The sequence below is a fragment of the Bacteroides sp. AF32-8BH genome, from assembly GCF_003435205.1.
Lineage (GTDB): Bacteria > Bacteroidota > Bacteroidia > Bacteroidales > Bacteroidaceae > Bacteroides > Bacteroides ovatus.
Genome location: NZ_QVLZ01000012.1, coordinates 58,020 through 173,362 on the forward strand (window position 1 = coordinate 58,020; position 115,343 = coordinate 173,362).

The window sequence follows — 115,343 nt, forward strand, 5'->3', positions numbered from 1 at the left end:
TCCTCAAAAATGTCGCTACGGTTGTGCGCTGCTTCTTGTTCCTTGTGCAATTCTTCAATACGGAACTTGACTTCTGAAAGTCTGTTGCCTTGCGTGCCGGAACTCTGTCCCTCGATCGTCTTTACAGACTTGTATTCCGAAAAAGCCTTGGTCTTGCGATGGCTGCTCTCTATCCACTTCTCGAACTCCTCCAAGTTAACGCCCGTCAGCACCGTCTTGTGCTTCTTCGCCCAATTTCTGTCATAATTAGCAAAGTAAGCTGCTTCAGCATCGTCAGCCTCATTGAAGCCCAGCATAACCTTGTGTTCGTCAAACGTGCCGTCCTCGTTATATTGGTCAACCACAAACACCTTGCGACCATTCCACCCGTCAATATCATCAGAGAGGAACACGTCTATATGGTCGCCGTCTACACCTTCCGTGCCACGAATATAGCCATAGGTGTTCTGCATGGTCGTTTCCCATTTGTTGCCCTCTGTGTCTATTCCGCTACGAACGGATCCTTTCGGGTTCTCAATGGTGATATTGAATGTACCAACCTGCACATGACCTTTCTTATAATTGCCGGCTTCTTTCTGTTTCTCCGTAGGAGTAGTATCGGTTTCTTTCTCTGCCACTGCAACGGCATTGGCTAAAGACGAAGATGCATCAATATAATTAACAACATCCAATAAATCTCCGAATGTTTGACCGTCATACTCATAAGTACTACCTGTATAATTACCTTTCGTATCGGGTGCATCAACTTTTATAACTTTATGAGTACCATCAACAATAATTGTCTGTTTATAAGTATCGCCATACTTTCCGCTTTCAACCCAATCATCTTCTTGAACTTCAATGCGTCTTGCTATTTTTGCACTAAGTTGATTGTCAGTATCATCAGAAGATAGCATTTCTTCTTGTGATAAAGAAGGTTCTATTTCGCTTTGTTCACCAATGCTTTCAGTTCTTCCTGTATCATCGGTTGTCCCATTTCCGTCCTCAACTCGTTCTCTTGGCGCAAGAGCTCCATTGCTTCCTTGCTGCCCTCGTTGGCTTGTTGCAGTATCGCCAACCAATACATTGCTTCGCTGTTGTCCATTGTAATCTAAATTTAATGCTTCTTTAATAGCCTGTACGAGCGTCCGAGGGGTATTGTCCGGCTGTTCGAACAGAGTTTCTTCCTGTGTACCTTGTATAAGGTCATAAATCTTGCCGAATGTGTTTTGAATGAAGCTTTGGCTTTCGCCTTTATACATTGCGGCCAAATGCAAGACAAAGTTACTGAAATTATCAGCAGGGAGATAACTTTCCCCTGTAACATCATCCATTTGATACTGGCGTTTCCAGTTTTCTACAGCAATACGTGCTTCCTTGAAATTCTTTGCCTCTGCAAACATTTTATCTTGGGACAAAGCATAGTAAGCACGAACGGAATTCTGTATCTCATCTACCATTCGTTCACAGTTCGGACTGTCATAATCACGGAAAGCAGTGGCAAGAATAGCCTTTTGTGCTTTTACCGGCAATACGTTGAACATTTCCTCCAACCGTGTGCTGCCGTCCTTGAAGATGCTTTGATACATGATACCACGCAAATCATTCTTGGATTCAGGAGTTAGGTTGCCCTTGCTGTCAAACGCACTCTTGTATTGTGTGTGACTGATGAAACCTCTTTGACTCATCCATTTCAGAACATTTGCACCATTGGCATCCACAAGTCCGGCAAACGACATTTCATCATCCGAAGTCCTAAGCAACAGGTTGGCAAACGAACGCATTTCGGTTCCCATGCGCTGCAAGGTGTTTTTAGGTTTGATACGTTCAACACCTCCACTTTCTGTGTCTTGTGCAACAAACTGACCAAGATTGAGGGCTTCTGTATCGTCCACATGCAGCATATTTACCAACACCGGGCTTTGTATGGGCGCAATGTCCTCGGCACGCAGTCCAAACTCTTCCGCATGGTCTTTCAGGTATTGTCTATATGCTTCGGCCTGTTCCGAATGACTTTCCCACATCAGGCGCAAGGCATCACTACGGTTGTTTCCCTGTATTACTTCACCACGTTCGTTTACGGTCGGCGCACCGGTGTAAGCGGTAATACTTGATGTGATTTCTTCCGGACGAATGTTCTCGGCGATTTTCCGTGCAGACAATACGCTTGCTTCGTCATTGCGTTCCTTTGGTTGCGCTTCATCAATAAAATGCAGAGGATTGCGCACACCTTGTATATGACTCGGTTGCAACAATGACGCATCAATCACGGTCACATTGCCAGGAACCACTACATCATTGCTGAATTTCACGTTCACCTCTTTACCTTGTACAGCCTGTAATGGTCCTTGTCTGTCAACCTTATGGCCGTTTACACGTCTATATCCTCTTGCACGGGCATCTTTGGGAACATCTTCCACTATATCGGGAACTCCGTTAAGTGCTTCACGTTCCTTGCGTTCTGCTTCCTCACGCTCTGCACGCAATTTTTCTTCTTCCGCCTTGCGCAATGCGGTAGCTTCATCGGCAATACGTCTGCGCTCCGCATCTGCTTCCATTTTTCTGCGGTTGGCAGTGCCGACTATCTTTTGCCAAATGGACAATTCCTGTTTGGCTGCATCAATCGCCGCCTTGCGTTCTTTCTCTGCTACAATCTTCTCTGCAATAGTGTTTCCACCGGCAGATTTCGTTTTCTCGATTTTCTTCAATGCTGCTTCTTTGTCCACAACCATTCCGTTAGCCACGGACTGGGCCATAGCTTCGTCTCCCTCTGTCTGCTCAACAATGGCATCCCAAGCAAGGTCGGGAGTTTCCGCCTGCTCATAGATAGGATTACCTTGTTCATCTTTGGGGATTCGTTCTAATGCAGACACTTGCAACTGCTGTTCCTCCAGAGAACTTGCTGCCACTTCCGAATTATCATTCACACTTGAATTGGCAATCTCAACAGGTTGCCCATTGTGTTCTATCAGCATGGAATCAAGCTCTTCACGGGTAAACATATTCACACGCTTACCATTCAAGGCATCTTCCGTATAAACTTCATATAGTCCATCGGCATCCACATCGGCGGTGATGTTACCACGAATACCTATACCATTTTCATCACGGAGCGTCACAAGGTCATTCATTGCATATTGCGGTCGGTCTGCTTCCTGCTCTTCCTGCTGCAAAGCAAAGTTTTCTTCAGCTCTCTGTTGCTCAAACTCTGCGATTCGTGCAATGTTAGATGCGTCCACAAACTGTTGGATAGCCTCTTTTGCTATAGGGAATACATTTGTTCCGTCTGTCACATTGATAGTTCCGTCGCCATTGTCTATGATTCCGTTCTCATCTGAAACTATTGTGACCTGTATTTGCGAACCGCCTTCACCGACAATGGTATAGGTTTCGCCCGGATTGAATGTAACAACACCATCAATCTTATCCGCAGCTTCACGTGCAAATTGTTCTCTGATAGATTGTGCAACCAACTCCTTCTGCTCGTATGGGTCTTGTACATCATCAATAGACAATATAGCATCGGGAGATACTTGTTCAAGCCCACCTGTGTCCGCATCACGAACAATGATGCTATTGTCAGAATCAGTCACACTTACACCGCTACCATCTGCATATGGTACAAGAGTCCCACTAAGAACATACACCTTGCGTTCATCCTGCTTCATGGTTGCCCCCTGTATCATACCTGTCTTGCGGTTCACACGTGCATCTATCATCGAATTGCTCTGTTCCACCCGTCCGTCTATATCATCACGTACACGTTGAATCATGCCATTGTAAACCTGCTTGGCATTGATATAGTCGATAACAGAAGACTTATCCTCATCACTCCATTGCTCATTCCCGTTCACAAACTCCAATGCGGCAATCGGATTCTCTTCAATCATCGCAAACATATTCTCATCTGCAAGGTCTGCCACTTGTGTTCGATGGTATTCGTACAGGTTCTTCGCATCGTTCATTTCCTGCGAGGAAGTGACGTTGTATCCGTCAAGATAACTGTCATTTGCCTGTTGTTCGCTTTCACTTTGAACACCGCCACGGGACCGGGCCATAGAAGCAAGATTGAATCCACGCAAATTCAACGAACGTTCCATATAATTCAGTACGGCTGCTTTCTCATCAGCGGTAAAATCTTTATCACCGGCAACAAGTTCCGCAACTTCACCGATATTCTCATTGGTAGTAAGGTCAAGTGTTGCCTTCAACGGCTCCCATACTTCTTTACCAAGTAATTCATTCACTTTTGCATCTGCTTTGTTCACGCCATGCTTCATGGATGCATAATTTGCGGCAGACAAGGTATGTTTTCCTGCCCCCATCAACCCCATAGAGAGTGCCATTCCACCCCAAATATCACCGTGAAATTGTCCAGTTGCAAATAAGTTAGTACGTGTGCCGTCCGGATTCTGCTGATAAGCATCATCAAGACTAAGCATTGTGCGCCACAATTGACCGTAGTATTCTTCAGATACTTCACCAACATAATCACTGACACCCATTTTATTGAACATCTGATGAGTTTGTCCCATTATGCTATTCAATGCACCGGCATCTGCCTTTGAGAGTACACCTCCCAATCGCTTTGCCCCTAGAACATTAGCGAGTTTACTCATATTACCAAGTGTAAAAATAGGATCAAGGTGCGCACCGAACATTTCCGAATAATTCTCAATGATAGCATTGGCTTCACCTTGCCATATTGCACTTCCCCAGGTCTTATCATTGGAGAAATCATAGTTACCGTTTTCATCAACAACCACGTCACCTAGCTTCCGGTCAATGATGTCAGAGACCGTTTTTCCTGCCTGTATGGTGTTTGTCATCGCCTGAGCACGTACAAGCAAATCATCTGCGGTTGTCCCAAGTGCTTTGATAGTCCAATCTGCTGCGTACTGTCCTAACCCTCTGACACCATTCTCTTTAACATAGGATTTAAATCCCTGTTGAGCCATTTTTTCAGCCGTTTCTTTACCTATGACCTTTGCGGCGACTTTAGTGCTTCCTTTTGAGAATGTAGACAAACCATTGAATCCGCCACCAGTCAAAATGAAATCCAACATAAATGAAGGCATATATCCAGTCATGACACCGGCTCTGTTCCAAAAGTCGGCATTTCCACCGTATCTTTCCTCTGCCTGTTGTTTCTCATGGATTGCACCCATCATCATATCATGGGATTCACGCTCGCCCTCTGTGGCATTATCACCTTTGAGTTTGTCGGCATTCATCATGGTCATGGCATCCGCCATATCACCCATACCGAAATCCCACGTGCGTACATCACCCATAGTACGACCAAAACCACGCCAAAAGCCTACATCAACCCCATTTTCACGGTCTTTCTGTTCTTCAAGGTTCTTGATGAGCTCTTCTGTTTCTCTAATGGCTACTCTCAATGCGCTGTTTTCCTTGTCTGATTGCTGGCGCGGTGTGTAAGTGGCTGCTCCCAATATGGCAGCGAGCGGCGCTTTGTTCTTTTCCGTTTCTTCTACCCATTCCTTATGCACTTCGGAGGCTCTTTCCGCTTGCTTAGCTTTTAACTCCTGCAAACGGAGATTAGCCTTGCGTAACTGTCCGCCGATTGACATATCGGCAGCTTGTCGGTACCGGAAACTCTCGATGTCAGCAAGAGGTTTACTAGTAGTCTTGTTACCAAGTGGAGTAATATATGTTTTTTCCAGTTTCCCATTTTCAGGATTAAACTGCATTTTACCCTCTTTAGTTTGCAATCCGGGATTCAACCCGTATTCTTGTATATTATCTACACGTTTATTTGCGTCTTGTATCTGTGTTTCCACATTCTGCATCATACGGTTTGTACTAGCAATCATCTCTGCTTTTTCTTGTTCGGTAGGTTGCCACGCCTGTTCTGTTTGTACAGCAGGCTCCGGTGCAGGTGTTTGAATCTTTCCGAAACCTATATTATTCTCAAACTCTTCAAACGGTTCCATCTCATAACCTTCTTTCACTAGAGCATCATAAGCTGCCTTGCGTTTTGTAGAATCCGATAAGTTCTTGCGGAAATCTTCTTCACTCTCCATATCGTAACCATCAGAAACAAACGTGTCGTATAGTTTCTTTATTTTATCCTCATTTTCAGGCATAATGTTTCATTTATGATGTTGGACTTTTCTTTTTATTACTACTGTTATCTCCGGCTGTTGGACTTTTCTTCTTATTCGATGCCGTTTCAACTTCACCGGCAAGTTGGCTGATAGGTTTTGGAGTAGAGACATTCTTTTCTTTTGCCCCCATTACATCATTTTCTGTGGTTTTCACATATTGGTGAGTCTTAATACCTAACCGTTTAGCCTCACGCTGCACCGCTCTCTCATAATCTTCTTTCGTATCATAGTAAGTGGTCTTACCATCAATAGTAAGTGTCATCCTTTTCTTATTGCCGCCACTACCACCACGGTTATAATACCCAGCTCTAGCATTGGATGCGGAAGCAGAAGCTTTTGAAGCGCCCGCTTTAGCCTTTTCAGTTTCAAGTCTAGCCTTTGCAAGATCATCAGCATATTCGGCCTCCACTCTTTTACGTTCTGCATCAGCTTCGGCTGCTGATATTTTATTGTTTTGGAGCTTAACGTTGAGATCAAATATCTGGTTATCTCGTTTTTCCTTTGCGTCCGCAATGGCATCGGCTCTTTTCTCGCGTGCTAACTGATGTCTCCAATTACGATCATCTCTCGCTTTGACATCATCAGCCTGCATAGCACCGAACAGGCCGCTCAAATAAGCCCGGGCATTCTCATTACGTTCTTTCATTAATCGATCATACCTAACCTGTAACCTTTCCGAAGCTGTGTTTTTTCCACTATACATATTCGGTGCACCCTGTGTTGTAAAGTACAGATTGGAGAGAGCAGATATGCCATCACCAATTGCAGCAAAAATTTGGTCACGTTTCTGCTTTTTCTTCTCTTTAGCAAGTTCTTCGTCGGTCGGTGGAGTATAAGGATTAAGTTTCTTGAACAGTTCAGCATATGAAAGGGCACCACCGTCCGAGCCTTCTTGCTTGGTCGGAGGGGGCGGTGTAGTAGTTGTGTCAGGTTTAGGTGCGGTAACAACAGGAGCCGTAGCCGCTTTTTGTTCCACCCATTCCTGTGTACCCTTTACAGGTGGAGGTGCAGAAGAACCGTCTTGTTGCTGTTCATGCCATTCTTTAGAACCTTTCGGAAAAGGTGTGCCACCTCCATTGCCTAATATATCATCATATGTCGCCATAAGTTACCTCCACACATTAAAATGGCATTTTGCTTGCCGCACTCGTTACTCCTTGTACGGCTCCGGTTATCGCTTCTGCCTTATCTTTTTCTAACTGATTGAGTTGCTCAACAAAAGCATTGTCATTCTGCATATAGGTGGCCTCGATGTTGTCTTTGCGCGCATCCGCCTGTGCTGCAATCTGTGATGTTGCATCAGCAAGAGCCTTGCTATTCGCTTCTTTTGTAGCTGCTACACTTTCATCAGTACCGCCCATTACAGCCTGTATACCAGCTGCCTGCTTATTACGGTTCTTGATACTCTCTTCCGTCTGCGTGAGAATACGTTGCGCATCGGCTCGTTGCGTATAATCCTCATTGTACCTGCGATCATACCAATTTTGGTTCTTCTGTCGCTGCGCCTCAACGTTGCTCTTAATTTTCTTCATTGCTTTCGATGCAGAGATACCGCCAAATATGCTACCTGCCGCTCCTATAGCACTTCCAATTAATCCCATAAAACCTTTGTTTTAATTATTAAAAGTTATACCTCATTTGCGAAAGTAAGCCCTTATCTTCGCAACATCATTTTATCTTTTTACACTAATAATCATTATGGTATGGCAAAAGGGAAAAAGACAGGAGGACGACAAAAAGGAACACCTAACAAAATAACAGCATTGGCCAAAGGCATGATTGAAAAATGGCTTGAAACTCACAATACGATACCTGAAGGGGATGTGGCACCGCTAATAATGCAAGACTTTTTAGAACTTGATCCTAAAGACCGAGTGAAGGTTTCTATGGAGTTCATTAAAATAATTATGCCGAGAAACATCAGCATTGATGATAACGAAATTCACCTTACCATTGAAGATAAGTTGGTCGAACTTGCTGGGGATGAAGAGGACGACGAAGAATAATCTACTTCTCTCTACTTTAGACGCGAGGAGTTGCTTACCCTTAGGGGTAATATAATACAGTTTTGCTTGAAAGCGATATCCGAAAGGATGTCGCTTTTCTTCATAAAAACAAAAACCTACAAAGAAAAAGTTCCTTGTAGGTTCGAAAAAATCAGAAGCCCTTTCCTTTCTGCCGCTGATATACTACCGTCTGATTCTTATCAAGATTGACGATTTTAAACATCACCATAGAACGGTTAGGAATATCTTCGGGTAACATTGTCACAAGTCGTGCTATAACATCGTCCACGTTGTTGAATCCTACATCAGTCAACTCTGCAACTTTCTGCCCATTGTGGTAAGCCGCCCCATTTACCATATATCGGAATGATAATCTAAAATGCGTATCTTCCTGCTTCTGCTCGCGAACAGATGTCTTACCGGAGAAGAAAATGAAATCAACCACTTTCTCGTTTAATTCCCAAGCAGGAGAATAATCAATCTTTATATAGCCCCGTGTTACCTTATGTCCAGCAGCATGATTCATCGCAAATGCAACCTCATCAATTGAAGCTCTCACGTCATTCTGTGCCACAGTACCCCACGTGTGCCGGAATGTATAGACCGAATACCGTTCTTCTTTTGCCATTCCCATGGCCTCACATATTTGCCTAATTCCACTGTTAACATTGGAACCAAAACTGTCAGATGTTGTCATACGCTGATAAAAATTGAACAGACGATCGTCATCCTCCTTCGTATTGAGATATTTATCGAAGAGCGGTTGAATAATTGCCGGCACGCGCATTTCCATATATGCACCGTCGGCACGAAACTTCTTTGTCTTGGCACGCTGATAGTGAATAATGCTGTTCCGATAATCCTGCTTTTTCAAATTGTATAGATCAACTGTGTTGATTCCTGCCAAACAAAGCACCATCATGGCTATATCACGTCCGAACTCCGTCTGTGGATATTTCATCTTACTTTCCGGCAGAGGAAATGAAAAGAATTCCCGACACGCTTCGGGTGTAATGGCAAGTTTTTCTGCACGATCTGCCGAAGGAATCTCCACTTTCACCCATGGATTAGTCTTTATACGAATAATCCCATTATCATAGTCGTTATACTCCAGAATAGCAGCTTTAAATACTTGTCGCATACAGATAGGATACATCTCCTTAGCTCGGTGTGTCTGTTCAAGCGACTTAATCCACCTATTCATCAAGTGCGATGTAAGGTGTGAGAACATTATCTGCGTTGTTCCTAAAAAACGCTCCAGATGTTGCAATGCCAGCTGATAGTTCTTAGCATTACGTTGTTGACCGTTGTCAATCATTCGGTTGATATGCTTTCGTGCATAATCTGAAAAACAAACGTCATCATTCCCACTTGCAAGAAACTCGACTACTTCCTTGACTGTCCAATGCTCGATATTTTTGCTATTAAGCCTCTCCGTATACTCCAATATTCTCTGCGAACAGAATTGCAAAACATACGGGTCTTTAATCTCATTAGTTTTGGTGAGTTCCTTCTTCGTCACCATCTTGTCTGTCTTAATGAACGCAGAGCTTCGATGATGAGTCACCCGGATATATACCGGATAAAATCCGTCAGCCCGTGCCGTTCTCACTACTGCTTTCAATGTTGCCATTTTATATTCGTTTTATAATTAAACATTCTGTTTGGGCGTACTATGTTCCAAAGCGATTGTTCCGTGTTCCAATGTGATTGAGGCAAAACGCCCGTAACTTATTGACTATACGGAAAAAGCATTTGTACAACACTTGTACAACACTGTTGTCAAAACTGCATAACTATTGTACAACATTTGCGTTTATTCTACTCATTTTTTGTGCAAAATGCACGTACATTTTTAAAATACAATAGGCGGTAAGCCTTTGTAAATGAAAAGCATACCGCCTAATTAACTGAATATCAGCTATACCGCCTTTATCCCTCGATTGCTGCCTGCGCCGCCGCCAATCTGGCAATCGGCACTCTGAATGGAGAACAACTAACGTAGTTCAAACCTACCCGGTGACAGAACTTCACTGAAGAAGGCTCACCACCATGTTCACCACAAATACCACATTTCAGATCCGGACGGATAGCACGGCCCTTTTCTGTAGCCATACGTACCAACTGTCCCACACCATTCTGATCGAGAACCTGGAACGGGTCTACTTTCAAAATCTTCTTTTCCAGATAAACAGGAAGGAAAGAAGCTATATCATCACGAGAATAACCGAAGGTCATCTGCGTTAAGTCATTTGTACCGAATGAGAAGAACTCGGCAGAAGAAGCGATACGGTCGGCAGTCAAAGCGGCACGCGGAATTTCGATCATTGTACCCACTTTGAAGTCAATGCTATCTCCTACTTCCTCAAACAACTTCTTAGCTTCCGCACGGATTACATTTTCCTGCTCCTTGAATTCATACAAGATACCAGTTAATGGAACCATGATTTCCGGATGAGTTTCCACTCCTTCTTTCTTCAATTCGAGTGCAGCACCCAAGATGGCACGTGTCTGCATCTGTGTAATTTCAGGATAAGTATTTCCCAGACGGCAACCACGGTGACCCAACATCGGGTTATGCTCACACAATGATTCTACACGTTGCTGGATATATTGCAGGCTCACACCCATAGTATCTGCCATTTCCTGCTGTCCCTTCAAATCATGAGGAACGAACTCATGCAAAGGAGGATCGAGCAAACGAACAGTTACCGGGCAACCAGCCATTGCTTTAAAGATGCCCTTAAAGTCTTCCTGTTGGTATGGAAGAATCTTAGCCAATGCTTTACGACGTCCTTCCGCATTTTCCGCCAGAATCATTTCACGCATTGCCTTGATCTTTTCACCTTCGAAGAACATGTGTTCCGTACGGCAAAGCCCAATACCTACTGCACCGAAGTTACGAGCCACTTCCGCATCATGAGGAGTATCCGCATTTGTACGTACCTGCAGACGAGTATACTTATCAGCCAGCGTCATTAATTCAGCAAAGTCACCGGAAAGTTCTGCAGCCTGTGTTTCTACCTTACCATTATAAACTACACCTGTACTTCCGTTCAGAGAGATATAATCGCCTTCTTTCAACACAACACCGTCAATTTCTACGGTACGGTTTTTATAATCGATATTCAATGCACCTGCACCTGATACACAACATTTACCCATACCACGAGCCACAACAGCAGCATGAGAAGTCATACCGCCACGAGCCGTAAGAATACCTTCGGCAACTGCCATACCGGCCAAGTCTTCCGGAGAAGTTTCGATACGAACCATTACCACACGTTTACCGGCAGCATGCCATTCAGCAGCGTCGTCAGCAAAGAACACCACCTGACCGGTTGCAGCACCCGGAGAAGCCGGAAGACCACGAGTCAACACTTTGGCTTTCTTCAAAGCATCCTTATCGAATACAGGGTGAAGCAATTCATCGAGTTTATTCGGTTCCACGCGCATCAAAGCAGTCTTTTCGTCAATCATGCCCTGACGGAGCAAATCCATAGCGATCTTCACCATAGCAGCACCTGTACGCTTACCGTTACGTGTCTGAAGGAACCAGAGTTTACCTTCTTGTACGGTGAACTCCATGTCCTGCATATCTTTATAATGATTTTCCAGTTTAGTCTGGAGAGCATCTAATTCTTTATAGATTTCCGGCATTGCCTCTTCCATGGAAGGGAACTTCGCTGCGCGAACATCTTCGGTCACACCAGCCAATACAGCCCAACGTTGAGAACCAATCTTGGTGATCTGTTGCGGAGTACGGATACCGGCCACTACGTCTTCACCTTGTGCGTTAATCAGATATTCACCATTGAAAAGGTCTTCACCCGTACCGGCATCACGTGAGAAACAAACACCAGTAGCCGAAGTTTCACCCATATTACCGAACACCATAGCCTGTACATTGACAGCTGTACCCCATTCATCAGGTATACTTTCCATCTTACGGTAAAGGATAGCGCGTTCATTCATCCATGAATCAAATACGGCACATATAGCTCCCCAAAGTTGTTCGTATGCACCAGTCGGGAAATCTTTTCCGGTCTGTTCCTTTACGGCAGCCTTAAATTTCTTTACGAGTTCCTGCAAGTCTTCCACTTTCAACTCGTTATCCAGTTCTACCCCTTTCGCTTTCTTCACCTCTTCAATGATTGCTTCGAACGGGTCGATATCATCTTTATTGGTAGGCTTCATGCCCAATACTACGTCACCGTACATCTGCACAAAACGACGATAAGAGTCCCATGCAAAGCGTGCATTACCTGTCTTACGGATAATACCTTCTACCACTTCGTCATTCAATCCCAAGTTCAGAATCGTATCCATCATACCCGGCATAGATGCGCGCGCACCGGAACGTACAGACACCAACAAAGGATTTTCAACGTCACCGAATTTAGATTTCATCAACGTTTCCACGTGAGTGATCGCTTTTACCACTTCATCTTTCAGTAGCTCAACCACTTTATCACGTCCTAACGTATTGTATTCCGTACAAACATCTGTAGTTATTGTGAATCCGGGAGGGACAGGAATTCCGATTAAATTCATTTCTGCAAGGTTGGCTCCCTTACCACCGAGCAAATTCTTCATGTCAGCCTTTCCTTCTGCCTGACCATTACCAAAGGTATAAACTCTTTTTTTATCCATAATATTGTGTTTAAAGTTACATTATGATTTTTTTCTGTTCGCAAATCTAAGGATATTTCGCAAACTTGAAAACTTTTTGCGAAAAAACTTTCTATCAAAATGCAATTTCGACATTACAATCCGGAATATTTCTGTATACCCGAATTTTTTCCAAAAAAAATACCTACTTTTGCAAAGTAATTATTAGACTGGTGTAAAAGTGGCAAGAAAGAAAAAAGAGCTTCCCTTATTGGAGAAGGTAACAATCATGGATGTGGCTGCCGAAGGAAAAGCCATCGCAAAAGTAAACGACCTGGTGATTTTTGTTCCCTATGTAGTGCCGGGTGATGTCGTAGACCTGCAAATCAAGCGTAAAAAGAATAAATATGCCGAAGCTGAAGCGGTGAAGTTTCACGAGCTGTCGCCCAATCGCGCTGTTCCTTTCTGCCAACACTATGGCGTATGCGGTGGCTGCAAGTGGCAAGTGCTCCCCTATTCGGAGCAGATCAGATATAAGCAAAAGCAAGTGGAAGATAATTTGAGACGTATCGGGAAAATCGAACTTCCCGAAATTTCTCCGATTCTCGGTTCTGACAAGACGGAATTCTACAGGAACAAACTGGAATTCACCTTCTCAAATAAACGCTGGTTGACAAACGAAGAAGTTCGTCAGGATGTGAAGTATGACCAGATGAATGCGGTGGGTTTCCACATTCCGGGAGCCTTTGACAAGGTGCTGGCTATTGAGAAATGCTGGTTACAGGATGATATATCCAACCGTATCCGCAACGCTGTACGTGACTACGCTTACGAACACGATTACTCTTTCATCAATCTGCGCACACAGGAAGGTATGCTGCGGAATATGATTGTACGCACCTCTTCAACTGGCGAACTGATGGTAATCGTCATTTGCAAGATTACGGAAGATCACGAAATGGAACTGTTCAAGCAGTTACTCCAATTCGTAGCGGACTCTTTCCCAGAAATCACTTCTCTTCTATACATTATTAATAATAAGTGCAATGACACAATCAATGATTTGGATGTGCATGTATTTAAAGGGAAAGATCACATCTTTGAAGAAATGGAGGGACTGCGTTTCAAAGTAGGACCGAAATCATTCTATCAGACCAACTCGGAACAGGCTTATAATTTATATAAAGTGGCCCGTGAATTTGCCGGATTAACAGGCAACGAACTGGTATATGACCTCTATACAGGAACGGGAACAATCGCCAACTTCGTATCACGCCAGGCTCGCCAGGTAATCGGTATCGAATATGTGCCGGAAGCTATCGAAGACGCAAAGGTAAATGCAGAAATCAATGATATCAAGAATGCATTGTTTTATGCCGGTGATATGAAGGATATACTGACGCAGGATTTCATCAATCAGCATGGACGCCCGGATGTAATCATTACTGATCCTCCTCGTGCCGGTATGCACCAGGATGTAGTTGATGTCATCTTGTTTGCCGAACCGAAACGGATTGTGTATGTAAGTTGTAATCCTGCTACTCAAGCACGGGATTTGCAATTACTCGATGAGAAATACAAGGTGAAAGCCATTCAACCGGTAGATATGTTCCCTCACACCCACCACGTAGAAAATGTGGTGTTGCTGGAACTTCGATAATCCGTGATGATAATAGAATTTCAAAAGAAAAAAGAAATGGGAAAAAGACCTAGAAGAACTCCTGCTGAAAAAGCACGTGCTCAATATACCAATTATGCAGTGAAAGAACCCATGGAACTAATGGAGTTCCTGGCTACCAAGATGCCGGACGCAAGTCGTACGAAATTAAAATCGTTGTTAAGCAAACGGGTTGTATTTGTTGATAATGTGATAACCACACAATTCAACTTTCCTCTTGAAGCGGGCATGAAAGTGCAAATCAGCAAACAAAAGGGAAAAAAAGAATTTAATAACAGACTGCTGAAAATCGTATATGAGGATGCCTATATCATTGTTGTCGAGAAGATGCAGGGACTTTTATCAGTCAATACAGAAAGACAGAAAGAGCGCACAGCCTATACAATACTTAACGAATACGTGCAACGTTCCGGACGTCAATTCCGTGTGTTTATCGTTCATCGCCTGGACAGGGACACTTCCGGCCTGATGATGTTTGCTAAAGACGAAAAAACACAGCGGACACTACGTGATAACTGGCACGATATCGTGACTGACCGTCGATATGTAGCTGTGGTGGAGGGAAGTATGGAAAAAGATTATGATACAGTCGTTTCCTGGCTGACTGATAAAACGCTTTATGTAAGTTCCAGTGAATATGATGACGGTGGATCAAAATCTATTACCCACTATAAGACCATCAAACGTGCCAACGGATATTCTCTGTTGGAACTCGATTTGGAAACCGGCCGAAAGAATCAGATTCGTGTACACATGCAAGATTTAGGACATCCTATTATCGGTGATGGAAGATATGGAAGAGAAGATGCTCCCAACCCTATCGGACGACTGGCACTCCATGCTTTCAAACTTTGTTTCTATCATCCGGTAACGGGAGATTTGATGGAGTTCGAGACACCTTATCCGGCGGAGTTTAAGAAGTTGTTTCTGAAAAAATAAATTCCTATATTCAAAAATAAAGCCAGAATCATAATCGACTCTGGCTTTATTTTTAATCTTCATTATTATTTTATTGACGCCTCATATAAAATGGCTGTCCATCTATTCTATCTCTAAAATCCTGCCAATTATTATACCATGTTCCACTAAATGTCCTGCCGGTAGCTTCTGCACCCCAAATATAGGCATAAGTGCGGTCACCGTAGAAAAATAATTCCATTGAATTATATCCTCCATCAATCCATCTCCACTCAAAAACCAGATAATTTGGATCACCAGCAGAACCAATCGTTCCTTGATTTCTCGCATTAAATGTCATGAGCGTACCTCTTCCCCAGGTATATGCCCCGAAATCAATTTCTTCATTAGTATACCACTCGCCAGGCAGATTAAATTCTGTCTCTTCTTCACTCTCACACGAAGTAAAGCCAACCAATAAAGTCAGCATCATCAAGATACCTGCATATCTCTTTATCATTTTCATAATTCTCTAGTTTATTGCGTTTATTAATACAAAATTAGCATTTTATATTTACTATACATCACAAGCCACAAGTTTTTTGTACCTTTGCAAAGATAATATTAAATTTTCCACATGAAACTTCTTTGGCTTGATTTAAATAGTTCGTACGCTCATTCTTCGCTGGCATTGCCAGCCTTACATGCCCAGATAGCAAATAATACAGACATTGAATGGTGTACGGTCTCCGCCACTATCAATGAAAATACCGGTAGTGTCGTCAATCAAATCTACCGCCATCAACCGGATATCATTGCAGCTACCAACTGGCTATTTAATCACGAGCAACTCCTGCACATCGTTTCACGCGCAAAAGCGTTACTACCTCACTGCTGTGTTATACTCGGAGGTCCCGAGTTTTTAGGAGATAATGAAGCTTTCTTATATAAGAACAAATTTGTAAGCGGAGTGTTTCGCGGAGAAGGCGAAGAAGTATTTCCTTTATGGTTAAAAGTGTGGAATCAGCCAAGAAAAGAATGGAAATCAATCACAGGACTCTGCTATCTGGATGAATCGGAAGCATACCATGACAACGGGCTCGCCCGTGTCATGAACTTTTCCGAATTAGTCCCTCCTGAAGAGAGCCGTTTCTTCAATTGGAGCAAACCCTTTGTGCAATTAGAAACTACCCGCGGATGTTTTAACACCTGTGCCTTTTGTGTCAGTGGAGGTGAAAAACCGGTTCGCACCCTATCTCTTGAAGCAACCCGGAAACGTCTTGACGTGATACACCAACACGGAATCAAGAATGTACGGGTACTGGACCGCACTTTCAATTACAACAACAAACGGGCAAAAGAATTACTAAATCTATTCCGCGAATACCCGGATATCTGTTTTCATCTGGAAATTCATCCTGCACTCCTTTCCGATGAACTCAAACAGGAATTAGCCACCCTTCCTAAAAGACTGCTACACCTGGAAGCCGGAATCCAAAGCCTTCGGGAAAACGTGCTTGAACAAAGCCGGAGAATAGGCAAACTCTCCGATGCTTTGGCCGGACTCAAGTATCTATGTTCCCTTGAAAACATGGAAACCCATGCCGACTTAATAGCAGGGCTCCCACTCTACCATCTATCAGAAATTTTCGATGATGTCCGTACTTTAGCAGAGTATGGCGCAGGAGAAATTCAACTGGAATCCCTCAAATTACTTCCGGGCACCGAAATGAAAAGAAGAGCGGACGAATTAGGCATACAGTACTCTCCACTCCCTCCATACGAAGTTCTTCAAACTCGTGAAATCACCGTAGATGAATTACAGACAGCACATTATCTGTCCCGCCTGTTAGACGGTTTCTACAATACCCCAACTTGGCGAAGCATCACACGGATACTCATTCTCGAAAACCCTCATTTTATACATGAGTTACTCGATCATTTAGTTCAAACAGATGTGATTGACACCCCTCTTAGCCTGGAAAAAAGAGGATTAATCCTCTATGACTTCTGCAAGAATCATTATCCCGACTACCTGACACAAGTCAGCATTGCATGGATAGAAGCGGGTATGTCATTAAAAAAAGCTCCGGCAGAAAAAGTAAGAACCAAAAGACAGCTACCACCTGAAAGCTGGGAAATAGAATACGGAGCATATCGCGAGAATCTACGATTATGTTTCCTTCCCACCGATGAAGAAGGACATGGTTACTGGTTTGGTTTTGAGTCGGAGATTCAGAAGATACAACCGGTTTTCAAGGCTAAAAAACTATCATAAATAAAAGAAAAGTATTCTCATATTATGTGAAATTATTATTAGTCGCTAATCGTTTAGAGCAGCATTTCCTGTTTTCCACCGTCCATACAATAAACTTTACTAGCACAGTGTATGGACATTCGAAAATATCAATTCAATATTTTTTGCCTATTATTGTTCCCCTTATCCGCAACAGGACAAGAATGGAACAAACAGGATTCATTGAGACTTCAGCAAATGCTGGAATCCGATCAGGAGATCAAGATAAATAGAAAGTTTATCGAAAAAGTAGAGCAAAACATGTACTCTCGAAAACCATTTGTAGATTTTGATCCCACACTACCGACTTTAAAATCTTCCATGATTTTTTCGAAACCTTCCATTCGCACTTATCAGACATTCCTAAAACCGGGTTCCACCTTTTTACCCACTTACTCCTGGTTAAGAATAAACAAGAATCTTGTGCTGCACAGTAAAAGTAATTTTGCAGAAAATTCCAGTTGCTTTCATATCCAAAGCCAAATAGAATATAATTTATCTCCCAAATGGTCTCTCAACATATATGGCGTACAAAACCTTGATACCCGAAAACACCGGGGCCTCCCTTCCGAAGTGGAACCCACCCAATTGGGTAGTAATGTTGTTCTCAAAATAAATAAAAACTGGAAAATAAAAACAGGGGTACAATACCAATACAATGTCCTCCGCAAAAGATGGGAATGGATACCTCAAATTAGTGTTTCATACGAATGGTAACCCGTGCCGACAATCAGGAATCGAAAAGTTTTAGAAAACAAGAAAGCATATTTTCCATTTATTCTCGTACCTTTGTCATACGATTAAATATGCTATCATAATGAAGAACTTTATCAAGGGATTCCGGTTTACCCCCTCTAATTATCCGGCAGAAGTAGAAGCAAAAATACAGAAATACAGAAAGCAAGGTTATAAACTTCCACCGCGCAAAGTACTCCGTACTCCCGAGCAACTGGAAGGTATCCGGGAAAGTGCCAAGATCAATACTGCACTGCTGGACTATATTTCAGAGAATATCCGGGAAGGCATGTCCACCGAAGAAATTGATGTGCTAGTGTATGATTTCACCACCAGTCACGGTGCCATCCCTGCCCCACTCAACTACGAAGGATTTCCCAAAAGTGTTTGCACCAGCATCAACGATGTAGTGTGTCACGGAATACCCAATAAAAATGAGATTCTGAAAAGCGGAGATATTATCAATGTAGATGTTTCCACCATTTACAAAGGATATTTTTCCGATGCATCCCGTATGTTTATGATTGGAGACGTCAACCTTGATATGCAAAAGTTAGTACAGGTAACCAAAGAATGTATGGAAATAGGAATTGCTGCCGCACAACCCTGGAAACAGCTGGGTGATGTAGGCGCCGCCATCCAGGAACATGCAGAAAAGAACGGATTCAGCGTAGTCCGTGATCTCTGCGGACATGGCGTAGGGATGCAATTCCATGAGGAACCGGACGTAGAACATTTCGGACGCCGGGGCACAGGCATGATGATCGTGCCGGGCATGACCTTCACCATCGAACCCATGATTAATATGGGAACCTACGAAGTGTTTGTAGACGATGCCGACGGATGGACCGTCTGCACCGACGATGGACTGCCTTCCGCCCAATGGGAAAATATGATTCTGATTACTGAAACCGGAAACGAAATTCTGACATATTAATGGAACTGATTCTACTTATTGTTATTGCCGTGTTAATGATAGTCCTACTTGTATTATCACTAACCAAAGGCAACAATCAAACTCAAGCAGAACAATTACAAATAGCCTTGCGTCAGCAAATGCAGGAAAACCGGGAAGAACTGAACCGCAGCATCCGGGAACTTCGCATGGAAATGACGCAAACGCTGAACCAGAATATGCAACAGCTCCAAGATGTTCTGCACAAGAATATGATGACTACCGGAGAACTGCAACGACAGAAATTCGACATGATGGCCCGCCAGCAGGAAGCATTACTGAAATCCACCGAGAAACGACTGGATGACATGCGCCTGATGGTGGAAGAAAAGCTCCAGAAAACCCTGAATGAACGTATCGGTCAATCATTCGAAATCGTCCGTTCGCAACTTGAGAACGTGCAAAAAGGACTGGGAGAAATGAAATCTCTTGCTCAAGATGTCGGCGGACTAAAAAAGGTATTGAGCAACGTAAAGATGAGAGGAACGTTCGGCGAAGTCCAACTGGGTGCACTCTTAGAACAAATGATGAGCCCCGAACAGTACGACGCCAATGTCAAAACCAAAAAGAGCGGAACCGAATTTGTAGAATTTGCCATCAAACTTCCGGGAAAAGATGACGCCAACAGCACCGTCTACCTCCCCATCGACGCCAAATTTCCGAAAGATGTATACGAACAATATTACGATGCATTCGAAGCGGGAGACGCAGCATTGATGGAATCGTCCGGCAAACAATTGGAAAATACAATCAAAAAGATGGCAAAAGACATTCATGATAAGTATGTGGACCCGCCTTTTACCACAGATTTTGCCATCATGTTCCTCCCGTTTGAAAGCATATATGCCGAAGTAATCCGACGCACCAGTCTCATCGAAACACTCCAAAAGGAGTATAAGATTGTAGTTACAGGTCCGACAACATTAGGAGCCATCCTCAACAGTCTCCAGATGGGATTCCGTACACTTGCCATCCAAAAACGTACCGGAGAAGTCTGGACCGTATTGGGAGCTGTCAAAACAGAATTCAGTAAATTCGGAGGATTACTTGAAAAAGTACAAAAGAACTTGCAAAGCGCCGGTGACCAACTCGAAGAAGTCATGGGAAAACGAACACGTGCCATCGAACGCAAACTGCGGCAAGTGGAACAGTTGCCACACGAAGAAAGTCAAAAGATTCTACCGATCGACGGAATGGAAGACGAATTTGTAGACGAACCATAATTTTCACCACAGATTAACACAGATTTTAATATAAATGGGTTCTTAACCAAGAAAATGTGTCAAAACCCTTAAAAACCTATTTTTTAGATGCGTCTAAAAAATAACAGATTGACAGGTCAATGTACTTTTGAAACACCCTCTTACTTTATGAAGAAAATCTGTGTTAATCTGTGTAATCTGTGGTGAATGAACTCCGTTTTGTATTAATCTGTGGTGATTTTTTCAGTCCGCATAACTCCGCAAAGCCAAATTCTTCACCCAAAGAACGAAGATACCCGTCAGAATCAGATTCAATACCAGAGTAAGCACTGAAATAACCAATGCCGGACCACCCAAGTTATATCCCAATGCAATGAAAATGATTCCGGCCCCTACCTCACCACGGGTAAACATACCGATGGAAAGAGCCAGTCGCTCACTTAATTTCCGGTCACGATAGAAGAACATCGGACAAAGCTTTCCTATATTCGACAATAAAGAGACAATCACCACATGAAACATAATCATTCCCCACGACATCATCTCCTGTGATCCCGTTACAGAATAAGAACCTGCATGAGTCTCCGCAAAGTTCACTCCGATAAAATGCGGCATACTCATTCCCACCAGGAACATGAAGAAAAATGAAATCCCGGTAGACACCTTTCGTTCCACAGGTGTGTCATATTCCTTATGTTTCATAATCATACCCAGAACAAATGCCGGCAACAGGACTTCAATATGAATACTTCCCTCGTCCCCATACAATTCTTTACTCCCCAGATACAGTATTTGAGTAGCCAGAAATATAATCACTGAATAAAAGAGGATAGCCTTCCAATCCTGACGCCAATCATACTTATTCAATCTTTGCCAGCCGATCGACAAAAACAAGAACACAATCACCACCACAATAATCAACTGCCAGCGCAGCCCGATCATCATAATCTGAAGAGGAATCATTAAAAGAATCGTATCCAAGTCATCGAAAATTGCCAATACCTGTATCTTCTTATAAATCCAACTGGACTTCAGTCCGATAGCCGCCAACATCGTAAACAGAATACCGGCTGATGTAGGTGCAGCAAAACGGCTTAACAATAAATTCTCCTTCCACGCTTCCCAACTATTCCAAAACTCGGGCGGAAGCAAAATAAACACATAATAAATGGCAATCATAAACCACGGTAAAGCAGCCGTAGCCATTGCAATAAAATAATCTTGAGCGTAACTTTTCCACCGCGTTTTATCAAGGACGAACTCACGGCCTACATTAATCATTATAAAACTAAGACATACATAGAGTAGTACATTCGATATGGATTTAACAGCTCCATACCCATCTCCTGCCATCATCGGCAGGAATTGCGAAACCACGAGCCCCAACATCAGGAAGCCCGAAAAAGACAGAACTTTTCTCATATTTATAGTTGTTTGTTGCTAAAAAGTAATTGCCAAGGAAAGCTCTGCAGACAGAAGGCAATCACCTGGTGTATTAAAAACTAACCGCAAGTCAATTTGTTCAGAACAGATCTCTGAAAAATTGCTTGCGGCAGTATTTTTAATCCAGCTTCAGTACGGCGAGGAAGGCTTTTTGCGGCACTTCCACGTTACCGATTTGTTTCATTCGTTTTTTACCTTTTTTCTGCTTTTCAAGCAGTTTACGTTTACGGCTCACGTCACCACCATAACACTTCGCTGTCACATCCTTACGAACAGCCTTAATCGTTTCACGGGAAATAATCTTAGCCCCGATAGCTGCCTGAATGGCAATATCAAACTGCTGGCGCGGAATAAGCTCTTTCAGCTTCTCACACATCCGGCGTCCCATATCGTAAGCATTGTCAATATGTGTCAAAGTAGAAAGTGCATCCACAGGCTCACCGTTCAACAAAATATCCAGCTTCACCAGCTTCGAAGTACGGAAACCATTCGGATGATAATCAAACGACGCATACCCTTTAGAAATACTCTTCAACTTATCATAAAAGTCAATCACAATTTCTCCCAAAGGCATATTGTAATAGATTTCCACCCGGTTACCGGAGATATATTCCTGTTTAATCAATTCACCGCGTTTACCCAGACAAAGCGTCATAATCGAACCGATATAATCGGTAGTGGTAATAATAGACGCCTTGATATACGGTTCCTCGATATGGTCAATCATCGTCGGGTCGGGCATACCACCGGGGTTGTGCACCTCCTTCATATTGCCCTGCTTATCATATATATGGTAGGACACGTTCGGTACCGTAGTAATCACATTCATATCAAACTCACGATCCAGGCGCTCCTGCACAATCTCCATGTGGAGCAATCCGAGGAAACCGCAACGGAAACCAAAACCCAAAGCCAATGAAGACTCCGGCTGGAAAGTCAACGACGCATCATTCAGCTGCAACTTTTCCAAAGACGCGCGAAGATCTTCGAAATCTTCCGCCTCAATCGGGTACACTCCAGCAAACACCATCGGCTTCACCTCCTCAAACCCGGCAATAGCCTTGTCACACGGACGGGCAATATGTGTAATGGTATCTCCCACCTTCACCTCTTTGGAAGTTTTGATACCGGAAATTATATATCCTACATCCCCCGTACGAAGTTCGTTACGAGGCACCATATCCATTTTCAACACCCCTATTTCATCGGCATCATACTCTTTTCCCGTATTGAAGAACTTCACCTTGTCGCCCTTGCGAATCGTGCCGTTTTCAATCTTGAAATAAGCTATAATTCCACGGAAAGAGTTGAATACAGAGTCGAAAATCAAAGCCTGCAACGGCGCCTCTTCATTCCCTTCGGGATGAGGAATACGTTCAATCACAGCAGCCAGTATCTCTTCCACTCCCATACCCGTTTTACCGGATGCACGAATTACCTCCTCGCGCTTGCAACCCAACAGTTCAACGATTTCGTCCTCCACTTCTTCGGGATTGGCGCTCGCCATATCGCATTTATTGATAACCGGAATAATCTCAAGGTCGTGTTCAATGGCCATATACAGATTCGAGATCGTCTGCGCCTGCACTCCCTGCGAAGCATCGACAATCAGCAATGCCCCTTCACATGCAGCGATAGAACGTGACACCTCATACGAAAAGTCCACGTGTCCCGGAGTATCAATCAGGTTAAGGACATACTTCTCCCCCTGATAAGTATATTCCATCTGGATCGCATGGCTCTTGATAGTGATCCCTCTTTCTTTTTCCAGATCCATATTATCAAGCATCTGCCCTGAAGTCACCTGAATGGTGTTAGTAAACTCCAACAGACGGTCGGCCAACGTTGACTTACCGTGGTCAATATGAGCAATAATGCAAAAGTTGCGAATATTCTTCATTCTGAATTCTTATTATTTTAGCTTTTTGGTGTGCAAAGATACGTAAATGGCGGAATAAAAAAAAATGCGTTGATAACATTATGATCATGTACCAACGCATTTTTTTATTGCTTAAGTGAGTTACTCGCTTAGATCAATTTGATGAAGAGTTCACCTTCAACTTCTTCCACAGAGACTTTGTCTTCTCTCAATAACCAGCCAAGGCCGAGGAACAGATCTTTGTCAACCAATTTAGTTGCTTTTTTAAGCTGCTTGGCAGTCATTCCTTCTGTTTCGTTCAGTGCATTCCAGATAGTACCTGCAATTACACCAGCTTTTTCTTTCAACATTTGCTTTGCAATTTTAGTTAGACATGCTTAAAATCATCCGGTCAAAAAGACTTTCAGATTTTATTTCGGGGACAAAGATAGTTATTTTTATGTTATATAACACTTTATTGAGCACTTTTTTATCGTTTTTGTAATAAAAAAGCATTTTTTCTTTCATTTAGGATGCTTTTCGAGATATTCAGACCAAATTCTTGCCGCTTCTTCCACCATTTTAGCGCAAGGACGCTTGCTATAATATTGAGCAGTACGCTCTTCCGGAATCGTTGAAACGGGATCTTTTTTCTTTAATCCCAACAATTCGCCACAAATCAGCGAGCCGTTACGCTTCTTAAATTCAGCCGCTAGTTCTTGCACCACCGCATAATTGGCAGCTTTTCCTTCCCGGTCTGTCGCTTCCGTAGCGCCGGTTTCCAAGCCCGCCACCAAAAACATACCGCAGGCAGCTCCACACGTTTCACGCATTCGTCCTATCCCCCCGCCAAAGGAAGCACCCATACGCAACGCCTGTTCCTGTGTAAATCCATACATATCCGCAAAGGCCGCTACTACCGACTGTGAACAGTTGTATCCGCTCTTAAAAAGCTCCACTGCTTTCTGTATTCTATCTTCCATAAACTATTTTGCATTTTTATTTCGCACAAAAATATAAAAAAGTATCTTTGCATCAGATAGGGCGTAAAGATTAAAATCAAAAAAAAGAAAATATGAACAAAACTATTTCATATAAAGAATCGACAGCCATTGCCATCCAAGCTATGATAAGCGCAGCCAGAAAGGATGAATATGCTGACAGGAAAAGAAAAAGTGGTTTTCCCCAAAACAGAAAGAAACGTGATGTCACTCTCAAAGATGTACGTGAATGGAACAAGAGAAGAAATTATAAAGAGGATGCAGGAATTGCCGTCAATGCAATGATGGCGTCAGCTATCAACGACCCCTATGTGGACCTGAATCCACCCTCCAAATTCTAAGAGATAAAACAATGGCTACAACATTCGATATTCAACTCCCTCATTACTCGCGTGGATTTCATTTAATCACGCGTGATATCATTTCACAACTACCAGCACTTCCCGAAAGTGGCCTGCTGGTAATCTTTATCAAACACACCTCTGCCGGACTAACTATCAACGAAAATGCAGACCCGGACGTACGGCATGACTTCCAGACATTCTTTAATAAACTGGTTCCCGACGGTGCCCCCTATTTCATCCATACCCTCGAAGGCCCCGACGATATGAGCGCCCATATAAAAGCCTCCCTGATAGGAAGTTCGGTCACTATCCCCATCAAGAATCACCGCCTGAACCTGGGAACATGGCAAGGTGTCTACCTCTGCGAATTTCGCGACGGAGGAGACACCCGTAAATTGAGTATTACTATCCTATAATATTTCCAACGCCATCGGACAATGATCGGAATGTACGGCCTCATTCAGGATATACGCACGTTTCAACAGCGGGCGTACCGGCTCACTAACCATGCAATAGTCAATTCTCCAACCCTTATTTTTGGCACGCGAATTAAAACGATAGCTCCACCAGGTATATTCCTGTTTTTCGGGACAAAGCGTACGGAAAGAATCAACATACCCCGCAGACAGGAAACGTGTCATCCACTCCCGTTCTTCAGGAAGGAAACCACTGTTTGTTGCATTCCGGACAGGATCATGAATGTCGATCGGCTCATGGCAGATATTATAATCGCCACAAAGAATCAAATTGGGACGGGACTTCTGCAACTCCATCACATACTTTTGAAAATCTTCCAGCCACACCATTTTAAAAGCCTGGCGTTCGTCCCCGCTCGTTCCCGAAGGGTGATAAACACTGACTACCGATAAGTCTCCGAAATCCGCCCGGATAAAACGTCCTTCATTATCATAAGCCTCCATTCCCATCCCATATTCCACATGGTCCGGTTCCTGCTTGGTAAGTATGGCCACTCCACTGTATCCTTTCTTCTGCGCCGAATACAAATAAGACTTGTAACCCAACGCTTCAAACACCTCTCCCGGATACTGGTCCGGTTGCAGTTTCGTCTCTTGCAGACAAAGAATATCAGGATTCTCCTGCGCCAGCCATTCCGGCAAACCTTTAGATACGGCGGCACGTAGTCCGTTCACATTATAAGTAATAATCTTCATCGATCTATATGTATTGATTTATATTCATTTTATGAAAACAAAAGCATGATATTCAGTACCGAAACAATAATGGCAATCGAATACAACACAAACGTGCTCCAACGACTGTTGACATAATCTCCCATCACCTTTCGGGAAGACGTCAGTCCCACCTGCAAAAATACCGTGAAAGGTAATTGAATACTAAGTATCATCTGCGAAATAATCAATCCTTTGAAAGGATCTCCAATAAAGAAAATCAGCAATAAGGCAATTCCCAGAGATAAAAGGACTCCTACCTGCGAGTGGCTGTCTTTGATATGATACGATTCACCGAAAATACCCGCAAAGATGGAACCTGCCGCCATTCCGCTCGTAATGGTGGATGAAATACCCGCCATCAGCAATGCCAGTGCAAATACGATGGCAGCATTACTTCCCAACAAAGGTTCGAGCAATGACTTAGCCTGTTGCAGTTCCTCTACCTGAATACCGCTTTTAAAGAAAGTAGCGGCAGCCAGAAGAATCATGGCACTGTTAATCGCCCAGCCGACAATCATAGAGAAAAGAGTATCAAACAACTCATATTTCAAGACCTTCTTAATAGAAGCATCATCTTTCTTATTATATTCGTGACTCTGAATCACCTCCGAATGAAGAAACAGATTATGAGGCATCACTACCGCTCCCAACACACTCATTATAATCAGCATACTTCCTTTCGGAAAAGAAGGAGTCACCCACCCTGCTGTCGCAGCCGGCCAGTCTATTTCCACCAGAAACAGTTCGTAGATAAACGAAAGCCCGATAACGGAGACAAATGCAATGATGGAACGCTCTATCTTTTTATACGAATTAGTGAAAAGCATGATAGAGACAAAAAGCGTAGTCAACACAGCTCCCCATATAATAGGAATATCAAAGAGCATTTCCAACGCAATGGCACCTCCCAGAATTTCCGCTAAAGAAGTAGAAATCGACGCCAATACCGCCGTACCAAGAATAGGTCGCGACACCCATTTGGGAGTGTATTTAGTGGCCGCCTCCGAAAGGCAAAGTCCGGTAACAATCCCCAGGTGGGCAACATTGTGCTGAAGCACAATCAGCATAATAGTGGACAATGTAACCACCCAAAGTAAGGAATAGCCAAATTCGGAACCGGCGGCGAAGTTAGAAGCCCAGTTTCCCGGATCAATAAATCCTACCGTAACCAGAAGCCCCGGACCAATATATTTAAAAACATCCAGTCCACCCAGATAGCGTTTATGATCTTTGCGTTTTAAGTCTTGAAAAATATTCTTCATTTTTGCATAATAGTTTTAACCTTACAAATATACTTATAAATAACGAGTGAAGGTCAATTTTAGTTCAAAATACCGACAAGTAAGTAAACAACGCCCGGCCCCCTATGGATTCCCGCAAAAAAAAGACCCTCGACAAAATAAATTGCCGAAGGTCTTGAAAAATATCAAATTTTACAAAAATAAAAGAAGTCGATTAATATCCCATCTCATGTAATGCACGACACAATTGGTCAGGACATGAAGTCGGTCTGCCACCACAATGCACTCCTTCAAGTTTTGCGATAACATCCGCTACCTTCATTCCTCTCACAAGGCGGGAAATACCTTGAAGGTTACCATTACATCCTCCCCAGAAAGCAACTTCTTTCACCACTCCATCTTCCACATTCAGTTCGATGTTGGTGCTGCAAGTTCCCTGGGTTCTATACACATATTCCATAACCTTGTCTTATTCTCCCTCTTCCGGCTGCATATTGGTATAAACAGTCTGCACGTCGTCAAATTCTTCCAAACGTTCGATCATCTTATCCAATGTTTCGCGCTGTTCCGGAGTCACCTCTTTCATGTCGTTCGGGATATAAGTGAAGTCTCCACCGACATCTTCAAAGCCACACTCCTCCAGGTGTTTCTGAATAGCGGCATAGCTCTTGGGATTACCATAGATAGTGATTGTTCCTTCTTCATCATCCTCTTCGTATTCATCTTCCACATCATAATCGATCAGATCCAGAATCAGTTCTTCCATATCCAATCCGTCTTTCTTCTTGAAAGTGAATACACATTTGTGGTCGAACAGGAACGCGAGAGATCCCATTGTACCGAGATTACCGCCAAACTTATTAAATACCGAACGAACGTCAGCCACCGTACGGGTTGTGTTATCTGTCAGCGTATCCACAAATACAGCAATACCGTGAGGACCGTATCCTTCGTAAGTCATGCTCTTGTAGTCGCTCTGGTCTTTACCCATTGCGTTTTTGATAGCACGTTCAATATTATCCTTCGGCATATTTTCACGCTTACAAGTAGCGATTACCGAACGCAAAGTCGGGTTATTTTCAGGTTCCGGACCGCCTGCCTTTACAGCTATCGCGATTTGTTTACCCAGTCTTGTAAATGTTTTAGCCATGTGGCCCCATCTTTTCAGTTTAGCGGCCTTTCTATATTCAAATGCTCTTCCCATTGGTTTATATTTTTAGATTGAAATTTTAAGTTTATCTAAGTTTGGCACCCAGCTTATCTTCCAAGTTCTTCACCAGTTTCGACATGATCTTATCAATCATCTTATCATTCAAAGTCTGGCTCTCATCCTGAAGCAGGAAGCTCACCGCATACGACTTCTTGCCTGCTTCCAGATTCTTACCTTCGTACACGTCGAAGAGTTCCACTTCTTTCAGCAGCTTCTTCTCTGTTTCGTAAGCAATCTTTTCGATTTCGGCAAACTGCACATTCTTGTCAAGCAACAATGCCAGGTCACGTTTCACAGCAGGGAACTTGGAGATTTCCTTGTAGCTGATCTTCACAGAACGGATAGCTTTCATCAGTTCCTTCCAGTTCAAGTCGGCAAAATACACTTCATTGTCGATATCAAATGCTTTCAACAGCTTCTTAGTCACGATACCGAAGGAAGCAAGACGCTTACCACCCTTCGTATTGATAGAAAGTGCGGCAGCAAAAATATCGTCCGTCAGATTACCGACAACCAGATTGTGCAAATCCAGTCCCAGACGCTTCAATATATTTTCTACATAAGCCTTCAATTCATATACCGAACTGTTCTCATCTGCATGTGCCCATGAATTGGAAACCTTCTTACCGGTTACCCACAAGCCCAAGTGATAATCTTCCGAGTAAGGAGCCAATACCTTCTCTTCATTCTTCTTGTCAGCATCGAAATGATAGCAATTACCGAATTCGAAGAACTTCAAATCAGCATTCTTACGATTTGCATTATGAGCAATACTTTCCAGTCCACCGAACAGCAAAGTCTGACGCATAGCGTTCAAATCCGCACTCAACGGATTCAATAACATCACCAGGTGGTTGGACGGATAAGTCTCCATACCATCATAATAAGCAGCACGCGTCAATGAGTTGTTCAGGATCTCATTAAATCCGCAGCCCACCAATTGCTCTGCAATCAAGTTCTGCAATTTATTCGATTTATCATGTTCACCTTTGGTAGTCAGGCTGGAGTTCAGTGTAGTCGGGATTTCAACATTATTATATCCGTAGATACGAAGAATATCTTCAATCACGTCACAATCACGCTGCACGTCTACACGATAAGGAGGAACAGCTAATGTCAGCCCTTCCGCCGTTTCATTAGTGATCTTCATTTCCAGGCTGGTCACAATGCTCTTGATTGTCTCTACCGGAATTACTTTTCCTACCAAAGAATGTACTTTCTCATAAGCCAGATCAACTATAAAATCGGGTGCAGGAGTAGTGAACACGTCTTTTATTTCAGAAGAAATCGTACCGCCGGCCAGTTCTTTAACCATCAAAGCAGCCAGTTTCAAGCAATATATCACACTGTTCGGATCGATACCGCGTTCGAAACGGAAAGAAGCATCCGTATTCAAGCCATGACGGCGGGCTGTCTTACGCACCCATGTAGGATGGAAATAAGCACTTTCAATGAATACATCTGTCGTAGCTTCCGTAGAACCGGAGTCCAGTCCGCCGAATACACCGGCAATACACATGGCCTCTTCCTTGTTACAAATCATCAGGTCGCGTTCGTTCAATTTACGTTCCACCTCATCCAGCGTAACGAACGGAGTTCCTTCCGGCATTGTCTTTACAATTACTTCATTGCCTTTTATCTTTCCGGCATCGAAGCAGTGCAACGGCTGACCGAAAGCATGAACGATATAATTAGTAATATCCACTACATTATTAATAGGACGCACCCCGATCAGACGCAATTTGTTTTGCAGCCATTCCGGGCTTTCCTTCACAGTGACACCTTTCACCGTAACACCGGCATAATGCGGACAAGCTTCGCTGTTTTCCACCTTCACTTCAATATTCAAGTCATGGTTTTCCACTTTAAAGCCGTCTACCGACGGACGTTGCAAAGTAGCCTGTTTGCCGTTCTGAATCAGATAAGCGTACAAGTCACGAGCCACCCCATAGTGAGAGCAAGCATCCGCACGGTTAGGCGTGATGTCCACTTCAAGCACATAGTCGCTCTTGATATTATAATAATCCTTGGCAAGCGTACCCGGAACAGCATTTTCCGGCAATACGATAATACCTGCATGATCCGTACCGATACCGATTTCGTCTTCAGCACAAATCATACCAGTAGATTCCACCCCACGGATTTTTGATTTCTTGATGGTAAAACATTCGTCACCGTCATAAAGTTTTGTACCTAAAGTAGCTACCACCACTTTCTGTCCGGCAGCCACATTCGGGGCACCACAAACAATCTGTACCGGTTCACCGTCTCCCAGATTGACAGTAGTAATATGCAAATGGTCAGAATTAGGATGTTCCGTGCAGGTCAGCACTTCACCGATCACCAGTCCTTCCAAACCACCTTTAATGGTTTGCACTTCTTCTACACCACCTGTTTCCAAGCCAATAGACGTCAACGCAGCAGCCGTTTCATCGGGCGTCAGGTCGAAGTTGACATACTCTTTCAGCCAGTTATAAGAGATATTCATATATTTAATTTTTTATTGTTTCTCAAAAAGATTTGCAAAGTTAATAAGATTTTTCGGTTGACCGAGAAGGTTAGATAAAAAAGTTTATAGTTGATAGTTACCATGCGGAATAACATACAGATAGAAGAAATGTTGCGCAGAGCATTTTCACTATCAGTTATCAACTATCAACTATTAACTAAAATGGTAACGGTCCATCTCCCGGTGCTCCGAATGGATTCTCCGTTTGCGGTGCAAAATCAGGTGCGGGAGGAGGTATGGAACCAGCATTACCTGTATTCATTTTCGATCCTAACATAGCTCCTGCAGGCTCGCCCGGCATCGGAATCACCATATCGTCCTCCGGATTAGAGAAACGGGTAAACTCACCCTTAAAGCGGAGCAACACCTCGCCTACCGCACCGTTACGATGCTTGGCGATTACAATTTCCGCCATACCGCGCAAGTCATTACCACGATCATCCTGAAATATCTTATAGTATTCCGGACGGTGGATAAAGCACACCATATCGGCATCCTGCTCGATGGCTCCCGATTCACGAAGGTCACTCAACTGCGGTCGTTTACCGTCAATACCTTCACGACTTTCCACACCACGATTCAACTGTGACAGTGCGATAATCGGAATACTCAACTCTTTCGCCAATCCTTTCAACGAACGGGAAATGGTACTAACCTCTTCCTGACGGCTACCAAACGCCATCCCACTCGCATTCATCAACTGAAGGTAGTCAATGATGATGATTCGCACCCCATGTTCGCGTACCAAACGACGCGCTTTGGTTCGAAGTTCAAACACAGACAGAGACGGCGTATCATCCACGTAAAGCGGTGCATCCATCAGATTCTTCAGTTTATAGTCCAGTTGTTGCCATTCATAATTTGCCAACTGCCCGCTTTTGATTTTCTCGCTCGGAATCTCGCAGACATTCGCAATCAAACGGTTCACCAACTGAACGTTACTCATTTCAAGAGAGAACAACGCCACCGGGTTCCGGTAATCCACCGCAATATTCTTAGCCATTGAAAGAACGAAAGCAGTCTTACCCATAGCAGGACGGGCAGCTATAATAATAAGGTCGGAATTCTGCCAACCCGAAGTCATCTTATCAAGTTTCGTGAAACCACTCTCCAGACCACTCAAACCATCGGTTCGAGCCGCAGCTTTCTGAATTAGTTTATAGGCTTCGTCAATCACCGGATTGATCTGCGTATAATCTTTTTTCATATTCTGCTGTGAGATCTCGAAAAGCTTACCTTCCGCTTCCTGCATCAAGTCGTCCACATCCAGCGTTTCATCAAACGCTTTACTCTGAATATTACTCGTAAACGTTATCAGCTCACGCGCCAGCGATTTCTGTGCAATAATACGGGCATGGTATTCAATATGTGCGGATGAAGCCACCTTACTACTCAATTGAGTAATATAGAAGGGACCTCCCACCTCTTCCAAGTCTCCGCGTTTACTAAGTTGTTCCTTTACAGTCAGAATATCCACCGGTTTCTGGTTCACCGCAAGATCGACGATAGCAGAATAAATCAACTGATGCCGGCGTTCGTAAAATGATTCGGGACGAAGAATTTCACTCACCAATGAATAAGCGTCCTTTTCAATCATTAAAGCTCCCAAAACTGCTTCTTCCAGTTCAGGCGCCTGCGGCTGAATACGACCATAATCATTTACCGGTTGTATTTTAGTAGACTTTGAATTGCGGGTATTTCTTTTCTGTTCGGCCATCGAGATATTTACTATTTTACGATTTACTATTTATTATTTTACGACTGGACAGACTCTATTATCACATTTATCACGGAATTCTTCCAGTCGAGACGACAAAGATAGAATATAATCACGAAGAATGAATAAGGAAAAATGAAGATTTTAGTAACTTTGCTCCCGATTCACATTATCCAGCTATGATTAATTGTAATGTGAAGCACTGTAAATAGTAAATAGTAAAATAGTAAATAGAAATATGATTGCTTTTCCCAATATCAAAATAAACCTGGGACTTTCCATCACGGAAAAACGCCCGGACGGATACCACAATCTGGAAACAGTTTTCTATCCGGTGGCTCTGGAAGACGCACTGGAAATCCGTACCTCCCCTAACGCTGACCGAAAATTCACTCTCCACCAACATGGAATGGAAATAGCCGGTAACCCTGAAGACAATCTGGTAGTAAAAGCCTATTTATTGATGGATAAGGAATTTCATCTCCCTCCTATCGAAATCCACTTATACAAGCACATCCCTTCAGGAGCCGGACTGGGAGGAGGATCATCGGATGCCGCTTTCATGCTAAAGTTGCTCAACGATCATTATCAGCTGGGAGTATCCGAAGAACAATTGGAAGTATACGCTGCCACTTTGGGAGCAGACTGCGCTTTCTTTATCAAAAACAGACCGATATTTGCCGAGGGAATTGGAAACATCTTCTCCCCGGTCGAACTTTCATTAAACGGCTACCAAATCATGATTATAAAACCGAATGTTTTTGTTTCCACCCGGGAAGCCTTTTCAAACATTCATCCCCATCGTCCGAAATATCCGGTTAGGGAGGCAATCCAGCGTCCTGTACAAGAATGGAAGGATACGTTAATCAATGATTTCGAAGCAAGTGTATTCCCGCAACATCCCGTCATTGGAGAAATCAAAGAAGAACTCTATCATCAAGGAGCAATCTACGCATCCATGAGCGGCTCCGGCTCATCCGTCTTCGGGCTGTTTGCTCCCGGATTCGTCTTACCGGAAATTGATTGGGGAACTGACGTATTCTGCTTCAAAGGTACATTAAACAAATAAATCTCACTAACAATTATGTTTTGACTATTTTTTCAAAATCCCAACATGGCAGCGGGGTGTATATTGAGTACCCGGCAAAGCAAGCGAGCTATTTTTAAAGTAGGTTCCGAGCGACCCGAAATATAATCATTCACGCGTGAAGGGCTAACCCCTATTTCACTGGCAAGCTGTTTTTGTGTCATTCCCTTTTCTTCAAGGGACAATTCTATCAATTCTGCTACGGTTGGTTTTTCTATAGGAAAATGTTCCTTCTCATACGCAATCACTATATCAGACATAACAGAAAGCTCCACCATGCTCTTGTCATTTGCAGGAGTGCTGTCGTCCACCAAAGGCAGAAGTTCTTCGACTCTTGCCAATGCAAATTCGTATTGTTCTTTCGTTATTTTAGTCATATCTATTATATTATATAGTTGAACAATCTATTTTATCATACTCTTTATGAGTTCCCACCCAACGGACAAAAATGTATCCCACCGTAAATCTTACAAAAAAATTTTGGATAACAAAATAATTAGTGCTAAATATTTTATAAAACAGAACATCCATGCTGGGCGTACCAAAAAAACGGTACCACGACTCACGTCGTAGTACCGTCACAACACAAACACAAAATAAAACACGACAAAACTACTATGCAATCTTTCCTGTCTATGCCGGGGAGGCATAAGTACTATCTACGTATATTCGCATACTCATAAACAGCTTCAGGTCGATTAGCATCAATTAAACAAATCGCATGCACGATTTGTTTAAACTTTTATGTTATTTAAAACAAGTTTCTCTTTTATTGAATCCCTCTTTCACGGAGTTTCAGCTGCCAGTTCCATGCAGAGCGTAAAGTATCTTCTAAAGTTTCTACGGCTTTCCAACCCAGCTCTTTATTAGCAAAATCCGGGTTAGCCCAAACTTTTTCAATGTCACCTGCACGACGTCCGACAATCTGATAATTCAATTTTACGCCAGTGGCTTTTTCAAAGCCATTTATTAATTCCAATACAGAAACACCACGTCCTGTACCAATATTAAATACTTCTACTTTTTCTTTTTGTTTCTTTTCCAAGATACGACGGATAGCAATCACGTGTGCTTTAGCCAAGTCAACGACATTGATAAAGTCACGGATACAAGAACCGTCCGGTGTATCATAATCGTCACCAAACACGCTAAGTTTCTCACGGATACCGATGGCTGTCTGGGTCAGATATGGAATCAGGTTTTGAGGAACCCCGTTAGGCAGTTCACCCAGCAATGCAGTAGGATGCGCGCCAATCGGGTTGAAATAGCGCAACATGATCGCATTGATCGGAGCACCTGAAGCTACCGTATCACGAATAATCTCTTCATTGATCTGTTTGGTATTTCCATAAGGTGATTCCGCTTTCTTGATCGGAGCCTTTTCCGTTACCGGCAGCTCGTCCGGCTGACCGTATACTGTACAAGAAGAAGAGAACACAATACCTTCTACTCCATGTTTTGGCATCAGTTCGAGAAGGTTAATCAAAGAAACCAGGTTATTACGGTAGTAAAGCAACGGTTTTTGTACCGACTCTCCTACTGCTTTGCTAGCTGCAAAGTGAATGATTGCCTTAATTCCTTTATATTTTGCAAATACTGCATCCAGACCGGCAAAGTCCAAACAGTCCAGCTTTTCAAAAACTGGGCGAATACCGGAAACTTTCTCTATATTGTCAACAACGTCGGCACTTGAATTTGATAAATTATCGATGATGATTACTTCATATCCACTGTTTTGTAGTTCTACAACAGTATGAGACCCAATGTATCCTGTCCCGCCTGTTACTAAAATTCTTTCTTTCATATACTTTATAAAAAATGGTTAGTTTCTCGGCTTATTATTGTTTGAGTTACAAATGTATGGAAATAAAATGGAATTGCAATAATCTGCCACAAATTTATTTGCTGAAAAGTAATTAAGGTACGATTTGGTAGCATTTAGGTATAAAAAAAAATTGGAAACTCTAACCTGTATGTCGCCACACAGCAGAGCTTCCAATCCTCTATTTAATTATCAACTGTAAATCCTTACACCACGCCGGAGAATCCCATGAATGCCATAGCAAGCAAACCGGCGGTAATCAAAGCAATCGGAGTTCCTTGCATTCCTTTCGGAATTTTCACAAGGCTCATCTGTTCGCGCAATCCGGCAAAAAGCACCAGTGCCAGACCGAAGCCGATAGCCGTAGAGAATGCGTATACGACACCTGTCAGCAGGTCATAGTCTTTCTGAATCACCAGGATAGCGACACCAAGAATACAACAGTTCGTTGTAATCAGCGGCAAGAACACACCCAAAGCCTGATACAGGGCCGGAGATACCTTTTTCAGGATGATTTCCACCATCTGCACCAATCCGGCAATCACCAGGATGAATGTAATCGTCTGTAAGTATCCCAGTCCGAAAACATCCAGTACAAACTTCTGAATCAGGAAAGTGACGATGGTAGCGATGGTCAACACGAAAGCAACCGCAGCGCTCATACCCATCGCAGTTTCCACCTTCTTGGATACGCCCAGGAACGGACAGATACCCAGGAACTGCGACAACACGATGTTGTTTACAAAGATTGCCGAAATAAATATCAATATATATTCCATATTCTTTTCTTATTTAATTGAATTAGGCTTTCTTGAAACTATTAATCAACGCTATGAGGTATCCCAAAGCGATGAAAGCACCCGGAGCCAATACGAATACCAACATTCCATATTCTTCCGGCATGATGGTCAGATCGAAGATTTTACCGGTTCCCAGAAACTCGCGGACAGCACCCAGCAAAGTCAGAGCGATGGTGAAACCAAGTCCCATACCGATACCGTCGAACATAGAAGCAATTGCGTTATTCTTGGCAGCAAAGGCTTCGGCACGTCCCAACACAATACAGTTCACTACAATCAACGGAATGAAAAGACCGAGTGTAGCATACAGTCCCGGCACGTAAGCCTGCATCACCATTTGAAGCAAGGTCACGAAAGACGCAATCACCACAATAAACGATGGGATACGCACCATGTCCGGAATCAGGTTCTTTATTAAAGAGATCACCACATTCGAGCAGATCAATACGAACATGGTAGCCAGTCCCATGCCCATACCATTGATAGCCGATGATGTAGTACCCAATGTAGGACACATACCGAGCAGGAGTACAAACGTAGGATTCTCTTTGATAATCCCGTTCATCATTACTTTAAAGTTATTCATATCTGTCTCCTTTCTTATTTAGCACTGACTGAATCAGTTAGTTCAACTTTGATCGTAGCTCCCGTAGCAGCGTCAGCAGCATCTGCGTTCGCGCCTTTCGCTTTTTGAGAAGCACCGGTTACCCCGTTCACTTCCCCGCCTTCGGCCTTATAGGCTTGATAAGCAGCATTCACGGCATTCAAGAAAGCGCGTGAAGTAATGGTAGAAGCTGTGATGGCATCCACTGCTCCCCCATCTTTACTGACGGTCAACGGAGCTTCACCCGGATTCATACCCAAAATAGATTTCGTACTCTCTTCGTGAGATACTGCCTTTTCTCCTTTCGCAGGATCATACGCTCCGAACCATTTGTCGGCTTTAGAGCCCAATCCCGGAGTTTCCGTGTGAGCCAACAGAGAGTAGTTATAGATTTTTCCTTCGGCATTAAAGCCTACCAGCACTTTCAGCTCACCGCCAAATCCCATTGATTTAGCTTCAACAGCGGTTCCTACAAGTTCTTCACCGTTCTTAGCCGGATAAACGATAAAGTCAACATTCTTCTTTCCGTCTTTCTCACTGAAGATCGTATCGCTTTCCGCTACCGGATTATTGGTAAATTCGGGAAGAACCTTTTTCAAGGCCTCGTTCAGTGTCTTCGCGTTCGCTTCGGCAATGGGGCCTTTTGTCAGTTCATTTACATAAGCCAGCAACGCAACGGAAATAGCAGTCACTCCCGTAAGTACCAGCAACATATTCTTTAAAGATGATTCTAACTTTTTCATTTCTTCTTCGCTACCTCCCCAAAGCGTTTTGGTTTACAATAGGTGTTAATCAGCGGAGTGAACGCATTCATAATCAGGATGGCGAACGACATACCTTCGGGATAGGCGCCGAACAGACGGATAACTACTGTCAGCAGACCGATACATACACCATAGATCAGCATCCCTTTCTTACTCATCGGAGAAGTCACATAGTCGGTTGCCATAAAGACAGCACCCAGCATCAGACCACCGGAAAGCAACTGCAATACCGGAGAAACGTATTTTTCCGGATCTGCCAGGTGCATGATGCCTGCAAAGACAAACACAGTAGCCAGGATAGACACAGGAATATGCCAAGTGATGATTTTCTTCCAGAGCATATAAACGAGTCCGATCAGCAGAGCCAGCGCACTCACTTCACCCAAGCATCCGCCATTCTGTCCGATCAGCAAGGTCAATGCGTCCGGAATCTGGCTTAAAGCGGCAGTGTCACCGTAAATGGCTTGCTTCATCAAGGCCAGCGGAGTGGCACCGGTGGTAGCATCCGTATAAGCGGTCAACTGTCCGACTACCGGCCAGCTGGTCATCTGCACCGGGAAAGAAAGCAGCAGGAATACGCGGCCTGCCAATGCCGGGTTGAAAGGATTGCAGCCTAATCCGCCGAAAGACATTTTGCCTACACCGATAGCAAACAGTGCACCGAGGATGATAATCCAGATAGACAAGTTAGACGGTAAATTAAATGCCAGCAACACACCTGTGATGATGGCAGAGCCGTCGCAGATGGTAGTGGTCGGTTTCTTCATTAAATATTTTCCGATCGCCCATTCGAAGAACAAACAAGCCGCAACGGAAGTGGCCGTGACAATCAGGGCACCCAGTCCGAAGAAATAGAGAGACACCAGAAAAGCCGGAATCAGTGCAATCAGCACGCCATACATATTTTTCTGTACGCTGTCTCCGCCATGAACGTGGGGCGATAGTGATACGATTAATTTATTTTCCATATTCGTTATTTTTTAGCTTGACGTGCACGAATCATAGCTCCTACTTTGCCTTTACCCAGACGACAATAGTCGAGCAGCGGACGGTTGGCAGGACAAGTGAACTGGCAAGAGCCGCACTCAATACAATCCATGATTCTTTCTTTTTCCATTGTTTCAAAATCTCCGTTTTCAGACAAGGCTCCGAGCAAGTACGGTTCCAGTCCCATCGGACAGGCACTCACGCACTTCGCGCAACGGATGCAGGTTTGAGCTTCACCACGTTTGGCTTCCTTCCGGTTCATAATCAGGATGCCGGAACTGCCCTTCGCAGTAGGAACCTCGATATTTACCAACGCCTTACCCATCATCGGACCGCCACCGATCACCTTACCCGTATCTTCGGGCAGACCACCGCAAGCGTCAATCAACTGTTTCATCGGTGTACCGATACGAGCCAGGAAGTTGGACGGCTTCGCAACCGACTTTCCCGTCACGGTAATCACCCGTTCGAACAATGGTTTATTCTTCTGCACAGCTTCATAAACGGCAAATGCCGTTCCCACGTTCTGCACGACTGCTCCCGTAGAGATAGGCAATGCACCGCTGGCCACCTGACGCTTGGTGATTGCATCAATCAGCTGCTTTTCACCTCCTTGCGGATATTTCACCTTCAAGGGCACTACTTCGATGCCTGCGTAGCTGGAAGCCACTTTCGTCATCAGTTCGATGGCATCCGGCTTATTATTTTCGATTCCGATAAATGCCTTATTCACTTTCACCGCTTTCATCAAGATAGAAACACCTACCATGATTTCTTCCGCGTGTTCCAGCATCAGCTGATGGTCGGCAGTCAAATAAGGTTCACATTCTACGGCATTGATAATCACACATTCAGCTTTAAAAGAAGGAGGAGGACAAAGTTTCACCTGTGTAGGGAAACAAGCACCACCCAGACCAACGATTCCGGCATCGGCAATTTTCTTCACGATCTCTTCTGCCGGAAGTTCACATTCCTTCACCAGTGTGGCGCTACGGTCGATTGTTTCTTCCCATTCGTCGCCTTCCACATCGATAAAGATAGCAGGTTTCGCATAACCGCTGGCATCGACAATAGTATCAATCTTCGCCACTTTACCACTGACTGAAGAGTGAATTGCTGCCGAAACAAAGCCGGCAGGTTCAGCAATTTTAGTGCCTACCTTTACCACATCCCCTTTCGCTACAACCGGTTTTGCAGGCGCACCAATGTGCTGCCCCAGCAAAATAACAGCCTTTGCAGGAACTTCCGCTGTGATAATAGGTTGATGTGCCGACAATTTATTTTCGTGTGGATGAACTCCACCAATTGAAAATGTCTTTAACATACAGTTCTGTATTTTATTCTGTTATTATTCTGTTACTTTCGGAGCTTCTGTAGCCTTTTCAGCAGGAGTTTCCACTTTTGCCGCCGGTGCAGGAGTTTCCACCGCTTCTTTAGAAACAGCAGCCGGTTTTGGAGCAGCCGGAGCTTCTTCTTTCGGTTTCCTCGGCGGGAAATTCAATTCGATAATGGTATTCTGCGGACAGACTTCCACACATTTCCGGCAAGATTTACACTTGTGCGGATCGATGTAAGCCAAGTTGTTCTCCAACGTGATAGCTTCGAACGGACAAGTCTTCACGCATTTGCCACAGCCGATACAACTCACCGTACAAGCCTTGCGTGCCACAGCTCCCTTGTCTTTATTCACACAAGAGATATACACACGGCGTGATTTCTTTCCTTGCGGACGGATTTCGATGATCGCCTTCGGACAAGCCTTCACACAGGCACCGCAAGCGGTACATTTCGCTTCATCCACTTCCGGAAGTCCTGTTTCAGGATTCATGTGGATGGCATCGAACTGGCAGGCAGCCACACAGTCACCACACCCCAGACATCCGTAACTACAACCCGTTTCCCCACCATAGAGCGAAGCGGCAATAGCGCAACTCTTCGCACCGTCGTACTGATTAATACGCGGACGATTCATACACGTTCCGTTACATCTTACCACTGCTACCATCGGTTCAGCTTCTCCGGCTGCAAGCCCTAGGATATCAGCAATTTGTGCCATGACAGGCTGTCCGCCTACGGGGCAGAATTTACCATCCAGCGAACCGGCTTTGACGCAAGCGTCGGCAAAGCCGCTACAACCGGGATAGCCACATCCACCACAATTAGCCTGGGGAAGCACTTCTCCCACCTGGGCAATCCGCGGGTCTTCATACACGGCAAATTTCTTGGAAGCCACATAAAGAATAGCGGCCAACACGAGCGCTATAGCTCCCAATGAAATCACTGCAATCAGAATCAAATTCATAATGTTTTTAGTTATTTATTGGTTTTATAGTAAATGAAAATTGTTGTTTGAGTCGCGTTTTGTTAAGCCATAAAACGAAATAATAAGGTATAAGGACAGCCAGAGAAAGAAGAGCTGCATACAGTTCATTCTCTATCAATGCCATCAAAAGAAACAACGAAAATATAAGAAGTACGAAAGGAAATACGAAAGCCAACAATACCGCCATCATGCCCATCGACGTTTCGCCGACCACCATCACCTTCTCTCCCACCTGATAGGAAGAAGCTGCGGTATCTATGATATCTATGATTTTGTCCTTACTATCCGCCGAGGAACAATGCCCCTTTGCGCTACATGCCGCACAAGCCGATGTCTGGACAATCCTCACCGACAGATGAGAACCCTGTATGTTTTCCACAATACCTAGATGCTTTATAGTATTATTCGTCATTTTGCAAACTCCGCATTACAAATCGCGGCAAATTTAATCATTATTTGTGAACTACGAAGCATTCCTCAAACTTTTTCTACCTAATAAAATGTTATTTTTTGTGTTTTCGTTATCGCACACGGAAAAGGTATGGCTACCATTTGATATTTCCCAAGAATGACAAATAGACATCCTAAACAAAAAAATCCCGGCCGTTTTTATTTATTCAGCCGGGATTTTCTATCAATTATTTCACGGATTACTCCACTATCCTCTTCTTGTAGTAGCGCAGATACATTCTCACCAACGTATTCAAAATCAGTTCAATCTCCTCTTCGTTGTAGGCATTCAAACAGAGATTCATTACTTTTATATAATCGTTCAATGGGAGATTTAGCCCTTTTTTATGCCATTCAAAACATCATGTCCCATACCCAGGGTCTCGCATACATACTCATTTTTCAATTTCGCACGTTTAAGCAACTCATTAATATAAGCTCCCAAATCACTGCAACAAACCGTTTTCTTTTTCATCTTTGTTTTTTGTTGTTAAATACACACTTTAATAATTAAATATTTTAACTTTTATCCTCACATATCAGGGTAGAGTCTATTTTGTTATTACTACCTTCATGCCGTGTTTTTGAAACACACTCATATTTTTTGCAAAAATAAACATTTTAACTTATAACAAAAAGAAAATGATGTCAAACAACTACAGAATGTCCTATTTTATGCCACCTATCGCTCCCATCAAAGACAAACAAGGCCGACTGATGACTCCTCCCACGCTTATCCCCTTCTGCGAAGTCTCCATCGAACAAGTTTTCCAAATGATTACTTGCAATGAGAATCTCAAAACCCTGACCGCACAAGTACGGAATGCCACAGATATACGAGCCGCCAAAGCATCATTGCTTCCGTATGTGACCCCTTGCGGCACATTCACCCGCCGTAGCTGTAAGGATTTCGTCTCCCCGTCTCATCTGGTGATAGTAGATGTGGACGGTCTCCACTCTTATCAGGAAGCAGTGGAAATGCGACGTATGCTCTATGACGATTCTCTCCTACAACCTGTACTCACCTTTATCAGCCCCAGCGGACTGGGTGTAAAGGCATTTGTTCCTTGCCATTATTCCCCCACGATAAATGATGCCCAAAATATCACAGACAACATGAGTTGGGCGATGCGGTACGTAGAGACGGCATACAATACGGTAACAGCGGTTTCTTCCGAAACGAAATCCAAAGTAGATTTCTCCGGCAAAGACCTCGTGAGATCCTGTTTCCTTAGTTACGACCCGGAAGCATTGTTCAGAACCAAGTAAACGAGAATAATTAAACATTATTTTATAAAAATCAAAACATGACCGATATTGAATCTTTATGCCGTCTCACCGAAGCAGTCGAAGCGGCAGGAGCGGACATTGCTCCCACCTATCTTGAATACGTACAATTGTCATTCGCCATCGCAACGGATTGCGGTGAAGCAGGACGTGACTTTTTCCATCGCCTGTGCCGGGTGTCTCCCAAGTATCAGCGCGAACATGCCGAACGGGTATTCTCCAACGCACTCCACACCCAACGTGGAGAAGTGCACTTGGGCACCGCTTTCCACCTGGCCGAAGCGACGGGAGTAAGCATCTGCATAGAAGAAATGCCCAAACATCCCACAGGTACAAAAGGTACAGCAGGTACAGCACGCAAATTTCCCCCACACACGGGCGCGCATAACAAGGTGGGAAATGACAATATCTCCGATGATAGAGAAGGGGAAGAAGAACTATTACCGGGCAGTGAACCGCAACATCAATTGCCCACTTTTCCGGAAAACGACTGGCCGGAATTTTTGCAACGTATCATAAAAGCCGGGAGCAGCCCAATACAACACGACATCATGCTATTGGGAGCGCTCACTGCCCTGGGTGCCTGTATGTCGCGCCACGTGCGATGCCTATATGGCGGCAAATACCATCACCCCAGCCTCCAATGTTTCGTAGTGGCTCCTTCGGCTTCCGGCAAAGGTATCCTTTCCTACATCCGCTTACTCGTGGAACCTATCCACGACGAGATTCGCAAAGAAGTGACCATACAGATGAAAGCATACAAAAAAGAGAAAGCCGAGTACGATGCAATGGGAAAAGAACGAACCAAAAAGGAGGCTCCACAAATGCCCCCTAACAGGATGTTCCTCATTTCGGGCAACAACACCGGTACGGGTATCCTACAAAACATCATGGACTCCGACGGAACCGGACTTATCTGCGAAGCGGAAGCGGACACCCTTTCCACCGCCATCGGATCGGATCACGGTCATTGGAGCAATACCCTGCGCAAAGCGTTCGACCACGACCGCTTGTCCTACAACCGCCGCACCGACCAGGAATACCGGGAAGTGAAGAAAAGCTATCTTTCCGTTCTGATTTCGGGTACGCCGTCGCAGGTGCAAACTTTCATTCCGACGGCAGAAGACGGATCATACTCCCGCCAATTATATTATTACATGTGCGGAATAAGTAAATGGATCAGCCAATTTATGGACAACGAGATAGATTGGGAGGAGATATTCACCGCTATGGGACTGGAATGGAAAGAAAAGTTGAGCGTGATAAAAGCGCACGGCATTCATACCCTGCAACTCACGGATGAACAAAAAGAAGAAATCGACACCGTCTTTTCCAACTTGTTTGAACGCTCCAGTGTAGCTAATGGAAGGGAAATGTATAGTTTTGTGGCACGTCTGGCCGTCAATCTATGCAGAATCATGTCGGAAGTAGCCGTATTGCGTGCCCTCGAAAGCCCGCAGCCCTACGACTTCAAGACCTCCCCCACCTCTCCTTTCACACCGGACAAGGAGATTCCTGCGGACAACCGCAAAGATGACATCATCACTCGTTGGGATGTATCCATTTCACAGGAAGACTTTCATGCTGTGCTTAGTCTTGCGGAACCTCTCTACTGTCATGCCACGCATATTCTATCGTTCCTCCCCAATACAGAAATCAGCCACCGTCCTAATGCCGATCGTGATTATCTCTTCCAGAAACTGGGTGATGAATTTACTCGTACACAGTTACTGGAAGAAGCAGTTGCCATGGGAATTAAGGAAAACACAGCCCTCACTTGGCTGAAGCGTCTCACCAAACACGGAAAATTAATCAGTATGGACGGTAAAGGGTTGTATGCGCGTGCGTGTGTGTATGAGTGAACCGGAAAAAGTGTACCTACTGTACCCGTTTTATTTACGGATGCAGTAGTCATTTCAATTACCACATCCGTTTTGACTGAAACAATCGTTTGTCCTGCATAAAGCATCGCTTTAGGAGGTGTAAAGCTAAGCTTTAGACATCGTAAAGCGGTGCTTTATTTAAGGCTCTCCTAAAGCATCCACAATAACTCTCACCTCCAACGGTGTGAATGAGCGTCGCTTTGATTCGTAGCCTAAGTCGTACAGGCGTTGCAGAAGTCCGGGGCACAAAGAGATCCATTTCTTCATTTTTCGATAGGCAGCGATGTCAGTTAGTTGCGGAGAATAGAGTTGCGCCAGTTCCATGCGCCCGTAAGCACGTATTTTAAATTCACTCATGATGGATATATTTCTGATTTACTGTTACAAAAATAACAAAAAACGACTATATAACCAACGTTTTTCCATTGAATAACCGACTATAATGACAAATAACCGACCGCTACCAGACACAACCGTGCACAGCTGATTTCCGGGAGATCCGGAGTAGTATTTTTGTATCGTCGAAAGGGAAAAGAATCCCCGGACAATATGTTTAACCCTTTAATTTATTGTTTTATGATTCGTTACAAAATTTATCAGAACCAGCAGAAGAAAGGCTTGAATGCGGGTAAGTGGTTCGCCCGTGCAGTAAGCGACGAGACGTTTGATTTGGCAAAGCTTGCCGAACACATGTCGAAGCACAATTCACCGTATTCCGGTGGTGTCATCAAAGGTGTGCTTTCGGATATGGTAGATTGCATCAAGGAATTGTTGCTAGACGGCAAGTGTGTGAAAATTGATGATCTTGCCATTTTTGGTGTGGGTATTCGCAGTAAGGCAGCCGATACGCTGGAAGAGTTTTCGTTGGAAAAGAATATTAGCGGCATGCGTTTGAAAGCCCGTGCCACCGGTAATCTGTCGACCAATAATCTGAAACTCGACAGTCAGTTGAAACAGCAGGCGGAATATCAGAAACCGACAACTGCCGGAGGAGGTTCTGATTCGGATGACAACCCTGATCCGAAACCGGATGGAGGTGGTGAAGCGCCTGACCCGGCTGCCTAAAAGATTCACCACAGACTACACAGATTTCCACAGATTATATTGAATTGGTAGTTGTAAAGTAGTCGATTATTTATCTGTGTGAGTCTGTGTAGATCTGTGGTAAACCTATGGCAAACCTACAGTAAATCTGTGGTAAAAGAAAACTATTATTAATTTATTTAAAACCTGTTATTGTATGAGTAAATCATCATCTCCCCGCTCTGTATGGAGCTTAGTCCTCAAAATCATTATCACTGTAGCCACCGCCATCGGAGGTGTGTTCGGAATACAAAGTTGCATGTAATCCCATGCGGACTATTACATTAATTATCATTCATTGCAGTGCCACGCCGGAAGGAAAGTCCCTTTCGGCGGAGGCTTGCCGACAGGATCATATCTTGCACCGTGGTTTCCGTGATATTGGCTATCATTTCTACATCACTCGTGATGGGGAGATCCACCGGGGACGCGCTTTAGAAAAGATTGGAGCACACTGCCGTAATCATAACACCCATTCGATAGGTGTTTGTTATGAGGGAGGACTGGATGCGAACGGGAAACCGAAAGATACGCGTACACTGGAGCAAAAAGGAGCTTTGCTTGCTTTGTTGAGGGAGTTGAAAAGGCAGTTTCCGAAAGCATTGGTCGTGGGACACCGGGACTTGAATCCAATGAAAGGATGTCCGTGCTTTGATGCGGTGAAAGAGTATGCAGAAATAGCATCCTTTTAGGTTTCCACCACTAGCTTATTGTATAAAAAATATCAACGATCTTCACAGACAGTTGGTATTTTTGGAAATCATATTAGTGCTAACACTAATATGAAGAGCGAGATTAGGACAATATCACTATATTGCTCCTAATCTACTAAATGTAGGAATTCATGTTCGTCACATGAATCTAGGGACCTACATTTTTTCATCTCACTGTAAATGCTCAATTTTAACATAACGTATTAAAAAGCACTTTCAGTACTTCCTATTCATTGTTTTTCATCGTTTAACGAACATAAGCTCCATCTTTAGCTTCAAAGATGACAGATGGTTCAATCACTTCCACAGTATGCCATGCCCCCTTTGGTACCTGACAACCATATTGGGTTTCTGTGGGATTGAGATGGATACGCTGTACTTCTCGATACTCAACCTTACGAGCTACATCTTGTACATTCATCCCCTTCTGAAAATCATCCGTATCATTCTCATACGAAACAACTTCCTCATAAATTACTTCGTCCAACTTACCACACAGACAGATTACAGTTTCGGCAGTATCTTTATGCCGATGAATGGGCACAACTGTACCCGGAAGTAACGCGTTAAGCATTCGCTAGCTGGTATCAGCAGGTGAAGTACGCTAATCGAAGTTCTGACGTAAACGTGGATTCTCTTTAGCCTCTGCATTTATTCTCGATGAACCTAAAGGTAATCCGCATCTAGGAGCTATTCGCTCATTGATGAAGATTATTGCAGAACTCGCAAAGAAAGGTGTATAAATATTTATTACAACTCATAATTATTTTGTACTAAAGCAACTGCAGTCTGTCTTTTGTGGTCAGAGGAGTATACACAGAATTAGCACACACCTCTTACAAGTTTCTTGATTATTGGCATAACACCGAAATATCCCTACAATAATCCTACAATCTCCACAAAGTTCTCAATGACATAGTCAACATCCTCCGTTGACATCTTGGTGTTCAGAGGAAGGGTGATTTCGTTCTCGAACATGTGGTAGGCATTCGGGAAATCCTTGATGTCGAAGCCCATCTTCTTATAAGCAGTCATCATTGGGAGAGGCTTATAGTGAACATTAGTTGCAATGCCACGCTCTGCCATCCTCTTGATCACCTCGTTTGTCTGCTCACGAGTCTTACCAAGAAGACGAACAATGTAGAGGTGACCGCTCGAACAGTGGTTCTCGCCATAGTGGTTCAGAACTGCAACATTGAGATCGGCAAATGCAGTATTCATCCTCTCAATCATTTCCTTGCGTTTAGCAAGCATCTCAGGATAACGCTCGAACTGGATCAAACCCAATGCAGCCACCACATCAGTCATGTTGCACTTAAACCATGGACCCACAATGTCGTACTCCCAAGCACCCATCTTCGTTTTCGCCAACGCATCCTTGTTCTGACCATGAAGCGAAAGTAACTGCGTCTTACGGTACAGGTTCGCATTCCATGTTTCGCCCTCCTTCTCAGGCAACGCGCTGAACGTATACTCTGGATTTCTATCGAGTTCCACCTGAACCAGTTCCTCGCCAAAAGGCAAGTTCCAAGTCAAAGCCCCACCTTCAGCAGTAGTGAAGTTCTTAACGGCATGGAAGCTGAAAGACGAGAAGTCTGCCATCACGCCACACATCACCTTCTTACCATCCTTCATCCTATAGCCACCGAACGAGTGCGCGCAATCCGAACAGATAGCCACACGACCGATCATCCTCTGCAGGTCAGTCTTTGGCACGAACAACCCCTTCTTACGCTCCACAATCGCCATCAGACGGTCATAGTCGCAAGGAATACCGCCTAAATCCACAGGGATAATCGCCTTCGTGCGCTCCGTGACTACAGCCTCCACCGCCTCATAGTTCATCTCAAGGCAATCTTTCTGCACATCCACAAACACGACCTTCGCACCCACATGATCCACAATCGATGCACTTGCTGTATAAGTATATGCCGGCACTATCACCTCGTCTCCCTTACCGATGCCCAGCAGACGAAGCGCCATCTCCGCACAAGCTGTCTGTGAGTTCAAGCACACACAATTCGGATTCTGCACTTCCAAACTATCATTCACACCCACATAATGGGCAACGAGCTTCTCAAGCTTCTTAGTACGAGGCCCAGTCGTAATCCAACCTGAAAGGATTGCATCACAAACTTCATTAACCTCTGCCTCTGTCATGTCTGGAGGCGAAAAAGGAATATTCCTTCTTTTCAAATTTGTACTCATTTGTTTTTTTAGATTTTTTAATTATATAACCGAAATCATCTTTCTGTAATAATCACCTTAATAGTTTGGAAGACAAGCCTGATATCGTACCAGAACGAAGCATTTTCGACATATTCAAGATAAAGTCTGATTTTTTCCTGCATAATCACATTAATATAGTAATCCTCAGGATTCTCCGCCTTCTCCATCAGCTCATTCTCGTTGCGGAACTTGATAGAAGCCGGATCAGTGATACCCGGACGCACATCCAACACATGCATTTGCTCCGCCGTCCAGTAATCCACGTAATGGCGCACCTCTGGACGAGGGCCAACAAGGCTCATTTCTCCTTTGAATACATTAATTAGTTGCGGAAATTCATCCAATTTGTACTTGCGAATAAAATAGCCGGAACGAGTGATACGAGGATCTCTTCCACCGATCGTTACGAGACTTCCCTTATCTGCTCCCACCCTCATAGAGCGGAACTTTAAGATTCTGAAATCCTTATTGTGTCGTCCCACACGCACCTGACGATAAAACACAGGGCCTTTGCTATCCCACTTAATCCAGATAGCCATAATAAGGAATATCGGACTCAAAACCAAGAGCCCGCATCCACTAGCGATAATATCAAAAAATCGTTTCATAATTTTTTTTGTTAGTCTAGCTCTAAAACAATATTAAGACAAAAGTTAAAGTTTCGGTATTCTTTCCGAACAATCCCCCCACCAAAGTCGCACCAACGTACCACAAGCACTCATCTGACAGAGTTCCTTGTGTTTCCAGCTATTGTGGAAAAGTCCATAGCTCTTCACCCACAACTCTATCAGATAACTCATGCCTGCCGTCATGCAATCGTTGCTCGCGAAGATATCATCTAATATCCGGCGAGAGAGTCGCTCCACATCAAACTCAACCTTCTGCTCTAGAATGTCAATCATCATCCCCCATCGATTACGGCAGATCCAGTTCAAGCACAACACAAAGTGAATATACCTCATACCCTTACACCACTTCCAGAACCCATTCCAATCAACTTGTAAAACCTTTACACGCAGAAACATCGCTCAATCCAACACATATCTGAAATATATCTTCTCAAACAAAAAATGCAGTAAAGCATAAACCATCAGGAACAAAGCCGTAAAGTCCACCGATAAGCACTCAATTTAGGACATACCACTTAATTAAGGCACTAGATAGTGCCCTAAACCGAGTATTGTTAAAGATTAATCCTGATTTCAACATTAGCCATTGACCAATAAGATTTTATTGGGGATTAAATTTAGATAATCCCTGCAACCATTAAAGTTAAAAAAAATGTTCCAATGAAATTTAGACTGAACTACCTAGTAACTTCACGGTTCTTATCACAAATATGATACGTAGCTACCGTTTCTGATCCACCATCGCTACCATAATGAAAAGCATTGTTCCGCTGAGTCATTAACCTTCGGATGGTGCGTTAAGCTAAATTATTGTCTATCGGAAAATCCCCATTTTTCAAAAATGCAAAGTTCTCATTTCAAATCACATACGTCCGCAGCCCCTCTTGGTATAGGCAAAAGTCACCTCGCGCATCTCATTCACCTGCTGCTCCACCACATCCGCGTTACCGTACCAATCGAACAATACTGGTAACGGGGTTGCAAAGCTTTCGACACACGTTCCATTACGTCGAACGCCACAGTCGTCACCCCTACCTTTGGAACAACAGAATCACCTCATTCCAGTCCTCTTCCGAGCAGTCTTTCAGCACATCCTCATCAATCGGACTGTCATTCAACACACAGGACAATAAGTGAAAAAATATTTTACGCTAATTTATGTTCAAAGCCTAAATTTTCTTCACGTAAAACATTTTCTTGTATGCGTTTCCGATGACATTCATGCATACCCAGAAAGTAGCACGAACCGGATTCATCTCCTCCGCCACATGGAACAGCGGATAATGTGCCCAGATGCGCTTATGCAACGGCTTCGGCGTGATCGACACAGCACGGCGACGGTAGCGAGCCAGATTCTCCTTCAGCAGATAGCAAGGTGACTTCTTCACCACCTTCAACCACATGGCTGTATCATTGTTTTTCTTGATATCCTTGATCTGAATGAGTCCGATCTTCTCACCATCATACATCACCGCTAAACACCCTGGCCAACAGCAGGTATACATATCGAACTCAGACACCTTCTTGATCCCCGAAATATACACGCCCAAATCCTTTCCATCCTCACTCATCTCCGTATAATCGTGATAAGTAAAGGCATAGTCGTTCTTCAGCATAAACTTCAGCTGATGCTCCAGCTTCTCTGGCAACCACAAGTCGTCCGCATCCAAAAACGCAATCCACCTACCCTTCGCCCTACGGAGCGCATTATTGCGAGTGATAGCTGCACCTGAGTTCTTCAGATTGCATTCATACTTGATACGAGGGTCAGCCTCTGCATAAGTCTCAACCACCTTATCTGTATTATCTATTGAACAATCATCTTGTATCAACAACTCCCAATTCTGGTATGTCTGTGCTTGAATACTCTTAATAGTCTCACCTATAAATTTTGCACACCCCCATGTTGGCGTAATGATTGATACTAATCCATAATCTTGCATACAACGTTATTATTTCTGAAGTTTGTTATTCATATTATTTCAACTTCTCAAAATCATCCCTCCAAGCAGGAAATGGACATTTCTCGTCCAGCTCACAATAGAGGTTGAGATTATAGTTCATCAGTTCCATCGCCTTCTCCACTACTTTCTCATGCAGGTAGTCGCTTACACTATTGGTCTGCACAGGAGCCTTCATCTCTAGCACCACAGCCCCCTGCGTTTGTTCCTTATCAAGATAAGCAAAATGAGGTGAAACAGTATTGGTGAAAATATTAACAGCCAGAGGACAAGTCTTCTTCAGTCGCGCCAATACATCCTTATAATTATGCATTCCTTTCAGCCGGTTCCAAAAATCTCCCCATATGCACGCCAATAGCAGCCTACCCTCAGAGAGAGAATAAATTGATACTGTGAGATATATCCCCCTCTTTATCTTAAAGATTAATTCTACACAATCTTTCTGCACAAGGAATGTCATTTTACTTTCGCCAAAGAATTTTGCGGAAGCCCTAGAAGAAATGAATTTCATGTTCATATTAGATTATATAATTCTTTTCCAGCTCTCTTCATATACATCTATTTTACAATCTCTATTCAGCCAAGGCTCTGGAGCATACACACGGTTCACGTGCTTGTTGAGGAAAGCACCCCACCACGAGAAGGAACTATTGGCAATTATCAAGTCCTTGCAATGCGTCATCAGGAACATGTCCCAACAACTGTTCTTGCCAGTATTACCCGATACGAACAGCACATCATGGCCAGCTATCAGAGGCGTAAGGTTCTCATGACACCATCCCACATCGTTCGAAAAGATAAAAAACGCATGCTTCTTGCCATCACTCACCACATCCTTTATGGCCTTCTGGTAATACTCCACACCACAAATACCACGGAACTCTGGTTCGTTCAGATAGTCTCCCCTGCGCACATGCAAGCCCACCGACTCCGTTTGCTCTATCTTCTTGATGAGACCAGCATTATACTCATTCGGCTCAGGCTGCCCATACACTTCCTGCAATTCTGCCTTTATCTCCGTGAAATGATGTACCGACTGCCAATAGCCCTCGTAGTAGCAATCCCCTTCACGCTCCAGAGCAGCCTTGTCAAAGGTATAGTTCATGCTATAAGGCGGCACGTATTCCGTCTTGCGCAAAGGCAGGAACTTACGCCCTAAACGTGACAGCACATAGTTTGGAATCCAATATGATATCTTTGCCAGCTGGCGGAATCCTGCCACGGGCATCTTTGCCTTCGGGAACACCTTGTCAATCTCATAACCATTATGCAGATTGATTCCCTTGAATTTTTTGAAGAAGATGGTATGGTAATGTTGAGTGTCAATATACACCTCCTCATTGGGATGTTTATGCTTCAACGCCATGGCAAATGCATACTGCCACATCTGGTTACCAAGACCACCGGTTATGTTTACGATTTTCATATTTTTCCAAGCAATAATTTTGCTGTAATTCCATTTCGAGATAGTAATTCAACCAACGCAATTGACATACAACTTGTTAACACAAAACTAATCAACACAAGAGTGCCTATTGGTAGCGATGTAAATGTAGCTACAAGCCAATGTGACAAAAGGATTATCATAGTAAGATAAATAGCATACAATCCTAAGGATATTTGACCAATATAAGCCGTCCCATTAGAGAGTACCTGTTCCATTCAAAAGCAAAGGACAAGTACTCCAGATAGATTTCCACAAATGCTGTAGCAAAACGATATGAGTATTGTAAGTATGAAAGCCGGAATATAAGGAACATTAAAAAAAGGCAATTCATGCATATTCCAGAAGCTTGCCATAGCAAAACAAACAACAGCAACATCACAGTTTTGGTCTTGACAAGTAAACCGCCATACTTGTTTACAATAATAACCAAATAGATAGAAGACGAAGTAATATGAGATAAACTGGCCCTCAAAACTCGAACATCTGCAAGCACCATCATCAAGACCATTGCAACGGTCGTCAGTCCCGCGACAATCTCTTACTTGATTCTAATCAATCGATTAGCCCACACAACATTAAAATTATACCAACTGCCCAAAACGCTCACAAGAGCCCCAAGAAACCTCCTGACGAGAACATTGTATGGAATAATCCTCTTAGAGATAGAGAACCACCCAATAACCATATGATTACTAGCCACAAAAGGAAGGGAACCAATAGCTAGTGAGTTCTTCTTTCACAGATATTTATAATTTCTGATATGGGGAGGAGATTTTTGAAGAGCGGAAATTGACAAAGCCACTAAGGTCCATAAATACTGACATGTGGAATAAATCAAGTTCCATATATAATTTGATCCACACTCCCCGTCTTTAAGCAATACTGAATTACATGTCCAAGAACAACAGCAACATCAGCCATCTTTTGAGTGAGTCTATCCAGATTAATCTCTGTTTACTCATAACGCAATATACTTATCTACAACCTTTCTGTTTACTCTTACGAAATCAAGTCTATCTTGCAAGTTCTCTCTTGTATTGTCCGTATAAATTTTCGCCATTACATCAGCTATTGTATCAGCTGCCTCCTGTGGATTACGACTTATGATAGCACTATTCTGAAGACCATCCAACTGCTTTGCAGCATCACCTACCTGCACGCTGAATACCGACTTGCTAAGAGCCAATGCCTCACGAATGATATTTGGCGACCCCTCTTCATCGCTTGTCAACAACAGAAACTCACACGCATTAATGTAATGAGGCACCTCTTGAGGCTTCACTCCACACATGATGAGCAATGAGTAGTTGCCACCCAAGTACGTAACAATGGCTTCTGCAATATCACGCCTCTTAATGCTGGTATTGCTAACATCAGAAAAGAGCACATATTTCTTTCCTTTATCAAGACCGAGATACTCGATTGCTTCGTCTTTAGCAACAGGAAAGAACGCGCTATAGTTCACGCCCAACGACTGAACGAAACTCTTCTTCTGCATGTGCGAGGCCAAACATTTTGGCACATAATCCATCATCTCGGCAGCCACAAAACCACATCTATCAAACAATCGGATGCTTAGAAATGACGCCTTCTGATTAAGCCAAATCTTCAGGCGTTCTTTCCATCCTTTTGCAGTCTTCAATGCCCTGGCATGAATGTCGGTTCCATGAAAGGTGATCAATTTCTTAGCACCCACTCCTATCAAAGCAAGCCATATTATTAAGGCATATACACCACCAAAGTGGATGTGCACCACATCATATTCTTTTGCAGATAAACGAATTTCCCGAAGGGAAAATAGGCTATTACTGAAAGGTAGGAACTCCACCATCTCTATGCGCTCGTCTTGTTCCAGAGCATCCCGCATTCGGTACATGATAGGATTACCAACTCCCCAAGCATTCTGCCTCTGATTTGAAACTAAAAGAACCTTCATTATTATTCCAATATCTTCTGAATTGATTTCTTAACAAATGCCAGCCCTTTGCAGAAAGGATTCTTCTGCTCGCGTGCCCATCTCTTGGCGTACTCATCAAAGATGGACTCACCGGTGAGCTGATACATTGCCTGCATCTGCGCCACATGTAGGTTGTGATAAAATGGACTGGCAATCAAACCATCGAAGCTATACATGCTCCAATACGAGTTCTCAAACTGAGGTAAGATATTGATCAGTGTATTCTGCGTTCTTTCCAATGCCTCCTTATACTTACCCTTATCACCTGTTGCAAGCACATAGTCATACAGCCCCCACCAAGCAAAGATAAATCCGTTCATCACCACCCCCTTGAAAGTGTATTCCATGAGGAAAGCGTCATCACCCTCATATTTGGTAGTACCACCATCCTCCAACGGCAAGAGCATGAAGTCAATCGCCTTCTTGGCAGCATCCAGATACTGTTGGTCATGAGTGTGAATGTATGCACGCACTAACAAAGAAGCTCCTTCACCTTGCGCCATAGCTCCGTATGGAGTGTCTGGACAATAGTGTGAGAAGTTGTTCCATCGCCCTTCGTCATCCTGTTGCACTAATGTCCACTCCACACACTGCATGAACTTGCAGTCGTAACGTTTATCCTTTGTCTGAAGATACAAGTCGTAACAGCCAAAACCATACTGAAAGATAGCCACAGGGAAATACGTAAACTTGCCACCCTCCAGATTGAGCTTGGGTAACTCGTCACCATCCAACAGTTCTGGTATCTTCATCACCTTCTCTGTCATGTTATTGTAGTACCCACGGACCTCACCCTTTGCAAAACACTTACCTATATCTTGATTCACATGCCACACGCTCTTGCCTGTAAGCATAAGATACCAACGTTTTATTTGATACATTGATAGAGCCATTATAATAGTTTCATGTATGTGAGCCCTTCCTCACCTCTCGTCCTATAGAGTTCGAAACCATTACGCTCGTAATAGCGTCGTGCCCTTAGGTTATCTGTTTTCACAGATAGGAGACATAGCTTACACCCATGAGTCTTCATGGCAGCAAGGTACGCCTCCATCATACCTTGTGCATACCCTTGTCCACGACCTTCAGGTACTACACATACGGAGAGAAGATCACCACGCTGGTTATTTAATATGTGTTCATATTTATCGTTAACTACTGTCCAGTCGCTCTGTGATGGCTTATGCTTCAGGCGTGCCAATATTTTGTTCCATGTCTGCTTGTTGCCTGTCAGCATCAAGAGGGCGTTTTTCCAAAGCACACTGATTCTGTTGTGCTTCATAAAGTTCTGCATCTGGTCGTCCTTATCCATATAGTAACCCATGCAGAAGCCTACGATTCCTTTCTCCTCATCATCTGCCACCCAAAACAATTCTGGATTATCGTTCAAATACTCTAAGTAAAAGGAAATTAGCAAATTACCCCCCCCCAATAACATTCTGATACACAGCTAATTGCGATGAGTAACTATCTGGAAAACAAATGCTATGTACCTTTGCTATCGCTGGTAAGTCTTGTATAGTTGCTTGTCTGATCATAATCGAATTATTTGAAACAGCTCAACAAAAGCTCTTTGTCAAACATGCTGTACTTATTCTCAATATTCTTTAATTCTGCAGCCTTAATCATGCAGTCAGCCAAAGCGTCAGGATCTTCAATGTTACAGTAATAGCCATTAGAACCTTGCTGAATAATATCTTTGATAACTGCCACACAAGTAGTACTTGCAACAGGTCGATTGAAGCACTGAGCCTCCAATATTACATTAGGGAAACCTTCCATTCGCGAAGGAAGCACAAACACATCACAATGCTTCAAGAATGAATACGGATTGCTTTGGAATCCCCAGAAAGTAAATTCTGATAGACTTTGGGCTTTTGCTATGAGTTCTTGTGCATAATCGGATGTATTGCGTCCAACGATATTCATATGGGCATTAGGGATGGCAGCTTTCACCTTAGGCCAAGCAGACTCCAATACATCAATACCTTTCGAATAGGCAATATTACATACATTCAAGAAATTGACTTCACCTGGGCGGAATGGATTCTTTGAGCCCTCTGCAGACGCACGAACGTAATCCACATCAACTGGATTGTTGATGGCAACGACTTTGTCATCTGGTAAACGATAGTACTCAAGGAGCTGATTACGCATCTCTACATTCTGAGCAACGATGATCTTTGCCGACTTAAGCAACCACTGATTGATGAACTTAATAACTATCATCTTGAGTCCGGCAATGCCCTTAGAAAGCTTGTTCTTAGGCATATTCGGAATACGTACTACTATAGGACGCTTTGTCATCTTTGCTGCAAGTATACCTACTATGCTGACATGTTCCCGACTTGAGAAATAGATGCTATCTGGATGAGCTTTCATGAATGCTATCAACTTAGGGATTGCATTCAGTACTCGTCCGCATTCCAAGCATGTCATCTTAAATTCTGACTCTATCCAATCAAGCATCTCACCCACGCGAAACCCGAAGTTCACGAACTCAACATTATACCCCTCTTTGCATAAAAGGCGCGCTATGGTAATAGAGACACGTTCTGCTCCACCGGCAGAAAGGTCTGGGAGAAGAAAATATATCTTCATAATTACTTTTTTACGAAACGGCTATCATCTAAAGAGAGTAAGTACTTCTTCTTTTCAGCAGAGGACATTCCCTTAGAGTGAACGTTAAACTTTTCGTTCCTGGCAATATAATCATCAATAGTACACAGAATCTTTGCTGGATTACCTCCTACCACAGAATGTGGAGGCACCGACTTAGTAACAATACTGCCGGCAGCCACTAGTGAGCCTTCTCCGATAGTAACCCCTGGCATAATTTGGGAATAAGCCCCTATATAGCACCAATCCTCAATTGTCACTTTGCCAAACACATCAAAATCAGGTATTACCTTCCTAATAGCATTACCTCCGCCATGAGTATGTATGGATACACAACGTGTAATCTGGACATGATTTCCAATTGTTACCAAGTAGGGCTCTGAACTCCAATCCCTAATAGAAATGGTTGTATAATCGCCTACTTTAACACCAAGATGCTTTGCATAGTTAATCGGTGATGCAAAGTATCTCCAGTATATAAGTTTAAAAAAATTGAATGGATTCATCGAAGTTTTGATTTTAAGAAACTAATTACAAAATTTACAAACAAAAAGAGTCTTTTATACAACAGATTTTTTTGTACTATTCTTAAATCAATGACCTCTAGCGCATCGCATTGATTATAAGTATGCACTCCACTAAACTTGTTTTTGAGGTCAATGTTTAACATATCCACAGTCAATTCACATAACTGCTCTTCTTGAATCTCCAACGGGTTAAATACCTCCCAAAAGATTGTAGATTTTCCATATTCTCCATCTGGGCAATTTTGTCCCGGTCTTATCAATTTGCCATTATGGCTAAACAGCAGACCTGCGTTTCTAATGCCGTCGTCAGAACATGTACCACCTTCTTTTATCTTTGATAATTCCAGACTATTAGGGTCAAGCTCAAACAGAACATTCTTAGCAATGCAGGTAGAGTTGACCAACTGTGATGCTAAAAGGTATGTTTTACCCTCCTTGTGAAATACAATCGTGTCACTTGAATCGAAGTGCTCTAACAACACTTTCTTGCGAACCCATTTATAAGGATATGACTCACACTCGTATAAAACAATATTATGTTGGCTTCCTGATTCTGGTATCATATATAAAATATCGTTCATCTCGAAAACACATGGAAAAGAAAGGTGATAAGGTTCCTCTATTACTATTTTAGGTTGTGAGAAACCACTTCCGTCATATTCCGAGACGCCTATTACCCCCTTATTTATCTCCTCAATAAATAATTCAAAGAATAATACCGTCTTGTTTTCAAATGAAAAAACGAAAGGATCAGCCCCCCATAAGCCAGACTGTAACTTCAACAATTCGAACTTTGTACCCTTATCAAAAAGAATATCCGACGAACGATCACGATACGCAATCATCCATGACATATTTCGAGCAGTTCTCTGCCAGTAGTAATTTATCTTCGACATAATGAGATACTTTCATTTAGGTAAGACTTTGACTCCTCAATCCATGAAGTGAGATTCTTGTAAACAATACTTCCATCAATAATATGGTCTTCAAAATTAAAAACAGACCAATCAGTATCGTAAGGCACAATCTTGTTATAAACAGACGCCTTTCCTAACATCGCTTTATATCTTTGATCTCCTATGAACCGCTCCTCTTCCAAAGAGAAAACTTTCTTATTATAAATTATTCCTAAGGCACAACCATGGAATGAATTTGTAACCACATAAGACGCATTAGAAAGTAAAGACAAAAATTCTGCTGGTCCGCTGCCGCTTTCTTCACGGCCAGTTATTGAGAGCTTCTGCTTGCAAGTCTTTACTATTATTGTAGGGATATCACTTTCCTTTGACCTTATCCACTGGATTACCTGCCTAATATTTGGATTATCACTCATAATGTAGCAGAAAATGTAACGTTCTGGCAACTTGAGTGAGTTTTCATAACTTTTCCAATCTTCTTTTGATAATAGAAACACAGGATCCACAGAAACAAAAGTTTCTATTCCATATTTTGACTTTAGGTATTCGGCAACAGTGTCTTCTCGTATAGACAATCTGTCATAGCTCCTTAATAACCTTATCAATTTTTCCTCATTATCGCCAGATAAACCACTCATCCCAAAACTAGTAGAATACGAAATTTTGTAGTTTTTGACATTTGGAAGAAAATAGCCTTCTGACTGATTTGTCAAAGAAAGATTAAACAATTGATCACTACCTGAGATTGCGACAGTATAATTCAAGGTTGCATCAAAGAATTCATTATCTCCAGAATAGTGATGTTTAGAGAGCTTATAGTGTTTATTCCAAAACTTCGCAAATGCAGTTGCCTTAGTCTTTGAATTCAGATAATACTGGTAGTTTAATAATTTCTTGGGCAAAGACAGGAGTTTCTTAAGGGTAGAATGTTCGCAGGTATTCGATGCCATAGGTTTGTTCATCGAATAATCGATAAACTCAACCTCATACCCTTGAATTACTAAGTATCGAAACAATCCTAACGCCTGAAATGTCGCCCCATAATTTGGTATATTATGTATTGTAATAATGCCACAACGAATTTTTGCCGCCATATCTTTATTTTTTGAAGAGTGGTTTAATTTTTCTGTGAACAAAATCACGGATAGCATATATGCCTTCTGCAATCTTACTTCGAAATACTACACCGTTGTATATCACTTCTTCTGTACTGCCGTAACGCTTTTTGTACGCCAAATCACCGCCTGCAAGATAAAGTTCGCGATATCCTTTTTGTATCAGTCTCGTCAAATAGATGTCATAGAGAATCTGACCACAAGAAAATTTTGAAAACTGAGTATCGTAGGTCAAATTTTCAATATAAACGATTGGACATTGTTCGCATGACAATAATATGGCACCTATCACGTCCCCAAGATACAAAGCATACACATTACTGACATGATACTTATTGAGATATTCTTCTGTAGACAAATGATAGTCGATGTTATGCGTTACTTCTTTTAACTTAAAATAGAAGCTAATAATGTCCGAGGGGCAATCTTCGGTAGTGTATTCTTTAATCTGGTATGACCCAAATGTTTTTGTCAGAATATCTTTTTCTCGCTTAATATTATATCGACCTTTCTTTGAAAGACGTGCTCTTAAGTCTTCCTCATTATCAGGAAGTGTTATTCTGAAATGATTCTTAGGGAAGGCCAATCCTGTGCCAATTAGCGCATACTCATAGCGTATTGTTGAAACAAATGAATATGATTGAAAAATCGCTTTCTCGACTTCAATTAGGATATTCTTGGGAATATCCATAAGCCATATTCCAAGATAGCATTCTTTATTGATAAAGGCTGCCATTATATTATATGACATGTTGCCTTCTGACACTTTAATCAAACAGCTTTTAGTAGCCCATAAGTCGCATCTGTTGTAGATCATATTTGGGATAATACAACTTTTGCCAGATCCATTATTGAAAAATTCAACTTTCATTTTGAGTTATATATTTTATCTATTTCAAAACTGATAGTTTCTGCTTTATAGTCCGAACAATCGTAGTGTTCACGGCAACCACCAGACTGCTCAAAGTCATGCATTATAGAATTAGCCCATATGCAGGGATCATCTTCGATGGATAAGTATCTTACCCCCCCTGCGTTTGCTTCCTGAGGAATTACATCTGAAGCAAAACACCTCAAACCCATGGATTGAGCTTCAACCAGAACAATTGCAAAAGACTCAGTCCTTGAAGGTTGCACAAGATAACATGCCTGTGACATTAGCAATGGGATATTGGAGGTCGCTGAATGGAATTCTACATTTCCTTTGAGAGAATTCGATTCGATATAGTCATTTAACAGCAAGTCATATCCTCCGTAAGCCTTTCCCACAAAAATGAGACGTGCATTCTTGTAGCGTTTAACGATGTGATACAGTATTTTTGCACTGTACAATTGATTCTTTAAATTACTAATGTTTCCAACCTGTATTAAAACTGGGCAAGAGAAAGAATTCTCATCATAATCAGTCTGGCTGAATACAATAGAGTCAAATGGATTCTTTATGATAAAATAACTGCCAAAAAATGAACTATCACATGCCAATTTCGAACAACCTATTTGATGTGTTGCATTCTTATTAATTATCTTCTTTAAGAAATCATTCTTTACCCTAAAAAAGTAATTGTTATTATGATCATCGAATATTACATGCGCTTGCGATATTCGAACTGGCACATTCATCTTTTTTGCCGCCTTCAGAGCGAACGTACTTTCAATGCCATTATGGCAATGAACGACATCATATGGCCCCCTATCCTTCAAAATTTTCTTTAAGTAGAAATACCCTTTTGTAAAGCGTAAAAATTTTTCTCTTTGCTTGCCTAATCTCGAACTTCCTCCACCATAATACATTCGAAAAATCTGCCCGCCATACGACAAAAACTCTTCATCATAATCTCTTTTGTCTTTAGAAAAGACAACTATATCAAAAGAATACGTATTGTGCAGACACCTGAGATAATTCATTATGACAGTTTGAATACCACCTCTATTTAATCCTCCTTGAGCTATGATTAAGACCTTTTTCATTCTACTGCGTAATAAGATTTTTTAAGTTGGAAAATATAAACATAAAATGCCATTAGGAAAAAATAGTAGATTTTGGAGTAGTAAGAAACAAGTCCATAGTCTGCCAACACTATACTAACAAGCATAATGACTAGTATTTTTCCGCCATCTTCCTGCAAGCCTCCATAATTTTTTGTTAACCAGAAAGAGTTGAAGAACATTCGGTAATACAGCCAAAAACCTATTGCACCTCCGTTGGCCAAAACTTCTGCAAAATTATTATGAAGATAACAATCTTCCCCTAAAACCTGTGCATCAATGATATGAGCATTTCCCATTCCTATTCCAACAATAGGGTTCTCCAAGAATATAGCATACCCAAGGTTTGCCATTTCTTGCCTGATCATAGCAGAATGGTCGACTTCACCTGTTCCGATAATAAGTGCTATCAAGCCCTCCATTCTTTCATTAAGACCTGCAAAGATTGACATTTGCGATATAACTAAGACTAATACAACCAACAATACTATTGTTGTTATGAATCTAAAAATGAGAGACCTTATAGACGAAGCATCTGCTTTAAGCATATATACAGCCAAACTACCCAAGACTAAAATGACCATTGCTTTTCTGCTACCACAGGCAGCCAAAACCATTATAATAGGTATATCCATTAATAAGAGCCAATATCTTTTTTCATAGATGAAATAATAAACACTCAAGATAACTGAGAAAGCACACAAAAGACCTATTGCATTAACGTTATCAAATGCAGACTCTAATCTATAACCTCCCATAATGACAAACATAATATGCCCCACTCCATAGAACAATATCGCATACACTGAAATTATGAAGCCACCCCACATAATTGATTTCAGTAATTTGTTGAAACCGTCTTCTAACGTTGTATAAACCCAAAAGAATATTGATATACATACAAGTATTTCCATTATTGTGGTTCCTTTTTCAATAGCCTCTTGGGAATTTAGAGCCCACAAGGAAGAGAGTAAACAAAAAACGCCAAACAAAAATACGGAAGAGTGGAAACTTGTAAAGCAGATATCATTTAGCCCTTTACGATGTATTTGAAGGACAAGGATAATTGCTGTTACAATTAGCAATGATAACGAACTCCAGGCAGAGGTGTTAAATATACTGAAGCAGGCATACAAAGCTGTAGTTAACAGACAAATCAACTTCTCTGAAGTACTACTTTGATTCATGACGTATGATTGATTTAACTAATTTTTTTAATTGAGTTATACGATAATTGAATCCAAGATCTCCATATTTCTTAGCAACATACAAGAAACCATACCTAGTATAATCATGAACAAACTGATCATGTTTAGGATTCTTAATCGTTGGATGAACAAGTTGCGGCTGAATACAATCAGCAGTTTTACATTTTTGTAGGAAATGTGATTTGGAAATACCATCAATTATATTAGCACCTATGCAGGTATTAACCAACAACAATGAGATGCCTTTATCATCGTTGAATTTTTCCGAAATATTGTGCCATCCCCAAAAATCACCGATTGTTATGTCTGACACTCTTCTTAGATTTGTAAATGGGCAGACATTACAAGACTCTCGGATTGTATAACCTCTAAAATAGAGATAATTAGACGTTTGGCCATATTTAACAACTCCATTTGAAAAAATGAATCGTTGCAGATTAGTATTCCAGCCACAATTCTTGTCTCTAAAACAGGTTTGGATTATTTGGCTTTTATGTTTGCCTTGCACGTACTTCAAATAATCTCTCCATACTGCAGGTGATGGCACTCCGTGACAAATAATGTCTATAGTAATAAGATTTTTCTGATATCGAGTCGGCAAATAAGACTTTAAGCCTGCCACTTGACATGCTGTTCCTGAAAACAGAACGACATTACCAGCCTTTAGATCGGTTAAAATCATTGAATATACCGAACCTAAATCGCTTTGTACATACTTCGAGAATCTAATTTCATCAAGCTGCTCTAAACTAGTTACTCTTTTGTGTTGTACATTGAGGTCATCGCTAAAACCTGCTCCATAGACAATACCTTCTCCTTGTATAATGTGACTAGCAATCGCATAAAAAGCTCCACCACTTTGACTCTTCATAAGCTCGGACTCATCACTAAAGCGAAATGCATAGGCGATTTGATCGAACCCATCAGAATAATCTTTGTATTCTTTATTGAATTGACAAACTCTATCACATAAACCACAGTTAACACACAAGTCCTCATCTACAGAAGGATATATAAAACCAAGTACATCTGGCTTCATCTTTATTGCGTTGCGTGGACAGATGTTAACACAAGCAGTACACCCACAACAATTTGACTTATCAATAATACTAACCATTTTCTTTATAGATTATCTGCGACGCAAAATCACTGTGATTTTCCTTTTTATGAATTCTCTTTCTCCTACGTTGACTCCAACAAAGTACACTAATGAACATAAAGATAATTCTGTAACACCTAAGTTAAAAAGGAAACTAAGTAATCCTATTTCACAGAAACTTGCTATTATATACGATATGCTTATACAGATTAACATGATAACCAGACATCTCATAACAGTACTCAAAAAAAATTCACGCACAGGAAATTGAGTCATTAAACGAAGCATTGAAACTCTCAAAAATAAAGCTCCAATTGCAAAGAAAATAATCGAGAATTGTGCTAATTCTGGACTTCCACCACAATAAAGAATAAACCATGCAACAGGGAAGTTGAGCAAATTAAACAACCCTACAACTATCTGGTATCGCTTGATTTTTCCAGTAGCCAGCATGAGGTATACAAGAGGTGATGAAAATGAATCTATGAGCGAGCATATAAGGATAATCTGAACAAAAGTAGCCGTATGTGCTGGAACTTCCTTAAGCCACAACTGTAAAACAAATTCCGTTTCAGTAATCAGAGGTACAATCATAGCAGTCAAGAGAAGAAATGCAAGGCGACTGCTTCTCAATACTAAATCATGCGACTCGTTGACATTGTTGCTTGCATACGACTTAGTAATTTGAGGTTGCACAGCTACATAAAAATTATGAGAGAACTTTATAACAACTGCTTGAACCTGTGTTGCAAGACCTCTTGCTGCATTGATAACAGGACCATTGAAGACGTTAAATAAGATATTAATACCTTGGTCGCGGAGAAGTCCAGATATGCTACCAATGAAATTCCACCCTGCAAAGCCGAACATTTCCTTGAAAAGTTCCTTGTCAAATGTCCATTTGAATGAACACTCTTCGAAATGTTTCTTGCAATAGAAGTTGTAAATCGTTCGAGTGATGAATGCCACAAGGCACATGAACGCTCCATACACGATGAGTTCATCGAATGGAGAGTACATTACCATAAAAGCAATAGCAAGATTAGCACACCCCTCAAATATACCAATATATGCGAATGCACCCATTCGCTCGTGAGCAATGAGAGCTGCATTATAAGGTGTACTCCACAGATTGAGAACAAAAGTAATCAAACCAAACTGGAGCACCCAATTTGCAGCCACCTCTCTTCCTGCGGGTATGGTCATGTGTGTATTTAGGAACCATACGCCTACAGCCTCTACAAGCAGTACGACAATAATAGCAAGTGATATCTGTATGATAATAGCTGTGCTAAATACTTTCTTTAATTTGTCCTTGTCACCTTGACCAAGTACAAATGTGATGAAACGACTGATAGCCCCAACAATGGAAGATGAGATCATTGAGAACATGGCGATAAAGCCAGCTACGGCATTATAGACACCATAATCCTCTACACCAAGAGCCTGAAGAATGACTCTTGAAGTATATAAGTTTACCACCATCAGGAAAAGCATCCTGATGTAAAGCATTAAAGTATTTTTCGCTATACGCTTGTTATTTGTTACTGTATCTGACATTTACTGAATATTAACTTGTTAACTGATAATTTGAGATAAATATAAGTACGGAACGTTGAATCCGTAATTCTGCACGCTTCATGATTACCGACGACCTTAAAATTAAGGAAGGACTAAAAATTGTTATACCAAATCACATTTAATCTGAGGTCGAACATCATTTTCTACTTCTCAACAATGCTTCTCGTTACATCTGCGACTGCTTCTCCCTGAAGGGGGGGCTTGAAAAACAAATACTTGGATTAACATGAAGAGTTTCGTCATCTTCAAGTAAAGCAATAAGAAGTTATTGTACCTCTTTTTCTATGTCGTATGAGATAATGGCTATTGAAGAATCCATATAAATACAGTAATTCTATGTTTTTAGTAGGCAGAGAATTCGATCCGCAGCTTTATGCCATTTGCCAGCTTATGGGGAATTGCTACTTTACAATTACCTTCTCCAGATATTCAGCAAAATTCACCTTTCGAACATCAACAGCCACATTGTCGGTAGCAACCTTTGCCATATCGTACTGGAGGATGAGCCACATGCACTCTACGTAATCCTTGACATCCCCCCAGTTACGGAGAGAGTCGAGATTACCAAAGTAAAGGCAATTCTGCTTACCCTGAACAATGCGTACGACTGCAAGGGTAATCTTGCGGGTTACGAAGGTCTCGCCTCGACGCTCGCTCTCGTAATTGAAAAAGATGCCTAAACAGCAAAACATGTCATAAGTCTCACGATACTCCTTCACAATCCAGAAGCCATAAAGCTTTGCAACCACATAAGGACTGTAAGGGGTGGAAAAGAGTGTTCTCGTTTTGAAGAACCTCCTTCACCTTGTATAATATAATCAATTAGGGAAAATGAATAGTTTTTATTTGTTTTATTGGGAATCATTGAATAATGAATCCACGTCCCCTAATACTCTAGTCTCTACGGAATACGTCTCTTGTATATACTTTCTCTTCAACATCACTTAAACAATCATCGAAACGATTGGCAACAATAGCATGAGATTGCTTCTTGAATTCATCGAGATTGTTGACTACTTGCGAGCCAAAGAATGTTTTGCCATTTTCGAGCGTAGGCTCGTAGATGATCACCTCTGCACCTCTGGCTTTGATTCGCTTCACGATTCTCAGGATTGCAGACTAGCGGAAGTTATCGCTACTGCTCTTCATGGTCAAACAATATACTCCAATGATACCCTTGTGCTCTTTGCTGCTATCCCACTGACCGTTCTCACTATAGTAACCAGCCTTGTGAAGGACGGCATCTGCAATATAATTTTTACGAGTGCGATTACTCTCTACAATTACTGACATCATACATTGTGGAACGCTCTCGTAATTAGCAAGAATGCTTTGTATCTTTTGGAAAACAGTAGCCGCCATATCCAAATGACGAATTGTTATAATAGATGCCAATACGCAGGTCGAGACCTACTCCAAGAGATGATAGCCTGCATGTCTAGTCCCTTAATCTCTGCGTATGTGTCAAGCTCGTTGAAATAGCTGACACGAAGGGCGAGATAGGTATTGGTAAATTAACTTAACCGCCTCGGCTTCCTTCATGCTTATGAAGAGAGTATCGATATTATCCTTGATAGCTCCTTCCTGAAGGAGAGCAGCAGAGGTCTTTGCATAATCTTCTGCATTTAGATTGCCAATAACTGCTATAGCTGCATTCTCTTTTCTCTTCATCCCATATCTTTTCTTGATTAGAAAGAAATACTTTAGGATAGCCTACAATGATTCTTGATGGCCAAAGGCTATCTTCGAGAGCCTTGCTTTCACGAAGAAACTCTGGAGAGAAAAGAAGATTGAACTTCTTATCCTTGAGGGAAGGATCTATCAAAAACTTGAGAGCGTACTTGACATATAATGAGCGAGTGTAACCTACAGGGATGGTTGACTTGATAACCATGACTGCATTAGGATTAACGCTAAGTACTAGGTCTATAACGTCTTCAATATGGTGTGTATCAAAAAAATTCCTAACAGGATCGTAATTGGTTGGAGCTGCAATGACCACAAAATCTACGTCTTTATAAGCAGATGTGCCATCGAAGGTAGCAGTGGGATTAAGTTCTTTTTCTGTAAAAAACTTCTCAATATAATCGTCCTGAATAGGAGAAATACGATTGTTTATCTTCTCTACCTTTTCAGTGATAACATCAACAGCTGTGACCTTGTGATGCAGTGAAAGCAATGTTGCAATACTCAACCCTACGTAGCCAGTGCCAGCTACTGCAATCTGTAAATCCTTGAAGTCCCTCAATCGTTGTAATTTCATTTTTCGTTAGTACCATAGTATTTGGCGTACCATTGAGCGAAAGTCCCTAAACCATCACGCAAACTTGTAGATGGCTTGAAACCGAAGTCTTCCTCCAACGGAGTAGTATCAGCGTATGTTACAGGAACATCGCCTGGTTGCATTGAAACAAGTTTCTTGTGTGCTTCGAAATCATAATCGGCAGGGAGCACCTTGGCGGCGATGAGCTCCTCCTGAAGGATGGTGACGAAGTCGAGAAGGTTCTCAGGAGAGTTGTTACCGATATTATAAACCTTATAAGGAGGGATAGGAAGCTCATCCTCACCATTCTGCTTCTCTGGTGCGTGTTGCATAATGCGTACTACCCCCTCAACAATGTCATCAATGTAGGTAAAATCACGCTTACAGTTACCGTAGTTAAAGATCTGAATAGTTTTACCTTCACGAAGTTTGTTGGTGAACCCGAAATACGCCATGTCCGGACGACCTGCAGGACCATAAACAGTAAAAAAACGAAGGCCTGTTGAAGGAATGTTGTAGAGTTTTGAGTATGCGTGAGCCATCAACTCGTTACTCTTCTTGGTCGCCGCATAAAGACTGACCGGGTTGTCAACCTTGTCATCAGTTGAGTACGGAACTTTCTTGTTACTTCCATAGACTGATGAGGAAGATGCATAAACTAAATGCTCCACCTCATGATGACGGCAGGCTTCAAGGATATTATAGAAACCTATAAGATTACTTTGGATATAAGCATCAGGATTGGTGATACTATAACGAACCCCAGCCTGGGCTGCAAGATTTACGACAACGGAAATTTGGGTTTCAGAGAAAATTCTCTCTACCACATCCTTGTCAGCAATTGAGGCACGAACAAAAATCCAGTCACGGTTTAACGACTCTATTTCCTTGAGACGTTCATACTTGATATTGACATCGTAATAATCGGTGATGGAATCAATACCGATTACCTTAATATTTCGGAAATCATGGAAAAGACGCCTGACAAGATTACTCCCTATAAAACCGGCAGCACCTGTTACGAGCACTGTCTTTCCATCCAGCTCTACATTATATGGCAACATGGTCAGTCCCTTCTAAAAATATCACGTGTATAAACCTTGTCTGCCACATCTTCCAAATTGTTGTCAAAACGGTTGGCTATGATAGCCTTGCTCTGCGCCTTGAATCCGGCAAGATCGTTAACGACCCTGCTGCCAAAAAATGTAGTCCCATCCTCAAGCGTGGGTTCATAGATGATCACTTCCGCACCCTTTGCCTTGATACGTTTCATTATACCTTGAATGGCAGACTGGCGGAAATTGTCAGAGTTCGATTTCATGGTCAGACGGTATACACCGATGACACAGGCATGCTCTTTGGATACATCCCATTGTCCGTTCCCTGTATAATAGCCCGCCATACGGAGTACCGCGTCGGCTATATAGTCCTTACGGGTCTTGTTTGACTCCACGATAGCGGACATCATATTCTGGGGAACATCCTGATAGTTGGCAAGGAGTTGCTTGGTATCTTTCGGCAGGCAGTAACCGCCATAACCAAATGAGGGATTGTTATAATGTGTCCCGATACGAGGGTCAAGACCTACGCCCTCAATGATGGCTTTACTGTCCAATCCTTTCATTTCAGCGTATGTGTCAAGTTCATTGAAATAGCTGACACGGAGAGCCAGGTAGGTGTTGGCGAAGAGCTTGACTGCTTCAGCCTCTTTCATGCCCATGAAGAGTGTATCAATATTTTCTTTGATAGCCCCTTCCTGCAAAAGGGCGGCAAATATTTTAGCTGCTTCCTCCAACATAGTGACATCCGTAACGGAACAGATCGCCTCATTTTCTTCCGCAAACTCCGGACGATCGATGATCTTCGGATAACCTACGATGATACGGCTCGGATAAAGGTTGTCATAAAGAGCCTTGCTTTCACGAAGGAACTCCGGTGAGAACAGCAGGTTGAACTTCTTTACTCCTTTTTGGGCGTACTTTACATAAAGGTTACGGGTATAACCCACAGGAATCGTTGACTTGATGACCATTACGGCATCCGGATTCACCTCAAGCACAAGGTCGATAACCTCCTCCACGCGGCTCGTATCGAAGTAATTCTTCACAGGGTCATAGTTTGTAGGAGCAGCTATTACCACAAAGTCGACATCAGCATAGGCTGACCTCCCATCCAAAGTGGCAACAAGGTCAAGTGGCTTTTCAGCCAGATACTTCTCGATATAATCATCCTGAATAGGGGAAATCTTATTATTCAGTTTTGCCACCTTTTCTGGGACTACGTCCACGGCTGTTACATGATGATATTGGGATAGCAATGTCGCTATGCTCAATCCTACATAGCCTGTACCAGCTACTGCAACCTTAATGTCTTTGAAATCACGCATATTTTTTGATTTAGTTTTCCAATATTACAGATTTAGCATCTAGTATAAAACCTGTTATTCTTTGTTTCCATGTTTTTCTCCATATCCATAGCCATAACCGTAACGCTTGCCATAGCCATAATACTTGCCATATTTACCGTAGCCATAATAATAGCCGTACTTCTTTTTCTGAAGATCCAAGCCGTTAATGGCGATACAGAGGTTAGGCAATTTGTTGTTTTCAGAAAGCTCATTGATCAAAGTAAACTCTGCCTTACGGGTATAATCGGCACGGCATACGTATACCGACAAATCAGCAGTACGCCCTATCAGCAAGGTATCAGTTACCATACCCACGGGGGCCGTATCCAGTATCACATAGTCAAAACTAGCCTTCAATGTTTCGATGGCTTTCTCCAAACCGTCACGGGCCAACAGTTCCGTTGGATTGGGAGGAACTGCTCCACCAGGAAGAATAAACAGATTCTTGTTGATATCAGAAGGCTGCACCAAATCCATCAGATCAACAGTTGGATTAGTCAAAAATTGAGTAATACCATGTTCTTTTCTGGAAAGATTGAAAACTTTATTCAATCCCGGTTTGCGAATGTCAAGACCTACTATCACAACCTTTTTCCCTAACAAAGAAAGACTAATAGCCAAATTAGATGATACAAAAGACTTACCTTCACCACTAATGGTAGAAGTCACCAGAATCACATTCTTGCCATTTTCAAGTATAAACTGAAGGTTAGTACGAACATTTCGGAAAGTCTCACTCATCAGATTATTCTGATTCTCAAATACAGCTATAGAACCGGACTTTTCATCTGCTAACGGAATATCACCAATAACAGGAAGCGAGGTTAACTTTTCAACATCAACACGTCCCTCAATTTTGAATTTAGTCAATCCAATCAAATAAATGACACCTACCGGAAGACCTATCCCCAGCAGTAAGGCGGCAAGATAGACCATCATTTTCTTAGGAAAAACCGGATTATTATCTGCTAACGCTTCATCAATAATCTTGGCATTATTTGCAGTAGCTGCCAAAGTGATAGCATTCTCCTCACGTTTTTGTAATAACATCAAATATAATCCAGCCTTGATTTCCTGCTGACGAGCGATACTCACAAACTGACGTTCTTGAGTCGGCGCATCGCTAATACGACGAGAATAACGACTAGCCTCACGGGCTAAATCTTCTTTGGTTATCTGCAATCCTTTCAAAGTAGCATCCAGCGTAGCCTGTACATTGCTCCGCATCGCACGGATACTAGTATCCAAATTTATGATTGTGGGATTATTCTCGGTTGAAGTACGGAGCAAGCGCTTTCTTTCAACCAACATTTCATTATATCTGTCTATTGCACCAGCTGATGCTGCATCCTGTAATCCAATATTACTTGGCAGAACCTCATATTCATTACCTTGCATATAGCGTTGCAAATCCATCACCAAATTGATTTGAGTCTGGTTTTCCACACGCTTCTTTTCATATTCTGCATTACCGGTTAAGGCTATTTGCGCCTCACTGCTCAAATCTGTAATTCCAACGCTACGCTTGAAGTTCTCCAAGTCTTGTTCTGTACTTCCAAGTTCCTTTGAAATAATTCCAATACGTTCATTAATAAATTCTGCAGTTTTTTGGGCTACCTCATTCTTGTCATTATTGGCATTGACATTATACATCTCAAGCAACTTATTTATGAAATCCTTACCACGCCGAGTATTTGAATTTTTCAATGATATAACCACAACAGAAGTCATTTTCGAAGTGGGGGTTATCGACAAGGAATTGGCATATCCTTTTGCTACAGAGAAAGGCCTGTTAATGAAAGCCGTAATATGACGTTCTTTCGTCACGTTTTCCGGGCGAAAAGATGACAGTGTATCATTATTTGCAAAAAAGGCGATTGTACCCTCATCCGTCGGAAATACGGCAGGTAATTTTTCAAATTGTTTCCGATATTCCTTTTCCCCTATTGTAATCTGTACATCCATCGCACCCGTAGGCTGCAAAGTCATACTCACTTCCATCGGATGTGGAAGTTTATCCGCCTCCTGCGGAGTCAGGCTCACCACTACAGGCGAAGTACGGTAAAGTTCCCTACTAGGAAACTCATCTTCATCCTTATAAGTCACAAACAAACCTAAATGATTGACCACCTCTCTTGCTAATGACTTAGAACGTAAAACTTCTATTTCATTGTCTACATTATTTGACGAAGAGACAAAACCATCCAGTCCCATTCTTTCCAGTTCAGAGGACATACTTGCCCCACTACCTTTCTTGTCATCCTTAATCAAAACAGTGGCAGAAGTATTATAAACGGGTGTCGTCAGTCGCAGGTAGCCCCACGCACAGGCGATACAAACAATTACTGAAAACACGAACCAAGGCCAGTGAACCAGACAACGGAAAAGGATTTCCTGAATATTAAACTGTTCTTCAGACTGTCCTATACACTTTTCCTTTTTTTCCTCAATCATACAGTAATACTATTTGAAAATTGTTACTAATAAACTTGCCAATGACACCAAGATAGAGGTAGCTGAGAACCAAAGGCTTGTACTGTTACCGATATCAGAGTTACGCGCTTTCGCCTTGTTCGGAGTCACATAAACAATATCATTCTGCTGCAACCAATAATAAGGGGAAAGAATGGTTTCCGCATTGTTCAGATCCAATGTTATAATCTGCTGTTTGCCGTCAGCGCCTTCACGAATTAGTTTTACATTATCACGAAGCCCCCAGACAGTCATATCACCCGCCATGGCCAAGGCCTCCAACAGATTCACCTTCTCATTATTGATGGTAAAGGTACCGGGACGTGCAACCTCACCCAATACGGAAATTTTGTAATTGACCATGCGGACGGTTACTATCGGAGTCTCCTTGATATAAGGTTTCAACTTTTCTATAATTAATTGTTCTGCCTCTTTCTTTGTCAAACCGCCCACTTTTAATTCGCCTAATACCGGAAAATTGATCTTTCCTTCATTATCCACCAGATAGGGTTGTAGGACAGGCTGAGCTGTCAACTGTGTATTCCCGGTAGCCACACTGCCAGGACTCGCAACAGTCAAATTGAATGGGACAGCCAACTCGGGACTGGTACATGATACCACGATAGTAAGCAAGTCTTTAGGCATTATTTTGGCGTCATACAAATTTTCCTGTTGAGCTGTCTGTTCCACAACTTCCACATCCTGCAAGTAAGGCACCTTTTTGTATGACTGACAAGACGCAAGTAGAAATATCGTAATCAGGCAGGTAAACACATTACGTCCCATGCCTTGTACATTCATATACATGTAAAATGGTTTATTCATAAAATCTTCTAGTTTATTATTCTTTATCTAAAACTTCAAATCGCGGAGAATTTTTTGATTTGAACTCCGGAACTATTTTCTTCATCAACCGCACAGTATCCATGATCTTTACCGCACGCGACAACTTCTCAAACTCTGCATAAGTATCAAGAATATCAGCATATTCATACCGACGAACTTTAGCTATCATGATTTTCTTATTCTCTGTCGGAATCGTATTTTCTTTATCGCTCAACACCTCTTCATACAATTTTTCACCCGGACGTAATCCCGTGAATTCTATTTTGATATCTTCACCCGGACGATAGCCAGCCAATTCAATCATACGAGTCGCTAAATCAACGATCTTGACAGCTTTTCCCATCTCAAAAACAAAGATCTCATTGCCCTCACCCATTGTGGCGGCCTCCATTACCAAACGGCAAGCTTCGGGAATGGTCATGAAGAAACGAATAATATCAGGGTGAGTAACAGTCACCGGCCCACCATTCTCTATCTGTTCTTTAAAACGAGGAATGACAGAACCGTTACTACCCAATACATTACCAAAGCGGGTGGTGATAAATTTGGTATGACCTTTCACTTTTCCTTCACGGATAGCACATCCCAGACTTTGAACATAGATTTCAGCTAAACGCTTGGAACAGCCCATTACATTAGTAGGATTTACAGCTTTATCCGTAGACACCATAATCATCTTTTCAGCACCATATTCCACAGCCATATCAGCCACCTGACGAGAACCGGTCACATTGACAAGTACAGCTTCACAAGGATTTTCTTCCATCAAAGGCACATGTTTATAAGCAGCAGCATGAAAAACAATTTGAGGATGATACAATTCGAATACCATACGAACGCGTTCCTTCACACGCACATCACCAATCACCGGAACAAAATCTATATTCGGATATTTTTTCTCAAACTCAAGACGGACATTATGCAAAGGTGTTTCTGCAGAGTCGAACATGATAAGTTTCTGAATTCCCATCTGCACTAATTGACGGCAAAGTTCACTGCCAATACTGCCTGCCGCACCAGTCACCAACACCACTTTTCCCCTGAATTCTTCTGCAACCTGACGAAGGTTGATATTAATTTCGGCACGACCCAACAAATCCTCAATCTTAATAGGACGTACCCACTGATGAAAGTTTCCGTCAGAGTCCGCTTCACTGATAGTAGGAGCTATCAATGTTTTAAGTTCATTGTTTTTACAATATTCCAAAAGTCGTTTTTCTTCCAGGCGGGTATCTTCATAACGGGCAAACAGAATCCCCTTAATTCCGCGCTTCCGCATGATATAATCAACATCCGATTCATTTTCAAAGTAATAAACGGGAAGATCTGCCAATCGGCGTCGGCTGTTATTTTTACCATATACATAAAAACCGGCTACTTTATAATGTGCACTATCCCTAAGACGTAACTTCAAGGCTACACTCTCTTCATTAGTACCATAAATAAGAATACGTGTGTTCTTTTTATTCACCCAATCCAATAAAAAATCATAGACGATTATCAATGATACACGGAAGGTCGTCAAGATCACTAAAGTCAATAAACCATCAAATAGAAGATAGGATATTTTATAATTATATGGCAATTGGGTCTCATATATAACTCCAAAAGAAATAATGACCAAACAGGCAATTTTAAATAAAACGGCACACATGATACGCCAAAGTTCACGTGCCTGTGAGAAACGAATTGTATTACGATAAGTATGGAATAATAAAGAGCCCGCAACACTTGCCACCAAAGAAACGCAAGCAAATTTACAGAGCATCCAGTCGGTCATTGGAACATGCGCCATATAATGAATTACCGCATAAGCGACCAACGAACATAATACAGAAATTGCCGTGTCAATACCTAAAATAACCCAATAACTGAAATAATTTTTGCGGACATATTGCACTATGTCCTTCAATGTTTTTTCCATTATAGTATAAATGAATAAAATAATATTTCGAAATTTGATTTATCTGATTGAGTATGATCAGCACAAGGACTATGACTACGATTTCCATGTTGGTGTAGCCCAACAGAGAATCCCTTCATCTTTCGATACGGACATACATTTCTACACTATATCTTTTGTAAAGATATAATTCATAATACTTTATGGATTTTTATTTTTGAGAGAGGTCATCGATAAATATATCCACTGTTTGGTTACCGATGTCAGATAGACTGCCTGCTATTTTACAGACTTTCATTACATTTTTGCAGTAAAATCCCCATACCCCTATAAAATAGATTGATTACTCAATCACGTAAATCCCCATTTTCAGATACCGGCTCTACACACCCAGCCGGTATATCTACACATGCACACCCTAACATTGTCAATCGAACAGCAACTTTCGATTTCCCATTCACATGTACTAATTCCCCTTCCAATCCTGCCAATGGTCCCTTGATTACCCGTATTTTCTCTCCCGGAGCCAATGGCGATGTACTCATGCTAATCGTCTCATCCGAGTAGTCGAGCATAAACTTAAATCGCAACATTTGTTGATCAGGAATAACAGCCGGAGTACTCTCCCCACGTAATACCATGTAACGGCTGATAGAAGATAAAGTCAGGACTTCTTTTTGTTCTTGCAGATCAACGTGAACGAAAATCATCATCGGAAGCAGTACCCGGTCGACAATTTTACGGCGGTCGCTCCATTGATGGACTTCTTGTTGAATTGGAAGGAAATTTTCGATCCCCATTTTCGTAAGCCGCTCACCCGTTTTTTTCTCGTGACAAATACGTACGATTGCCACCAACCAACGTTTTGAGCGCGCTACGCTGCTGCCAATCACATCTGTTGGCAGAAGATTTCGATCGTCATTTTTCTTAATGATCATGTATTTTTACCCCTCATTTTTCCATACCCCTTAGGCAATGGATTGAATTCGGTGACAAAGATAGATAAAATTATAAATAGTAAACAAGAAAAAACGCATTCTTTTTTTACATACAAATAGAAATATACAGTTAAGACTATCTTGGACGTGAAAAATCCGCTATCACATTGGTTCTATTCTACCACCCATATTTTATACAACATCCCTAAACAAATCAGGCGCGGAATTTCCGCGCCTGATTTCTATTCTTTCGATTTACTTACCACTTATAATTGATACCGAAGCTAAGCAATTCTTTCAACTGGAAGAAGCTGTCTCCTTCAGTCGGTTTCGAGCTATCGTCAAAACGGGTATGTATATAGAGCTTGGTAGAAAGATAACGGTTCAAAACGAAGTTGAATGTATTTTCCCATTCTACACGTGCCCAATGATAGTTGGTCAGATAATTGAGACGAGACTCTAAAGTTACTGCAGAGATGATGGTCCAGTTCAATGTGGATTGCAACTGGGAACCAAAGTCGTTTTTAGAGCATTTTCCTTTGTCTAAGCCAAACTTTGTTTCGTCTACTTCAGAATTACCGATATAACGCAAGTTATAAGTCAACGGCGCCATAAACACAGAAAGATTAAATTTCTTCTTACTCAATTTATAATCCATACCGACACTGACCGCCAAATCTGCCGGAGACATGAAAGATGAAACCAATTCTTCGCTGTTAGCTTTATATCCATTGAAAAACTGTGTCTTAAACTCGGACGAAATGGTATAATACCAATTCTTGAAAGCTCTCAAACCTAATTTATTATACAAACGAAATTGGTCTGTATTGAACAGATATTTATGGTATTCATCTGACGGAGTGGAAGTCATACCTACTTTAGCTTCCAGCTGGTTCTCAAACAGCACCTTTTCATTGTCATTATAGTTGGCAAAAATCTGAAAAGTGGCTAATCCGGAGAAGTTACTTTCACCTCCCTTATACCAGTTATCCGAAAGGTGGTTCTGGCTAATCTGCAACGATCCGTTACCTCCGGTCACCCACCAGTTCGGCCGACTAATCTTCATATTGGCTTTTCCTACATTATCATCCATATTTTCCGGTTGGAACAGATGGATAACTGTTGCTTTCGGAGATATCTTTGGCTTCACATCATGACGGAATACATCACGACTCATAATACGGTCTTCTGTAGTGACAACTAAGTTCGGATGTTCCAAATAAAGATCCATCAATGCACTATTCACTATTTTTTCGACACGCTGGGTCTTAGTAAATGCCAGGGTATCATAAGGCAGAAGTTCCGCTGTCAGTTGAGGAGTGGTGTCCCATTGCATAGGCTTCCATTCCAATTTCGAATATTGTGCCATCGGAGCATAATAATATGCCAATGGTGTGAACAGGCGGAAATAATCGGGATCAGACGGAATATAACGTGGCGGCACAGACAGGTCGTTCAAATAATCTAATTGCGCGACATACTTATTATATAAATAAGAAACGGTATCCAGTTTCGGAGTCGGCCCCGACATATTCAGTTTGAGCATCAAATATTTCTGAAGCTCCGCCGAAAGCGTATCTGCTTTCACGACTCTGGCTTTTGCCACAACTGTTGAAGATTTAACCGTTTTGGCAGGTTTAATCACTTCAGGAGCAGGCTGCAGAGAGTCAGTCGGAAGTGGAGAGGGATCGACAGATTCCTGTGCAAGAAGCGATAACGATAAGATTGACAGAATAAACGCTGAACATAAAGTAGTAATTCTCATCATATTTGTCTATGGTTTAGGGTGCAAAGCTACATTATTTTGTTCAGAAATCATAGGATTCTTTTAAAATTGCATTTTTTAATAAAATTGTGGAGACGAAAGACTGTAATCTTCCTCTTTTTTTTATAATTTTGCGGTTTTTAAGTTCGTAAGAATACTACTAAGTAAACAATTATTAAAACAGTTATAGCTGTGGGAGAAACAAAGTATATTTTCGTCACCGGTGGTGTTGCCTCTTCTTTAGGAAAAGGGATCATCTCATCATCCATCGGTAAGTTGCTGCAAGCAAGAGGTTATAATGTAACCATCCAGAAGTTTGACCCGTATATCAACATCGACCCGGGAACATTGAATCCTTATGAGCACGGAGAGTGCTATGTAACCGTAGACGGACACGAAGCCGACCTCGACTTGGGACACTATGAGCGATTCCTGGGTATACAAACGACAAAGGCGAACAACATTACTACGGGACGTATCTACAAGAGCGTCATTGACAAGGAACGTCGTGGAGATTATCTGGGTAAAACGATCCAGGTGATTCCCCACATCACAGACGAGATCAAACGGAATGTAAAACTGCTTGGTAATAAATACAAGTTTGATTTTGTGATTACTGAAATCGGTGGTACGGTAGGTGACATCGAATCACTCCCTTACCTCGAAAGTATCCGTCAGTTGAAATGGGAACTCGGTAAGAACGCTCTTTGCGTACACTTGACCTATGTTCCTTATCTTGCTGCTGCCGGAGAATTGAAAACAAAACCGACGCAACATTCTGTAAAGGAACTCCAAAGTGTGGGTATTCAGCCGGATGTACTGGTACTGCGTGCCGAGCATCCGCTAAGTGACGGATTGCGTAAGAAAGTGGCACAATTCTGTAATGTAGACGATAAAGCCGTTGTGCAGTCTATCGACGCGGAAACAATTTACGAAGTACCTATCCTGATGCAAGCGCAAGGGCTGGACAGCACTATCCTCGAAAAGATGGGACTGCCGGTAGGAGAAACTCCGGGACTCGGCCCATGGCGTAAATTCCTGGAACGTCGTCACGCTGCAGAGACTAAAGAACCGATCAATATTGCACTGGTTGGAAAATACGATTTGCAGGACGCTTACAAGTCTATCCGTGAAGCTTTATCGCAAGCGGGTACTTACAATGACCGCAAAGTGGAAGTTCATTTCGTAAACAGCGAGAAACTGACAGATGAGAATGTAGCTGAAGCTTTGAAAGGTATGGCGGGCGTAATGATTGGTCCGGGATTCGGTCAACGGGGTATCGACGGCAAGTTTGTCGCTATCAAATATACACGTACACATGACATTCCGACTTTCGGTATTTGTCTGGGTATGCAATGTATTGCTATTGAGTTTGCACGCAACGTACTAGGATACGCAGATGCCAACTCACGTGAAATGGATGAAAAGACTCCGCACAACGTGATTGATATCATGGAAGAGCAGAAAGCAATCACCAATATGGGTGGTACGATGCGTCTGGGTGCTTACGAATGTGTATTGCAGAAAGGTTCGAAAGCATATCAGGCTTACGGACAGGAACATATTCAGGAACGTCACCGCCATCGCTATGAGTTCAACAATGATTATAAAGACCGATATGAAGCTGCCGGCATGAAATGTGTAGGTATCAACCCGGAATCGGATCTGGTAGAAATCGTTGAGATCCCAACTTTGAAATGGTTTGTCGGTACACAGTTCCATCCGGAATATGGCAGTACGGTACTGAACCCTCATCCGTTGTTCGTTGCATTTGTGAAAGCTGCCATCGAAAACGAAAAAGCAACGGTGAACGGCTAACGATACGTGGTAAACAACCGGTAGTTTGTAATTTATATAATTTGTAATTAAAATAAGAATGGATAAAAACACCATCACAGGTCTCGTTCTGATAGGTATATTATTGGTAGGATTCAGTTTTTTGAGCCGTCCAAGCGAGGAACAGATAGCTGCGCAAAAGAAATACTACGATTCTATTGCCGTGGTACAGCAGCAGGAGGAAGCGTTGAAGGCTAAAACGGAAGCTGCACTGGCTAACAGTCAAAAAGAGGTGGCATCGGCTGCCGATTCTTCTGCTTTGTTTTTCAATGCCTTGCATGGAACCGACTCTAAAATCAGCATCCAGAATAATGTAGCGGAAATCACTTTCACAACCAAAGGCGGACGTGTCTATTCAGCCATGCTGAAAGATTATATGGCACAAGACAAAAAGACGCCGGTCATGTTGTTCGACGGTGACGATGCTTCGATGAACTTCAACTTTTACAACAAGGCAGGAGCCATCCAGACCAAAGATTATTTCTTTGAAGCTGTGAACAAGACGGACAGTAGTGTTACAATGCGCCTGGCTGCGGATAGCGCAAGCTATATCGATTTCATCTATACGCTGAAACCGGATAGCTACCTGATGAACTTTGAAATCAAAGCGACAGGCATGGAAGACAAGTTGGCTAGTACTAAGTATGTGGACATCGACTGGTCACAACGTGCCCGCCAACTGGAAAAAGGATTCACTTATGAGAATCGTCTGTCGGAACTGACTTATAAAGTAACAGGTGACAATGTAGACAACTTGTCTGCTGCCAAAGATGACAGTCAGGATTTGCCGGGACGCATTGATTGGGTAGCTTTCAAGAATCAGTTCTTCTCGTCTGTATTTATCGCTGAACAGGATTTCGACAAGGTTTCCGTTAAGTCAAAAATGGAACAACAGGGAAGCGGATATATCAAAGATTATTCTGCTGAAATGAATACTTTCTTTGATCCGTCAGGCAAAGAACCGACAGAGATGTACTTCTACTTCGGTCCGAACCACTTCAAGACGCTGAAAGCGCTGGATAAAGGACGTGACGAGAAATGGGAGCTTCACCGACTGGTTTACCTGGGTTGGCCGCTGATTCGCTGGATTAACCAGTTTATCACGATCAACGTATTCGACTGGTTGTCCGGCTGGGGATTGAGCATGGGTATCGTTCTGTTGATTCTGACTATTATGGTGAAAGTGCTGGTTTATCCGGCTACCTGGAAAACGTACATGTCTTCTGCCAAGATGCGTGTATTGAAACCGAAAATTGATGAAATCAACAAGAAATATCCCAAGCAGGAAGATGCAATGAAGAAACAGCAGGAGGTGATGAGCCTTTACAGCCAATACGGGGTAAGCCCGATGGGTGGCTGTCTGCCGATGTTATTGCAGTTCCCTATCCTGATGGCTTTGTTTATGTTCGTGCCGAGTGCTATCGAACTGCGTCAACAGAGTTTCTTGTGGGCGGACGACCTTTCTACTTATGACGCTATCATCACATTCCCGTTCCATATCCCGTTCCTTGGCAATCACCTTAGCTTGTTCTGCTTGCTGATGACGTTGACAAACATCTTGAACACAAAGTACACAATGTCTATGCAGGATACCGGAGCGCAGCCACAAATGGCGGCTATGAAATGGATGATGTATCTGATGCCGATTATGTTCTTGTTCGTCTTGAACGATTATCCGTCAGGTTTGAACTATTACTACTTCGTGTCAACGCTGATTAGTGTGGGTACTATGATTCTGCTTCGTAGAACGACTGACGAAACTAAATTGTTGGCTATTCTTGAAGCGAAAAAGAAAGACCCGAAACAAATGAAAAAGACCGGATTTGCTGCTCGCCTGGAGGCGATGCAAAAGCAACAAGAGCAATTGCAGCAGCAAAGACAGAATAAAAAATAAGGAGTAATTCCTGAATCATATTCTAAGAAAGCCGGACATCCTATTTTGGTTGCCCGGCTTTCTTTCTCTAAAAAATAAAATAAGATGAAAACTAAATATTCTTATAAACAAATCTGGACAATCTCCTACCCTATCCTAATCAGTCTGATTATGGAACAGATGATTGGTATGACGGACACTGCTTTTCTGGGACGTGTCGGAGAAATCGAATTAGGTGCTTCCGCCATTGCAGGTGTATATTACCTTGCCATTTTCATGATGGCATTCGGTTTCAGCATCGGTGCCCAGATATTAATTGCGCGTCGCAATGGAGAAGGAAACTACAAGGAAATCGGACCCATTTTTTATCAGGGCATATATTTCCTGCTTGCCATGGCAGTGATTTTATTCACGTTCTCCATCGTATTCTCACCATATATCCTCAAGAATATCATTTCGTCTCCTCACATTTACGATGCAGCCGAGAGTTATATTCACTGGCGTGTGTACGGGTTCTTCTTCTCTTTTATCATGGTCATGTTCCGCGCCTTCTTTGTAGGTACGACACAAACCAAGACGCTGACTTTGAACTCTATTGTGATGGTACTTTCGAATGTGGTATTCAATTATATCCTGATTTTCGGTAAATTCGGTTTCCCGCAATTGGGAATTGCCGGTGCTGCTATCGGCTCTTCGCTGGCTGAAATGGTATCGGTGATTTTCTTTATCATCTATACCTGGAAGCGGATTGACTGCAGGAAGTATGCATTGAATATACTGCCTAAGTTCCAAGGGAAAACACTGAAACGAATACTGAATGTTTCTGTGTGGACAATGATTCAGAACTTTGTTTCTTTGTCTACCTGGTTTATGTTCTTTCTATTTGTGGAACATTTGGGAGAGCGCTCTTTGGCAATCGCGAACATTATCCGAAACGTATCGGGAATCCCGTTTATGATTGCAATGGCATTTGCATCCACCTGTGGTTCATTGGTCAGCAATCTGATCGGTGCAGGTGAACAGGATTGTGTACGGGGTACTATCAGGCAGCACATTCGCATTGGATATATATTTGTATTGCCAATTCTGATATTCTTCTGTCTATTTCCGGATCTGATCCTACGTATTTATACAGATATGCCGGATTTGAGAGCAGCATCCGTGCCTTCACTATGGGTATTGTGTTCTGCCTATCTGGTGCTGGTGCCTGCCAATGTTTATTTCCAATCGGTATCAGGTACAGGGAATACGCGGACTGCACTGGCTATGGAACTTTGTGTATTGGCTATCTACGTCACATACTCTGCATATTTCATCATGTATCTGCGGATGGACGTCGCATTTGCCTGGACAACGGAATGCGTATATGGTATTTTCACGCTGATGTTCTGCTACTGGTATATGAAGAAAGGAAACTGGCAGAAAAAGAAGATTTAAATCCTTTTTTCACTATCTTCGCAAGAAAATAAACATTTTATAAAATATATGAGACAAGCTAATTTAATTATGATGTCGGCAGCAATGTTGTTAGCTGCCTGCGGAGGAACCAAAGACGCAGGCAAGACAGATCAGGTGCTTATCGAGAAATCGGATATTAAGATCGAAGGGAAGCGCATGACTCCCGAAGCACTTTGGGCTATGGGACGTATCGGCGGATTCGCCGTATCGCCCGACGGAAAGAAAATTGCGTATACGGTAGCGTATTACAGCGTACCGGAAAACAAAAGTAACCGCGAAGTTTTCGTAATGAACGCAGATGGAAGCGAAAATCAACAAATCACTCATACCCCGTATCAGGAAAATGAGGTGACTTGGATTAAGGGAGGCACCAAACTGGCATTCTTAAGTAATGACAACGGAAGCAGCCAGCTTTATGAAATGAATCCGGATGGTAGCGGGCGCAAGCAGCTGACCAACTACGACGGAGATATTGAAGGATATTCCATCTCACCGGATGGCAAAAAACTGCTGTTTATTTCACAAGTAAAGACGAAAGAAAGCACTGCTGATAAGTATCCGGACCTGCCGAAAGCTACCGGTATCATCGTTACCGACCTGATGTACAAACATTGGGATGAATGGGTGACAACCGCTCCGCATCCTTTTGTTGCCGACTTTGATGGTAACGGCATTTCCAATATTGTGGATATTCTGAACGACGAACCGTATGAAAGTCCGATGAAGCCTTGGGGTGGCATTGAGCAACTTGCCTGGAATATGACTTCGGACAAAGTGGCTTACACTTGCCGTAAAAAGACAGGACTGGAATATGCGATTTCTACCAACTCTGATATTTATATCTATGACTTGAATACTAAGAAAACAGAAAATATTACTGAAGAGAACAAAGGATATGATACCAACCCGCAATACTCACCGGACGGCAAGTATATTGCCTGGCAGAGCATGGAACGTGACGGATACGAAGCGGATTTGAACCGTCTGTTCATCATGAACCTGGAAACTGGCGAGAAGCGTTTTGTGAGTAAGACATTCGAATCGAATGTGGATGCTTTTGTCTGGGGAGCAGATGCTAAAGTGATCTATTTCACAGGTGTATGGCATGGAGAATCACAAATTTATGCGCTTGACCTGGCAAATGATTCGGTAAAGGCTATTACTTCAGGAATGTATGATTACGAAGGGGTAGCTCTTTTCGGAGATAAGCTGATTGCGAAACGTCATTCAATGAGTATGGGGGATGAGATTTACTCTGTGGCACTGGATGGTTCTACCACTCAACTGACACAGGAGAACAAACAAATCTATGACCAGTTGGAAATGGGTAAAGTGGAAGGTCGCTGGATGAAAACAACAGATGGTAAACAGATGTTGACATGGGTGATTTATCCTCCACAGTTTGATCCGAACAAGAAATATCCGACTTTACTGTTCTGCGAAGGAGGTCCGCAGAGTCCGGTAAGCCAGTTCTGGTCTTATCGCTGGAACTTCCAGATTATGGCAGCTAATGATTATATCATCGTTGCTCCGAACCGTCGCGGTTTGCCGGGATTCGGTGTGGAATGGAACGAACAGATTAGCGGCGATTACGGTGGCCAGTGTATGAAGGATTACTTCACTGCTATCGATGAAATGGCAAAAGAGCCGTATGTGGACAAAGATCGTCTGGGATGCGTAGGTGCCAGCTTCGGAGGATTCTCCGTATATTGGTTGGCCGGACATCACGACAAACGGTTCAAAGCGTTCATTGCTCATGATGGTATCTTCAACATGGAAATGCAATATCTGGAAACTGAAGAAAAATGGTTTGCCAACTGGGATATGGGAGGCGCATACTGGGAAAAACAGAATCCGGTGGCACAGCGTACGTTTGCCAACTCTCCTCACCTATTCGTAGAGAAATGGGATACTCCTATTCTCTGTATCCATGGAGAAAAAGACTACCGTATCCTGGCTAATCAGGCTATGGCTGCTTTTGATGCTGCCGTGATGCGTGGTGTTCCTGCAGAGCTGCTAATTTATCCGGATGAAAACCACTGGGTATTGAAGCCACAGAATGGGGTTCTATGGCAACGCACATTCTTTGAATGGTTGGACAAATGGGTGAAAAAAGCTCCGTCTAAATAAAATTTTACGTTAATTACATAGTAGAATAAACATAATAAACTAAAAGAAGCCCCTGTTCTCAATCTTTTGAGTTCAGGGGCTTCTCCATTGCATTCATCAAAATCGGCTAAAATTATAAAAAAGTTCGCTAAATTTACTCCGAATAAATATTTTCAATTTCTACAATATACATCTTATGGAAACCTCCATGAGCACCACCGTACCACTTCTCTATTGATTCTTTATCCAGAAAACATTCCGGTTTGATAGTGTCAGCATAAAGTTTCTTACATTCCAGACTCAAACGTGCCTGCTCGAACAGGACATTTCCTTTTTCTGTAAATACAGGTTTCAATCCGGTTTCTTTTACTTTATCCATATTACGTCCCGACTTGGAACCACAAACAGCGTGAATTTTCTTATTTTCTTCTCCTAAGAAAGAAAGTGTCAGGTAATCGTTCTTCTCTACAAACTCGTATGTATACCGTTCGGGACGGATAAAAACGAAAGCAACCGGTTTATTCCACAACCAGCCGATGCCACCCCAACTTGCTGTCATCGTGTTAAACTTCTCTTTTGTTCCGGCTGTAACCAGCATCCACTCTTTTCCAATCGCTTCGAAAAAGTTTTCTTTCAAATCTTTTACTTCTAATTTCTTCATCTCTTTATTCGTAAATATGTATTCATAATTAGTTTATATAATAATTTAGGCACGGATTACACAGATTAACACGGTTACTTTGCAACAATAACAACACTAAAAACCGTGAAATCCGTACCTAGAAAAATAACGATTAATTCATGGCAGGTACTTATCTAATTATTTCTGTTTATTCAATTTCACAATCTCTCCCAAATAGGGAATCTTCACCGGAATCTTCCGTTTCTTAGCCTCTGTTGCGAAGACTTTCGGGGGATCATGCAAAGGCTCGTCAGACAAATCGAATGTGCCATAATGCATGGGAATGGTAAGACCAGCATGCATTTCCTCGGCGGCAGTCAATGATTCGTAAGGCGATATATGATTGGGACGCATAAACCAGCGAGGTTTGTATGCCCCGATGCCTAACAAAGCATAATCCGGTGCTCCGAACAGATCGGGAATCTCACGGAAGTGACTGGAATAACCTGTATCACCGCTATAATAAAGAGAAATTCCATTTCCTTGCAGCATGAAAGCTCCCCACAGTCGCTGGCCACCATCACGTACGGAACGTTTGCTCCAGTGTTGTGCCGGTAGAAAAGTAATCTTCAATCCCTCATCTTCCATTTGTTGATACCATCCGGCTTCAATCACTTTCATTTCGGGAAACCATCCCTGAATCAGCTCACCGGTTCCCAAGCCGCAAAAGAGTTTCATTTGCGGGTTATTCTTCAGTAAACGGGCTATACTCTGTTTATCCAAATGATCGAAATGGTCATGGCTGACAAGTAGATAATCAATCCCCGTAAATATGTCAGGATTAGCGGGAAACTCGCTCTGTCTCTTCACAAAAGGAATACTGCCGAACACAGGATCGAACATGATTCGTTTACCTGCTAACTGGAGAAAGAAAGAATTATGTCCGAGCCATATCAGGGAATCTCCCACCACTGCATCCAATGAACGGAGATAACAAACTTTTGGATCCCATTTCACCGTTTTCTTCTCTTTGCGTTGGGGATTGGGCGAAAGACGCCATTTCAGTACACTCCCCATCCCCGGACGGAAGCGATGCTGCCGATTAAAAAAACGCCCGCGCACCATCGGATTTCCTCTCCAATAAGGGTTGACTGTCGCTAAACGTTCGTTTCTCCTAAAACATATATGTTCACCCATTTTTATTTCCTGAATACGTATTTACAAACTTACTAAAAATTTCTCGATTTACGATGAATTAGAGTAAACAAAAAATGTACCCCGGACACACTATCGGGGTACATTTACTTATAAAGGAATAAATATTATCCTTTTTTAATAGAATGAGACTTCGTTAAGAGCAGTGCAAGCCATACAAAGGCAGTTGCCAGCCAAGAGCTGAAAGATTAATAATCATTATGACTGCACCCAATATCCATAGAATCAATAGCGACCATTTCAAACCCGTTCCCATCGGTGACCAATGGAATAATTGCCGCAAGATAGTATACAAGAAAGCTCCTAACGGAATGCCGATGAGGGCAACTCCGGCAATCGTACCTAGCAGTGTCATCATTGGAGATACGGAAGCAACCGGCATCCAGTCGATAGCAGGCAGCATCTCGTAAAGCAGTGCTCCTCCGCTAACTGCCACGGCAATTGCTGCAAACACCAGTGCTACCAGTACAACGGCCAGTACGAACAAGACAGGACAGCAGAGAATGACAAGAGCTACCAGAAATATTTTAAAGAGAACAGCAGCAATGGAAACAAATACATCGCCTATCTTTTGAAGAAAGGTACGAGGTTTGCCGGAGTTCATATAGTTGTTAACTCCGTCCGCTACACGTTCGAAACCGTCTGTCACTGTTTTGCCAATATTCTCAATGGTCACTGCTTCTCCACGCATACTCAATTTTTCCGCGGCAGTACGGGCTTCCGGAATAACGATCCATCCGATAATATAAAGTATAATCATCGGGCAATAAGGTACAAATACAAGGATAATCATCAATATACGCACTAATGTGATGTCCCAACCGAAGTAAGCTGCCAATCCTGCCGCTACGCCTCCCAACAATTTATTATCCGGATCACGAAACCAGCGGCGTTGAGCAGCGGTTTGCGTACTGCCTTGATTAGCGGACGATGTTTGTTCCGTTCTTTTCTGTGAGTCCATATCCTCATCAGCAATTCCAAAGTCTTCCGGTTTGCCGACACGAGCGATAATTTCTTCTACATCCGAAACTGTGATGACCTGTTTTCCTTCAGTTACTTTCTCTGCAAACAGTTCGGCAATACGCATCTCAATATCGTTTACGATCTCTTCCGCACCCTCCTGTTTACGAAAGTAATGCTTCAAATTAGACAGATAATTATCTAACAGTCGGTAGGCATCGTCATCTATATGATAGACAATTCCTCCTAAATTTATGGTCAATGTCTTTTTCATTTTTATTTCTTCTTTTTCGGATTATCTATTGGCTATATGATTCACTGTATCGTTAAGTTCTTTCCAGGAAATTTCCAGCTCTCCCAAAAAGACTTCTCCTTGTTCAGTGAGTTTATAGTATTTGCGGGGAGGTCCCTGGGTAGATTCTACCCACTCATAACTTAACAGGTCATCATTTTTCAGACGGGTAAGCAATGGATACAAGGTGCCTTCCACTACAATCAGTTGGGCTTCTTTCAATTTCTGAATAATATCAGAAGCATAAGCGGGCTCCTTGTGCAACAAAAGCATGATACAATATTCAAGCATGCCTTTCCTCATCTGTGATTTTACATTGTCTACTTTCATTATTCACTTCTTTTAGATGCACAAATATATGCATTACTTTAGTACCTTGCATTGCAAAGTACTATAAATTAATAATAATTAAAACATTAGAGACTCTCCACCTTATTATAAAAAGAAATAATGGCTATATTTGTGCCCGTTAAACCAAGAAATAGAAAATACGTATGTTTACAATTCGAAAAGCAACGGTAGCCGATTGCGAGCTTATTCATAAGATGGCAAAGGAGGTATTCCCCGCCACCTACAAGGAAATTTTATCTCCCGAACAACTGGATTATATGATGGACTGGATGTATGCACCTTCCAATGTGCGCAAACAAATGGAGGAAGAGGGACATGTGTACTCCATTGCTTATAAAGAGAATGAACCATGCGGATACGTTTCCATTCAACAACAGGAAAAGGATGTATTCCATCTTCAGAAGATATATGTCCTCCCCCGTTTTCAGGGCACGCATTGCGGCAGTTTTTTATTCAAGGAAGCAATCAAGTGTATCAAAGAAATACACCCGGAACCTTGTTTGATGGAGCTCAACGTAAATCGTAATAATAAGGCTTTGCAGTTTTACGAGCACATGGGAATGAGAAAGTTGCGGGAAGGTGATTTCCCGATTGGTAACGGGTATTATATGAATGATTATATTATGGGACTGGATATTTGATATACAAACAAAATGCCCCGGAACATTTATGATACTTGTTCCGGGGCATTTTGTTTATTTAGTTAATGGCAAGATTTTATTTCGCTACACGTTCCAGCCATTTTAACATGAAAATCATTGTAAACATTGAAATCGTACAAGCTACAACAAACACAGTCCATGTCATCCAAATAGGAATTGATTCGTACAGGATAGCACCAATCACTAGCAACTGATTACCCAGTGCTGTTGCTCCCAGCCATCCTCCTTGCATAATACCTTGATATTTAGGAGGAGCAACCTTAGATACAAATGAAATTCCCAATGGAGAGATATACAGTTCAGCTACTGTTAAGATCAGATAGGTCAGCATCAATAAAAATGGAGTAACTTTCACTGGTGAAGTTCCAACAGCTACAATATCCTCATGCAACGGCAAATTAGCAAAATAAGATCCGACTGCCATTACAATAAATGCCAATGCAGCAATTCCCATACCGATGGCAATCTTTTTAGGAGTCGAAGGCTCTTTACCACGTCTACGCTGACTTGCAAAAATAGCCATAATCACCGGAGTCAGGAACACTACAAAAAATGGATTTAACGATTGGAAGAGCTCTGCTGAAATAGGCATACCAAACAGATTCAAGTCAGTATATTCTTTCGCAAAATAAGTCAAAGTCAGACCATTTTGATGGAATGAAAACCAAAAGAAAATAACAACACCAAATACAGCAAACAGAGCATACATACGTTGTTTTACTTCCTGTGCACTCATTTCTACAACTGTAGAAGATGCTGAAGAAGCAACGGTCTTTTTGCTGGGATCCGGGAAGTTTTTCTTATTCAACCAATAAATGGTTAAAGAAATAGCCATAGCAATAATAGCTACCCCGAATGCGTAATGGAATCCAGTAGTAAAGACATTCAAATAATCTGAAGCGAAAGCCGTATAGTCTTGTACAGGAGCAGTAGAAGCTTTGGTAACTAAGGTATGATAAGTTTCAGTAGCTTCAGGCGACAAAGTACCTGCTAATTGACCATGGCACAAAGCAGGAAGATCAGCATCATAATTATAACCGAAAGTAGATAACCACCAGTTACGCACGCCTACAGCTGCAAACGGAGCAAAAATAGCACCGATATTAATAAACATATAAAATAAAGAGAAACCGGAGTCACGCATGTTGGCATATTGAGGATTATCGTACATCTGTCCTACCAATGCCTGCAAATTTCCTTTAAATAATCCGTTTCCAAATGCAATAACAAACAAACTAGCACAAGTAATAACCAGATAGAGCATCTTGTTATCTACCGGAGTCTTAGATGGAATAGCCAATAATAAATAACCAACTGCCATTAACACAATTCCTGTGAAAATAGTTCCTTTGTAGTTCCTCGTCTTATCGGCAATAATACCTCCGACCAACGCCAAAATGTAAATAGAAAAATAAAAAGTTGAGTAAATAAATCCTGCTTCTTTTCCATTCATTCCAAACTTGGCTTGCAAGAAAAGCACAAGGATAGCCATCATAGTATAAAAGCCAAAACGCTCACCTAGATTGGCTAAAGCGGCTGCTATCAGTCCTTTAGGGTGTTTGTTAAACATAGAATATAAATTATTAAATTAATGATTTAATGGTCGATACCACATATATTTTGCAAATATATACTTTTTCTCGAGTTTTTGCACAATGATTTGTTAAACTACTCCTCAAATAAACGACAAATTTCCGCCCTGGATTCACGAATCAAATCTTCCGGAGCTATTTTTATCTGAAGTCCCCGTACACCGGCACTTACATAAATATACGGAAATTGCTGGCTGGTTTCATGAATATAAGTAGGAAAATGCTTTTTCATACCGATCGGCGAACAACCTCCCCGGATATATCCGGTAAGTGGCAGAAGTTCTTTTACGGGAATCAACTCGCACTTCTTGTTACCCGAGGCTTTAGCTGCCAGTTTCAAATCAACTTCATGTTCTCCCGGAATGACACAGACAAAATATCCGCTTTTATCGCCGTGCAGAACAAGCGTTTTAAAGACCTGCTCGATGTTCTCTCCTAAACTTGCTGCCACATGAACAGCACTCAAGTCGTTTTCATCTACTTCGTAGGGAATTAATTCATAGGCTATCTTAGCCTTATCTAACAGCCGTGCGGCATTTGTTTTATTGATTTTCATTTTCGTTGTATTTATAAGTTCTGTATCTGATAAATAAAGAATATGATATGATAAGTGCCAACTCATCGAAGATTGTCCGATAAGTTGGCACTCTATGATTTAAATTAGAGACCCAGCTCTTCGCGAAGAAACTTAGGTGTATATCCTTTAGGGCTCTTCGCAACTTCTTCCGGTGTTCCGTAACTAAGGAGTTCTCCCCCGCCCTTACCACCTTCAGGGCCCATATCGATAATATAATCCGCCATTTTAATCACATCCAGATTGTGCTCGATGACGATAACAGTATTACCTTTATCTACAAGCTTATTCAATACTCCCATCAATACACGGATATCTTCAAAATGAAGTCCGGTAGTCGGTTCGTCAAGGATATAAAGAGTTTTGCCCGTATCTCTTTTTGATAGCTCCGTTGCCAGTTTCACACGCTGGCTTTCTCCGCCGGAAAGAGTGGTAGAAGATTGTCCCAGTTTTATATATCCGAGTCCGACATCCTGCAAGACTTTAATCTTATTCAAGATTTGCGGCACATTTTCAAAGAATTCCACAGCACGGTTGATCGTCATGTCAAGTACATCGGCAATTGATTTTCCCTTGAAACGTACTTCCAGTGTTTCCCGGTTATAACGTTTACCGTGACAAACCTCACAAGGCACATATACATCAGGAAGAAAATTCATTTCAATCGTCTTATAACCATTTCCCGTACATGCTTCACAACGCCCACCTGCAACATTAAAGGAGAAACGTCCCGGTTTATAACCGCGAATCTTAGCTTCCGGCAGACCCACAAACAGGTTACGGATATCAGAAAACACACCGGTATAAGTCGCAGGATTGGAGCGTGGCGTACGTCCCAAAGGTGATTGATCCACATCTACTACCTTATCTATATTTTCCAACCCTTCAATCGAATCGTATTCCAAAGGATCTTGTAAAGAACGATAGAATTTCTGTGAAAGAATCGGCTGCAAAGTTTCATTAATCAAGGTGGATTTTCCACTTCCTGATACACCAGTTACGCAAATCAGTTTACCCAACGGAAATTCAACATCTACATTCTTCAGGTTATTCCCCTTCGCTCCTTTCAGCCAGATAGATTTCCCATTTCCTTTTCTACGCTTGGCAGGGATTTCTATCTTCATCTTGCCATTCAGATATTGCGAAGTCATTGTATCTGTATTCAGCATCTCCTGCGGGGTTCCGGCGAAAACGACTTCGCCTCCGAGACGTCCAGCTTTCGGACCCATATCGATGACATAGTCGGCAGCTAACATCATATCCTTATCATGTTCCACTACAATCACGGAGTTCCCCATGTCGCGGAGTTCTTTCAACGAGTTGATAAGACGCAGATTATCACGCTGATGCAGACCGATACTCGGCTCGTCGAGAATATAAAGTACATTCACTAATTGCGAACCAATCTGTGTAGCCAAGCGGATACGCTGACTCTCACCACCGGAAAGACTAACAGAGCTACGATTCAATGCCAGATAATCCAGACCCACGTCCAGCAAGAACTTCAAACGTGTGCGAATCTCTTTCAGAATCTCCACCGATATTTTCTTCTGCTTATCGGACAGGAACTCATCCACCTTCATCAACCAGTCGTACAACTCGTTGATGTCCATATTCGCCAACTCATTGATATTCTTATCATGGATACGAAAATGCAAAGCTTCTTTATTCAAACGAGCCCCTTTACATTCGGGACAAACCGTTGTTTTGGCAAATTGTTCCGCCCATTTCTGTGCTGTTGCAGAAGCATCCTTTTCCTGCAACATCTGAATATACTTCACCACTCCTTCGTAAGTAACAAAGTAATCGGAGGAAGTACCGATCAGCGAACTCTTGATTTTAATCCGTTCGTCAGAACCGTACAATACTTCATCAATCGCATCGTCCGGCAACTCCTTTATCGGAGTTTTCAGTGTTGCGTCGTACTTCTCGAGCAAAGCACCGATTTGCCAGAAAATCATCGCATTCTTATATTTTCCCAGAGGTGCTATCGCTCCTTCATAAATGGAAAGTTCACGATCGGGAATCACTTTGTCCACATCAATCTGATTGACTACTCCCAATCCCTTACACTTCGGACATGCTCCTTGCGGTGAATTGAATGAGAAGTTATGCGGAGCCGGTTCACGATAAGACAATCCGGTGACGGGACACATGAGCCGCTTACTATAATGACGGATACTTTCAGATTGGGCATCCAGAATCATCATCAACCCATCTCCCTGGCGCATAGCGGTTGCCACACTCTGTTTCAAGCGCCGGTCATCTTTCTCCGCTACCACTAATTTATCAATAACCACTTCTACATCGTGATTTTTATAGCGGTCGAGTTTCATACCATGCGTGATTTCACGCACTTCTCCGTCCACCCGCACATACAGGTATCCTTTTTTACGTATTTGTTCGAAAAGTTCCCTGTAATGTCCCTTACGTGAACGAACTAGCGGAGCCAGCAGATATATTTTCTTTCCTTTATAATCTTTCAGAATCAAGTCCAGAATCTGCTCTTCGGTATATTTCACCATCTCCTCACCCGACAGATACGAATAAGCCACTCCCGCACGGGCATACAGCAAACGGAGATAATCATATATCTCCGTAGTCGTTCCTACGGTAGAACGGGGATTTTTATTCGTTGTTTTCTGTTCAATGGAGATAACCGGACTCAAACCTGTTATCTTATCGACATCCGGACGTTCCAGATTGCCCAAGAAGTTACGGGCATACGCTGAAAAAGTTTCGATATAACGACGCTGTCCTTCGGCAAAAATCGTATCGAAGGCTAAAGAAGATTTTCCACTACCGCTCAATCCGGTGATAACAGTCAAACTGTTACGGGGAATTTCGGCATCAATATCCTTTAAATTGTGCACGCGCGCACCGTACACATTAATATATTCTGTTTCCTGCATATTCATATCCTTCCATAAATGTTGCAAAATTAATGTTTCCGCCCGAAATATGCTCCTAAAAAAGCACAATATTATTTTCTTAACTCAAATCTTATGAAGATATAGGGCATTATTTGTACCTTTGTTCCTTGATTTCAAGAACCAATAGTTATAATTTGATGAAACCGATAAACCGTATATTCTTATTTTTGCTTTTTATAAGCGTTTCATATGCTATCAGTTATGCACAAGAAAACCAATCATATTTCTTGCATACCATCGAAAAAGGACAAAGTTTATACTCCATCTCCAAGATGTATAATGTCACTACATCAGACATTATACGTCTGAATCCGGGCTGTGACGAAAAGATCTATGCCGGACAGACAATCAAAATTCCTACGGGAAAAGAGAGTCAGAAGGGAGAAACATTCCATACGATTCAAGCCGGAGAAACACTATACAAACTGACAACCATGTATAATGTATCCGCCAAAGATATTTGTGAAGCAAACCCCGGTTTGAGTGCCGAAAATTTCCGCATCGGACAGGTCATCCTGATTCCGCAGAAAAAAGAAGAGCAAACTGCTACTGCAACTCAAACGCCTACCGAACAGACCACCATTCAAGGTCCTGTTGTGCCGAAATGCAAGGATATGCATAAGGTAAAACGCAAAGAGACTATTTTTAGCGTGAGCCGTGAATATGGAATCAGCGAGCAGGAGTTAATTGCAGCTAACCCGGAACTGAAAAAAGGCATGAAAAAGGGACAATTCCTTTGCATCCCTTACCCGGCAGCAACGACCGTGCAACCTACACAGAAGGAAGATCCTTACGCTATTCCTCCCAGCAATAGCGAGCTTTTCCGCAAAAGTAAAGAGACTCCCCAAAAGCTGTCTACCATTAAAGCAGCTTTATTGTTGCCTTTCCAGGAAGACAAACGCATGGTGGAATATTACGAAGGTTTCCTGATGGCAGTAGACAGTCTGAAGCGTACAGGTATTTCTCTTGATCTATATGTATATGATTGCGGAAAAGAGGTTTCTACATTAAATACGATTCTTGCCAAGAACGAGATGAAAAGTATGAATATCATCTTCGGTCCGATGCATCAGAATCAAATAAAGCCATTGTCCGACTTCGCAGAGAAGAACGACATACGCCTGGTGATTCCTTTCTCTCAAAAAGGAGAAGAGGTATTCAACAACCCAGCTGTTTATCAGATCAATACGCCTCAATCTTACTTATATTCAGAAGTTTACGAGCACTTCACCCGTCAATTTCCCAATGCAAACGTTATCTTCATAGAACCGGCGAGCGTTGATAAGGAGAAAGCGGAATTTATCAGCGGCTTGAAACAAGAGTTGAAAAGTAAAGGAATTCCAATGAGAACCGTCAGTGAAAGCGCAACGAAAGAAACGTTGAAAGCAGCGCTCCGCAGTGATAAAGAAAACATCTTTATTCCGACATCAGGCAACAACGTCTTACTAATTAAGATACTTCCTCAACTGACGCTGTTAGTCAGAGAGAATCCTGCAGAGAATATTCATCTGTTCGGCTATCCGGAATGGCAGACCTATACCAGAGATCATCTGGAAAACTTCTTTGAATTGGATGTATATTTCTATTCTTCATTCTATACGAATACGTTGTTCCCGGCAGCTGTGCAGTTTACCAATGCTTACCATAAATGGTATAGCAAAGATTTGGCAAGCAAATACCCTAATTACGCAATGCTGGGTTTTGACACCGGCTTCTTCTTCCTGAAAGGATTATCGCTTTATGGCTCGGAACTGGAAAACAATCTGCCTAAAATGAACCTGACTCCTATCCAGACCGGATTCAAATTCGAGCGTGTAAACAACTGGGGAGGATTTATTAATAAAAAGGTGTTCTTCATACGTTTCACTAAGAATTTTGAATTAGTAAAACTTGACTTCGAATAATACGAAAATGATAAAGATAAAACCATTTTTGATCGCAACACTCCTACTTACAGGATTTGCCCTTCCTGCTGTCGCTCAAATCGGAGAAGCACGAAACAATTTATCGGTAGGTATCAATGGAGGTGTCAATTTAAACAGTGCTTCTTTTACTCCCACCATCAAGCAAAATAGCCTGATGGGAATTACCGGAGGTTTGACAGCACGTTATATATCCGAGAAGTATTTTGCCATGATTTGTGGCGCACAGGTCGAGTTGAATGTCTCGCAACGAGGCTGGGACCAATTATTTGAAACAATATCACTGGACGCCAACGGATATGAAGTCACTTCGAAGGACCCTACTAAAACTTACACCCGCAAAATGACTTATATAGATATTCCTTTCCTCGCTCACCTCGCTTTCGGACGAGACAGAGGATTGCAATTCTTTGTCCATGCAGGTCCTCAAATCAGCTTTCTAATCAGTGAATCGGAAACAATAAAAGGTATTGATATGAATAGCTTATCTGATACACAGAAAGCCCTGTACGGAGTTAAGATTCAAAATAAATTTGACTATGGTATTGCCGGTGGTGGTGGTGTAGAACTTAGAACAAAGAAAGCTGGTAGCTTCATCGTTGAAGGCCGTTATTACTTTGCCCTGTCTGATTTCTACAGCACTACTAAGAAAGATTATTTCGCCCGTGCAGCGCATGGAACCATTACCATAAAGCTCACATATTTATTTGATTTGAAGAAATAACCCCTCTTTCAAGGAGGAAGAGATTAAAACCTCTTATTTATAAACAAAATCCCATTCATAACGAACTAAAAAATCCCCACTAACTCTAAACGAATTAGCGGGGATTTCTATTTCTGGGGACTTTAGTCCTTTTTATCGCAATCTATCCGCAGCTTTTACCATCACCTCATCCCGTCCGATAGCACGGATAGCCAGTATATTCAGGATGATGGAAACAAGCGGCAAACACAATGCCCAGCCTATACGGAACATATTTTCATCATTCTTCAATGCAAAATAAAAAGCAAGGGCAGCAATGTAATAACCTACTAATAATAAGCTATTGAAAATTGTCATGCGAATCTGCAACATACGGTTCTTATACAAAAAGATAGTAGCCACAGCCACGATAGTGCTAACCATCAGAATTCCGAATAAGCCCCATGTAGACTGAATAGCACCGTTTACTTCCAATCCTAATGCCTTAAAAGGATGTTCTCCCATCGCATCAATGAAGTAGCCCATCGGCAAACACATGGCTGTAATCAGCAATCCTACAACAATCAATAAATAAACAGTTTGAATTCGTTGAATCATAAGTATTCTAAATAGTAGTTGAGTTAAACAATAATAGCCAAGCAATAAGGAGCAGGGATCATCATCCCACTTACTACTTGACTATCAAATTCTTCGTCAGAAAATAAATTACTGAAGTTTTTCTTTCTCCTTAGCCGGATTTCTATAATATATTTTCCCTTCGATGTATTCTTGCGTAGCAATCAAGTCCGGTTTCGGCAATTTCTCATAATAACGAGAAATTTCGATTTGCTCTCTATTTTCAAACACTTCTTCCAAATTGTCATTGTAAGAAGCAAACTCTGCCAGTTTCTTAGAAAGATCGTTTTTGATTTCTACACTGATCTGATTAGCACGCTTACCAATAATGGCAACTGTTTCATAAACATTACCTGTATCAGCACAGAGTTCCATCATATCACGGGTTACTGTTGTAGCAGGAGCATTCGTTTTTTTGTAGTCCATAAATCTATTTAAATTTAGTCTTTAATTACTTTCTGTGATTCATTGAATATCTTCTCGGCTTCTTTCAAATATTTACTTTCAGGAAATTCATTCTTAAAAGCGTAATATTCATCAATCGTTTCGCGGTAACGATCCATCTTCTTGTCTTCAACGCTATAGATAGCCATTTCGTGTCTTGCACGCAGAACCAAAATGGAAAGTTCTTCACGATAATCAGTATAAGGATAATCCTTCAATGCATTTTGAGCTGTGATTACACAAGACTCATAGTTATTGCCCAAATAATTACCCAGATTATAATATAACCTTGCTGAATAAAGCTCTTTCAATACCAGTTTATCCTGTAAAGCAAAAATCATATCCTGTGCTTCCTGCTTCTTTGTGCTGTTCGGGAAATACTCCATGAACATCTGCAATTGCTGGATAGCCTGATAAGTGCTTGACTGATCCAAACGTGGTTCCGGAGTATCCAGAAATAAAGCCTTACCTGCATGGAAACGTGCCAATTCGGTAAAAGTACCACGAGGATATGTATTGAAATAGGTAATAAATGTCTGGGCTGCTGTCTGATAATCTTTCTGATTATAGTAGCTCATTCCCAACATATACAAAGATTCTTCCGCTTTATCGGTTCCTTTCAGAATGGTTATCAACTCATTCAGCAACGTAGCTGAACGATTATACTGTCCCTTCGCAAAATAGTTTTTGGCGGCTTCGTACTTGTATTCGTAATCGGTGCTTTTCAGCAATTTATTATACTCCCCACATGATGTAAGAGTAGCCGCTGCAAGCAAAGTTATAATGATATTTTTCTTCATCCTATTTAAAAATAATGCGCAAAGTTACTTATTCGCTGGGAATTTAGCAATTAATCTGTGTTTTTTAATACATAAAAGGCGTTAAACATCGACAAAAGGAGAGAAAATGACGTCGAATTACAAACGACAAACTATAAACAGCAGATTATAAACGAATCACAATAGTGACGGTATGTGTTCGGGATAGTAACGGTATCGTTGGCATATACCGTCGCTATCTTCACCGGATAGCGTCACTATATTTATAGTAAAAACGGTAAGCAATTGCGTTGTCCTTGAATTGGATAACACAACTGTTTACCGTTCATTATTTATTGCTCACTGTTATATTTACAGTTTATACAAATCACTTGCAGCCAGTAAATCGACTTTCTTTTCTTTCAATACCTCGATACATTTATCCAGGTTGCTGGGGCGAATCACTACATTTGCAATATGGTTATTGGCAAACGAATACATATATTCAATAAATACGCCCTCTTCTGATAAATATCCCAGCACTTTTGCCAAAGCACCTGGTATATTGGGACAGCTTATACCTACCACATCAGTCACATTCACTGCAAAATGATTATCTTTTAAAGCTTTGTATGCTCTATCCGGATCGGATACAATTCCACGCAAAATACCAAAATCAGCATTTTCGGCAATGCACAAGGCAGAAAGATTGATATTTTCTTTCGCCAGCACTTCAGTCACTTCCGTCAAACGGCCTGACTTATTTTCCAAAAAAATAGAAAGTTGTTTTGCTACCATATTTATTAAAGTATTAAGTAATAAGTATTAAGTAACAAGCATTAGGTATTAGGTAACAAGTATTACCGTAGTTCCAAGATCACCCGCATGGTCAATACTTAATACTTAATACCTAATACTTATTTACATTTTTCTGTTATCAATTACACGTTTCGCTTTACCTACGCTGCGTTCAATGCTGCGAGGCTCTACCAGTTTCACGTTGACTCCCAGTCCGAGTACGCTTTGCAAACGTCCTCCCAGTTTCTTCTTCAAAGCCAGCATTTTGTTGATCTCATCCGAATAGAATTCCGGACGTACTTCAACCTGGAGTTCCATTGTATCGGTATTGTTTTCACGACCTACTATCAACAAATAATGCGGTTCAAACTCTTCCATTTCAAGAATGACTGATTCAATCTGCGTCGGGAATACATTCACACCGCGGATAATCAACATATCATCACTACGTCCCAAAATACGATCCATACGTACCAATGTACGGCCACAGGAACATTTATCATGATGCAAGGCCGTCAAATCACGCGTACGGTAACGAAGCAACGGCATACCCTCTTTAGTTAAATGAGTAAATACCAGTTCGCCCGTTTGACCGGATTCCACCGGTTGCAATGTATTCGGGTCGATGATTTCCGGGAAGTAATGGTCTTCATTCAAGTGAGTCCCGTGCTGACATTCGCACTCGTACCCGACACCCGGTCCGGCAATCTCACTCAATCCATAAATATCGTATGCTTTGATTCCCAGCTTTTCTTCTATCTCATGACGCATATTTTCCGTCCAGGGTTCTGCACCGAAAGCACCGACTTTCAGTTGGAATTCTTCACGTGGCAAACCGGAATCTTTGATTGCATCTGCCAGATAAAGCGCATAGGAAGGAGTACAACAAAGCACTGTCGATCCGAAATCGTGCATCAAGGTTATCTGTTTTTCCGTGTTACCACTGGACATCGGAATAACAGAAGCACCGATATTTTCAGCTCCTGCATGTGCTCCCAATCCGCCCGTGAACAGTCCGTATCCATAAGATACCTGAAAAACATCAGAACGCCCCGCTCCATAAGCGGTAAAAGCACGTGATATACATTCCGCCCATGTAGACAAGTCCTTACGGGTATATCCGACAACCGTCGGTTTTCCGGTTGTTCCGGAAGAAGCATGAATACGTACAATTTGGCTCATCGGCACGGCACAAAGTCCGAACGGATAATTATCTCTTAAATCATGTTTCGTGGTAAACGGCAGTTTTACAATATCATCAATACTATTGATGTCATCGGGAGTAATCCCCATTTCCTGCATCTTCTTTCGATAGAAAGGCGTGTTGTAATAAACGTAATCTACAATTTTCTTGAGTCGTATGCTTTGAATCTTGCGAAGACTTTCGCGGTCCATACACTCAATGCTCTCATTCCAAATCATGTGTTTCTGGTATTACTAGTTGTATGAATCTGTTTTTTGATATTAATATGTTGCAAAGTAAAGGATTTATTTGGAAAAAAGATTTGTTATCTCGATTATTTTACCGAATATTGCTCCACTTTTTAGGATTTAACTATGAATTATGAACTAACATCAGCTTATAAACCTACCGGAGATCAGCCGGAAGCTATAGCACAACTTACTGAAGGGGTCCTTCAGGGAGTTCCCGCACAGACTTTATTGGGAGTGACCGGGTCGGGAAAAACATTTACCATTGCCAATGTGATCGCCAATATCAATAAACCCACCTTGATTTTGAGCCATAACAAAACACTGGCTGCCCAGCTCTACAGTGAGTTTAAAGGTTTTTTCCCAAACAATGCGGTAGAATATTACGTTTCTTACTATGATTATTACCAGCCGGAAGCTTATCTGCCGAACAGTGATACATATATAGAGAAAGATCTCGCCATCAATGACGAAATCGACAAGCTCCGACTCTCTGCCACTTCCGCCCTACTCTCCGGAAGAAAAGACGTGGTAGTGGTTTCTTCCGTATCTTGTATCTACGGTATGGGAAATCCTTCGGACTTCTACAAAAATGTCATCGAAATAGAACGGGGACGGATGATGGACCGCAATGTGTTTCTACGTCGTTTGGTAGACAGTTTGTATGTCCGCAATGATATCGACTTGAACCGTGGAAATTTCCGGGTCAAGGGCGACACGGTGGATATTTATCTGGCTTATACCGACAACCTGCTCCGCGTCACCTTCTGGGGGGATGAAATTGACGGCATCGAAGAGGTAGACCCTATCACAGGAGTCACTATCGCACCATTTGACGCCTATAAGATTTATCCGGCCAACCTGTTCATGACTACCAAAGAGGCTACTCTCCGTGCTATTCATGAAATAGAGGATGATTTGACCAAGCAAGTAGCTTTCTTCGAATCTATCGGCAAGGAATACGAGGCCAAACGATTGTATGAGCGAGTAACTTACGATATGGAAATGATTCGGGAATTGGGACATTGTTCCGGAATTGAGAATTATTCCCGTTATTTCGACGGCCGTGCTGCCGGTACCCGCCCCTATTGTTTGCTCGATTTCTTTCCGGATGATTTCCTGATCGTTATCGACGAAAGCCACGTAAGCGTACCCCAAATCCGTGCAATGTACGGAGGAGACCGTGCGCGAAAAATCAATCTTGTGGAATATGGTTTCCGATTGCCTGCCGCTATGGACAACCGCCCGTTGAAATTTGAAGAGTTTCAGGAGATGGCAAAACAAGTAATCTACGTCAGTGCTACACCGGCGGATTATGAATTGATTCAGTCGGAAGGAATCGTCGTGGAACAGGTGATTCGTCCTACCGGTCTGCTTGATCCTATCATCGAAGTACGTCCGAGTCTCAATCAGATTGACGATTTAATGGAAGAAATCCAGCTCCGTATTGAAAAGGAAGAACGCGTACTCGTCACTACACTAACCAAACGAATGGCAGAAGAACTGGCAGAATATCTTCTTAATAATAATGTGAGATGTACCTATATCCATAGTGATGTCGACACACTGGAACGTGTGAAGATTATGGATGATCTCCGGCAAGGAGTTTATGACGTACTTATCGGGGTCAACCTGCTTCGTGAGGGTCTCGACCTTCCGGAAGTGTCTCTCGTCGCTATTCTCGATGCAGACAAAGAAGGATTCCTCCGCTCCCACCGTTCATTGACACAAACTGCGGGACGTGCCGCGCGTAATGTGAACGGTAAGGTAATCATGTATGCTGATAAGATGACGGATAGCATGAAACTGACGATTGATGAAACGAACCGTCGTCGCGAAAAGCAGTTGGCATATAATGAGGCAAACGGAATTACCCCGCAACAGATTAAAAAGGCCAGAAACTTGTCTGTATTCGGTAATGCAAAAGAGGCAGATGAGCTGTTGAAAGAAAGACATGCTTATGTAGAACCTTCTACTCCGAATATCGCAGCAGATCCGATAGTGCAGTATATGAGTAAAGCGCAGATGGAAAAGAGTATCGAGCGTACCCGCAAACTGATGCAGGAAGCAGCCAAGAAACTTGAATTTATCGAAGCCGCACAATATCGTGACGAATTATTGAAACTGGAGGACTTGATGAAAGAGAAATGGGGATAAAATTTCCCCATTGTTCACCTATTATAGCCTGATTGTTAAGGGCTGAAACTCTTAACAAACCTGTAACTTCGCATTTAGTCTATTAATTAGTGTTATAAAAACACCAATTAAGGGCTGATAATTTGCAAAGTTACCGGAATCCCGTATCTTTGCACTGTGTTTTTCATAGTATTAGATTTAAGGTTAACAAAGGTTGGAGCAAGGCGTTGCTCCTTTTTTTATGTCTATACGTCACCTTCAATGAAAAATATAAAATTGAAAAGACATAATGTACCACTCTCTAAAGCATTAATTAAGGAGGATTGCAGATATAGACTGATCATTCATTACGGCTGAATCTATTCATGCAATCCTCCCATTTCTTATAGTTGGATTATTCCTACTTCAAGCGATGATAAATCAAAGAGCCTTCTCTATGGCATTTTTAATCAACGGTTCCATAATATCATACCCTTCGCTCGTTGGGTGAACTCCATCTTTAGTATATTGAGGATTCAAGGCCTGATTTTCGTCAACCACCATTGCCTTGTAATAATTAACAAACGGAATTTTATTTGCTTTTGCATAAGCCTCTATCCGGTCATTTAAAGATTTAATTTTCTGCGGAACATCTTTTATTTCCATTCTCCACTTAAATGCAGCAGCAGGCAATACGGAAGTCAAAATTACTTTTATTTTATTTGCTTTTGCCAGTTCCGCCATAGAAACAATGTTTCCGAATGTATAATCTTCATTATACGCCTGTGTATTTTCAGCGACATCATTTGTTCCGGCATTAATCACCACTAAAGCAGGAGAAAGATTAATCACATCTTCCCGGAACCGTAACAAGAATTGATAGGAAGTCTGCCCACTGATTCCACGGCCAATGTAACCATTTGATTTGAAAAAATCCGGATGAGTCCTTACCCATCCTTCCGTAATGGAATTTCCCATAAAAATAACCCGTTTGTCTTTCTTTGTCGCTTGTGGAAGTGCAGCATTTTCTTTTGAATAACGACGTAGATTAGCAAAATCATTTTTCTGCGCATAACTTTCTCCTATCGAGAAACTCAAGCAAACAACAGCCAATAATATCCATTGGCCCCATCTTCTTTTATCCATGTTTATATTAAGTATTAGTAATATTATATTTCATGCAAAGATAAAAAGAAAAGCGATGCACCATACTTTGTACGGCCATTTTTTGTGCATTTCCATGCCATAATGTGCTGATAAATGTCAGACGCGAGAGATTTTTTCTGCATATTTGTTATTGTTTTCAGGTTTCCAGCAAAAATACGCCATACGCTGGGAGCTTCTAAATTCATCGGTTCTTTTCAATTGGTTTCGGTTCTAAATAGTCATATACGTTCGCATATTAATAACCTTTCTTTGGGGAAGCAAAAGTTAGAGGCTCCATTTGCTTGAAACAAAGCCTCTGAATGTATCAAACGGAGGCTCTGCCGCATGAGTTTAGAGCCTCCATTTGGGGGATAAAAAAGCGCCTTTTTGCCGAACGCATAGTGGAACGCTCTCCAAAGGCAGATAACTCGCTATATGGCAGCCGGTTACACCTACCTAAAAAAGTCCCCCTTGAACACTTACCGGTATTATTATAAATATATAAATAATAAACTATATATTAAAATATATAGTTCGATTTTTCTATTTTTTGAATCTTTATAACGCAAATCGCATGTGCTAAAATTTATTTGTAGCTTTGCTTTTTTCGAATAAATTCAGCTGTTAAATCAGTTCATAGTAATTATTAAAAAAGTTGATGAAGAAAGAAGAATGGAGCATCCACATTTGTCTATCGCCCAAAACATCGAATAACCGTTAAGGCGAAGGTACTTTTTCTTAATCAATGTTATATAACATACGTTTTTTCTTGGATTATTTGCTAATTTCACGATAGTCCGTATCTTTGCACTGTGTTTTTCATAGTATTAGATTTAAGGTTAACAAAGGTTGGAGCAAGGCGTTGCTCCTTTTTTTATGTCTATATGCTTGATTTCCTAAAAAAGAATGGTATTTTTGTGAAGTCACAATTATTATCCGAAACATGAAACGCAAACTGCTTTATACCACTCTAATAATTGCTATCCTGTGTGTAATCAGCATAGTTGTATGTAACAGGACGATCAAGAAACACACAGTCTCCAAACTATATACGGAAGTAAATACCATCCCTTCCAACAATGTAGGATTACTTCTCGGAACTTCTCCCAAGTTGAAAAGTGGAAATAACAATTTATACTTCGATTATCGGATTCTTGCAACAGTAGAGTTATATAAAGCCGGAAAAATTAAATATATCCTCATCAGCGGCGATAACCGTAAAGAGGATTACAATGAACCGGAAGAAATGAAGAAAGCACTCATGCAAAAAGGTATTCCTGAAAAATCCATTTATTTAGATTATGCCGGATTCCGGACTCTCGACTCTGTTGTACGTGCCAAAGAAGTGTTTGGACAGAATCGTCTGACCATCATCTCCCAACGTTTCCATAACGAACGAGCGATCTATCTTGCAGAGAAAAATGGAATAGACGCCATCGGGTACAACGCCCCAAATGTAAATGCTTATGCCGGACTGAAAACTAACATCCGGGAATTACTTGCAAGAGTCAAAATGTTTATAGATTTAGGTATAGATAAACAACCTCATTTCTTGGGAGAGAAAATAATAATTGAATAAGCGAGATACCTCCGATGCATGGAAGTGAGTTTAACATATTCTGAATAAAAAGTGATATACGTTTCTTTATTCCCAAATATAGCTCTACCTTTACTGAAAAATCAGAATATGGCAAAGATTACAGTTCAGAAAACAGATGTTACTATCCTAAAAATCAACGATACAGATTACATTTCCTTAACCGACATAGCTAAATACAAGACGACAGATGCCAATGCTGTTATTGCCAACTGGCTACGTAATAGAATGACCATTGAATATTTAGGATTATGGGAGATATTGTACAACCCCCATTTTAAACCCCTCGAATTCGAGGGGTTTAAAAAAGAAGCAGGACTAAATGCGTTTACTCTTTCCCCTCAAAAATGGATAGAAACCACCTGTGCTATTGGAATTATATCCAAATCAGGACGATATGGGGGCACTTTTGCTCACAAAGACATTGCATTCAAATTTGCAAGTTGGATTTCCGTTGAATTTGAATTATACATAGTAAAAGAATTCCAACGTCTCAAAGAGCAAGAGCAAGCTCAACTTGGTTGGTCGGCAAAGCGAGAATTATCTAAAATTAATTACCATATTCATACTGATGCAATCAAACAACATCTTATCCCTCAAGAAATCACTTCACAGCAAACATCTATGATTTATGCCAGCGAAGCTGATGTCCTTAATGTAGCCATGTTTGGAATGACAGCCTTAGAATGGCGGGATACACACCCTGATTTAAAAGGAAATATCCGCGATTATGCCTCAATCAACGAACTTATCTGCTTATCAAATATGGAAAACTTAAATGCAGTTTTCATAAACGAAGGTTTGGCACAAAAGGATAGACTCATCAAATTAAATCAAATAGCAATTCAACAAATGAACATATTAGAAGATATTAAAAATAAAAAGTTATTGAAATAATTTATGGAACAACAAATTCAACTCAACGATCACAACAAGCAGGAATACCCTCCTATGCATACAGCAGAGCATTTACTCAATGCCACCATGGTGAAAACCTTTGGCTGCCCACGTTCTCGCAATGCCCACATCGAAAGAAAAAAAAGCAAATGTGACTATATACTTTCGTCATGTCCGACAGCGGAACAAATCCAGTCTATTGAAGATAGAGTGAACGAGGTAATCAGTCAGAACCTACCTGTGACTGTTGAGTTTATGACTCATGAACAGGCCAAAGATATTGTAGATTTAAGTAAGCTACCTGCCGATGCAAGCGAAACTCTTCGCATTGTCCGCATTGGAGATTATGATGCCTGCGCCTGCATCGGATTGCATGTATCCCATACTTCTGAAGTGGGTACCTTCAAAATCATTAGTTATGATTATGACGAAGAAAGGCAAACACTAAGAATAAGGTTCAAACTGATCGAGAAGAAGTAAACAGGTTATCAAATTAATATCTATCTTATATAAAATAAATAAAAACAGGATACATTTTGTCATTTATATTGCAAAAATGACATTATAAAAATGACAAATAGACAATTTTAGTCTCTAAAATCTCTTGGCATAAGGTTTGCATTTATAGAAGCGAACAACGGTTCGAGAGCGGACGATGGAAGGCGGGATAACCGATACCATCGGAAGTGAAAATGCCGAAGTTCTAAATTTATTAATTGAATGTTTAACTTAAAGATAGGAGACTAAAATTATGATGCCTGTTAGAAGAACTCAAAGTTGGTTACCAAGTATCTTTAATGATTTCTTTGATAACGATTGGATGGTAAAAGCAAATGCTACTGCACCTGCAATTAATGTTTTGGAAACAGAAAAAGAGTACAAAGTGGAATTGGCTGCTCCTGGTATGACGAAGGATGATTTCAATGTTCGCATTGATGAAGACAACAACCTCGTTATCAGCATGGAGAAGAAGACTGAAAACAAGGAGGAAAAGAAAGACGGTCGCTATCTGCGTCGCGAATTCTCATACTCTAAGTTCCAGCAAACAATGATTCTACCGGACAATGTGGACAAAGAAAAAATTGCTGCATCCGTAGAACATGGTGTTTTAAACATCGAACTTCCGAAACTCTCTGAAGAAGAAGTGAAGAAGCCCAATCGGCAAATCGAAATAAAGTAATACGGTAACCACTTGCTGTTCACCGGAAACGGTGATAAGAAGTAATAAAACAGCTCTTTCCCTGAAAAGGAAACGAGCTGTTTTTATATTATTATCCTTAGTTATTCTTCCGATAACTAATCACTGCCCAACTATTAAACACTACTGCAAAAAACAACAATACTCCAAACTGTGGCAGTAAATCAAAGAAACCACTACCCTTTAAATATACCATTCGCATCACCTCCATAAAATATCTCAAAGGGTTGAGCCTCGTTATCATTTGTGCCCATTCCGGCATACTGCTAATGGGAGTAAACAAACCACTCATCAAAATTACAACCAACAAACAGAACCACATAACAAACATAGACTGTTGCATCGTTGCCGAGTAGTTGGAAATAACAAGTCCGAAACCGGACATTACCAGAACGAAAAGAACTGCGAAAAAGTAAATTAATAGAAAATGACCGACTGGCACTATGCCATAAATTAACCAGGCTAATATGAAACATACAGTCAGCACCACAAAACCAATCAACCAGTAAGGCAAGAGCTTTGCCAAAATAAAGATAAACTTCGGAACCGGCGTCACATTGATTTGCTCAATCGTTCCTACTTCCTTCTCGCTAACTATATTCAATGCAGGCAAGAAACCACAAATCAAAGTTAATAACATGACCATCAATGCCGGAATCATATAGAGTTTATAGTTCAGATTCGGATTAAACAACCCCTGTGTATCAATGCCTATCGAAGGGAAAGCACCGGAGACTGTAGCAGTTGCAGGATATTCCGAACGCAGCTCGGCTGCATAATCATTAATAATAGAAGATAGATAAGAACTCCCCAGCCCTCCTTTTGTCCCATTCACAGCATTGGCTGCTATCAGTATGTGGGTATCTTCTCCATTCATCCAATCCCGTTCCAGATGCCGCGGAATTTCCATCACAATATCCGCCGTTCCAATTTCAATATTCCGTAGGCCTTCTTCATACGAAGCCGGCACTTCCACCAGACGGAAATAGGTAGAGGCGGCAATCTTATTGACTAAACGTTGTGAAATAGCCGAATGGTCATTATCCACAATATTCAGCTGTATATTCTTGATTTCCAGGTTTACCGCCCAAGGCATCAACAGCATAATCATGCATGGAAATACAAGAATCAATTTCGGAAGAAACGAATTGCGAAGCAATTGTTTAAACTCTTTTTCTATCAGGAACTTTATCATAAATAATTCTTCCATTTATCAATCTGCCCATTAGCACACTGTATAGTATTCATACAACCAATTGGCATATCGACATATTATTCCAATCTATACTTAAATTTCTTGATACTGATCGTAATAAGTACCGTCGCCATCAATAACAAGATACCAATCTCTTTATACACCAATGCAACTGGTACTCCTTCAATCATCAGTTTACGCACAGCCTGTATATACCAACGTGCCGGAAGTATATCCGAGATCCATTGAAGTATCACCGGCATACTCTCTATAGGGAAAATCATGCCCGATAAAAGCATCGTGGGCATCATCAGCATCAATCCGGAAACCAGCATGGCCGCAACCTGTGTACGTGTGACTGATGAAATCAATAAGCCCAATGCCAATGATACGAAGATAAACAGCAAAGATACCGTGATTAACCAGAACAAACTTCCTACCACCGGAACATCCAACACAAAGACCGAAAGCAAAAGGATCGTTATCAGATTGACGAACGACAGCACAAAATAAGGTACAGCCTTTGCCAAAATAATAAATAGCGGCTTCACAGGTGAAACCAATAATACTTCCATCGTGCCTGTTTCTTTCTCACGAACAATGGAAATCGAGGTCATCATGGCGCAAATCAGCATCAGGATCAAGCCCATCACTCCCGGAACAAAGTTATAAGCACTCTTCATCTGCGGGTTGTAGAGCAATTTGATATCAGGAGTCAGGCGGGCAGCCGACATATTCGGGGGAATCATCTCCTGGCCTACCATAGAAACGATTCCTGTCGCATAATTAACTTGCGAAGTCGACATATTGGGATCTGTTGCATCTACTATCAGCTGTACACGAGCATCACCCGTATAGAGATCATCCGCAAACCGTTCGCTAAAGACAATCGCCATATCAACTTCATTCTTTAGGAAAGCAGCTTCCATTTCCTGGGGCGAATGAAAACGTGCAGTAACGGTGAAATACTCACTGGCATCCAAACGATCAATTATTTTTCGCGTTACCACATCATTAGAAGGATCGAGCACCGCCAACCGAACATTCTTCACTTCCGTGCTGATAGCAAAACCGAATAGAATAATTTGCACGACAGGCATCCCCAACAAAATCAGCATGGTTCGCCGGTCACGGAAAATATGATAAAACTCTTTCTTTATAAAAGCTATAAACTGTCTCATAATCAATCTGCTTTGCGCACCGCACCGCGGGCTAATTTCTGAAAAACGTCATCCATCGTTTCCGCACCGAATTGTTGTTTCAGACGGGCAGGTGTATCAAGTGCTTTTATCCGACCGTCCACCATGATAGATATCCGGTTACAATATTCCGCTTCATCCATATAATGGGTAGTGACAAACACGGTAATACCCTGATCGGCTGCCTGATAGATCAATTCCCAGAACTGTCTTCTCGTAGCAGGATCTACTCCACCGGTCGGCTCATCCAGAAAAACGATTCTCGGTTCATGGAATATTGATACTGAAAAAGCCAATTTCTGTTTCCATCCCACCGGAAGGCTCTTCACCAGAGTATCCCGTTCGGCAGTAAGCTCCAAACGATCCAACAATTCTTCTGTCTTCTGTTCTATCTCTTGTTCCTTCATACCATAAATTCCGGCAAACAGACGGATATTCTCCCACACTTTCAGGTCTTCATATAGCGAAAACTTTTGGCTCATATATCCGATATGTTTCTTAACTTGTTCGGCCTCCCGGTAAATATCATATCCTGCCACCTTTCCGATGCCTGATGTCGGTTTACTTAATCCGCAAAGCATACGCATAGCTGTCGTCTTTCCTGCTCCATTAGCACCCAGAAAGCCAAATATCTCGCCTCGGTTCACCTGAAAGGAGATATGATCTACTGCAGTAAAATCTCCAAAACACTTTGTCAACTGTTCCACTTCAATGACCGGAGCTACTTCATGCTTCACTTCCTCCCGCTCCAAAGAAGGAGGGCAAAGGATAGACGCAAATTGATGAAGAATACGTTCCGGGGTATCAATGCCATGAATCTGTCCATGATTGATGAAAGCAATCCGGTCACATTGCCGGGCCTCATCCATGATAGGAGTAGAAACGACAATGGTAATACCCTGTTCCCGTAAGTTTCGGAGCATTTGCCAGAATTCCTTACGCGACACGGGATCTACTCCGGTAGTAGGTTCATCCAGGAATAAAATATCCGGTTTATGAATCAAAGCACAGCTCAATGCCAGTTTCTGCTTCATACCACCTGACAAAGCCCCTGCCCTTCTTTTCCTGAACGGTTCTATCTGTTGATAGATATCTTTAATTAAATCATAATTCTCCTGAACTGTCGTATGGAACACGGTAGCAAAAAACTCCAGATTCTCTTCTACCGAAAGATCCTGGTAAAGTGAAAAACGACCGGGCATATATCCCACCTTCGTACGAATCTGTTTATAATCCGTTACCACATCCAGCCCGGCAACCATGGCCGTTCCTTTATCCGCCAGCAACAAAGTAGTCAGAATACGGAATAAGGAACTCTTACCGGCACCATCAGGCCCTATCAGACCAAAGATTTCTCCTCGTTCCACAACGAAAGAAACGTCTTTCAGCGCCTCCACTGTTCCATAGTTCTTGCCGACTTCTTTCACAACCACTATGGGTTCTCCCTTTGCCATCTCCTCTCCTTTAATTTTTAATCATTAATTTTTCAATGTCACTCCTCCGTACATACCAATCTTCAATGCTCCGTCATTCTTCACGGCAATTTTCACTGCATATACCAGATTAGCACGTTCGTTTTTCGTCAAAATCGTTTTGGGAGTGAACTCCGAACGGTCAGAAATCCAGGTCACTACCCCCGGATAAGCTTTCTGCTCCGAGTTTCCATAATCAGCATACACAGTTACCTCATCTCCCAGTTTCACTTGCGACAACTGTTCGGAAGTGATGTAAGCCCTCAAATACATTCGATCCACTTCAGCCACTTTAAACAGCGGTTTACCTATTGCCGCCAATTCACCGGCTTCTGCATATTTTGCCAATACGGTACCTTCAATAGGCGACTGGACATGACATTTAGCTAATTGATCCTCCATCTGTGCAACTTGTATGGCAACCGAATTTCCTTGTTCTATCAGGCTGTTCGTACTATTCTGCAATGACGATTCCTGTGCGACAAGCTGCCTTTCAAGCAATTTGACTTGTGCGTCCCAGTCGTCCAACTGTTTCTGATTCGCCGCTCCAGCGGCAAGCAGGTTTTCCACGCGTTTCTTTTCACGTTCTGCTGTTGCTATTTGCTGTTTGGTAGCAGCTATCTGTTTAGCAAGATCCGGACGTTGGCTTTCCACTGATTTCATACTGGCCTCCAGTTGTAATTTCTTCAAATACAATTGCACCGTATCCACCAGCCCAATCTCCTCACCTGCTTTCAGTCTTGTTCCCTCTTCTACCTCCAGTCGCAACAGCTTTCCGGCAGCTTCGGCAGAGACTATCACTTCCGTGGCTTCAAACGTGCCGGTTGCATCATAGCCGGGTATTCCCTTACCACAAGCAGCCAACATAATCAATGCCACTCCATACATTCCTATCTTTGTCATTCGTTCCATATCTAAAGAAGTTATATTAATCATTCGTAGTATATTTCAATTGATAAATTCCCATTAACCGTTGAATTTCATGCAACGCTTTCGACTGACGTGCCAAACTCTCATTGGTCAATTCCCGAAGCATCTCGGTCACCGTCAATGTTCCATTCGCCACTTTGGCCTCTGCCGATTTGCGAATATTGGTACGCAAACGGATAATCTCATCATCATCCTGCATTTGCTTTTCCAATGATTGGATGGCCTGATCTTGTTGTGTCATCTCCAATCTTGTATTAAACAGAAACACATCCCGGTTATTATCCAATTGCCGGCGTTTATTTTCAATTACCTTCCGGTCATTCTTCAAGGTATACAAACTACCAAAATTCCATGAAAGGCGAACACCCGCAATATAGTAGGGAGAAAATTCATTTTTCAGCATATTCAATCCGGGGTTTCCATAAGCTCCCTGCACGAATAATCCGAACTGTGGAAGATGACGCACATTCAAAGCTTTCTCCTGTACTTGCAATCCTACTCCTTGCGCATTGAACAAAGATAATTCCGGACGACGAATCTCACCGACAGCCGAAATGTCATCTTGAGGAACAGGTTTCTCCAAAACCGTTTCCTGCGACAATTTCTCTCCTACCAAAAGTGAAAGCATCTTCAAATACGCCATACGCGATGAAGCCAGTTCAACTCTTTTCTGCTTTGTGTTCAACTGCTCCACTTTCACAGCATCCAAATCGGCCTGATTGGCAATGCCATTTTCTACGTAAGCAGTAATCTGGCGATAATTTCTCTCCAGTTCATCTTGCAACAATGCATTCTGTTTCAGTTGCTCGTCCAACAAAAGAATCCCAAAATAAAGGTCATTTACACGACTATTTAGCGCATACATATCCACATTCAGTTTTTCTTTCTCTATCTCCGCTTCCGCAGTCGTTTGTTTCTTCTGCATCCGGATTCCTCCACCATCCCAGATTTTCTGTTGTAACTCCAACATCACCTGATACTGATCTTTCGGCACTCCTTTCAAATCCACTCCGGGAAGCTTCACCGGAATTTCCGTTACCTCACTCTGATAAGAAGCTTTAGCCGAAAGGGCAAACTGTGGCAAATATCCTTTTGCCGCATTCTCAAGATTATATTCCTTTGTTTTCTCCACCAAGCCATACTGATGTACCAACGGATAATTTTCTTGCGTCTTCCGTTGACATTCTTCCAACGTTATCTGCGCATTTATTCCCGATACAAACAATAAAAAGGAGAAACTGAAAACCATTCTTTTCATACACATCATTTCTTTAATTTCTTCAAAAGACAAAGATAGAGGTTTCAAAGATACGTTCACATTCCGATAGTTAGTAAAAATGTTCCAATAGTTCGATAAAGAGAAAGAATAAAAGGCTATTTGCTGATTTTTATTATCTTTGGCGGAAAAAACAGATAAAGATGGAAAAGAAAATACCATTAAATATAGGTCTCGAAATCTTAGAAAATCCGGATATCGTCCGATTTAACGAATTTCGTTTCATATCTCCGCATTTCGGATTCGTAAACAGCTTCGCCAAAATAGAATCCAATCTTATCACAATAGATCAACCTTATCGTATCAAAGAGGGACGTATCGCAGTTATCAAACAGGGATATGCACGCGTATTAATCAACCTGATAGAAGAAACTTTTCAGCCGGACAAGCTACTATTAATTGTTCCGAATTCCATTCTTCAGATTATAGAAGTCTCTCCGGATTTTGATATGCAGATGGTAGCCATGGACGCGGAATTTCTTTCTATAGCCG

At 42.0% G+C, this 115,343-nt stretch carries 98 protein-coding genes and 5 pseudogenes (2 of these 103 cut by a window edge); 28 read left to right on the plus strand and 75 right to left on the minus strand.

The features are described 5' to 3' along the window. The 3 genes in view from DWZ47_RS10470 to DWZ47_RS10480 are tightly spaced (at most 16 nt apart) and all read right to left on the minus strand, a layout consistent with a single transcriptional unit that may run on beyond the window. Positions 1-6,089 carry the start of an LPD38 domain-containing protein gene (locus tag DWZ47_RS10470; protein ID WP_117513058.1) on the minus strand. The gene continues 10,573 nt to the left of window position 1, outside the view, so only the first 6,089 of its 16,662 coding nucleotides appear in the window; it begins with the start codon at positions 6,087-6,089; its stop codon lies off the left edge, out of view. A 10-nt stretch (positions 6,090-6,099) separates the two neighbouring features. Next, positions 6,100-7,215, minus strand: coding sequence for a hypothetical protein (locus tag DWZ47_RS10475; RefSeq protein WP_073345905.1), 1,116 nt, complete (start codon positions 7,213-7,215; stop codon positions 6,100-6,102). A 16-nt stretch (positions 7,216-7,231) separates the two neighbouring features. Continuing rightward, positions 7,232-7,711 (minus strand): hypothetical protein, encoded by a 480-nt coding sequence (locus tag DWZ47_RS10480; protein WP_117513060.1) that lies wholly within the window; start codon positions 7,709-7,711, stop codon positions 7,232-7,234. A gap of 102 nt (positions 7,712-7,813) precedes the next feature. On the opposite strand from DWZ47_RS10480, the gene DWZ47_RS10485 reads away from it, so the two are divergent. Continuing rightward, positions 7,814-8,116, plus strand: a complete 303-nt coding sequence (locus tag DWZ47_RS10485) for a hypothetical protein (RefSeq protein ID WP_117513062.1) — start codon at positions 7,814-7,816, stop codon at positions 8,114-8,116. Between the two features lie 151 nt (positions 8,117-8,267). On the opposite strand, the gene DWZ47_RS10490 is transcribed toward DWZ47_RS10485, so the two are convergent. Next, positions 8,268-9,749, minus strand: a complete 1,482-nt coding sequence (locus tag DWZ47_RS10490; protein WP_073345910.1) for a tyrosine-type recombinase/integrase — start codon at positions 9,747-9,749, stop codon at positions 8,268-8,270. 299 nt (positions 9,750-10,048) lie between these two features. Further along, positions 10,049-12,769 (minus strand): pyruvate, phosphate dikinase, encoded by a 2,721-nt coding sequence (gene ppdK / locus DWZ47_RS10495; protein ID WP_004317964.1) that lies wholly within the window; start codon positions 12,767-12,769, stop codon positions 10,049-10,051. Positions 12,770-13,016: 247 nt separating this feature from the next. On the opposite strand from ppdK, the gene rlmD reads away from it, so the two are divergent. Beyond that, positions 13,017-14,387 (plus strand): 23S rRNA (uracil(1939)-C(5))-methyltransferase RlmD, encoded by a 1,371-nt coding sequence (gene rlmD / locus DWZ47_RS10505; RefSeq protein ID WP_217622112.1) that lies wholly within the window; start codon positions 13,017-13,019, stop codon positions 14,385-14,387. Positions 14,388-14,423: 36 nt separating this feature from the next. Next, positions 14,424-15,344, plus strand: a complete 921-nt coding sequence (locus tag DWZ47_RS10510) for an RluA family pseudouridine synthase (protein WP_004317963.1) — start codon at positions 14,424-14,426, stop codon at positions 15,342-15,344. A gap of 70 nt (positions 15,345-15,414) precedes the next feature. Here DWZ47_RS10510 and DWZ47_RS10515 read toward each other — a convergent pair whose 3' ends face one another. Beyond that, positions 15,415-15,828, minus strand: a complete 414-nt coding sequence (locus DWZ47_RS10515) for a hypothetical protein (RefSeq protein ID WP_004295611.1) — start codon at positions 15,826-15,828, stop codon at positions 15,415-15,417. A gap of 111 nt (positions 15,829-15,939) precedes the next feature. On the opposite strand from DWZ47_RS10515, the gene DWZ47_RS10520 reads away from it, so the two are divergent. From DWZ47_RS10520 to DWZ47_RS10535, 4 genes are all read left to right on the plus strand, one after another. After that, positions 15,940-17,580, plus strand: a complete 1,641-nt coding sequence (locus tag DWZ47_RS10520) for a B12-binding domain-containing radical SAM protein (protein WP_004309211.1) — start codon at positions 15,940-15,942, stop codon at positions 17,578-17,580. Between the two features lie 111 nt (positions 17,581-17,691). Beyond that, complete coding sequence (locus DWZ47_RS10525; RefSeq protein ID WP_004309212.1) at positions 17,692-18,315, plus strand: DUF4858 domain-containing protein; 624 nt, start codon at positions 17,692-17,694, stop codon at positions 18,313-18,315. Positions 18,316-18,415: 100 nt separating this feature from the next. Next, positions 18,416-19,270, plus strand: coding sequence for a type I methionyl aminopeptidase (map, locus tag DWZ47_RS10530; RefSeq protein WP_004309213.1), 855 nt, complete (start codon positions 18,416-18,418; stop codon positions 19,268-19,270). Beyond that, on the plus strand, positions 19,270-20,511 hold the full coding sequence (locus DWZ47_RS10535) for a DNA recombination protein RmuC (protein WP_115484247.1): 1,242 nt from the start codon (positions 19,270-19,272) through the stop codon (positions 20,509-20,511). Before map ends, DWZ47_RS10535 begins: the two co-directional genes overlap by 1 nt. A gap of 222 nt (positions 20,512-20,733) precedes the next feature. On the opposite strand, the gene DWZ47_RS10540 is transcribed toward DWZ47_RS10535, so the two are convergent. The 4 genes from DWZ47_RS10540 to DWZ47_RS10555 form a co-directional block, all read right to left on the minus strand. Next, positions 20,734-21,912: a sodium:proton antiporter gene (locus DWZ47_RS10540; RefSeq protein WP_117513064.1), complete on the minus strand. Its 1,179-nt coding sequence runs from the start codon at positions 21,910-21,912 to the stop codon at positions 20,734-20,736. A gap of 139 nt (positions 21,913-22,051) precedes the next feature. Further along, on the minus strand, positions 22,052-23,833 hold the full coding sequence (lepA, locus tag DWZ47_RS10545) for a translation elongation factor 4 (protein ID WP_004295604.1): 1,782 nt from the start codon (positions 23,831-23,833) through the stop codon (positions 22,052-22,054). Positions 23,834-23,961: 128 nt separating this feature from the next. After that, complete coding sequence (locus tag DWZ47_RS10550) at positions 23,962-24,162, minus strand: winged helix-turn-helix domain-containing protein (RefSeq protein ID WP_004295603.1); 201 nt, start codon at positions 24,160-24,162, stop codon at positions 23,962-23,964. A gap of 153 nt (positions 24,163-24,315) precedes the next feature. Further along, complete coding sequence (locus tag DWZ47_RS10555) at positions 24,316-24,774, minus strand: C-GCAxxG-C-C family protein (protein WP_004295601.1); 459 nt, start codon at positions 24,772-24,774, stop codon at positions 24,316-24,318. A gap of 92 nt (positions 24,775-24,866) precedes the next feature. Between DWZ47_RS10555 and DWZ47_RS10560 the strand changes: the two genes are divergently transcribed. Continuing rightward, positions 24,867-25,133: a hypothetical protein gene (locus DWZ47_RS10560; protein WP_004295600.1), complete on the plus strand. Its 267-nt coding sequence runs from the start codon at positions 24,867-24,869 to the stop codon at positions 25,131-25,133. 11 nt (positions 25,134-25,144) lie between these two features. After that, complete coding sequence (locus DWZ47_RS10565; RefSeq protein WP_004317958.1) at positions 25,145-25,552, plus strand: secondary thiamine-phosphate synthase enzyme YjbQ; 408 nt, start codon at positions 25,145-25,147, stop codon at positions 25,550-25,552. Here DWZ47_RS10565 and DWZ47_RS10570 read toward each other — a convergent pair. The 6 genes from DWZ47_RS10570 to dnaB form a co-directional block, all read right to left on the minus strand. Beyond that, the gene (locus tag DWZ47_RS10570) at positions 25,547-26,308 is read right to left on the minus strand and encodes an exodeoxyribonuclease III (protein ID WP_004303567.1); all 762 of its coding nucleotides are present in this window, start codon (positions 26,306-26,308) and stop codon (positions 25,547-25,549) included. The two genes, DWZ47_RS10565 and DWZ47_RS10570, sit on opposite strands and share 6 nt — an antisense overlap. A 29-nt stretch (positions 26,309-26,337) precedes the next feature. Further along, a complete protein-coding gene (locus tag DWZ47_RS10575) occupies positions 26,338-27,591 on the minus strand; it encodes an Nramp family divalent metal transporter (protein WP_004295597.1) in 1,254 nt (417 codons plus the stop codon). A gap of 193 nt (positions 27,592-27,784) precedes the next feature. Beyond that, positions 27,785-28,030 (minus strand): TIGR03905 family TSCPD domain-containing protein, encoded by a 246-nt coding sequence (locus DWZ47_RS10580; protein WP_004295596.1) that lies wholly within the window; start codon positions 28,028-28,030, stop codon positions 27,785-27,787. A 9-nt stretch (positions 28,031-28,039) separates the two neighbouring features. Then, a complete protein-coding gene (locus tag DWZ47_RS10585) occupies positions 28,040-28,774 on the minus strand; it encodes a YebC/PmpR family DNA-binding transcriptional regulator (protein WP_004295595.1) in 735 nt (244 codons plus the stop codon). 31 nt (positions 28,775-28,805) lie between these two features. Continuing rightward, positions 28,806-31,268 carry a phenylalanine--tRNA ligase subunit beta gene (gene pheT, locus DWZ47_RS10590; RefSeq protein ID WP_004295594.1) on the minus strand — a complete coding sequence of 821 codons (2,463 nt, stop codon included), beginning with the start codon at positions 31,266-31,268 and terminating at the stop codon, positions 28,806-28,808. A 178-nt stretch (positions 31,269-31,446) separates the two neighbouring features. After that, positions 31,447-33,006, minus strand: coding sequence for a replicative DNA helicase (dnaB, locus tag DWZ47_RS10595; protein WP_004295592.1), 1,560 nt, complete (start codon positions 33,004-33,006; stop codon positions 31,447-31,449). 238 nt (positions 33,007-33,244) lie between these two features. Between dnaB and ispE the strand changes: the two genes are divergently transcribed. Beyond that, a complete protein-coding gene (gene ispE, locus DWZ47_RS10600) occupies positions 33,245-34,075 on the plus strand; it encodes a 4-(cytidine 5'-diphospho)-2-C-methyl-D-erythritol kinase (RefSeq protein WP_004317955.1) in 831 nt (276 codons plus the stop codon). Positions 34,076-34,107: 32 nt separating this feature from the next. Here ispE and DWZ47_RS10605 read toward each other — a convergent pair whose 3' ends face one another. From DWZ47_RS10605 to DWZ47_RS30635, 11 genes and pseudogenes are all read right to left on the minus strand, one after another. Beyond that, complete coding sequence (locus tag DWZ47_RS10605; protein WP_004295590.1) at positions 34,108-34,470, minus strand: type II toxin-antitoxin system HigA family antitoxin; 363 nt, start codon at positions 34,468-34,470, stop codon at positions 34,108-34,110. Positions 34,471-34,480: 10 nt separating this feature from the next. After that, positions 34,481-34,564, minus strand: a pseudogene (locus DWZ47_RS31300) (type II toxin-antitoxin system HigB family toxin); the annotation flags it as partial. A gap of 298 nt (positions 34,565-34,862) precedes the next feature. After that, positions 34,863-35,897, minus strand: a complete 1,035-nt coding sequence (gene galE / locus DWZ47_RS10615) for a UDP-glucose 4-epimerase GalE (protein ID WP_004295588.1) — start codon at positions 35,895-35,897, stop codon at positions 34,863-34,865. 224 nt (positions 35,898-36,121) lie between these two features. After that, positions 36,122-36,694, minus strand: coding sequence for an electron transport complex subunit RsxA (gene rsxA, locus DWZ47_RS10620; RefSeq protein ID WP_004295587.1), 573 nt, complete (start codon positions 36,692-36,694; stop codon positions 36,122-36,124). A gap of 22 nt (positions 36,695-36,716) precedes the next feature. Then, positions 36,717-37,301, minus strand: a complete 585-nt coding sequence (locus DWZ47_RS10625) for an RnfABCDGE type electron transport complex subunit E (protein WP_117513067.1) — start codon at positions 37,299-37,301, stop codon at positions 36,717-36,719. 14 nt (positions 37,302-37,315) lie between these two features. Next, positions 37,316-38,062, minus strand: a complete 747-nt coding sequence (locus tag DWZ47_RS10630; RefSeq protein WP_117513069.1) for an RnfABCDGE type electron transport complex subunit G — start codon at positions 38,060-38,062, stop codon at positions 37,316-37,318. Continuing rightward, the gene (locus DWZ47_RS10635) at positions 38,059-39,051 is read right to left on the minus strand and encodes an RnfABCDGE type electron transport complex subunit D (protein ID WP_117513071.1); all 993 of its coding nucleotides are present in this window, start codon (positions 39,049-39,051) and stop codon (positions 38,059-38,061) included. The genes DWZ47_RS10630 and DWZ47_RS10635 overlap by 4 nt, the downstream gene beginning before the upstream one ends. Before the next feature lie 5 nt (positions 39,052-39,056). Beyond that, positions 39,057-40,394, minus strand: a complete 1,338-nt coding sequence (gene rsxC, locus DWZ47_RS10640; RefSeq protein ID WP_004295583.1) for an electron transport complex subunit RsxC — start codon at positions 40,392-40,394, stop codon at positions 39,057-39,059. A 24-nt stretch (positions 40,395-40,418) separates the two neighbouring features. Beyond that, complete coding sequence (locus tag DWZ47_RS10645) at positions 40,419-41,372, minus strand: Fe-S cluster domain-containing protein (RefSeq protein WP_004295582.1); 954 nt, start codon at positions 41,370-41,372, stop codon at positions 40,419-40,421. A 7-nt stretch (positions 41,373-41,379) separates the two neighbouring features. Beyond that, complete coding sequence (locus DWZ47_RS10650) at positions 41,380-41,805, minus strand: SoxR reducing system RseC family protein (protein WP_117513073.1); 426 nt, start codon at positions 41,803-41,805, stop codon at positions 41,380-41,382. Positions 41,806-42,177: 372 nt separating this feature from the next. Next, complete coding sequence (locus DWZ47_RS30635) at positions 42,178-42,318, minus strand: hypothetical protein (protein ID WP_004295577.1); 141 nt, start codon at positions 42,316-42,318, stop codon at positions 42,178-42,180. Between the two features lie 170 nt (positions 42,319-42,488). On the opposite strand from DWZ47_RS30635, the gene DWZ47_RS10655 reads away from it, so the two are divergent. Both DWZ47_RS10655 and DWZ47_RS10660 read left to right on the plus strand, forming a co-directional pair. After that, positions 42,489-43,112, plus strand: coding sequence for a BT4734/BF3469 family protein (locus tag DWZ47_RS10655; protein ID WP_117513075.1), 624 nt, complete (start codon positions 42,489-42,491; stop codon positions 43,110-43,112). Positions 43,113-43,150: 38 nt separating this feature from the next. Continuing rightward, the gene (locus DWZ47_RS10660; RefSeq protein WP_117513077.1) at positions 43,151-44,992 is read left to right on the plus strand and encodes a DUF3987 domain-containing protein; all 1,842 of its coding nucleotides are present in this window, start codon (positions 43,151-43,153) and stop codon (positions 44,990-44,992) included. 159 nt (positions 44,993-45,151) lie between these two features. Here the strand turns inward: DWZ47_RS10660 and DWZ47_RS10665 are convergent, their stop codons facing one another. Further along, positions 45,152-45,370, minus strand: coding sequence for a DUF4248 domain-containing protein (locus DWZ47_RS10665; RefSeq protein ID WP_004295574.1), 219 nt, complete (start codon positions 45,368-45,370; stop codon positions 45,152-45,154). Positions 45,371-45,589: 219 nt separating this feature from the next. Between DWZ47_RS10665 and DWZ47_RS10670 the strand changes: the two genes are divergently transcribed. From DWZ47_RS10670 to DWZ47_RS10675, 3 genes are all read left to right on the plus strand, one after another. Further along, positions 45,590-46,078: a DNA-binding protein gene (locus DWZ47_RS10670; protein ID WP_117513150.1), complete on the plus strand. Its 489-nt coding sequence runs from the start codon at positions 45,590-45,592 to the stop codon at positions 46,076-46,078. Positions 46,079-46,253: 175 nt separating this feature from the next. Then, positions 46,254-46,361 (plus strand): smalltalk protein, encoded by a 108-nt coding sequence (locus DWZ47_RS30415; RefSeq protein WP_004317947.1) that lies wholly within the window; start codon positions 46,254-46,256, stop codon positions 46,359-46,361. Positions 46,362-46,365: 4 nt separating this feature from the next. Then, positions 46,366-46,788, plus strand: a complete 423-nt coding sequence (locus tag DWZ47_RS10675) for an N-acetylmuramoyl-L-alanine amidase (protein WP_117513079.1) — start codon at positions 46,366-46,368, stop codon at positions 46,786-46,788. Between the two features lie 268 nt (positions 46,789-47,056). On the opposite strand, the pseudogene DWZ47_RS10680 reads toward DWZ47_RS10675, so the two are convergent. The 29 genes and pseudogenes from DWZ47_RS10680 to DWZ47_RS10825 all read right to left on the minus strand — a co-directional run bounded on the left by DWZ47_RS10680 (position 47,057) and on the right by DWZ47_RS10825 (position 78,681). Beyond that, a pseudogene (locus tag DWZ47_RS10680) lies at positions 47,057-47,464 on the minus strand (WbuC family cupin fold metalloprotein). A 221-nt stretch (positions 47,465-47,685) separates the two neighbouring features. Then, entirely contained in the window at positions 47,686-49,017 is a 1,332-nt protein-coding gene (locus tag DWZ47_RS10685; RefSeq protein ID WP_199488151.1) for a DegT/DnrJ/EryC1/StrS family aminotransferase, read from the minus strand. Positions 49,018-49,052: 35 nt separating this feature from the next. Further along, positions 49,053-49,646, minus strand: a complete 594-nt coding sequence (locus tag DWZ47_RS10690; protein ID WP_117513083.1) for a sugar transferase — start codon at positions 49,644-49,646, stop codon at positions 49,053-49,055. Positions 49,647-49,691: 45 nt separating this feature from the next. After that, the gene (locus tag DWZ47_RS10695) at positions 49,692-50,000 is read right to left on the minus strand and encodes a hypothetical protein (RefSeq protein WP_147330782.1); all 309 of its coding nucleotides are present in this window, start codon (positions 49,998-50,000) and stop codon (positions 49,692-49,694) included. A gap of 246 nt (positions 50,001-50,246) precedes the next feature. Continuing rightward, a pseudogene (locus tag DWZ47_RS31375) lies at positions 50,247-50,521 on the minus strand (IS66 family transposase); the annotation flags it as partial. 315 nt (positions 50,522-50,836) lie between these two features. Then, positions 50,837-51,610, minus strand: a complete 774-nt coding sequence (locus tag DWZ47_RS10700) for a glycosyltransferase family 2 protein (RefSeq protein WP_117513087.1) — start codon at positions 51,608-51,610, stop codon at positions 50,837-50,839. A gap of 34 nt (positions 51,611-51,644) precedes the next feature. Then, complete coding sequence (locus DWZ47_RS30330) at positions 51,645-51,941, minus strand: hypothetical protein (RefSeq protein WP_147330783.1); 297 nt, start codon at positions 51,939-51,941, stop codon at positions 51,645-51,647. A 210-nt stretch (positions 51,942-52,151) separates the two neighbouring features. Continuing rightward, a complete protein-coding gene (locus tag DWZ47_RS10710) occupies positions 52,152-53,054 on the minus strand; it encodes an alpha-1,2-fucosyltransferase (RefSeq protein WP_117513091.1) in 903 nt (300 codons plus the stop codon). Positions 53,055-54,033: 979 nt separating this feature from the next. After that, a complete protein-coding gene (locus DWZ47_RS10720) occupies positions 54,034-55,011 on the minus strand; it encodes a glycosyltransferase (RefSeq protein WP_117513095.1) in 978 nt (325 codons plus the stop codon). Positions 55,012-55,013: 2 nt separating this feature from the next. Continuing rightward, entirely contained in the window at positions 55,014-55,913 is a 900-nt protein-coding gene (locus DWZ47_RS10725; protein WP_158570381.1) for a D-glucuronyl C5-epimerase family protein, read from the minus strand. A gap of 11 nt (positions 55,914-55,924) precedes the next feature. Continuing rightward, positions 55,925-56,422, minus strand: coding sequence for a GNAT family N-acetyltransferase (locus tag DWZ47_RS10730; protein ID WP_158570382.1), 498 nt, complete (start codon positions 56,420-56,422; stop codon positions 55,925-55,927). A gap of 155 nt (positions 56,423-56,577) precedes the next feature. Next, complete coding sequence (locus DWZ47_RS10735) at positions 56,578-57,633, minus strand: glycosyltransferase (protein WP_117513101.1); 1,056 nt, start codon at positions 57,631-57,633, stop codon at positions 56,578-56,580. Between the two features lie 2 nt (positions 57,634-57,635). Next, positions 57,636-58,157, minus strand: coding sequence for an acyltransferase (locus tag DWZ47_RS10740; RefSeq protein WP_117513103.1), 522 nt, complete (start codon positions 58,155-58,157; stop codon positions 57,636-57,638). Continuing rightward, positions 58,154-59,074, minus strand: a complete 921-nt coding sequence (locus DWZ47_RS10745) for a hypothetical protein (RefSeq protein ID WP_117513106.1) — start codon at positions 59,072-59,074, stop codon at positions 58,154-58,156. Before DWZ47_RS10745 ends, DWZ47_RS10740 begins: the two co-directional genes overlap by 4 nt. After that, positions 59,062-60,189, minus strand: coding sequence for a polysaccharide pyruvyl transferase family protein (locus DWZ47_RS10750; RefSeq protein ID WP_158570383.1), 1,128 nt, complete (start codon positions 60,187-60,189; stop codon positions 59,062-59,064). Before DWZ47_RS10750 ends, DWZ47_RS10745 begins: the two co-directional genes overlap by 13 nt. Positions 60,190-60,193: 4 nt before the next feature. Then, positions 60,194-61,081, minus strand: a complete 888-nt coding sequence (locus DWZ47_RS10755) for a GNAT family N-acetyltransferase (protein WP_117513110.1) — start codon at positions 61,079-61,081, stop codon at positions 60,194-60,196. Next, entirely contained in the window at positions 61,078-62,178 is a 1,101-nt protein-coding gene (locus tag DWZ47_RS10760; RefSeq protein WP_117513112.1) for a glycosyltransferase, read from the minus strand. Before DWZ47_RS10760 ends, DWZ47_RS10755 begins: the two co-directional genes overlap by 4 nt. Next, positions 62,175-63,383: an O-antigen ligase family protein gene (locus DWZ47_RS10765; RefSeq protein ID WP_117513114.1), complete on the minus strand. Its 1,209-nt coding sequence runs from the start codon at positions 63,381-63,383 to the stop codon at positions 62,175-62,177. The genes DWZ47_RS10760 and DWZ47_RS10765 overlap by 4 nt, the downstream gene beginning before the upstream one ends. After that, entirely contained in the window at positions 63,370-64,521 is a 1,152-nt protein-coding gene (locus tag DWZ47_RS10770; protein WP_117513116.1) for a Coenzyme F420 hydrogenase/dehydrogenase, beta subunit C-terminal domain, read from the minus strand. Before DWZ47_RS10770 ends, DWZ47_RS10765 begins: the two co-directional genes overlap by 14 nt. 12 nt (positions 64,522-64,533) lie before the next feature. Further along, complete coding sequence (locus tag DWZ47_RS10775; RefSeq protein WP_117513118.1) at positions 64,534-66,063, minus strand: lipopolysaccharide biosynthesis protein; 1,530 nt, start codon at positions 66,061-66,063, stop codon at positions 64,534-64,536. Positions 66,064-66,572: 509 nt separating this feature from the next. Further along, positions 66,573-66,891 (minus strand): annotated as a pseudogene (locus tag DWZ47_RS10780) (GDP-mannose 4,6-dehydratase); the annotation flags it as partial. Between the two features lie 87 nt (positions 66,892-66,978). Beyond that, positions 66,979-68,347, minus strand: a pseudogene (locus tag DWZ47_RS30640) (UDP binding domain-containing protein). Continuing rightward, complete coding sequence (locus DWZ47_RS10795; protein ID WP_117513121.1) at positions 68,344-69,411, minus strand: NAD-dependent epimerase/dehydratase family protein; 1,068 nt, start codon at positions 69,409-69,411, stop codon at positions 68,344-68,346. Before DWZ47_RS10795 ends, DWZ47_RS30640 begins: the two are co-directional and overlap by 4 nt. A gap of 2 nt (positions 69,412-69,413) precedes the next feature. After that, complete coding sequence (locus DWZ47_RS10800) at positions 69,414-70,733, minus strand: nucleotide sugar dehydrogenase (protein ID WP_117513123.1); 1,320 nt, start codon at positions 70,731-70,733, stop codon at positions 69,414-69,416. Between the two features lie 54 nt (positions 70,734-70,787). Further along, positions 70,788-73,208, minus strand: coding sequence for a GumC family protein (locus tag DWZ47_RS10805; RefSeq protein WP_117513125.1), 2,421 nt, complete (start codon positions 73,206-73,208; stop codon positions 70,788-70,790). Positions 73,209-73,217: 9 nt separating this feature from the next. Next, positions 73,218-74,051, minus strand: coding sequence for a polysaccharide biosynthesis/export family protein (locus tag DWZ47_RS10810; RefSeq protein WP_117513127.1), 834 nt, complete (start codon positions 74,049-74,051; stop codon positions 73,218-73,220). 16 nt (positions 74,052-74,067) lie between these two features. Continuing rightward, the gene (locus DWZ47_RS10815; RefSeq protein ID WP_117513130.1) at positions 74,068-75,996 is read right to left on the minus strand and encodes a polysaccharide biosynthesis protein; all 1,929 of its coding nucleotides are present in this window, start codon (positions 75,994-75,996) and stop codon (positions 74,068-74,070) included. Between the two features lie 326 nt (positions 75,997-76,322). Next, a complete protein-coding gene (locus DWZ47_RS10820) occupies positions 76,323-76,913 on the minus strand; it encodes a UpxY family transcription antiterminator (RefSeq protein ID WP_004299971.1) in 591 nt (196 codons plus the stop codon). A 259-nt stretch (positions 76,914-77,172) separates the two neighbouring features. Continuing rightward, entirely contained in the window at positions 77,173-78,681 is a 1,509-nt protein-coding gene (locus DWZ47_RS10825; protein ID WP_117513132.1) for a DUF3078 domain-containing protein, read from the minus strand. 189 nt (positions 78,682-78,870) lie between these two features. On the opposite strand from DWZ47_RS10825, the gene DWZ47_RS10830 reads away from it, so the two are divergent. From DWZ47_RS10830 to DWZ47_RS10845, 4 genes are all read left to right on the plus strand, one after another. Beyond that, positions 78,871-80,496: a CTP synthase gene (locus tag DWZ47_RS10830; protein ID WP_004299973.1), complete on the plus strand. Its 1,626-nt coding sequence runs from the start codon at positions 78,871-78,873 to the stop codon at positions 80,494-80,496. A 58-nt stretch (positions 80,497-80,554) separates the two neighbouring features. Continuing rightward, on the plus strand, positions 80,555-82,408 hold the full coding sequence (yidC, locus tag DWZ47_RS10835; protein ID WP_008643796.1) for a membrane protein insertase YidC: 1,854 nt from the start codon (positions 80,555-80,557) through the stop codon (positions 82,406-82,408). An 84-nt stretch (positions 82,409-82,492) separates the two neighbouring features. Then, positions 82,493-83,824 (plus strand): multidrug efflux MATE transporter BexA, encoded by a 1,332-nt coding sequence (gene bexA, locus DWZ47_RS10840; RefSeq protein ID WP_004309255.1) that lies wholly within the window; start codon positions 82,493-82,495, stop codon positions 83,822-83,824. 48 nt (positions 83,825-83,872) lie between these two features. Then, a complete protein-coding gene (locus DWZ47_RS10845) occupies positions 83,873-85,975 on the plus strand; it encodes an alpha/beta hydrolase family protein (protein WP_117513134.1) in 2,103 nt (700 codons plus the stop codon). Between the two features lie 133 nt (positions 85,976-86,108). On the opposite strand, the gene DWZ47_RS10850 is transcribed toward DWZ47_RS10845, so the two are convergent. The 4 genes from DWZ47_RS10850 to DWZ47_RS10865 all read right to left on the minus strand — a co-directional run bounded on the left by DWZ47_RS10850 (position 86,109) and on the right by DWZ47_RS10865 (position 89,373). Next, positions 86,109-86,615 (minus strand): flavin reductase family protein, encoded by a 507-nt coding sequence (locus DWZ47_RS10850; protein WP_117513136.1) that lies wholly within the window; start codon positions 86,613-86,615, stop codon positions 86,109-86,111. Between the two features lie 159 nt (positions 86,616-86,774). Next, complete coding sequence (locus DWZ47_RS10855) at positions 86,775-87,773, minus strand: MBL fold metallo-hydrolase (protein WP_004309258.1); 999 nt, start codon at positions 87,771-87,773, stop codon at positions 86,775-86,777. Positions 87,774-87,927: 154 nt separating this feature from the next. Continuing rightward, positions 87,928-89,025, minus strand: a complete 1,098-nt coding sequence (locus DWZ47_RS10860) for a PspC domain-containing protein (protein ID WP_004299979.1) — start codon at positions 89,023-89,025, stop codon at positions 87,928-87,930. Positions 89,026-89,046: 21 nt separating this feature from the next. Continuing rightward, positions 89,047-89,373, minus strand: a complete 327-nt coding sequence (locus DWZ47_RS10865) for a PadR family transcriptional regulator (RefSeq protein WP_004299980.1) — start codon at positions 89,371-89,373, stop codon at positions 89,047-89,049. Positions 89,374-89,537: 164 nt separating this feature from the next. Here DWZ47_RS10865 and DWZ47_RS10870 point away from each other — a divergent pair, with 164 nt between their 5' ends. Then, positions 89,538-90,035, plus strand: coding sequence for a GNAT family N-acetyltransferase (locus DWZ47_RS10870; protein WP_004299981.1), 498 nt, complete (start codon positions 89,538-89,540; stop codon positions 90,033-90,035). A gap of 76 nt (positions 90,036-90,111) precedes the next feature. On the opposite strand, the gene DWZ47_RS10875 is transcribed toward DWZ47_RS10870, so the two are convergent. From DWZ47_RS10875 to uvrA, 3 genes are all read right to left on the minus strand, one after another. Continuing rightward, entirely contained in the window at positions 90,112-91,626 is a 1,515-nt protein-coding gene (locus DWZ47_RS10875) for a peptide MFS transporter (RefSeq protein WP_004299982.1), read from the minus strand. A gap of 98 nt (positions 91,627-91,724) precedes the next feature. Then, positions 91,725-92,204, minus strand: coding sequence for a Cys-tRNA(Pro) deacylase (gene ybaK / locus DWZ47_RS10880; RefSeq protein WP_004309260.1), 480 nt, complete (start codon positions 92,202-92,204; stop codon positions 91,725-91,727). Positions 92,205-92,308: 104 nt separating this feature from the next. After that, on the minus strand, positions 92,309-95,134 hold the full coding sequence (gene uvrA, locus DWZ47_RS10885; RefSeq protein WP_004303626.1) for an excinuclease ABC subunit UvrA: 2,826 nt from the start codon (positions 95,132-95,134) through the stop codon (positions 92,309-92,311). A 158-nt stretch (positions 95,135-95,292) separates the two neighbouring features. Here uvrA and DWZ47_RS10890 point away from each other — a divergent pair, with 158 nt between their 5' ends. Next, positions 95,293-97,059, plus strand: a complete 1,767-nt coding sequence (locus DWZ47_RS10890; RefSeq protein WP_004317903.1) for a LysM peptidoglycan-binding domain-containing protein — start codon at positions 95,293-95,295, stop codon at positions 97,057-97,059. A 7-nt stretch (positions 97,060-97,066) separates the two neighbouring features. Next, positions 97,067-97,801: a porin family protein gene (locus DWZ47_RS10895; RefSeq protein WP_004299987.1), complete on the plus strand. Its 735-nt coding sequence runs from the start codon at positions 97,067-97,069 to the stop codon at positions 97,799-97,801. Positions 97,802-97,933: 132 nt separating this feature from the next. Here DWZ47_RS10895 and DWZ47_RS10900 read toward each other — a convergent pair whose 3' ends face one another. The 5 genes from DWZ47_RS10900 to DWZ47_RS10920 all read right to left on the minus strand — a co-directional run bounded on the left by DWZ47_RS10900 (position 97,934) and on the right by DWZ47_RS10920 (position 101,817). Beyond that, positions 97,934-98,377: a DUF4293 domain-containing protein gene (locus tag DWZ47_RS10900; protein WP_004299988.1), complete on the minus strand. Its 444-nt coding sequence runs from the start codon at positions 98,375-98,377 to the stop codon at positions 97,934-97,936. Between the two features lie 108 nt (positions 98,378-98,485). After that, positions 98,486-98,821, minus strand: coding sequence for a DNA-directed RNA polymerase subunit omega (locus tag DWZ47_RS10905; RefSeq protein WP_004299989.1), 336 nt, complete (start codon positions 98,819-98,821; stop codon positions 98,486-98,488). 14 nt (positions 98,822-98,835) lie between these two features. Beyond that, positions 98,836-99,639, minus strand: a complete 804-nt coding sequence (locus DWZ47_RS10910) for an outer membrane protein assembly factor BamD (protein WP_004299990.1) — start codon at positions 99,637-99,639, stop codon at positions 98,836-98,838. Between the two features lie 330 nt (positions 99,640-99,969). Next, entirely contained in the window at positions 99,970-100,395 is a 426-nt protein-coding gene (locus tag DWZ47_RS10915) for an amino acid-binding protein (RefSeq protein WP_004299992.1), read from the minus strand. A gap of 123 nt (positions 100,396-100,518) precedes the next feature. After that, entirely contained in the window at positions 100,519-101,817 is a 1,299-nt protein-coding gene (locus DWZ47_RS10920) for a phenylacetate--CoA ligase family protein (RefSeq protein ID WP_117513138.1), read from the minus strand. Positions 101,818-101,952: 135 nt separating this feature from the next. Here DWZ47_RS10920 and uvrB point away from each other — a divergent pair, with 135 nt between their 5' ends. Next, entirely contained in the window at positions 101,953-103,983 is a 2,031-nt protein-coding gene (uvrB, locus tag DWZ47_RS10925) for an excinuclease ABC subunit UvrB (protein WP_004303633.1), read from the plus strand. Between the two features lie 399 nt (positions 103,984-104,382). Here uvrB and DWZ47_RS10930 read toward each other — a convergent pair whose 3' ends face one another. Then, the gene (locus DWZ47_RS10930; RefSeq protein WP_004309262.1) at positions 104,383-105,087 is read right to left on the minus strand and encodes an SGNH/GDSL hydrolase family protein; all 705 of its coding nucleotides are present in this window, start codon (positions 105,085-105,087) and stop codon (positions 104,383-104,385) included. A 943-nt stretch (positions 105,088-106,030) separates the two neighbouring features. Between DWZ47_RS10930 and DWZ47_RS10945 the strand changes: the two genes are divergently transcribed. The 4 genes from DWZ47_RS10945 to DWZ47_RS10960 all read left to right on the plus strand — a co-directional run bounded on the left by DWZ47_RS10945 (position 106,031) and on the right by DWZ47_RS10960 (position 108,761). After that, a complete protein-coding gene (locus DWZ47_RS10945; RefSeq protein ID WP_004300005.1) occupies positions 106,031-106,666 on the plus strand; it encodes a vancomycin high temperature exclusion protein in 636 nt (211 codons plus the stop codon). A gap of 108 nt (positions 106,667-106,774) precedes the next feature. Continuing rightward, positions 106,775-107,581 (plus strand): KilA-N domain-containing protein, encoded by an 807-nt coding sequence (locus tag DWZ47_RS10950; RefSeq protein ID WP_117513141.1) that lies wholly within the window; start codon positions 106,775-106,777, stop codon positions 107,579-107,581. A gap of 3 nt (positions 107,582-107,584) precedes the next feature. Next, on the plus strand, positions 107,585-108,061 hold the full coding sequence (locus tag DWZ47_RS10955) for a hypothetical protein (protein ID WP_004303639.1): 477 nt from the start codon (positions 107,585-107,587) through the stop codon (positions 108,059-108,061). A 271-nt stretch (positions 108,062-108,332) separates the two neighbouring features. Continuing rightward, positions 108,333-108,761 (plus strand): Hsp20/alpha crystallin family protein, encoded by a 429-nt coding sequence (locus tag DWZ47_RS10960; RefSeq protein WP_004300008.1) that lies wholly within the window; start codon positions 108,333-108,335, stop codon positions 108,759-108,761. 97 nt (positions 108,762-108,858) lie between these two features. On the opposite strand, the gene DWZ47_RS10965 is transcribed toward DWZ47_RS10960, so the two are convergent. The 5 genes from DWZ47_RS10965 to DWZ47_RS10985 form a co-directional block, all read right to left on the minus strand. Next, on the minus strand, positions 108,859-109,974 hold the full coding sequence (locus DWZ47_RS10965) for an ABC transporter permease (protein ID WP_117513152.1): 1,116 nt from the start codon (positions 109,972-109,974) through the stop codon (positions 108,859-108,861). 77 nt (positions 109,975-110,051) lie between these two features. Further along, the gene (locus tag DWZ47_RS10970) at positions 110,052-111,155 is read right to left on the minus strand and encodes an ABC transporter permease (RefSeq protein ID WP_004300010.1); all 1,104 of its coding nucleotides are present in this window, start codon (positions 111,153-111,155) and stop codon (positions 110,052-110,054) included. 2 nt (positions 111,156-111,157) lie between these two features. Further along, entirely contained in the window at positions 111,158-112,627 is a 1,470-nt protein-coding gene (locus DWZ47_RS10975; protein ID WP_117513143.1) for an ATP-binding cassette domain-containing protein, read from the minus strand. A 24-nt stretch (positions 112,628-112,651) separates the two neighbouring features. Next, positions 112,652-113,557 carry an HlyD family secretion protein gene (locus tag DWZ47_RS10980; protein ID WP_004325720.1) on the minus strand — a complete coding sequence of 302 codons (906 nt, stop codon included), beginning with the start codon at positions 113,555-113,557 and terminating at the stop codon, positions 112,652-112,654. 16 nt (positions 113,558-113,573) lie between these two features. Continuing rightward, on the minus strand, positions 113,574-114,833 hold the full coding sequence (locus DWZ47_RS10985) for a TolC family protein (RefSeq protein ID WP_022199077.1): 1,260 nt from the start codon (positions 114,831-114,833) through the stop codon (positions 113,574-113,576). A gap of 161 nt (positions 114,834-114,994) precedes the next feature. On the opposite strand from DWZ47_RS10985, the gene DWZ47_RS10990 reads away from it, so the two are divergent. Further along, the coding region annotated (locus DWZ47_RS10990) for an AraC family transcriptional regulator (RefSeq protein ID WP_117513145.1) crosses the window boundary (this coding region is incomplete at its 3' end): on the plus strand, positions 114,995-115,343 show 349 of its 772 nt. Its footprint extends 423 nt past the window's final position.

Coding starts and splice junctions, on each gene's coding strand:
- DWZ47_RS10825 (WP_117513132.1), bottom strand. CDS start 78,681: ATGATGAGAATTACTACTTTATGTTCAGCGTTTATTCTGTCAATCTTA.
- lepA (WP_004295604.1), bottom strand. CDS start 23,833: ATGAAGAATATTCGCAACTTTTGCATTATTGCTCATATTGACCACGGT.
- DWZ47_RS10890 (WP_004317903.1), top strand. CDS start 95,293: ATGAAACCGATAAACCGTATATTCTTATTTTTGCTTTTTATAAGCGTT.
- DWZ47_RS10970 (WP_004300010.1), bottom strand. CDS start 111,155: ATGAGACAGTTTATAGCTTTTATAAAGAAAGAGTTTTATCATATTTTC.
- DWZ47_RS10985 (WP_022199077.1), bottom strand. CDS start 114,833: ATGAAAAGAATGGTTTTCAGTTTCTCCTTTTTATTGTTTGTATCGGGA.
- DWZ47_RS10950 (WP_117513141.1), top strand. CDS start 106,775: ATGGCAAAGATTACAGTTCAGAAAACAGATGTTACTATCCTAAAAATC.
- DWZ47_RS10725 (WP_158570381.1), bottom strand. CDS start 55,913: ATGTATCAAATAAAACGTTGGTATCTTATGCTTACAGGCAAGAGCGTG.
- DWZ47_RS10900 (WP_004299988.1), bottom strand. CDS start 98,377: ATGATTCAACGAATTCAAACTGTTTATTTATTGATTGTTGTAGGATTG.
- DWZ47_RS10635 (WP_117513071.1), bottom strand. CDS start 39,051: ATGGAAAATAAATTAATCGTATCACTATCGCCCCACGTTCATGGCGGA.
- DWZ47_RS10845 (WP_117513134.1), top strand. CDS start 83,873: ATGAGACAAGCTAATTTAATTATGATGTCGGCAGCAATGTTGTTAGCT.
- DWZ47_RS10975 (WP_117513143.1), bottom strand. CDS start 112,627: ATGGCAAAGGGAGAACCCATAGTGGTTGTGAAAGAAGTCGGCAAGAAC.
- DWZ47_RS10755 (WP_117513110.1), bottom strand. CDS start 61,081: ATGAAAGTTGAATTTTTCAATAATGGATCTGGCAAAAGTTGTATTATC.
- DWZ47_RS10815 (WP_117513130.1), bottom strand. CDS start 75,996: ATGGAAAAAACATTGAAGGACATAGTGCAATATGTCCGCAAAAATTAT.
- DWZ47_RS10865 (WP_004299980.1), bottom strand. CDS start 89,373: ATGAAAGTAGACAATGTAAAATCACAGATGAGGAAAGGCATGCTTGAA.
- DWZ47_RS10685 (WP_199488151.1), bottom strand. CDS start 49,017: ATGAGTACAAATTTGAAAAGAAGGAATATTCCTTTTTCGCCTCCAGAC.
- DWZ47_RS10740 (WP_117513103.1), bottom strand. CDS start 58,157: ATGAATCCATTCAATTTTTTTAAACTTATATACTGGAGATACTTTGCA.
- DWZ47_RS10700 (WP_117513087.1), bottom strand. CDS start 51,610: ATGCAAGATTATGGATTAGTATCAATCATTACGCCAACATGGGGGTGT.
- yidC (WP_008643796.1), top strand. CDS start 80,555: ATGGATAAAAACACCATCACAGGTCTCGTTCTGATAGGTATATTATTG.
- DWZ47_RS10945 (WP_004300005.1), top strand. CDS start 106,031: ATGAAACGCAAACTGCTTTATACCACTCTAATAATTGCTATCCTGTGT.
- DWZ47_RS10930 (WP_004309262.1), bottom strand. CDS start 105,087: ATGGATAAAAGAAGATGGGGCCAATGGATATTATTGGCTGTTGTTTGC.
- DWZ47_RS30415 (WP_004317947.1), top strand. CDS start 46,254: ATGAGTAAATCATCATCTCCCCGCTCTGTATGGAGCTTAGTCCTCAAA.
- DWZ47_RS10695 (WP_147330782.1), bottom strand. CDS start 50,000: ATGAGGTATATTCACTTTGTGTTGTGCTTGAACTGGATCTGCCGTAAT.
- DWZ47_RS10955 (WP_004303639.1), top strand. CDS start 107,585: ATGGAACAACAAATTCAACTCAACGATCACAACAAGCAGGAATACCCT.
- DWZ47_RS10485 (WP_117513062.1), top strand. CDS start 7,814: ATGGCAAAAGGGAAAAAGACAGGAGGACGACAAAAAGGAACACCTAAC.
- DWZ47_RS10920 (WP_117513138.1), bottom strand. CDS start 101,817: ATGATTTGGAATGAGAGCATTGAGTGTATGGACCGCGAAAGTCTTCGC.
- rsxC (WP_004295583.1), bottom strand. CDS start 40,394: ATGTTAAAGACATTTTCAATTGGTGGAGTTCATCCACACGAAAATAAA.
- DWZ47_RS10735 (WP_117513101.1), bottom strand. CDS start 57,633: ATGAAGATATATTTTCTTCTCCCAGACCTTTCTGCCGGTGGAGCAGAA.
- DWZ47_RS30635 (WP_004295577.1), bottom strand. CDS start 42,318: ATGAAAAAGAAAACGGTTTGTTGCAGTGATTTGGGAGCTTATATTAAT.
- DWZ47_RS10910 (WP_004299990.1), bottom strand. CDS start 99,639: ATGAAGAAAAATATCATTATAACTTTGCTTGCAGCGGCTACTCTTACA.
- DWZ47_RS10565 (WP_004317958.1), top strand. CDS start 25,145: ATGGCTACAACATTCGATATTCAACTCCCTCATTACTCGCGTGGATTT.
- DWZ47_RS10575 (WP_004295597.1), bottom strand. CDS start 27,591: ATGAAGAATATTTTTCAAGACTTAAAACGCAAAGATCATAAACGCTAT.
- dnaB (WP_004295592.1), bottom strand. CDS start 33,006: ATGGCCGAACAGAAAAGAAATACCCGCAATTCAAAGTCTACTAAAATA.
- DWZ47_RS10750 (WP_158570383.1), bottom strand. CDS start 60,189: ATGGCGGCAAAAATTCGTTGTGGCATTATTACAATACATAATATACCA.
- DWZ47_RS10690 (WP_117513083.1), bottom strand. CDS start 49,646: ATGAAACGATTTTTTGATATTATCGCTAGTGGATGCGGGCTCTTGGTT.
- DWZ47_RS10515 (WP_004295611.1), bottom strand. CDS start 15,828: ATGAAAATGATAAAGAGATATGCAGGTATCTTGATGATGCTGACTTTA.
- uvrB (WP_004303633.1), top strand. CDS start 101,953: ATGAATTATGAACTAACATCAGCTTATAAACCTACCGGAGATCAGCCG.
- DWZ47_RS10960 (WP_004300008.1), top strand. CDS start 108,333: ATGATGCCTGTTAGAAGAACTCAAAGTTGGTTACCAAGTATCTTTAAT.
- DWZ47_RS10605 (WP_004295590.1), bottom strand. CDS start 34,470: ATGACTAAAATAACGAAAGAACAATACGAATTTGCATTGGCAAGAGTC.
- DWZ47_RS10775 (WP_117513118.1), bottom strand. CDS start 66,063: ATGTCAGATACAGTAACAAATAACAAGCGTATAGCGAAAAATACTTTA.
- rsxA (WP_004295587.1), bottom strand. CDS start 36,694: ATGGAATATATATTGATATTTATTTCGGCAATCTTTGTAAACAACATC.
- DWZ47_RS10800 (WP_117513123.1), bottom strand. CDS start 70,733: ATGCGTGATTTCAAAGACATTAAGGTTGCAGTAGCTGGTACAGGCTAT.
- DWZ47_RS10675 (WP_117513079.1), top strand. CDS start 46,366: ATGCGGACTATTACATTAATTATCATTCATTGCAGTGCCACGCCGGAA.
- DWZ47_RS10660 (WP_117513077.1), top strand. CDS start 43,151: ATGACCGATATTGAATCTTTATGCCGTCTCACCGAAGCAGTCGAAGCG.
- DWZ47_RS10540 (WP_117513064.1), bottom strand. CDS start 21,912: ATGAGAAAAGTTCTGTCTTTTTCGGGCTTCCTGATGTTGGGGCTCGTG.
- DWZ47_RS10670 (WP_117513150.1), top strand. CDS start 45,590: ATGATTCGTTACAAAATTTATCAGAACCAGCAGAAGAAAGGCTTGAAT.
- DWZ47_RS10765 (WP_117513114.1), bottom strand. CDS start 63,383: ATGAATCAAAGTAGTACTTCAGAGAAGTTGATTTGTCTGTTAACTACA.
- DWZ47_RS10475 (WP_073345905.1), bottom strand. CDS start 7,215: ATGGCGACATATGATGATATATTAGGCAATGGAGGTGGCACACCTTTT.
- DWZ47_RS10915 (WP_004299992.1), bottom strand. CDS start 100,395: ATGGTAGCAAAACAACTTTCTATTTTTTTGGAAAATAAGTCAGGCCGT.
- DWZ47_RS10870 (WP_004299981.1), top strand. CDS start 89,538: ATGTTTACAATTCGAAAAGCAACGGTAGCCGATTGCGAGCTTATTCAT.
- pheT (WP_004295594.1), bottom strand. CDS start 31,268: ATGAATATCTCTTATAACTGGCTGAAAGAGTATGTCAACTTCGACCTG.
- DWZ47_RS10905 (WP_004299989.1), bottom strand. CDS start 98,821: ATGGACTACAAAAAAACGAATGCTCCTGCTACAACAGTAACCCGTGAT.
- ybaK (WP_004309260.1), bottom strand. CDS start 92,204: ATGAAAATCAATAAAACAAATGCCGCACGGCTGTTAGATAAGGCTAAG.
- ispE (WP_004317955.1), top strand. CDS start 33,245: ATGATTGCTTTTCCCAATATCAAAATAAACCTGGGACTTTCCATCACG.
- DWZ47_RS10810 (WP_117513127.1), bottom strand. CDS start 74,051: ATGAATAAACCATTTTACATGTATATGAATGTACAAGGCATGGGACGT.
- DWZ47_RS10850 (WP_117513136.1), bottom strand. CDS start 86,615: ATGAAGAAATTAGAAGTAAAAGATTTGAAAGAAAACTTTTTCGAAGCG.
- DWZ47_RS10520 (WP_004309211.1), top strand. CDS start 15,940: ATGAAACTTCTTTGGCTTGATTTAAATAGTTCGTACGCTCATTCTTCG.
- DWZ47_RS10665 (WP_004295574.1), bottom strand. CDS start 45,370: ATGAGTGAATTTAAAATACGTGCTTACGGGCGCATGGAACTGGCGCAA.
- bexA (WP_004309255.1), top strand. CDS start 82,493: ATGAAAACTAAATATTCTTATAAACAAATCTGGACAATCTCCTACCCT.
- ppdK (WP_004317964.1), bottom strand. CDS start 12,769: ATGGATAAAAAAAGAGTTTATACCTTTGGTAATGGTCAGGCAGAAGGA.
- DWZ47_RS10625 (WP_117513067.1), bottom strand. CDS start 37,301: ATGAATAACTTTAAAGTAATGATGAACGGGATTATCAAAGAGAATCCT.
- DWZ47_RS10555 (WP_004295601.1), bottom strand. CDS start 24,774: ATGGAAGATAGAATACAGAAAGCAGTGGAGCTTTTTAAGAGCGGATAC.
- DWZ47_RS10980 (WP_004325720.1), bottom strand. CDS start 113,557: ATGGAACGAATGACAAAGATAGGAATGTATGGAGTGGCATTGATTATG.
- DWZ47_RS10720 (WP_117513095.1), bottom strand. CDS start 55,011: ATGAAGGTTCTTTTAGTTTCAAATCAGAGGCAGAATGCTTGGGGAGTT.
- uvrA (WP_004303626.1), bottom strand. CDS start 95,134: ATGCAGGAAACAGAATATATTAATGTGTACGGTGCGCGCGTGCACAAT.
- DWZ47_RS10805 (WP_117513125.1), bottom strand. CDS start 73,208: ATGATTGAGGAAAAAAAGGAAAAGTGTATAGGACAGTCTGAAGAACAG.
- DWZ47_RS10535 (WP_115484247.1), top strand. CDS start 19,270: ATGGAACTGATTCTACTTATTGTTATTGCCGTGTTAATGATAGTCCTA.
- DWZ47_RS10580 (WP_004295596.1), bottom strand. CDS start 28,030: ATGGAATATGTGTATAGAACCCAGGGAACTTGCAGCACCAACATCGAA.
- DWZ47_RS10745 (WP_117513106.1), bottom strand. CDS start 59,074: ATGTCGAAGATAAATTACTACTGGCAGAGAACTGCTCGAAATATGTCA.
- DWZ47_RS10855 (WP_004309258.1), bottom strand. CDS start 87,773: ATGGGTGAACATATATGTTTTAGGAGAAACGAACGTTTAGCGACAGTC.
- DWZ47_RS10525 (WP_004309212.1), top strand. CDS start 17,692: ATGGACATTCGAAAATATCAATTCAATATTTTTTGCCTATTATTGTTC.
- DWZ47_RS10585 (WP_004295595.1), bottom strand. CDS start 28,774: ATGGGAAGAGCATTTGAATATAGAAAGGCCGCTAAACTGAAAAGATGG.
- DWZ47_RS10860 (WP_004299979.1), bottom strand. CDS start 89,025: ATGAAAAAGACATTGACCATAAATTTAGGAGGAATTGTCTATCATATA.
- DWZ47_RS10510 (WP_004317963.1), top strand. CDS start 14,424: ATGGGAAAAAGACCTAGAAGAACTCCTGCTGAAAAAGCACGTGCTCAA.
- DWZ47_RS10560 (WP_004295600.1), top strand. CDS start 24,867: ATGAACAAAACTATTTCATATAAAGAATCGACAGCCATTGCCATCCAA.
- DWZ47_RS10630 (WP_117513069.1), bottom strand. CDS start 38,062: ATGAAAAAGTTAGAATCATCTTTAAAGAATATGTTGCTGGTACTTACG.
- rlmD (WP_217622112.1), top strand. CDS start 13,017: ATGGATGTGGCTGCCGAAGGAAAAGCCATCGCAAAAGTAAACGACCTG.
- DWZ47_RS10760 (WP_117513112.1), bottom strand. CDS start 62,178: ATGAAAAAGGTCTTAATCATAGCTCAAGGAGGATTAAATAGAGGTGGT.
- DWZ47_RS30330 (WP_147330783.1), bottom strand. CDS start 51,941: ATGCATAATTATAAGGATGTATTGGCGCGACTGAAGAAGACTTGTCCT.
- DWZ47_RS10770 (WP_117513116.1), bottom strand. CDS start 64,521: ATGGTTAGTATTATTGATAAGTCAAATTGTTGTGGGTGTACTGCTTGT.
- galE (WP_004295588.1), bottom strand. CDS start 35,897: ATGAAAGAAAGAATTTTAGTAACAGGCGGGACAGGATACATTGGGTCT.
- DWZ47_RS10645 (WP_004295582.1), bottom strand. CDS start 41,372: ATGAATTTGATTCTGATTGCAGTGATTTCATTGGGAGCTATAGCGCTC.
- DWZ47_RS10875 (WP_004299982.1), bottom strand. CDS start 91,626: ATGTTTAACAAACACCCTAAAGGACTGATAGCAGCCGCTTTAGCCAAT.
- DWZ47_RS10490 (WP_073345910.1), bottom strand. CDS start 9,749: ATGGCAACATTGAAAGCAGTAGTGAGAACGGCACGGGCTGACGGATTT.
- DWZ47_RS10795 (WP_117513121.1), bottom strand. CDS start 69,411: ATGTTGCCATATAATGTAGAGCTGGATGGAAAGACAGTGCTCGTAACA.
- DWZ47_RS10965 (WP_117513152.1), bottom strand. CDS start 109,974: ATGATAAAGTTCCTGATAGAAAAAGAGTTTAAACAATTGCTTCGCAAT.
- DWZ47_RS10895 (WP_004299987.1), top strand. CDS start 97,067: ATGATAAAGATAAAACCATTTTTGATCGCAACACTCCTACTTACAGGA.
- DWZ47_RS10710 (WP_117513091.1), bottom strand. CDS start 53,054: ATGAAAATCGTAAACATAACCGGTGGTCTTGGTAACCAGATGTGGCAG.
- DWZ47_RS10550 (WP_004295603.1), bottom strand. CDS start 24,162: ATGTTGAAAGAAAAAGCTGGTGTAATTGCAGGTACTATCTGGAATGCA.
- DWZ47_RS10570 (WP_004303567.1), bottom strand. CDS start 26,308: ATGAAGATTATTACTTATAATGTGAACGGACTACGTGCCGCCGTATCT.
- DWZ47_RS10820 (WP_004299971.1), bottom strand. CDS start 76,913: ATGATCATTAAGAAAAATGACGATCGAAATCTTCTGCCAACAGATGTG.
- DWZ47_RS10480 (WP_117513060.1), bottom strand. CDS start 7,711: ATGGGATTAATTGGAAGTGCTATAGGAGCGGCAGGTAGCATATTTGGC.
- DWZ47_RS10655 (WP_117513075.1), top strand. CDS start 42,489: ATGTCAAACAACTACAGAATGTCCTATTTTATGCCACCTATCGCTCCC.
- DWZ47_RS10650 (WP_117513073.1), bottom strand. CDS start 41,805: ATGACGAATAATACTATAAAGCATCTAGGTATTGTGGAAAACATACAG.
- map (WP_004309213.1), top strand. CDS start 18,416: ATGAAGAACTTTATCAAGGGATTCCGGTTTACCCCCTCTAATTATCCG.